General features: G+C 40.9%; 119 protein-coding genes, 1 tRNA gene and 2 pseudogenes (1 of these 122 running past the window's edge). 8 read left to right on the plus strand and 114 right to left on the minus strand.

Going from position 1 to position 115,343, the window contains the following annotated elements:
* Positions 1–128 precede the first annotated feature (128 nt).
* The 11 genes and pseudogenes from D8Q48_RS07585 to D8Q48_RS07640 all read right to left on the minus strand — a co-directional run.
* Positions 129–722: pseudogene (locus D8Q48_RS07585) on the minus strand (CD0415/CD1112 family protein); the annotation flags it as partial.
* Between the two features lie 27 nt (positions 723–749).
* Positions 750–830, minus strand: a pseudogene (locus D8Q48_RS07590) (Maff2 family protein); the annotation flags it as partial.
* A gap of 89 nt (positions 831–919) precedes the next feature.
* Positions 920–2,584 (minus strand): recombinase family protein, encoded by a 1,665-nt coding sequence (locus D8Q48_RS07595; RefSeq protein ID WP_007884068.1) that lies wholly within the window; start codon positions 2,582–2,584, stop codon positions 920–922.
* A gap of 6 nt (positions 2,585–2,590) precedes the next feature.
* On the minus strand, positions 2,591–2,788 hold the full coding sequence (locus D8Q48_RS07600; RefSeq protein ID WP_006858666.1) for a hypothetical protein: 198 nt from the start codon (positions 2,786–2,788) through the stop codon (positions 2,591–2,593).
* Between the two features lie 242 nt (positions 2,789–3,030).
* Positions 3,031–4,323, minus strand: coding sequence for a virulence-associated E family protein (locus tag D8Q48_RS07610; protein WP_007884071.1), 1,293 nt, complete (start codon positions 4,321–4,323; stop codon positions 3,031–3,033).
* A gap of 13 nt (positions 4,324–4,336) precedes the next feature.
* The gene (locus tag D8Q48_RS07615) at positions 4,337–4,978 is read right to left on the minus strand and encodes a CHC2 zinc finger domain-containing protein (protein ID WP_014081132.1); all 642 of its coding nucleotides are present in this window, start codon (positions 4,976–4,978) and stop codon (positions 4,337–4,339) included.
* 64 nt (positions 4,979–5,042) lie between these two features.
* Complete coding sequence (mobQ, locus tag D8Q48_RS07620; protein ID WP_006859284.1) at positions 5,043–6,632, minus strand: MobQ family relaxase; 1,590 nt, start codon at positions 6,630–6,632, stop codon at positions 5,043–5,045.
* A 152-nt stretch (positions 6,633–6,784) separates the two neighbouring features.
* Positions 6,785–7,144 (minus strand): SdpI family protein, encoded by a 360-nt coding sequence (locus D8Q48_RS07625; protein WP_006859274.1) that lies wholly within the window; start codon positions 7,142–7,144, stop codon positions 6,785–6,787.
* Positions 7,145–7,431: 287 nt separating this feature from the next.
* The gene (locus D8Q48_RS07630; protein ID WP_006859273.1) at positions 7,432–7,734 is read right to left on the minus strand and encodes a DUF3847 domain-containing protein; all 303 of its coding nucleotides are present in this window, start codon (positions 7,732–7,734) and stop codon (positions 7,432–7,434) included.
* Positions 7,731–8,063: a hypothetical protein gene (locus D8Q48_RS07635; RefSeq protein ID WP_006859272.1), complete on the minus strand. Its 333-nt coding sequence runs from the start codon at positions 8,061–8,063 to the stop codon at positions 7,731–7,733. Before D8Q48_RS07635 ends, D8Q48_RS07630 begins: the two co-directional genes overlap by 4 nt.
* The gene (locus tag D8Q48_RS07640) at positions 8,064–8,249 is read right to left on the minus strand and encodes a hypothetical protein (RefSeq protein WP_121056189.1); all 186 of its coding nucleotides are present in this window, start codon (positions 8,247–8,249) and stop codon (positions 8,064–8,066) included. It lies immediately after the preceding gene.
* A 535-nt stretch (positions 8,250–8,784) separates the two neighbouring features.
* Between D8Q48_RS07640 and D8Q48_RS07650 the strand changes: the two genes are divergently transcribed.
* Positions 8,785–9,606 (plus strand): helix-turn-helix transcriptional regulator, encoded by an 822-nt coding sequence (locus D8Q48_RS07650; protein WP_121056124.1) that lies wholly within the window; start codon positions 8,785–8,787, stop codon positions 9,604–9,606.
* Positions 9,607–9,650: 44 nt separating this feature from the next.
* Here D8Q48_RS07650 and D8Q48_RS07655 read toward each other — a convergent pair whose 3' ends face one another.
* From D8Q48_RS07655 to D8Q48_RS07845, 42 genes are all read right to left on the minus strand, one after another.
* Complete coding sequence (locus tag D8Q48_RS07655) at positions 9,651–10,076, minus strand: hypothetical protein (RefSeq protein ID WP_022261510.1); 426 nt, start codon at positions 10,074–10,076, stop codon at positions 9,651–9,653.
* 43 nt (positions 10,077–10,119) lie between these two features.
* Complete coding sequence (locus D8Q48_RS07660) at positions 10,120–10,647, minus strand: hypothetical protein (RefSeq protein ID WP_007884079.1); 528 nt, start codon at positions 10,645–10,647, stop codon at positions 10,120–10,122.
* Positions 10,648–10,868: 221 nt separating this feature from the next.
* Positions 10,869–11,078 (minus strand): helix-turn-helix transcriptional regulator, encoded by a 210-nt coding sequence (locus D8Q48_RS07665; protein WP_015514784.1) that lies wholly within the window; start codon positions 11,076–11,078, stop codon positions 10,869–10,871.
* Between the two features lie 253 nt (positions 11,079–11,331).
* Entirely contained in the window at positions 11,332–12,393 is a 1,062-nt protein-coding gene (locus D8Q48_RS07670) for an IS30 family transposase (protein ID WP_002591292.1), read from the minus strand.
* A gap of 89 nt (positions 12,394–12,482) precedes the next feature.
* Entirely contained in the window at positions 12,483–13,166 is a 684-nt protein-coding gene (locus D8Q48_RS07675; RefSeq protein WP_243116251.1) for a hypothetical protein, read from the minus strand.
* Positions 13,167–13,187: 21 nt separating this feature from the next.
* Positions 13,188–13,385 carry a helix-turn-helix transcriptional regulator gene (locus D8Q48_RS07680; protein WP_055148480.1) on the minus strand — a complete coding sequence of 66 codons (198 nt, stop codon included), beginning with the start codon at positions 13,383–13,385 and terminating at the stop codon, positions 13,188–13,190.
* A 463-nt stretch (positions 13,386–13,848) separates the two neighbouring features.
* Entirely contained in the window at positions 13,849–15,258 is a 1,410-nt protein-coding gene (locus tag D8Q48_RS07685; RefSeq protein ID WP_117469297.1) for a phage tail tip lysozyme, read from the minus strand.
* 78 nt (positions 15,259–15,336) lie between these two features.
* Complete coding sequence (locus tag D8Q48_RS07690; RefSeq protein WP_038269743.1) at positions 15,337–15,825, minus strand: phage holin family protein; 489 nt, start codon at positions 15,823–15,825, stop codon at positions 15,337–15,339.
* Positions 15,822–16,001, minus strand: a complete 180-nt coding sequence (locus tag D8Q48_RS07695) for a hypothetical protein (protein ID WP_002591286.1) — start codon at positions 15,999–16,001, stop codon at positions 15,822–15,824. The genes D8Q48_RS07690 and D8Q48_RS07695 overlap by 4 nt, the downstream gene beginning before the upstream one ends.
* Positions 16,002–16,025: 24 nt before the next feature.
* Complete coding sequence (locus D8Q48_RS07700; protein WP_118019571.1) at positions 16,026–17,087, minus strand: reverse transcriptase/maturase family protein; 1,062 nt, start codon at positions 17,085–17,087, stop codon at positions 16,026–16,028.
* Between the two features lie 326 nt (positions 17,088–17,413).
* Entirely contained in the window at positions 17,414–17,770 is a 357-nt protein-coding gene (gene avd, locus D8Q48_RS07705) for a diversity-generating retroelement protein Avd (protein WP_002591284.1), read from the minus strand.
* 40 nt (positions 17,771–17,810) lie between these two features.
* The gene (locus D8Q48_RS07710; protein ID WP_121056126.1) at positions 17,811–18,953 is read right to left on the minus strand and encodes a hypothetical protein; all 1,143 of its coding nucleotides are present in this window, start codon (positions 18,951–18,953) and stop codon (positions 17,811–17,813) included.
* Complete coding sequence (locus D8Q48_RS07715) at positions 18,946–19,383, minus strand: hypothetical protein (RefSeq protein ID WP_055056154.1); 438 nt, start codon at positions 19,381–19,383, stop codon at positions 18,946–18,948. The genes D8Q48_RS07710 and D8Q48_RS07715 overlap by 8 nt, the downstream gene beginning before the upstream one ends.
* Before the next feature lie 14 nt (positions 19,384–19,397).
* Positions 19,398–20,378, minus strand: coding sequence for a hypothetical protein (locus D8Q48_RS07720; RefSeq protein WP_243116252.1), 981 nt, complete (start codon positions 20,376–20,378; stop codon positions 19,398–19,400).
* Positions 20,379–20,539: 161 nt separating this feature from the next.
* Complete coding sequence (locus D8Q48_RS07725) at positions 20,540–21,667, minus strand: siphovirus ReqiPepy6 Gp37-like family protein (RefSeq protein WP_243116253.1); 1,128 nt, start codon at positions 21,665–21,667, stop codon at positions 20,540–20,542.
* 31 nt (positions 21,668–21,698) lie between these two features.
* A complete protein-coding gene (locus D8Q48_RS07730) occupies positions 21,699–22,586 on the minus strand; it encodes a phage tail family protein (protein WP_003023324.1) in 888 nt (295 codons plus the stop codon).
* Between the two features lie 3 nt (positions 22,587–22,589).
* Positions 22,590–25,673 carry a PblA gene (locus D8Q48_RS07735; protein WP_118084905.1) on the minus strand — a complete coding sequence of 1,028 codons (3,084 nt, stop codon included), beginning with the start codon at positions 25,671–25,673 and terminating at the stop codon, positions 22,590–22,592.
* Positions 25,674–25,882: 209 nt separating this feature from the next.
* Positions 25,883–26,251, minus strand: a complete 369-nt coding sequence (locus D8Q48_RS07745) for a hypothetical protein (protein WP_243010027.1) — start codon at positions 26,249–26,251, stop codon at positions 25,883–25,885.
* A gap of 69 nt (positions 26,252–26,320) precedes the next feature.
* Entirely contained in the window at positions 26,321–26,884 is a 564-nt protein-coding gene (locus tag D8Q48_RS07750) for a major tail protein (protein WP_118019563.1), read from the minus strand.
* A gap of 7 nt (positions 26,885–26,891) precedes the next feature.
* A complete protein-coding gene (locus tag D8Q48_RS07755; protein WP_118019562.1) occupies positions 26,892–27,218 on the minus strand; it encodes a hypothetical protein in 327 nt (108 codons plus the stop codon).
* The gene (locus D8Q48_RS07760; protein WP_118019561.1) at positions 27,215–27,646 is read right to left on the minus strand and encodes an HK97-gp10 family putative phage morphogenesis protein; all 432 of its coding nucleotides are present in this window, start codon (positions 27,644–27,646) and stop codon (positions 27,215–27,217) included. The genes D8Q48_RS07755 and D8Q48_RS07760 overlap by 4 nt, the downstream gene beginning before the upstream one ends.
* Before the next feature lie 2 nt (positions 27,647–27,648).
* Positions 27,649–27,972, minus strand: a complete 324-nt coding sequence (locus tag D8Q48_RS07765) for a hypothetical protein (protein WP_009297820.1) — start codon at positions 27,970–27,972, stop codon at positions 27,649–27,651.
* Between the two features lie 13 nt (positions 27,973–27,985).
* Positions 27,986–28,213, minus strand: a complete 228-nt coding sequence (locus tag D8Q48_RS07770) for a hypothetical protein (RefSeq protein ID WP_003023341.1) — start codon at positions 28,211–28,213, stop codon at positions 27,986–27,988.
* Between the two features lie 13 nt (positions 28,214–28,226).
* Positions 28,227–28,694 carry a hypothetical protein gene (locus tag D8Q48_RS17530; RefSeq protein ID WP_121056128.1) on the minus strand — a complete coding sequence of 156 codons (468 nt, stop codon included), beginning with the start codon at positions 28,692–28,694 and terminating at the stop codon, positions 28,227–28,229.
* Positions 28,691–29,209 (minus strand): PcfB family protein, encoded by a 519-nt coding sequence (locus tag D8Q48_RS07780; protein ID WP_121056130.1) that lies wholly within the window; start codon positions 29,207–29,209, stop codon positions 28,691–28,693. Before D8Q48_RS07780 ends, D8Q48_RS17530 begins: the two co-directional genes overlap by 4 nt.
* Positions 29,190–29,336 (minus strand): hypothetical protein, encoded by a 147-nt coding sequence (locus D8Q48_RS17160; RefSeq protein ID WP_002594282.1) that lies wholly within the window; start codon positions 29,334–29,336, stop codon positions 29,190–29,192. The genes D8Q48_RS07780 and D8Q48_RS17160 overlap by 20 nt, the downstream gene beginning before the upstream one ends.
* Before the next feature lie 70 nt (positions 29,337–29,406).
* A complete protein-coding gene (locus tag D8Q48_RS07785; protein WP_330514521.1) occupies positions 29,407–35,361 on the minus strand; it encodes a SpaA isopeptide-forming pilin-related protein in 5,955 nt (1,984 codons plus the stop codon).
* Between the two features lie 48 nt (positions 35,362–35,409).
* Positions 35,410–35,580: a hypothetical protein gene (locus D8Q48_RS17165; protein ID WP_158554182.1), complete on the minus strand. Its 171-nt coding sequence runs from the start codon at positions 35,578–35,580 to the stop codon at positions 35,410–35,412.
* Between the two features lie 240 nt (positions 35,581–35,820).
* A complete protein-coding gene (locus tag D8Q48_RS07790) occupies positions 35,821–36,243 on the minus strand; it encodes a sigma-70 family RNA polymerase sigma factor (protein ID WP_117440223.1) in 423 nt (140 codons plus the stop codon).
* Positions 36,233–36,883 (minus strand): sigma factor-like helix-turn-helix DNA-binding protein, encoded by a 651-nt coding sequence (locus D8Q48_RS07795; RefSeq protein WP_117440222.1) that lies wholly within the window; start codon positions 36,881–36,883, stop codon positions 36,233–36,235. The genes D8Q48_RS07790 and D8Q48_RS07795 overlap by 11 nt, the downstream gene beginning before the upstream one ends.
* Before the next feature lie 169 nt (positions 36,884–37,052).
* Positions 37,053–37,202 carry a hypothetical protein gene (locus D8Q48_RS17170; protein ID WP_015543441.1) on the minus strand — a complete coding sequence of 50 codons (150 nt, stop codon included), beginning with the start codon at positions 37,200–37,202 and terminating at the stop codon, positions 37,053–37,055.
* Between the two features lie 114 nt (positions 37,203–37,316).
* The gene (locus D8Q48_RS07800) at positions 37,317–37,673 is read right to left on the minus strand and encodes a helix-turn-helix transcriptional regulator (RefSeq protein ID WP_117440221.1); all 357 of its coding nucleotides are present in this window, start codon (positions 37,671–37,673) and stop codon (positions 37,317–37,319) included.
* A 110-nt stretch (positions 37,674–37,783) separates the two neighbouring features.
* Positions 37,784–38,113, minus strand: a complete 330-nt coding sequence (locus D8Q48_RS07805) for a DUF6050 family protein (protein ID WP_121056132.1) — start codon at positions 38,111–38,113, stop codon at positions 37,784–37,786.
* Positions 38,114–38,119: 6 nt separating this feature from the next.
* Complete coding sequence (locus tag D8Q48_RS07810) at positions 38,120–39,295, minus strand: DUF6017 domain-containing protein (protein ID WP_117440219.1); 1,176 nt, start codon at positions 39,293–39,295, stop codon at positions 38,120–38,122.
* Positions 39,276–40,181, minus strand: coding sequence for a ParB/RepB/Spo0J family partition protein (locus D8Q48_RS07815; protein WP_121056135.1), 906 nt, complete (start codon positions 40,179–40,181; stop codon positions 39,276–39,278). The genes D8Q48_RS07810 and D8Q48_RS07815 overlap by 20 nt, the downstream gene beginning before the upstream one ends.
* Positions 40,174–40,950, minus strand: a complete 777-nt coding sequence (locus tag D8Q48_RS07820) for an AAA family ATPase (RefSeq protein WP_117440218.1) — start codon at positions 40,948–40,950, stop codon at positions 40,174–40,176. The genes D8Q48_RS07815 and D8Q48_RS07820 overlap by 8 nt, the downstream gene beginning before the upstream one ends.
* 15 nt (positions 40,951–40,965) lie before the next feature.
* On the minus strand, positions 40,966–41,130 hold the full coding sequence (locus D8Q48_RS17175; protein ID WP_004612805.1) for a hypothetical protein: 165 nt from the start codon (positions 41,128–41,130) through the stop codon (positions 40,966–40,968).
* Positions 41,117–41,584 (minus strand): DUF6075 family protein, encoded by a 468-nt coding sequence (locus tag D8Q48_RS07825; RefSeq protein WP_096241087.1) that lies wholly within the window; start codon positions 41,582–41,584, stop codon positions 41,117–41,119. Before D8Q48_RS07825 ends, D8Q48_RS17175 begins: the two co-directional genes overlap by 14 nt.
* 285 nt (positions 41,585–41,869) lie before the next feature.
* Positions 41,870–43,246, minus strand: a complete 1,377-nt coding sequence (rlmD, locus tag D8Q48_RS07830; RefSeq protein WP_121056137.1) for a 23S rRNA (uracil(1939)-C(5))-methyltransferase RlmD — start codon at positions 43,244–43,246, stop codon at positions 41,870–41,872.
* Positions 43,247–43,371: 125 nt separating this feature from the next.
* Positions 43,372–43,611, minus strand: a complete 240-nt coding sequence (locus D8Q48_RS07835; protein WP_022075914.1) for a hypothetical protein — start codon at positions 43,609–43,611, stop codon at positions 43,372–43,374.
* Positions 43,612–43,723: 112 nt separating this feature from the next.
* Positions 43,724–45,970, minus strand: coding sequence for a DNA helicase PcrA (pcrA, locus tag D8Q48_RS07840; protein ID WP_117989354.1), 2,247 nt, complete (start codon positions 45,968–45,970; stop codon positions 43,724–43,726).
* Between the two features lie 83 nt (positions 45,971–46,053).
* Positions 46,054–46,878: an AraC family transcriptional regulator gene (locus D8Q48_RS07845; protein WP_117989355.1), complete on the minus strand. Its 825-nt coding sequence runs from the start codon at positions 46,876–46,878 to the stop codon at positions 46,054–46,056.
* A gap of 182 nt (positions 46,879–47,060) precedes the next feature.
* Here D8Q48_RS07845 and D8Q48_RS07850 point away from each other — a divergent pair, with 182 nt between their 5' ends.
* Positions 47,061–47,654: a DUF1836 domain-containing protein gene (locus D8Q48_RS07850; protein ID WP_117989356.1), complete on the plus strand. Its 594-nt coding sequence runs from the start codon at positions 47,061–47,063 to the stop codon at positions 47,652–47,654.
* Between the two features lie 51 nt (positions 47,655–47,705).
* Here D8Q48_RS07850 and D8Q48_RS07855 read toward each other — a convergent pair whose 3' ends face one another.
* Positions 47,706–48,005 (minus strand): YerC/YecD family TrpR-related protein, encoded by a 300-nt coding sequence (locus D8Q48_RS07855; protein WP_022075910.1) that lies wholly within the window; start codon positions 48,003–48,005, stop codon positions 47,706–47,708.
* Positions 48,006–48,267: 262 nt separating this feature from the next.
* Here D8Q48_RS07855 and D8Q48_RS07860 point away from each other — a divergent pair, with 262 nt between their 5' ends.
* The 3 genes from D8Q48_RS07860 to glgD all read left to right on the plus strand — a co-directional run bounded on the left by D8Q48_RS07860 (position 48,268) and on the right by glgD (position 51,911).
* Entirely contained in the window at positions 48,268–49,437 is a 1,170-nt protein-coding gene (locus D8Q48_RS07860; RefSeq protein WP_121056139.1) for a hypothetical protein, read from the plus strand.
* Between the two features lie 217 nt (positions 49,438–49,654).
* Positions 49,655–50,794, plus strand: coding sequence for a glucose-1-phosphate adenylyltransferase (locus tag D8Q48_RS07865; protein WP_121056141.1), 1,140 nt, complete (start codon positions 49,655–49,657; stop codon positions 50,792–50,794).
* 1 nt (position 50,795) lies between these two features.
* Positions 50,796–51,911, plus strand: a complete 1,116-nt coding sequence (gene glgD / locus D8Q48_RS07870; protein WP_117989359.1) for a glucose-1-phosphate adenylyltransferase subunit GlgD — start codon at positions 50,796–50,798, stop codon at positions 51,909–51,911.
* A 39-nt stretch (positions 51,912–51,950) separates the two neighbouring features.
* On the opposite strand, the gene D8Q48_RS07875 is transcribed toward glgD, so the two are convergent.
* The 29 genes from D8Q48_RS07875 to argS form a co-directional block, all read right to left on the minus strand.
* Positions 51,951–52,403: a winged helix DNA-binding protein gene (locus tag D8Q48_RS07875; RefSeq protein WP_022075906.1), complete on the minus strand. Its 453-nt coding sequence runs from the start codon at positions 52,401–52,403 to the stop codon at positions 51,951–51,953.
* A 130-nt stretch (positions 52,404–52,533) separates the two neighbouring features.
* Complete coding sequence (gene accD, locus D8Q48_RS07880) at positions 52,534–54,261, minus strand: acetyl-CoA carboxylase, carboxyltransferase subunit beta (RefSeq protein WP_121056143.1); 1,728 nt, start codon at positions 54,259–54,261, stop codon at positions 52,534–52,536.
* On the minus strand, positions 54,251–55,615 hold the full coding sequence (locus tag D8Q48_RS07885; protein ID WP_121056145.1) for an acetyl-CoA carboxylase biotin carboxylase subunit: 1,365 nt from the start codon (positions 55,613–55,615) through the stop codon (positions 54,251–54,253). Before D8Q48_RS07885 ends, accD begins: the two co-directional genes overlap by 11 nt.
* 11 nt (positions 55,616–55,626) lie before the next feature.
* Positions 55,627–56,055, minus strand: a complete 429-nt coding sequence (fabZ, locus tag D8Q48_RS07890; RefSeq protein WP_022075903.1) for a 3-hydroxyacyl-ACP dehydratase FabZ — start codon at positions 56,053–56,055, stop codon at positions 55,627–55,629.
* A 34-nt stretch (positions 56,056–56,089) separates the two neighbouring features.
* Positions 56,090–56,536: an acetyl-CoA carboxylase biotin carboxyl carrier protein gene (accB, locus tag D8Q48_RS07895; RefSeq protein ID WP_121056147.1), complete on the minus strand. Its 447-nt coding sequence runs from the start codon at positions 56,534–56,536 to the stop codon at positions 56,090–56,092.
* A 48-nt stretch (positions 56,537–56,584) separates the two neighbouring features.
* The gene (fabF, locus tag D8Q48_RS07900; protein ID WP_117989363.1) at positions 56,585–57,823 is read right to left on the minus strand and encodes a beta-ketoacyl-ACP synthase II; all 1,239 of its coding nucleotides are present in this window, start codon (positions 57,821–57,823) and stop codon (positions 56,585–56,587) included.
* 28 nt (positions 57,824–57,851) lie between these two features.
* The gene (gene fabG, locus D8Q48_RS07905) at positions 57,852–58,592 is read right to left on the minus strand and encodes a 3-oxoacyl-[acyl-carrier-protein] reductase (RefSeq protein WP_117989364.1); all 741 of its coding nucleotides are present in this window, start codon (positions 58,590–58,592) and stop codon (positions 57,852–57,854) included.
* Positions 58,593–58,606: 14 nt separating this feature from the next.
* Positions 58,607–59,533, minus strand: a complete 927-nt coding sequence (gene fabD, locus D8Q48_RS07910; RefSeq protein ID WP_121056149.1) for an ACP S-malonyltransferase — start codon at positions 59,531–59,533, stop codon at positions 58,607–58,609.
* Positions 59,526–60,506, minus strand: a complete 981-nt coding sequence (gene fabK / locus D8Q48_RS07915; RefSeq protein WP_117989366.1) for an enoyl-[acyl-carrier-protein] reductase FabK — start codon at positions 60,504–60,506, stop codon at positions 59,526–59,528. The genes fabD and fabK overlap by 8 nt, the downstream gene beginning before the upstream one ends.
* Before the next feature lie 12 nt (positions 60,507–60,518).
* Positions 60,519–60,746, minus strand: coding sequence for an acyl carrier protein (gene acpP, locus D8Q48_RS07920; protein ID WP_022075897.1), 228 nt, complete (start codon positions 60,744–60,746; stop codon positions 60,519–60,521).
* Between the two features lie 58 nt (positions 60,747–60,804).
* Entirely contained in the window at positions 60,805–61,770 is a 966-nt protein-coding gene (locus tag D8Q48_RS07925; protein WP_117989367.1) for a beta-ketoacyl-ACP synthase III, read from the minus strand.
* 528 nt (positions 61,771–62,298) lie between these two features.
* Positions 62,299–63,219 (minus strand): translation elongation factor Ts, encoded by a 921-nt coding sequence (gene tsf, locus D8Q48_RS07930; protein ID WP_117989368.1) that lies wholly within the window; start codon positions 63,217–63,219, stop codon positions 62,299–62,301.
* Positions 63,220–63,392: 173 nt separating this feature from the next.
* The gene (gene rpsB, locus D8Q48_RS07935; RefSeq protein WP_117989369.1) at positions 63,393–64,139 is read right to left on the minus strand and encodes a 30S ribosomal protein S2; all 747 of its coding nucleotides are present in this window, start codon (positions 64,137–64,139) and stop codon (positions 63,393–63,395) included.
* Positions 64,140–64,420: 281 nt separating this feature from the next.
* Entirely contained in the window at positions 64,421–65,572 is a 1,152-nt protein-coding gene (locus tag D8Q48_RS07940; protein ID WP_117989370.1) for a C40 family peptidase, read from the minus strand.
* A 194-nt stretch (positions 65,573–65,766) separates the two neighbouring features.
* Positions 65,767–67,020: a S41 family peptidase gene (locus D8Q48_RS07945; protein WP_117989371.1), complete on the minus strand. Its 1,254-nt coding sequence runs from the start codon at positions 67,018–67,020 to the stop codon at positions 65,767–65,769.
* Between the two features lie 15 nt (positions 67,021–67,035).
* Positions 67,036–68,208 carry a M23 family metallopeptidase gene (locus D8Q48_RS07950; protein ID WP_117989445.1) on the minus strand — a complete coding sequence of 391 codons (1,173 nt, stop codon included), beginning with the start codon at positions 68,206–68,208 and terminating at the stop codon, positions 67,036–67,038.
* 71 nt (positions 68,209–68,279) lie between these two features.
* A complete protein-coding gene (ftsX, locus tag D8Q48_RS07955) occupies positions 68,280–69,233 on the minus strand; it encodes a permease-like cell division protein FtsX (RefSeq protein ID WP_121056151.1) in 954 nt (317 codons plus the stop codon).
* Complete coding sequence (ftsE, locus tag D8Q48_RS07960; RefSeq protein ID WP_117989373.1) at positions 69,223–69,909, minus strand: cell division ATP-binding protein FtsE; 687 nt, start codon at positions 69,907–69,909, stop codon at positions 69,223–69,225. Before ftsE ends, ftsX begins: the two co-directional genes overlap by 11 nt.
* A 45-nt stretch (positions 69,910–69,954) precedes the next feature.
* On the minus strand, positions 69,955–71,046 hold the full coding sequence (locus D8Q48_RS07965; RefSeq protein WP_022075888.1) for a helix-turn-helix domain-containing protein: 1,092 nt from the start codon (positions 71,044–71,046) through the stop codon (positions 69,955–69,957).
* A gap of 202 nt (positions 71,047–71,248) precedes the next feature.
* Positions 71,249–71,920 (minus strand): WecB/TagA/CpsF family glycosyltransferase, encoded by a 672-nt coding sequence (locus D8Q48_RS07970; RefSeq protein WP_117989374.1) that lies wholly within the window; start codon positions 71,918–71,920, stop codon positions 71,249–71,251.
* Positions 71,921–72,098: 178 nt separating this feature from the next.
* Positions 72,099–72,302 carry a small, acid-soluble spore protein, alpha/beta type gene (locus tag D8Q48_RS07975; protein WP_022075886.1) on the minus strand — a complete coding sequence of 68 codons (204 nt, stop codon included), beginning with the start codon at positions 72,300–72,302 and terminating at the stop codon, positions 72,099–72,101.
* An 88-nt stretch (positions 72,303–72,390) separates the two neighbouring features.
* Complete coding sequence (locus tag D8Q48_RS07980) at positions 72,391–72,585, minus strand: PspC domain-containing protein (protein WP_117989375.1); 195 nt, start codon at positions 72,583–72,585, stop codon at positions 72,391–72,393.
* A gap of 48 nt (positions 72,586–72,633) precedes the next feature.
* Positions 72,634–73,458, minus strand: coding sequence for a DUF4097 family beta strand repeat-containing protein (locus D8Q48_RS07985; RefSeq protein ID WP_172696973.1), 825 nt, complete (start codon positions 73,456–73,458; stop codon positions 72,634–72,636).
* On the minus strand, positions 73,455–74,216 hold the full coding sequence (locus D8Q48_RS07990; protein WP_121056153.1) for a DUF1700 domain-containing protein: 762 nt from the start codon (positions 74,214–74,216) through the stop codon (positions 73,455–73,457). Before D8Q48_RS07990 ends, D8Q48_RS07985 begins: the two co-directional genes overlap by 4 nt.
* Positions 74,213–74,536, minus strand: a complete 324-nt coding sequence (locus D8Q48_RS07995) for a PadR family transcriptional regulator (protein WP_118737412.1) — start codon at positions 74,534–74,536, stop codon at positions 74,213–74,215. The genes D8Q48_RS07990 and D8Q48_RS07995 overlap by 4 nt, the downstream gene beginning before the upstream one ends.
* A 379-nt stretch (positions 74,537–74,915) precedes the next feature.
* Positions 74,916–76,958 carry a molecular chaperone HtpG gene (gene htpG / locus D8Q48_RS08000; protein WP_118688377.1) on the minus strand — a complete coding sequence of 681 codons (2,043 nt, stop codon included), beginning with the start codon at positions 76,956–76,958 and terminating at the stop codon, positions 74,916–74,918.
* Positions 76,959–77,160: 202 nt separating this feature from the next.
* Entirely contained in the window at positions 77,161–78,105 is a 945-nt protein-coding gene (locus D8Q48_RS08005) for a CPBP family intramembrane glutamic endopeptidase (RefSeq protein WP_121056155.1), read from the minus strand.
* Positions 78,098–79,288, minus strand: coding sequence for a DHHA1 domain-containing protein (locus D8Q48_RS08010; RefSeq protein ID WP_121056157.1), 1,191 nt, complete (start codon positions 79,286–79,288; stop codon positions 78,098–78,100). Before D8Q48_RS08010 ends, D8Q48_RS08005 begins: the two co-directional genes overlap by 8 nt.
* A gap of 98 nt (positions 79,289–79,386) precedes the next feature.
* Entirely contained in the window at positions 79,387–81,153 is a 1,767-nt protein-coding gene (argS, locus tag D8Q48_RS08015) for an arginine--tRNA ligase (RefSeq protein WP_121056193.1), read from the minus strand.
* Positions 81,154–81,255: 102 nt separating this feature from the next.
* Here argS and D8Q48_RS08020 point away from each other — a divergent pair, with 102 nt between their 5' ends.
* The gene (locus D8Q48_RS08020) at positions 81,256–82,155 is read left to right on the plus strand and encodes a deoxyribonuclease IV (protein ID WP_121056159.1); all 900 of its coding nucleotides are present in this window, start codon (positions 81,256–81,258) and stop codon (positions 82,153–82,155) included.
* A 47-nt stretch (positions 82,156–82,202) separates the two neighbouring features.
* Here the strand turns inward: D8Q48_RS08020 and D8Q48_RS08025 are convergent.
* From D8Q48_RS08025 to D8Q48_RS08090, 14 genes are all read right to left on the minus strand, one after another.
* Positions 82,203–82,274: transfer RNA gene (locus tag D8Q48_RS08025), tRNA-Arg, on the minus strand.
* 203 nt (positions 82,275–82,477) lie between these two features.
* Complete coding sequence (locus D8Q48_RS08030) at positions 82,478–83,410, minus strand: DUF5688 family protein (protein WP_118724429.1); 933 nt, start codon at positions 83,408–83,410, stop codon at positions 82,478–82,480.
* Positions 83,411–83,746: 336 nt separating this feature from the next.
* The gene (gene efp, locus D8Q48_RS08035) at positions 83,747–84,304 is read right to left on the minus strand and encodes an elongation factor P (protein ID WP_117989383.1); all 558 of its coding nucleotides are present in this window, start codon (positions 84,302–84,304) and stop codon (positions 83,747–83,749) included.
* Positions 84,305–84,400: 96 nt separating this feature from the next.
* Complete coding sequence (locus tag D8Q48_RS08040) at positions 84,401–84,913, minus strand: YqeG family HAD IIIA-type phosphatase (protein WP_347562294.1); 513 nt, start codon at positions 84,911–84,913, stop codon at positions 84,401–84,403.
* A 126-nt stretch (positions 84,914–85,039) separates the two neighbouring features.
* Positions 85,040–85,729 carry a peptidoglycan recognition family protein gene (locus tag D8Q48_RS08045; protein WP_243116254.1) on the minus strand — a complete coding sequence of 230 codons (690 nt, stop codon included), beginning with the start codon at positions 85,727–85,729 and terminating at the stop codon, positions 85,040–85,042.
* A 100-nt stretch (positions 85,730–85,829) separates the two neighbouring features.
* Positions 85,830–87,284: an IMP dehydrogenase gene (gene guaB, locus D8Q48_RS08050; RefSeq protein ID WP_117989385.1), complete on the minus strand. Its 1,455-nt coding sequence runs from the start codon at positions 87,282–87,284 to the stop codon at positions 85,830–85,832.
* 256 nt (positions 87,285–87,540) lie between these two features.
* Positions 87,541–89,166 carry a chaperonin GroEL gene (gene groL, locus D8Q48_RS08055; RefSeq protein WP_117989386.1) on the minus strand — a complete coding sequence of 542 codons (1,626 nt, stop codon included), beginning with the start codon at positions 89,164–89,166 and terminating at the stop codon, positions 87,541–87,543.
* A gap of 86 nt (positions 89,167–89,252) precedes the next feature.
* Positions 89,253–89,540: a co-chaperone GroES gene (locus D8Q48_RS08060; protein ID WP_022076041.1), complete on the minus strand. Its 288-nt coding sequence runs from the start codon at positions 89,538–89,540 to the stop codon at positions 89,253–89,255.
* A 132-nt stretch (positions 89,541–89,672) separates the two neighbouring features.
* The gene (locus tag D8Q48_RS08065; RefSeq protein ID WP_022076042.1) at positions 89,673–89,984 is read right to left on the minus strand and encodes a hypothetical protein; all 312 of its coding nucleotides are present in this window, start codon (positions 89,982–89,984) and stop codon (positions 89,673–89,675) included.
* 111 nt (positions 89,985–90,095) lie between these two features.
* A complete protein-coding gene (gene codY / locus D8Q48_RS08070) occupies positions 90,096–90,875 on the minus strand; it encodes a GTP-sensing pleiotropic transcriptional regulator CodY (protein ID WP_022076043.1) in 780 nt (259 codons plus the stop codon).
* 308 nt (positions 90,876–91,183) lie between these two features.
* Positions 91,184–93,262: a type I DNA topoisomerase gene (gene topA, locus D8Q48_RS08075; RefSeq protein ID WP_117989448.1), complete on the minus strand. Its 2,079-nt coding sequence runs from the start codon at positions 93,260–93,262 to the stop codon at positions 91,184–91,186.
* Between the two features lie 52 nt (positions 93,263–93,314).
* Positions 93,315–94,421, minus strand: a complete 1,107-nt coding sequence (gene dprA, locus D8Q48_RS08080; RefSeq protein ID WP_117989387.1) for a DNA-processing protein DprA — start codon at positions 94,419–94,421, stop codon at positions 93,315–93,317.
* Between the two features lie 2 nt (positions 94,422–94,423).
* Positions 94,424–95,956 (minus strand): YifB family Mg chelatase-like AAA ATPase, encoded by a 1,533-nt coding sequence (locus D8Q48_RS08085; RefSeq protein ID WP_121056164.1) that lies wholly within the window; start codon positions 95,954–95,956, stop codon positions 94,424–94,426.
* 201 nt (positions 95,957–96,157) lie between these two features.
* Entirely contained in the window at positions 96,158–97,078 is a 921-nt protein-coding gene (locus D8Q48_RS08090) for an NTP transferase domain-containing protein (RefSeq protein ID WP_117989389.1), read from the minus strand.
* A 200-nt stretch (positions 97,079–97,278) separates the two neighbouring features.
* On the opposite strand from D8Q48_RS08090, the gene sigK reads away from it, so the two are divergent.
* Positions 97,279–97,917 (plus strand): RNA polymerase sporulation sigma factor SigK, encoded by a 639-nt coding sequence (gene sigK / locus D8Q48_RS08095; RefSeq protein WP_117989390.1) that lies wholly within the window; start codon positions 97,279–97,281, stop codon positions 97,915–97,917.
* On the opposite strand, the gene pepT is transcribed toward sigK, so the two are convergent.
* From pepT to mtaB, 14 genes are all read right to left on the minus strand, one after another.
* Positions 97,895–99,112 carry a peptidase T gene (gene pepT / locus D8Q48_RS08100; protein WP_118688878.1) on the minus strand — a complete coding sequence of 406 codons (1,218 nt, stop codon included), beginning with the start codon at positions 99,110–99,112 and terminating at the stop codon, positions 97,895–97,897. The genes sigK and pepT overlap by 23 nt on opposite strands.
* A gap of 61 nt (positions 99,113–99,173) precedes the next feature.
* Entirely contained in the window at positions 99,174–100,877 is a 1,704-nt protein-coding gene (locus tag D8Q48_RS08105) for a peptide ABC transporter substrate-binding protein (RefSeq protein ID WP_117989392.1), read from the minus strand.
* Positions 100,878–100,945: 68 nt separating this feature from the next.
* Entirely contained in the window at positions 100,946–101,983 is a 1,038-nt protein-coding gene (locus D8Q48_RS08110) for an ABC transporter ATP-binding protein (RefSeq protein ID WP_121056165.1), read from the minus strand.
* Positions 101,976–103,046 carry an ABC transporter ATP-binding protein gene (locus tag D8Q48_RS08115; protein ID WP_117989394.1) on the minus strand — a complete coding sequence of 357 codons (1,071 nt, stop codon included), beginning with the start codon at positions 103,044–103,046 and terminating at the stop codon, positions 101,976–101,978. Before D8Q48_RS08115 ends, D8Q48_RS08110 begins: the two co-directional genes overlap by 8 nt.
* A gap of 20 nt (positions 103,047–103,066) precedes the next feature.
* Entirely contained in the window at positions 103,067–104,413 is a 1,347-nt protein-coding gene (locus D8Q48_RS08120; RefSeq protein ID WP_121056167.1) for an ABC transporter permease, read from the minus strand.
* A gap of 2 nt (positions 104,414–104,415) precedes the next feature.
* On the minus strand, positions 104,416–105,357 hold the full coding sequence (locus tag D8Q48_RS08125; protein WP_118688877.1) for an ABC transporter permease: 942 nt from the start codon (positions 105,355–105,357) through the stop codon (positions 104,416–104,418).
* A 293-nt stretch (positions 105,358–105,650) separates the two neighbouring features.
* Complete coding sequence (locus D8Q48_RS08130) at positions 105,651–106,874, minus strand: U32 family peptidase (protein WP_121056169.1); 1,224 nt, start codon at positions 106,872–106,874, stop codon at positions 105,651–105,653.
* A gap of 21 nt (positions 106,875–106,895) precedes the next feature.
* Entirely contained in the window at positions 106,896–107,570 is a 675-nt protein-coding gene (locus tag D8Q48_RS08135) for an O-methyltransferase (RefSeq protein WP_121056171.1), read from the minus strand.
* 3 nt (positions 107,571–107,573) lie between these two features.
* On the minus strand, positions 107,574–109,244 hold the full coding sequence (locus D8Q48_RS08140; protein ID WP_117989449.1) for a ribonuclease J: 1,671 nt from the start codon (positions 109,242–109,244) through the stop codon (positions 107,574–107,576).
* A gap of 47 nt (positions 109,245–109,291) precedes the next feature.
* The gene (locus D8Q48_RS08145) at positions 109,292–109,750 is read right to left on the minus strand and encodes a Fur family transcriptional regulator (protein WP_118688875.1); all 459 of its coding nucleotides are present in this window, start codon (positions 109,748–109,750) and stop codon (positions 109,292–109,294) included.
* A gap of 55 nt (positions 109,751–109,805) precedes the next feature.
* A complete protein-coding gene (locus D8Q48_RS08150; RefSeq protein ID WP_022076059.1) occupies positions 109,806–110,066 on the minus strand; it encodes a DUF1292 domain-containing protein in 261 nt (86 codons plus the stop codon).
* Positions 110,067–110,077: 11 nt separating this feature from the next.
* Positions 110,078–110,506 carry a Holliday junction resolvase RuvX gene (gene ruvX, locus D8Q48_RS08155; protein ID WP_117989400.1) on the minus strand — a complete coding sequence of 143 codons (429 nt, stop codon included), beginning with the start codon at positions 110,504–110,506 and terminating at the stop codon, positions 110,078–110,080.
* Positions 110,507–110,513: 7 nt separating this feature from the next.
* A complete protein-coding gene (locus D8Q48_RS08160) occupies positions 110,514–110,777 on the minus strand; it encodes an IreB family regulatory phosphoprotein (RefSeq protein ID WP_022076061.1) in 264 nt (87 codons plus the stop codon).
* A gap of 182 nt (positions 110,778–110,959) precedes the next feature.
* On the minus strand, positions 110,960–112,267 hold the full coding sequence (gene mtaB / locus D8Q48_RS08165; protein ID WP_118688873.1) for a tRNA (N(6)-L-threonylcarbamoyladenosine(37)-C(2))-methylthiotransferase MtaB: 1,308 nt from the start codon (positions 112,265–112,267) through the stop codon (positions 110,960–110,962).
* Positions 112,268–112,389: 122 nt separating this feature from the next.
* Here mtaB and D8Q48_RS08170 point away from each other — a divergent pair, with 122 nt between their 5' ends.
* On the plus strand, positions 112,390–112,623 hold the full coding sequence (locus D8Q48_RS08170; RefSeq protein WP_022076063.1) for an HPr family phosphocarrier protein: 234 nt from the start codon (positions 112,390–112,392) through the stop codon (positions 112,621–112,623).
* A gap of 100 nt (positions 112,624–112,723) precedes the next feature.
* Here the strand turns inward: D8Q48_RS08170 and thiI are convergent, their stop codons facing one another.
* The 3 genes in view from thiI to D8Q48_RS08185 are tightly spaced (at most 58 nt apart) and all read right to left on the minus strand, a layout consistent with a single transcriptional unit that may run on beyond the window.
* Positions 112,724–113,905 (minus strand): tRNA uracil 4-sulfurtransferase ThiI, encoded by a 1,182-nt coding sequence (gene thiI, locus D8Q48_RS08175; protein ID WP_022076064.1) that lies wholly within the window; start codon positions 113,903–113,905, stop codon positions 112,724–112,726.
* 13 nt (positions 113,906–113,918) lie between these two features.
* Positions 113,919–115,076: a cysteine desulfurase family protein gene (locus D8Q48_RS08180; RefSeq protein WP_118688872.1), complete on the minus strand. Its 1,158-nt coding sequence runs from the start codon at positions 115,074–115,076 to the stop codon at positions 113,919–113,921.
* 58 nt (positions 115,077–115,134) lie between these two features.
* Positions 115,135–115,343, minus strand: partial view of a 16S rRNA (uracil(1498)-N(3))-methyltransferase gene (locus D8Q48_RS08185; protein WP_121056173.1) — the end only. It continues 544 nt past the right edge of the window; 209 of the gene's 753 nt are visible here — the last part of the coding sequence; the start codon falls outside the window, past its right edge; the stop codon is at positions 115,135–115,137.

The raw sequence follows: 115,343 nt of genomic DNA on the forward strand, positions 1-115,343 counted from the left end.
TAAATCGGATGACGCTAAAGTGACGCTTTTCACGCCTTTGATACTTTTCTTTACCGGCTTGCTAAAGCCGGATTCCCAAAATGTCCGCGCACTGCCTTTGGATGAAAAGCGGCGCTTCTGGACGCGCGATAAATTTCTATCATACGACCATATAAAATAACCGTTATAAAAACGGATATAACCTTTAGGCACAAGCTCGCCAGAAGCGTTTCCAGTGCCAGTATAATCAGCTCCCCTACTTCCATTGATTCCATTGCTGTCTCCATCGAGGTGATTACCGAATCAATATTGATTGCCGTCTGCTGGTTGATAACACCTGCCGCCCGGTTCACTACATTCTGTCCAACATCAAAAATTGCCATTGTGATCGTAAAAGCATTGCTTACGAACCATACTGCAACCCACATCTTGAAGAAATATTTGAAAAACATCCATGTATCTATGTCATGCATGTTGTTCTTTTCGGTGAGCATGGAAATCAGCTCATAGCACAACACAAAGGTTATGATCATTCCGGCAATCGGTACGATCACAGAATCCGACAGATTTTGGATCAAGCTGAAAATACTGCCACTCCAGCCCTGGGGCGTTTGCCCAACCTGACTAGCGATGTCACCGGTTTTTTCATTCACATCGGTAAACATGTTCGTCAGGTTTGAGCTGACCATGCCTGTAAGGAGGTTACGCATCCATTCTTCTATGGACTCAAAAATCTTATCCATGCGTGTTCTCCTTTCCTACTGCCCCGGCTAAAACAAATTCGCCAGTAATGGTACAAGCTGTGTACCGATCAGAACGACACCTCCACCTGCCATAAGCTGTTTCATACCAAAATAGGTGTAAAACTCTGCTCGATGGCGGGCGGCGGCGTGTCAAGAAATTTATGGAATTTTTTTAGAACCGCCCCGGCGGGAACAGGTCAGGCCGTGACCTGTTCCACCTCCGGGATGGGTTTGAGATTAAAATGAATTTCAATAGAAATGTGTCGTGTCTTATCGCTGTCGATGTGTTCATGGACAACGATTTCTTTAATCAGACGGTTGAGGGTGGCAGCGTCCAGCTCCGTGATGTCGGCGTATTCCTGAATGGCGTCCACCCATTGCTTGGCGTCCACGGCAAGGCGGATTTCATCAGCCAGCTTCCTGCGCCCCTGTTCAACCCGTTCCTTTAGTTCAGCCTGTTCCTTCTGCGTCTTATCCAGCATGAGATTGAAGTTTGCTTCGCTGATACGTCCGGCAACCATGTCCTCATAGAGCCGCAGCACCATTTTTTCCAGTACCTCAATCCGTTCCTCGTGCTTCGTCAGGGAACGCTCCAACGCTTCCCGCTGGCCTTTCTGCTCGGCTTCACAGGTGTTGGTAAGCCGTCCGGCAACAGCTTCCCCGTCCATCAGGGCGGCCTTCGCACATTCCCGGATTTTGTTCAGCACAAGGCGGTAAAGGGTTTCGTACTCCACACGGTGCTGGGTACAGTGCTGTTTCCCATAGGCATTATAGGTCTTACAGGAATAAATCTGCTTCGGGTGCTTGTCGTTGGTGTAGCGGATAGTCAGTGATTTCCCACACTCGCCACATTTGAGAAGCCCCGCAAACAGGCTGATTTCCCCGGTCTGGCGGGAACGCTGCCGGGATTTCAGCTTGTCCTGCACGATGTCAAAGCTCTTGCGGTCAACAATCGGCTCATGCCGTTCCTCCACCACAATCCAGTCCTGCGGCTTTTTTTCCCCGATGGTGCCGATTTTGAAGCGGTAGTCCTTCTTCTGGGAAGCGATAGCCCCGGTATAGACGGGATTCATCAGGATGTCCTTGATTACCGAAAAATCCCACATATACCGCCCGTTTACCGGGTCTTTCTTTTCCCATTTAGTGCGGACATTGCGGAAGCCCCGTTCCCGGTTCCACCATGTAGGGCAAGGCACCTTCTGTTCTTCCAGCCTGCGCCGGATAAAGTTCGGGCCGTGTCCTTCCAGCGCCCAGCGGAAGATTTGCCGGACAATGGGGGCGGTTTCCTCGTCCACCAGCAGATGGTTTTTGTCCTCCGGGTCTTTCTGATACCCGAAAGGGGCGATACAGCCGGTAAACTGGCCTTGCTGGGCTTTCAGAAGGTAAGAGGAATGTACCTTCTTGGAAATATCCTTGCTGTACATCTCGTTGAGGATGTTCTTGAACGGCGCAATGTCGTTATTCTCCCGCATGGTGTCGATACCGTCATTCATGGCGATATAGCGGACGCCGTGGCGGGGAAAGAAGTCCTCAATGAGTGTGCCGGTCTGCAAATAATTTCTGCCCAACCTCGATAAATCTTTCGTTATGACAAGGTTTATCTGCCTGCGCTCGATGGCTTTGAGCATCCGTTTCAGGTCGGGGCGCTCCATGTTCAGCCCCGTGTAGCCATCGTCCTGATAGACTGCCACAACCTCCCATCCCTGCTTTTCGCAGTATTTTTCCAGCATATCCCGCTGGTTGGCAATACTGGCGCTCTCCCCGTCAAGGTCATCGTCTTTGGAAAGCCTGCAATAGATGGCTGCCCGGAAGCTGCCTGCCAGTATTGCGTCCATGTCTGTATATTCATATCCGTTCATCATAACCGTTTACCCGCACAATCCAGACGGAACACGGTTCTTCTGAACCTCATCCTTATTATACTCTAAATCTTGTGTTTTCGCAAGATTTTCTTTGCTGGTATTCTGCCCATATTTTTGGGCAATCAGGCTCACAAAGACGTCTGTGGCGTCCAGTTCGCCGTCAAAAACTGTGGTAACATGAATCTCTGTTTTCGTTTTTGCCATAGGCAGTTATCCTCCATAATAGAATAAGCCAGACAAGGAGAAGGTCGGCAACGAAGTCCGGCAACGGGCTTCAAAAAACCTGAAAACTATCTCTGTCTGGCAGTTTGGCTCTTATTTTTATTTTCTTTTATTTTTCTGTTGTTTTGGTTGCTGATAAGGGGAAAAGCCCGCAGTTACGGGGGGTTTCCCGGCAACCGGCTCGGCAACGGGAGTGCAACAGGGTCGGCAACCGGCTGCATTTTTCAGAAGGGAAGCTCCATCTGTTCCGTGACTTCCTCAAATCCTTCCGGGATTTTTTCAGCTCCGTTGCTGATGTCCGTTGCTTTCGTTTCACGCTCCCAGCCCTTTTGCCTGCCGTATTCCGGGAACACACGGGGGTTGGAAAAGTAATTCCAGCCCGTCACGCAATGGTTCATGATGTCGTTGACTTCCCGGATTTCCCATTGCTTCGGCTCGTCAAAGGGGTGGTTCAGGGCTTCCTTGAAAAGCTGCTTGGAACACACCATGCCGCCGGTATAGCGGTCAAGGTATGCCTGTATCATCCCGGCCTTGGTGTCCTCCGGCATGAAATCCCGCTGGTGTTCTTTGAGATAGCGCACCATTTCCGGGCTGAAAGACAGCTTAAAATCCCCGCTGCGGTAAACCGTCATGGCTTCTGCCCAGACCTGTGCAAGATAGGCTCTGGAAGCGGCTTCGTCCTCCAAAATGTGAACCTCGGCCTGTTCCGGGTACACCATGACCGGCAGGAAGCGCCGGTTGCCGGAACGGTCAAGGGGCAGGAAGTCAAGGGCATTGGAAGTGCCGCCGAACACACATTGCCGCAGCCTGTCCTCCGGGTGGGTTTCGTATGGGATTTTATAGACCTCCTTCTGTCGGCTTAAAAATGACTTGATTTCCTCAATGCTCTTGGCATTGGCGGTGGCAATCATCTCCGACATCTCGATAATCCAGTGGCCTTGCAGCTTGCGGTACACGTTATCATCATCCAGCTTCCGCAAATCATCGGAAAACCACTCGTCTTTTACTGCCAGCAGCCGGAAAAAGGTGGATTTCCCGGCTCCCTGACCGCCCACCAGACAGAGCATGACTTCAAATTTACAGCCGGGGCAAAATGCCCGGTGGATGGCTCCCAGCAGGAACAGCCGCAGGGCTTCATAGGTGTACTGGTCGGTGTCGGCTCCCAGAAAGTGGCGCAGGCAATAGCGGATACGCTCCTGCCCATCCCATGAAAGGCCGTTCAGGTAGTCCCGGACGGGGTGGTAGCCGTTTTCATTGGCAACAATCCCGATGGCGGCGGTAATCTTTTTCTCACTGGTAAGCCCATAGGTTTCTTCCAGATACAGGAGCAGATAGTTCATATCCGTGTCCGTGATGGCGGTGCCGATGCGGTGGTAGCCGATGGGCTTTACAATGTCCACTCGCTCGGTCAGCAGATTTTTTGCGATTGCCCCGGAAAGCAGCGGGTCATTCTGAAAGACGGTCAGGCAGTTGCGGATACTGTTGCGGACGCTGCCTTTCTCGGTGCTTTCCAGCATGGCCTTTACTTCCTCAATGCTCCGGGGCGGGGCTGCTTCTTGTATGGTCTGTTCTGCGGCCTGCCGTATCTTGGGCGGCAAGCTCTGCCATTCGTCTTTCAAGATTGCTCACTTCCTTTCCATAGTCAACGATAAGGACTGCCCGTTCCTCCATATCCGGGGAGAGCAGCACATCCAGCAGATATTCCACATGGGATTGCTTCTGCAAGGCTTCCACAAAAAGCGGGTGCCATGCTTCTTCCGGCATCTTAGGGGCATAGTCCCGTTTCCAGCGGCGCAGAAGATGGTAATAATCGGACAGCACCCGGAAGCAGTAACGCTCCATGCGGCAAAACCGCTGTTCCGGGGTTTCCTGCCGGGGTTTGGGTTTTCTCCTGCCGGGTGGTTCCCTGTCCTCATAGGGGATGGAGAACTCCTGCGCCAGCATGAGGGCGGCTTCCTTCGGACTGACAGCTTCCAGACGGGAAACAAAGTCAATCACATCCCCGTCTGCCTGACAGCCGAAACAGTGAAAGCGCCGGTCAACCTTCATGCTGGGGTTTTTATCAGCATGGAAGGGGCAGACACACATCCCGTTTCGTCCCACCCGGATTCCAAAATGCTCCGCAGCCTGCCGGGTGGTAACAGACTGCTTGACAGCTTTAAATACATTCAAATAAATCCTCCTGAAAATAAGAAAAGCGCCTGTCATTCTCGAAAAAGAAAATAGCAAGCGCCTATTAAAGTTCCATATCCTGTTTTTTCTCTGTGCGGGGCTGCTTCCGTTTCTCGGCCTGTTCTTCCCGGATACGCTGCGTCCGGCCTTTGACTGCCTGCTGGATGGACGGTTTCTTTCCCGGCTCGGCGGTCTGGCGGTACTGTTCAGACGGAAGAACCTGATTGAGCCAGTGACGCACATCCCGGAGAATCTTCACATCCTCCTGTAATGCGGACAACCGTTCCTTATATCCGGCAACTTCTCCGGCAAGCTGTGTCTGTTCCTCATTCAGCTTTTTAATGCTGTACTTCTTCTCCTTCAAATGCACCTTGAAATAACGGATAGCGGCATTATAGGCGTCCAGCTCGTCCCGATGGGCGGCGGCAAACTGTTCCCGTGGCTTCTTAAACCGGATGGCAGCATACTCCACATGAACCGGCTTATGGGCTTCAAAGTTGGCGATATGGGAAAGCAGGGTGTTGATTTCTTTCATACGCTGTTCTTTCGGCTTCATCTCTGCCCGGATGGAAACGGCCTGCCCGCTGACGGTATCCAGATAAGCGTCCAAACTCTGCACAGTGGACAGCTCCTTTTCCCGCAGATAGCGGATAGCTTCCATAACCTTGTTGAAATCGGCAACGCTGCCTGTAAGCTGGCCTTTGCTTGTCCAGCCTGTACGTTCCTCCCGGCGCAAATCCAGATATTTCCCCAGCAGCTCCGGCAGGGTGGGTTCCTTCGATTCCTGCAAGGCTTCCAGCAGGGCGGCTTTTTTCTCCTTCAGGTCTGCAATCCAGCCTTTCAGGTGGCGTACCATCTGCCGGATAGATTGCATAAGGGAATTGGCGGCTTTGATGTCCCGGTTCAAGTTGCCGATGTTGGTCTGTATCCCTCGTTTCTCCATCTGGCTGACTGCTGGCCCCATATGGACGGTGGGGATTTTATCAAGCCCCTGCCGTTCATAGGAACGAAGGTCAAGGCGCTCCGGGCGTCCGTTGGCTTCCAGATAGCGGTTAGCGGTAGCCGCCCAGCCCTGCCGCCAGATCTCTCCGTACTTCTGGTCGTTCCAGTCCACGGTATCCTCCTTGTGGCTTTTCCAGCTCCCGGACGGGAGCCGGATACGCTCGCCGTTCTCGTCAAGGTCATAAACCTTCCGGCTCTTGGGAAGCCATTTCCCGTTTTCGTCCATTGCCCGCATGGTCAGCAGGATGTGGGCGTGGGGATTCCCATTCCCTTTGTCGTGGATGGCAAAATCGGCAATCATGCCTTTAGAAACAAAAAACTCCCGGCAGTAGTCCCGGATAAGGTCGGCGTGCTGTTCCGGGGGGATTTCCCTCGGTATGGCAAGCACGATTCTCCGGGCAAGCTGGGAGTTCCATTGCTTCTCGATAGCTTCGGCGGCGTTCCACAAAGTATTGCGGTCTGCATACGCTGGTGGGGCGTGGGGCGGCAGCATGATTTCTGTATGGACAATCTCGCTTTTATGGGAATAGTATTTCTGCTTCTGGTCGTACTCGGAAAACAGCCGTTCCCCACTCTGGTAGGCGGCAGACGCAACGGCTGACTGGTGGTTGCTGCGCTGGATTATTTTTATATCATGGTGTGGACAGGGCATAGCGTTCCTCCTTCCTGTGGTTGATTTTGGGCAAAAGAAAAGCAGGAAACCGTTTCTGATTTCCTGCTTAGTGGTGTCGCTGGTAGGCGATTAGTATTCAGTTTTGAAGATTCGGGTCAGGTTGGCTCGATGATGGAAAGCTGTCTAATAGCTTAAAAGTTTTTGTTCGCAAATTTACTTGTAATTCCAGTTTCTGTTTTATAAAATCCAAAAATCAGAAAAATAATTCCAACAACTACTCCTGCAAATACGGTAGTCTGTGTAGAAATATTAAGAAGAAGTAAGGATATACACAAAACGATTTCTACCAAACCTAATGTTTTGCCAATACCAATAAAAATATTAGGTGCTATGCTTTGTGCATAATCCCAATGCTCTTGTGACTTCCGAGATGTAGGCGTATTGTATCCGTTACCGGATGTCATATCTTTTACCGGGTGCTTCTTTAAGATATATCCTACAAAAACCATAACAAAGGGTATGATGAAATTCAAAGCAATCAATCCATACATAAAACCATCTCCTTAGATAGTGTTCGTCATTAGCTTTATTATACTACGGGCAGTCCTGTTTTGGAATAGATAAATTGTAAACTTGCTGGACGGGAACAGCTTGCAGCGCAAGGTGTTCCCGGGCGGCAAGTCCACAAAGGGGTAGCTGGCGCAGCCAGCGCAGGGGAAGTGTAGCGTCCCCTGTGATGATTGGAAGCAGCCGCAACGGTGCTGAAAATCATCCGCTTTCCGCAGGAAGCCCCCGGCAGGGCGCAACGCACCGGCTTGACCGGTGTATAGTTGCGCCCTTACTCCGTAAGGGATTCCCCGGCTACCCGCCCTTTCACGCTTTCTGCAACTATTTCCTTCATGCCACTTTGAGAAAATGCCTGTTTCAGAATGTCCATCACATCCTCGTCTGTCAGCACTTCCGGCCTTAAAAGGAAACTTTCCAGCATAGCTCCTCTGGTACAGAGCCGGTGCGTCCGTTCCTTCCGGGTAAGCTGCTTCACCTGGTGTTCCAGTATTTTTTCTTCATGCTGCGCCCGCCGCAGTCTGGCTTCGCCTTTGGCAATCTCCTGATTCAGCTTTTCCAGCTTCTCATTTATCATGGCAGCCCTCCTTTGGGAAGCAGCGTGTAAATGCGGTTTGGTTCTCCCACACCCCGGCGCACCCGCAGGATAAGCCCGATGTCCTCCAATTCTTTCAGGGAACGCTTCACAGTGACGGGGCTGCGGGAGAGGGCTGCCGCTAATTCCATGATAGGAAAACGGACAAACAAAATGCCGTTGCTATCCTCTATCCCTGCCGTAAGGGTGGTGTTCAGCAGACGGGCATACATGACTTTTGCTGTGCTGCTGATCGGCAGCCGAAGCATTGCGGCGGGTAGCGGCATACAAGGCGGCAGAACCGTGTCTGCGCTCATAAATTCAAATTCCATTTAACTGATTTTCTCCTTTCGCTTGGCTCGTTTTGACAGGTAATGGGGGCAGTCTATCACGACAGCCCGGAAACTCTGCTTGCACTTATGCTGGCACTTCCGGCACAGGTCGTTGTAGGTCACACGCCCCCGGTCATTGAGGAAGAAGGAAAGCTCCAACTTCCGTTTCTTGCTCATTCTCGGCATAGTGCCTCCTATCATAGAAAATCCGCCCATTTCAGCCGTAACAACGGGAACAGGCGGATAAAGGTTTTTGGTGTCATGTTTCGGGGCGATTTTCAAGGAAAATACGGCCATAGAGCCGCTTTGAAATGCCCCATAGTATTACGGACGGGGCAGACTACACCCCGCCGATTTGTCGTGTTTGGGTAGCGTTTTGGTATCAGTTCTGCCGGGTTGTCCTGCTGTCGTTCCTGCCCCTGAATCTCACAGCGGCGTTTCGTTCCCGTTGGTACGCTCGCTGCGGTCAAGGTTCCTCCATTTCCTTGCCGCAGGTCGTTGCGCTACATCGCCGGGGAGCATATCCCATCAGGCCGGTCATTCGATTGGAAATAATCCATCGATGAACTGACTTAATCATAGCTCATTTTTGAACCCTTTCCCGTATGTCCATAAAATAGGAAAACCGCCCCAAAATCGAAAAATTCCACGATTTCGGAACGGTATATGGTATAATAAGGAATAACAGCGGCAGCCAGCCGCAGGAAGGAGCGATGTGTTTATGAAAACCCGCATTTCCGTACAGGAACGCCTGAAAGATTTACGGGTGGAACGGGGCTTGAATCTGGAAGAACTGGCACAGGAAACCGGCATTTCAAAATCAGCCCTCGGCAGTTATGAAAACGACAACGACGAATACAAGGAAATTAACCACGGCAGCCTGTTGAAGCTGGAAGACTTCTATCAGGTGTCGGTTGACTATCTGCTCGGCCTTACCAATAATCGGAGATATGAAAACACCCCGATAGAAGAATTACATTTGAGTGATGAAGTCGTGGAACTGCTGAAAAGTGAACGCTTCAATAACCGGCTGCTGTGTGAGATTATCTCCCATGAAAAATTTAAGGAATTGCTGGCAGACGCAGAAATCTATGTGGACGGGATAGCAACCATGCACTTCCATGACACAAACAGCTCACTGGCTGCTTTACGGGCTATGGTACTGGAAGAACACCCCGAAGCTGCGGCAGACCGGGCAATCAAAGTGTTGGAAGCCTGTCAGATAGAGGAAGAAGATTTTTTCTGCCATGTGACGCACAAAACATGGGACGTCATTCTCCATGATATACGCAAGGCGCACGAAAATGACAGCGAAAGTGCGCCGGATACCACGCCTGCCGATGAACTTATACGGGAAGTACAAAAGGCCATGCAATCTCCGGGGGACAGGGTTCAGCAATTCACGGAGATATTCTGCAAGGCGTTCCGGCTCAAATACAAGCGGCTCTCACAAGAGGAACGAAGCCTTTTGAAAAAGCTGTTCAAGAAATCCCCGCTGATAAAACAGTCTGGTATGAACTTCCGGCGCAGGCCGTGGAAATAAAAACAGCCGTTGTAGGATTTTGTTCCTACAGCGGCTGTTTTTATTTATGAATCTTCTCCAACAAAAGACAGGATATTTTCATCAGTTTGTAATGTAATTGTTGCGCTTTCTGAATCATCAGAATAAACTCTTGTTCCATATACGCCTGTAACAGGCTCCTCTAAATTTTCAAAAGTTAATCCGAGTTTCGAAGAAGAATTGTCAATCTTTTCAAGCGAATATGTACCTGTCCATTCTTGTTTATGAGTGTTATCTGTTAAGATAAAACTTTTTTCTTCAAAACTCAATGTCAAATCCAATACTGGTATGTCATCATGCACTGAACCTGAGAATAACATATTACCATCTAAATCAGTAATAAATTCTAAAGACCAGTTATATGATGATACCGACCGAGTTTGGGAAGAATCACACGAACATAAGCCTACACACATAAAAAAACATACGCATATTGCCAATAACCGTTTCATTTTACCTATTACCAACCTTAATTCACAACTGTTTTGCATTTAATTAGGGAAGTGTCACAGGGTAAGAAATAGCGAAAGCTCCACCGCCTGCCAAGGCATTATTAGCGGTAGCAACACCAGAAACAGAAACCGTTCCCTTATCTCCGCTATTACCTGTTCTTCCAGTATCCACATCAGTTTCGATTGTTTCTTCACCGTCGGCTAATTCTGCAAATGCCGTATTGGTGGATTTTTTGTTCATAAGCACATTAACTGTACCAGTCATACCAGTGAACTCCGGTTTTGGAGATTCATACCACGGTACATACAACTTCACATGAACTTGAATCCCATCATCCTCATCATAAGTTGCATAAGAGTTAATACGAACATTAGCGACTGCTCTTTTGGTGACACCATCGGAAATCATAACATCGGTTAAGTATCCGTCATATTCTCCAATGACTACCGGCTGTTGAGTATCCGTTATTTCCGTTGTTGTTTCCGCTGCAAAAGCAGGAACCGCACTCACAGAAAAAAGCATACAAAACGCTACCAACGAGGTAAACAATCTTTTACTAAATTTTTTCATAAACAATACTCCTTTCTAAAATGACCAGAACCTACATTTTTTGTATTCAGTTATTGGCAATATGCCACTAACCTGCAAGCACACTCTCAAATCATAAAATGTTTCAAATGTACTTGTTTTATTTTATGATAGCACTTATTTACATTGGGTGCAATAGAAAATATACACCATTAAAATTTAATTTTTTGTGCAAATCGAATCAAATATAAAATTATATCGCTTTAGATATTGTCCTGTTCTAATTTAATCACATTCATAATACCACAATTCAAGGCTTCACAAATGCGAACCAGCGTTTCCATGCTGATATTCTTTCCCTTGCCCATGTTGGCAATCATATTTGTGGTAAGACCGGCGGCAAGCCGCAAATCCTCTTTCCTCATGCCACGCTCTTTCAGTGTGTTCCATAGTGGCTGATAACTAATGTGCATAGGCTTCCCGCCTTTCTTTCCATCGTCAAGTGTTTTATACCCATTATAGCAGAAATCTTGCGTTTCCACAATATTTCTTGACTACACCGCCGGTTCTAAAAATGTCAACATTAAATTCGACATTTTTTCATATTTTTATCGTTTTGCCGTTTTGCACAATACGTAGCCTGTTTTATTGTATATTTTCACTTTTAGGCAGTGCAATAGTAAGGCTGCCACTGCTGCCAGCCTCTCACGCTCCCTATTTCCGTTCTTATGCAAGCTGCTTTACCTCTTCCTCGAATAGTTCCCCTGCTGAATGATAGCCATGTATTTTGCGTGGGTATCCGTTTATCCAGTTCTCTATACTCTCTACCTCTTCCTCTGTCCTGTCGTCAAAATTTGTGCCTTTCGGTATCTTCCGGCGTATCATCTTATTTGTTACCTCATTTGTGCCACGCTCCCAACTGCTGTACGGGTGGCAGTAATATACCTTTGTCCGCTTTTCTCCCTCGTTGATAATAGAACGCTGTAAGCCCTCTGCATCTGCAAACTCGCTGCCGTTGTCTACTGTGATTGTCTTAAATACCCGCTTAAACATATCAGCGCCCCATTTTCTTTCTAATCTATCCAGTGCCGCTACTACTGCCTCGTCTGTATGGTCTGGCAGTTTAAATATAATCTCGTTTCTGGTTTTCCGCTCTGTCAGTACCAGCAACGTATTTTTTGACTTTCCCCGCTTACCTAAAACGCTGTCCATTTCCCAGTTGCCGAACTCTTCCCGTGTATCTATCTCTTTCGGGCGTTTGTCTATACTCTCTCCTGCTGCCGCCCTTTTCTGTTGCCTCTGTACTTTCTTATAATTTCTCTTCTTATTCTTCTTTACTGGCAAATTCTTATTAGACAACTTAAGGAAAATACCCTTATCAATGTAGCTGTATAAGGTCGTTACGCATACTGTTACGGAAAAGTCCCCCTCTTTCCCCTGTGCTTTCAATTCTCCCAGTACCGCAGCTGGGCTGTAATCTTCATTTACTATTTTATCCTCTATATAATTTGCGTATGCAATATCGTTTCCTATTTTAAGCTGTGTACCCCTTGCCTTTAAATTTTCCTCTGCTTTCATTTGTGCCTTGTTTGGGCTATAACTTAATGTTTCTGTATAGTCGCTATTTCTGTGCATATATTCCCCTCGCTTAAGCTCATTGTATATAGTGCTGCGGTGTACGCCCAGCTGTTCTGCTATCTCTATCACGCTATGCCCTGCTTTTTTCAATGCCTCAATACTTATACGGTCTGTCCATGTCAGCTGTCGGCTGCCTTTCTTATTCGCCATTTCTGCTACCTCTCTTTCGTTCCTGTTCTTTCCCCATATACGACGAAAAGCCGCAAACTCTTTTACAAGTCTGCGGCTTATGCCTTTACCTATTTACAACACTTTTTACAAGCGGTGTATTTCTTCTTTGCTTGGCTTAGCGGTATGCTCTTTGGGTTTTTCATTCCCGAACAGTTAGGCTTACTATGGTATTTTTTGTTGCTACGGTCTACATATACTGTAGTTTCTCCCGTATGCTGGCTTACGCTGGGCGTTGTGTCCTCGATTACGTCAAGCTCTATATTGCACCCGAACGTCTGTACCCCCCCCCCAGAAATTTCCAGTATTTCTGCGGTGTAGCGGGCTTTCGGGTACTTTCTCGCTAAGTCCCCCGCCAGCTCTGCCGATAGATTGCCTATTACCTTATCGCCCCACTTTACGTATGCGGCAGGCTCTCCGTTGTATGTATACTTTTCTACTGTAATATCTTCACTGCCGGACATTCTGCTTAAAATATCCTGCCTGTTTTCTCCGTCCTCATTATTAAACGTCACGCCTACTACTTTCGTTCTGATTGTATCTAAAATTCTGCCGCCAGATACAGCGGCAGGCGCTGGCGTTCTGTTTCCGTTCTCTTTTCCTGCTCTTTTCTTTTTTAGTCCAAAATAGGCGCATACTGCCGCAACCACAATGCAGCCCACCCCGCCTGTTATATTTCCAGACGGCAGCGCCGTTAAGCCGCTTACTGCAAATAATGCAGCCGCTGCCAATAAAATTACCTTTTTCTTTGTCATAGTAAGCCCTCGCTTTCGTTTCTACTTCAATTCTAAAATTTCATCAGCAGAGGCGTTAAGCTCTCTGCAAATTTTCGCCAGTGTTATTGCATTTGGCGTAAGCTCGTTGTTTTCCCAGCGGCTTATATCTTTCTGGTATACTTGCAGGCGCTCTGCAAGTTCCTTTTGCGTCACGCCTGCCGCTTTTCTCGCTGTTTTAATGTTTTCGCCTAAATTCATGCCTTACCTCTCTTTTCTCTTGCCCTCAAAATGAAAGCAACCAGCAGCTTTACCAGTCCTACTGCTACTAAAAATACTCCTAATTTTAAAAGCATACTCTTTACTCGGCTTTGGGTTTGTGTTATATTTCTTATAGGCGGCGGGCTTATTGCCCGCCTGTTGGTTAGGGCTTTCGCCCTAACCTATGTACTTACCAATTATGATAAGTATTGTTCCTATGATTAAGTCTATCACTGCACTGATTGCCAATTCTTGCCAGTTGATAGGCTTTTTCTTTTGTTTCTTTTTCTTACCCATTGTGCCGTTTCTCCTTTCCAGTGGCTTTGCCTCTTATTTGTTCTTTTCTCCTTTCCATGATTTTATTATATACCTTTTTCGGTATATTGTCAACACTTTTGTATAGATTTCTAAGAAAATTGCAAAAAAATAGAGGGCAGACAGCAAACCGCCCACCCTCGAAAACTTAAGCTAATCTTGTGGCATAATCTAAGCTAATCCAGCCTGCGCCACTCTTCAAGCGTCCCCAGCCTGCGCTTGCGCCCTGTCCGGCTTTCACTTCCACAATGGTAAATACTCCCTTTCCTGTGGTTTCTCCTGTCTTTGCATAGTTCGTGCCTGCTCCCGTTCTGATATTAAGGTCTAAAATATCCACCTGTACGCTAAACGGAACGCCTGCGCTTGCCTGCTGCCCCGCTGCGGTATATACCGCCTTGCCGTTATCATCATATACAGTATAACCCGCCTTGCAAGCGCTCTTTGCATTTTCCAGCGACGTAAACGCCCCCAGCTGGCTTGCTGCGTCCGTCCAGCTCTTGCGCACTCTGTAATACTTTGTACCGTTTCCTGCTGCATACTTTTTATAGTATCCCTCGCCGTACTCTGCACGCTTTTTCTTTGCTGTTTCGCTCTGGTCTGCTGGCTTTTCATATCCAGTAAGAACGGCATCAGATGCAGCACGCACGCTGCCCGCCTTTTTCAGTGTGTCCATTACTGCTGTGTATCCCTGCAATTCTTCCCATAAAAAGCCCAGCTGCATATTAAGGTCTGCAATGGATACGCCCGCCTGTTTTGCATGATTAAGCAACGCCTGCTTTCTGCTCCAATACGTCCACTGCGCCAGCCCATAGCCTGCACTGTCCTTTACAAAATTGCCATAGCTGCCATTATCCACCGCTGCTGTATATTCTGCGTCCGTCTTACCCAGCTTATTGTTATAGGCGTTCTGTAAGTTGTTCGGCATAAGCCCGCTTTCAGCATACAGATTACCCATAATACCAGCCACGGCATAAGCATTTAAGCCCTTTCCTGTAAGAAAATTCCAGATTGTTTTTTCATTGCCGCCCTGCGGTGTTTCTGCCTGTCCGCTGATTTTACGCTTAAACTCGTCCCATGTGTGGGCGCTGGTGTTATATACATACGGGTTAGGGCAAATCTTGCCCGTTACGTCGTAATGTCTGATTACATGAGATGCAGGCACACCGTATTTATTCATAAGGTAACGGGTAAGCTCTGCCGCTGCCTCTACTGTTGCGTCCTCAAAATACCAGTCTTTATCTGTTGCGCCCATGCTCTTTGTGTTTTTCTTCCTTACGCACATTTCAATACCGATACTATTAGCGTTTCGGCACTCTGCGTGCTTATAGCTCGACGCTCCGCAATGCCACGCTATATTAGCGTCCTCTACGCACTGCCATACCTCGCCGTTAAATCCTACAAAGTAATGCGCCGACGCATTTCTATTGCCGCCGCCATAATATCGGCAGTTGTCCTCTGCGCCGCCCAGTGCGCCTACATAATGGATAACAATATACTTAATTCTGGAAACGCTGCCCTTATTGAAATTGTACTTACTTATCTTTCTGTTAATGTTCATATTTCCTGCCTTTCCGCATACAAAATAAGCGCCTGCGGTGTCCCGCAAGCGCTCTTTGCTGCTATGTCCTTATTATTCTTATCTTTCCTGTGTCCTGTGTTCCTCTACGTTGCCTGTGGTGCTGTCCCCGTCCAGTTCGTCTGTGTCCGGCAGTTCGTCCGTATACTTCGCCAGAAACTCCCGCACCTTTTCCCATACCTTTTTTACGGGCAGCCCGCATAATGCCATATTCTTAAAAATACTCACTACCTCATAAGCAATGTAAAGCAATGCGAAAAATTCAGCCACGCCCACGGTATCAAGCCCTAAATATGTACGTGCCTGCTCCGGTATAAATCCGATTAAGTTAATCTTAATCAGTACGTCGATTGCCAGCATGAATACCAGAGAAATAAGCATACCTACTTTTCTGATAGCCCCGTCAATGCCTGCGCAGCTGTTAAATTTCTTCTCTTTGATTGCACGCAGCACGCCAAAAACCGTGTCGCACACAATCGCCAATACTACCAGCTGGATAATTTTGTTATGTGCCGCCGCCTCAATAAATTCTGTAATAGTCATGTTCATAAATCCTGCCTTTCTCTTAATTGCAAATTTTCTGCCCGCTCTTTCAGCTCTGCGCCGTCGTAGCCTGCTGTCTGCTCCCAGCTTTCCAGAGTGGCTATTAAATCAGCAATAAGCCTGCTTTGCTTTTCTATGGTTTCCTGTTGTTCTTGTACTACCCTTAGTAAATTGCTACTCATGTACTCGCTCCTGCATTCTGCCGCTTAAGCAGCCTTTTCTAAGGCTGCCTCTGCCAGCGTTTCTATTTTCTTTCGTAGGTTATAGCTGTCGGCGTGTCCTGCGTGTCCCGTCCAGCTCTGTATACTCTTTTGTAACTGTTCTTTTGTGATTTTACCGCTCTCGCACTTCTTGATAGTACGCTTTATGCGCTTTATGCTGTCCTTTCGTACTTTCCTGTGCGTTGCCCTGTGTTTGTAGCCTACAAAGTCTATACCGTTCTTTGCTGCCAGTATGGTAGTTTTCGGGTTAAACTCTAACTTAAGCTCTTCCCGTAAAAATTGCTCTATCCGTGCAAGCCAGCTACGCAGCTGTTCCTTGTCTGGGCTTAATATTACAAAGTCGTCCATATAGCGTATGTACGCCTCTACGCCCAGCTCGTGCTTGATAAACTGGTCTAATGCGTCCAGATATATATTTGCAAATAGCTGACTGGTAAGGTTTCCTACTGGTATCCCTACGCCGTCCGGCATATTGCCGTTGTGGTCTATTATCCTGTCCAGCAATGCCAGTACCCCAGCGTCTTTTATAACCTTACGTATTTCAGCCTTTAATATCGCATGGTCTATGCTCTGGAAATAATGGTGTATGTCTGCCTTGATAGCATAAAGCGGCTGGTCTGGGTGGTATTTGTTCCACTCATACAGCCACTCTTTTAATGTATCAGATGCAGCGTGCATACCTTTACCTTTCCGGCAGGCGTAAGACTGTGATATAAACCGCTTATCAAATATAGGCTCTAACACGTTGTTTATGGCGTGCTGTACCACCCTGTCATAGAACGGCAGCGCCATTATCTGCCGCTCTTTCGGTTCGTACACCTTAAAGTAATGGTATTCGCTCGGCTCATAGGCAAGGTTTAGAATATCTTCCCGCACCTTGTCTAAGTTTTCCTCTTTGTCTTTCGTAAAAATCAGTACGTCTTTTCTGTGGCGCTTACACTTTCTGGCTTTGTTATAGGCTTTCTGTACGTTTCCATAGTCGCCCATAGCCTCTAAAAGCGTAATGTGCCGCCCGTCCTTATCGGTAATGTATCCTACTCTCTTCAAGTATTAAGCTCCTGCCTTTCGCCGTAGCTACTAACCAGCAGCCGTATTTTTTCTCTTTGCCTCACGGCGGGACAGCCGCTCTGACTATAGGATATTAAACACTCGGTCTTATCCTTTTCTAAGTCCTTGCCAGTATTCCGTAGAACTCTGTGCCTGTAATGTTCTCACTAAGTCACACGCCCCACGAGCGCCAATGTTCGTATTGACATTCCACGGGTAGTTGTTGCAATTCACGGCACGAGCGCCGCAATTCGCCCCATTGTTCCAGTTGCCGCCCGCTATCAGCGCCGCCAGAGGCTGTAAGTAAGCAGCTGCCCCATATCCTGCTATTTTCTGGTCTTTACCTCTTCTATCAGTTCTCCCAGCATAACGCCTATTTCTTTCAGCTTGCGGCAGCTCTCGCCGTAGTGCCGTGCGTTCATGGCGCTATATTTCAAATCATGCGCCAGCCGCAGCAATTCTTTACTTTCCTGCAATGCCGTATCTACCGTGTATAAGTGGCTTTTCGTTGCCGTCTTATCCCACTTTATAACCTCTTGCAGCATTTCAAGAATTGCGTTTCTGGTCGCCGTCTGTAAGCTGAATTTCTCATACTTTGGGTACTTCGTAAGCAGAGGATAGATATATAGCAGAAAATCGTATATTTTCTGGTGTATAATATCTGTTTTTGTCTGTATGTCCATGTCTTACCCCCGTTTATCCGGCTGGGCTTTCGCCCGCCGTCTACAGAGAGTCACACGCCCCACGAGCGCCAATGCCCGCAGTGACATACCACGGGTAGCTGCTGCAATGCACGGCACGAGCGCCGCAAATCGCCCCACCGTCCCAGCGGCCGCCCGCTACCAGCGCCGCCAGAGAATATGCGTAATACTGGTAAATGTTACCAACGTTGTAAGACTTCTCGCCTGTGTTCAATGGGCTTTTCTTGTCCCAGCCCCACGCTACGCTTGCGTGGTAGTCTGCATTTGTGGCGTGTTCCGCTCTTGTAATAAGCTCGTCCAGCCACTCCCATACACGCCCCACGGCATCTACAACACCCACGGAAGAAACGGCATTTACTACGCTGCCCGTTACGCCTCTGCCTGTATTGCTGGTGGCGCTCCATGCGTTTGTATTTGCGTTATCCAGTCCGGCAGGGCTGCCAAAAGCATAAGCGCAAAACTCTGCATAGTTCGGCAGACGCTTACCGCTCTTTGCCAGACGTTCTACAAAGTTGTACCAGTTCATGCTTTCTGTACCCGTCATAGGTGCGCAGCCGTACTCTGATTTCAAGCCCTTCGCTCCGTCGTCAGAATTAAGGTAAATGTCTACCCATGTGCCGCCGCCTAAATATACCATACCCTCTGGGCTGCATTTCGGGCGGTGTCCCAGTGTCCATACAGAACGTGGTACAATGCCGTTGCTTACTGCACTTTCCCAGCCTGTGCCAAAAATAACGCTGCTGCCATTAAGCGGCTGTAAATTGCTGTCCACCTTGCGGCAGCGTCCATAATGAAAGCCGCCAATTTTACGGCTGTTTGTAGCGTTCCAGCCTGTCGGGTATGTAGAGTTAAGGGAAATTACGTATTTCTCGTCTGCGCTGTCAATTCTGCTGTCGCAGATATATACGTAATAGTCCTTACCTACCGCAAAAGCGCTGCCTGCGTCCAGATTAGCAGCCGTAAGAATGGTATTCGCTGTCTTGAAAATTCCAGCGCCGCCCACGGCAATTACGCAGCCCTCTACTACTGTCAGCTCATTTGCTCCGCTGGCGTAAATGTACTCATTGCTCGGTGCTACAATATCGCTGATTGTAGCCATTTTATTTACGTTCAAAAGCGCCCTTGCGTCGGTCTTTGTAACGTCGTCCACTAATAATCTACTCATACTGCTTTAATACTCCTTTCAGTGCTGCAATGTCGTCTGTTGTCATTCCTGCCACGGTGTCTGTGCGTTCCAGCGCAATTACCTTGCAGCCCGCTTTTACCGCTTTGGAAAGTGTAAGGGCTGTTCTGTCGTTTCCTGCCTCTCCTGCTGCCGCTGCCTCGTCGGTCTGGATATGTGTTACTCCCTGCACCGTGCCGGATACGTCGCCCGCTACGAATTTCATACCTACCGCTGCCTCGTCGCAGTAATATACCGTAACCGCCTTTTTCTCTTCCTCTACAGCTGCTACGCCGCACTCAATATAACGCTGGTTCTCTGCGCTCTCGATTTTCGCCAGCAAATCTGCTGCCGCCAGTTCTCCGCTTGCTACCATAGCAAGGCAGTTGTAATAATCCTCTTTTGTCTTTAATACTTTAGGAAATCCTTTCATGGTCTGCCGCCTTTCTAAAATGTATTTGCAAGATAGGAATTACCCACGTAGGTAGCCCCTAACACTGCCGTTTCTACTGTTCTTTCGTAATGCTGGCTCATGTATGCTGCACCCATGTAACACAATCCCAATACAGCATCATGCTTATAGTCAATGCCCCAGCCGCTTTCTACTCTCTTAAGTCGCTCGTCCAGCGCTGCTATTGCCTCTTTGGTTTCTTTCGTGCCTGCCTCTGCCTGCTTTTTCACTTCCTGCATGGCTGCTGCCAGCTCTTCAATTTGCAGTTGCAGGCTGCCTGCTATGTCCTCGCCCAGCTTGTCCTTGATACTCTCAAACCATGTGTTAAATTCGTTTTCAGCGTCCGACTGGAATAGCTTAATTTTTGCCATAAATTCTGTATAGGCGCTTAAAAGTTCCTTGTCCCAGTTGTCAAGCGTGCTTTCAAAACTGCTGTATCTTTCGTTAAACTGGCTCTCATACTGCGCAAATAAGCCCTCTGTCTTGCTTACGTAGCTGTCATATACGCCCGCAATCTCTGTAAGGTACTTTTCCATGTTCTGCTTATATGTGCTGAACTCGTCCAGCACGGCTGCGCTGTAGGTGTTGAAAAAGTCTGTAAACTGCTTTGTAAGCACGCTTGCGTCTATCTCTTCCACCGTTCCCGTCACAATGCCGCAGACTGCGCTATTAAACCGCTGGTCTGTGATATTCTGCGTCTGTATCCTTGTTACGCCCTTGCCTACGTAAATATCTGCAAGCGCAAGCTCCCATATTTCCGTAGTGCGTGTTACTGCCGTTGCTGTCGGCTTTGCAGACGGTGTGCCTTTCAGCACCGCAATATACATATCTCTTTGCGGCAAATCCCAGCGAACTACTACCCTGTCCACCCTGTTAAGCGCTCCCTCTGCCGTATCCAGTGTTACGCTAAGCGTTGCAGGATTTCTAAAGGCGTAGCCGTTTATAAAGGCATAGCCTGCATTTACTTTTATTTCCATGCCGCTGTAAGCTACCACCTGTAGCCCGTCGCTTGGCTTTGGAAAAATGCCGTTTGCAATGAAAGTAGCAAAGTACCACGCCCAATCCTCGGCTTTATATACCCTGTCGTACTCTCCGTCTACTGCCACGGCATTAAACGGTAAGCTGTTTGCCATTTCTGCTACCTCACTTTCCTAATCTGGTCTACCAGTGTCGGCAGGCTGTCGCCAAAAGTCGCCTCTATGGTTTCCTCGCCTTTCTGGTATGTTTCTGTTACTTCTGTAATGCGTGCATCTATCTGTATGCCCCACTTGGTTTCTTTGCAAGTAATACGGTCGCCTAAATCAAAATCAGCCTTAAATTTTAAGTTTGAATTTGTATTTATGGTACTTACAAAATTTATGTTCTTGCCGTAGTTTTCCAGCTCTGCGCTGCCTCTCGTTTTCAGCATTGCAATATAGGTATTCAGCGGTATTGTTACCTCTGTTTCCCCCTGCTGGTACTTTCTGGCAATGTCCGTAGCGTCGCAGAATACCTCTATCAAATCCAGCCCCGCTGCGCCCTCGCCGTCCACTGTTGTTACTGGCTGGCTGCCGTCGTCGTCAGCTGCTCCCTGCACATAAATAAAGTTGCCGCAGTTCTCTATACTGGCGGTATATTCCTGCTCGTTGACATTATCAAAATCTCTTGAAAATATGCAGGGCGTGTTACCCTCGGTATTTGTGGCTGTAAGGTCATTGCCCTTATACAGATAAAAGCCAAACAGTCCCTCTCTTTCGTTAAGCAGAATGTCATAGCCCAGCTTTCCAGCCTGCGCCCTTGCTTTTACTTCCTGCCCCAGCTGTGCGTATACCTCGTTTGCATATTCAACCGCCACACCGTCTATGGTTTCCTGCGCCAGAAATGTAAACAACGGAAAGCGCCGCTTTGTGCCTGCTGCGCTGCCGCAGTTGTTCTTTACCATAAGGTTTATAAGATACTGGTTTGTACCTGTTGCCACAATCTGCGGATAAATGCAGCGCTTATTAAGCCACCAGCTAAGCATATAGCCCTGTGCCTCTAACTGCTCTAAGCCGTTCTCGTCTTTGGTAATGTGTACGTAGGTTATCTGCGCTGCCCTGCGCCATACGCCGCCGTCAGCGGTCTTTACTTCCTTTTTCCCGTCGTGCTTGGTTATTAAATTGCCCTCTACCAGCAAACGGCTGTTATTGTCCGTAATCGGCGCAAGCAGGCTAAAAGTTCCTACGTCAAAATACTTTGTATGCCATAGCAGGCTTGCCAGCTCGTCTATAGCTCCCAGCGGCTGCACCGTCTTATCGAATACTCTAAGCTCCATACCGTCACACTCCTAAAAATTCCTTGCTGTAGAATATGGATACTTCCAGAGAATTTACGCCGCTGGCTGCATCATATCTAAACATATTGTCGCCTATGGCAAGCTGCATAAATGTACTGTCTACATCAATGTAGCGGAAATAGTCGGTTTCTACGCCGTCCCTTATCAGCTTAGCGCCCTTGCTGCCGTACTTCGTGTTAATCTCTATCACGTCGCCCGTTTTCATGGTGGCGTTAATCTGTATAAATTCCTCTGTATCCACATTAAGCAGTATCGGGTTTGAAACTGTCCCCAGTGCTGTAAACCTTATCCTCATTCCTGTGGATACGTCGCCCTCGTTGTAGCAGTCCACTATTACGCTTTCCGCTCGGTATCCGTATATCATGCTCTTTGTGCTGTCCTTTTCGATAACGCAAGGGAAATGCCACGCAGCCACCCAGCTTGCTATATCTTCCTTTGTTTCTTCCTCCTCCCGCCAGAACGGGTTAAGGCACTCTATCTGTAAATCAAACTCATAAAGTACCTCTTTCTTTAGTATCTTAGGCTCTCCATACGCCCTGCAATCAATCACACGCTTAAAGCCGCCGTACTCATACACCAGCGTAGCGCTAAGCTCTGGGTTAAATATCTTAAGCATACGGCGGCGCAGTTCCAATGCCTGCGCCTTATCCCGTGTGTTGATATGCCCCACTACGTCTATGTCCCTTGCCTCGATACGCTGCCCTACGTAGGTGTCGCCGTGCTGTCCCATACTGTTTGTGCTGTAAATGACGCTCGTAACGCCGGAAATGCCCTCTACGTCTTTACTTATGTTGCAATGGTATACGCTGTCTACTCCCAGCTCTAACCGCTCGCCCCTTGAATTTATGTAAGTCAGTTTTTCATTTTCCATGCGTTACACCGTCCTTGCTATCATTCTGAACTGTCGGGCTGCCTCTTTCTGCTGCTTTGCGTAGTCCGTAGTATTCGCATAAATATACTGATTGACAACTACGCCGCCTGCTGCACTGCCGCCACCTCTCGGCTTTGGCTTTTTGTCGTCGTAATCGTCTGTAAGCTCTTTGCCTACGTTTACCTTTGCGCCTACGTCGAACTCCTGCGGTACGCTGTCCTCAATCATTTTCTTAACGCCGCCGATTTCATCAGAAAAGCCAACGCCGATACCCTGCGCCAGATATACGCCGATTTCGTCACGCATCAGCTTAGACGGGCTGTTAATTCCAAATAATCCCTTAAGGAAGTCGGTAACATTACCTACCCAGCCGCTTATTTTGTCCTTTATCCACTGCGTAGCTCCATGTATGCCGTTCCAGATGCCCTCTACCATGTTCTTACCGAACCCAGCAAACGTACTGCCAATATCCTTAAATACGTCGGTTATGCCAGTAATTACATTTTTCATGCCCTCTACGGCTTTGTTCTTTACTTCTGTACCCCATGTAGCCACTTTGGAAATTGCGCCGGAAATGCTGTTGTATATCTTCTCTGGTATTTCCTTTACGATAGTAACAATGCCTGTTACCATTGTATTCATTACCTCTTTGGCTTTCGTAAGCATATTTGTACCCCACGTAGCCACTCTGGTAACTGCTCCTACTATGCTGTTCCAGATTTTCTGCGGTACTTCTTTCACGATAGTAACAATGCCTGTTACCATTGTGTTCATTACCTCTTTGGCTTTCGTAAGCATATTTGCGCCCCATGTAGCCACTCTGGTAACTGCTCCTACTATGCTGTTCCAGATTTTAGCAGGCGTTTCTTTCACAATCGTTACAATGTTCGTAAGCATTGTGTTCATTACTTCTTTGGCTTTGGTCTGCATATTTGCGCCCCATGTAGCCACTCTGTTAACTGCGCTTACTATGCTGTTCCAGATTTTAGCAGGCGTTTCTTTCACAATCGTTACAATGTTCGTAAGCATTGTGTTCATTACTTCTTTGGCTTTGGTCTGCATATTTGCGCCCCATGTAGCCACTCTGGTAACTGCGCTTACTATACTGTTCCAGATTTTCTGCGGCAGCTCCTTAACAATATCTATAACTTTCGTTACAAAATCTGTTATAACCGTGTCGCCTTTTTCCTGCATATTTGCGCCCCACTCTGCTATTTTCTCAACGCCCGCAGCGATTGCCTGCGGTATCAGAGTAGGCAGCTCTTTTATCTTGTTTATGATTGTTGTTACCAGCTTGCCTGCTGCCGTCAAAATCTTAGGCAGCCCCGTAATCAGTCCTGTTACAATGGCTGCAACAATCTGCGGCATAGCTGCGATTAAAAGCGGTATTGCATCTATGATGCCGTCAATCAGCGCAACTATAATATCGCCCGCACTTTCGATAATAAGCGGTATACCCTCAATCAACGCATTTATGATAGCCGTTATGATTTCCGGCAGCGCCTCAATCAGTACGGGCAACGCTGCTACCAGTCCCTGCGCCAGCCCTGTAATAAGCTGTAAGGCTGCTGTAATCAGCAGCGGTATATTTTCTATCAGCATGGTTACAATGTTCGTAACCACCGTTACGATTGTCGGCAGCAATGTAGGCAGCGCCTGTGCGATACCTTGCGCAAGGCTTATGAGTATCTGCATACCCGCCTCTAAAATCTGCGGCAGTAACTGTATCAGCATAGTTGCAATGCTGGTTACTACGTTTGTTATGGTCGGCAATAACGTAGGCAGCGCCGTTATAATTCCCTGCGCCAATGCCTGCATAATAGAGGGTGCGCTTTCCAGCACTGCCCCTGCTATATTCGTTATCACTTCCAATATCTGCGGTATCATTTGTGAAATATTGCTGATTATTCCAGTAACGCCCTGCTTTATCTTCTCGCCTGCGTCGTCCTGCCCCGCCATAAGGTCGCTTAGCCCGTCCATAATCATTGTGATAGACGGCAGCATTTCGCCAGTGATACTGTTCTTTACGCCGCTAAATGTCCATTGCAGGCGGCTTAAACTGTCCTCAAACGCTGCGCTTGCTGCTACTGCCTCGTCTGACATTATCATGCCGTATTCTTCTGTTTCGTCCATAAGCTGCTTAATTCCGTCTGCGCCAGAATTAAGCAACGGTAAAAGCTCGGCTGCGCTCTTTCCAAAAATATCCTGTGCGGCTGCATTTCGCTGTGTTTCATCTTCCATGCCCGCCAGTGCGTCTATGCTCTCTAAAAGCACCTGCTCCGTGCTTTTTATACTTCCGTCTGTATTTTTCAGCGATACGCCGATAGCCTCAAAACTTGCCCCTGCGCCTTTCGCTCCCTCTGCTGTTTTCCCCAGCTCTGTAGTAATGTTCTTAACGCCTTTTGTTAAGTCGCTTACGCTGCTGCCGCTTCTCTCGCAGGCATAGCTTAACTGCTGGTATAGGCTTGCGCTTATCTGCATTTTCTGGCTTTCCTTGTCTATCTGGTCGCCCGCAGATGCCGTATCACTCGCCATATCATAAAGTGCCTTGCCTGCTGCTACGGCTGCCGTGCCGATTGCCGCCACCGCTGCTGCCGTTGCTGTTGCAACCTTTTTTACAACCTCTGTAAAGCCACTGAATTTGCTTGTTGCCTCTTTCGCCTGTTTGCCGCTGTCCTCTACCTCGTTTCCCATTCCGTCTGCGGCTTTTTCTGCCTTGTCCAGCTCTGTAGTGGTCTTTCCTAACTCTGTTTCTGTATTCGCAAGGGCTGTTTTCTGGTAATTAAGCTGCGTTTCCAGCTTTTTACTTGCCTCGCTGTTCTCTCCTGTAGCCTCTTTGCACTTTGCAAGGGCTTTTTCTGTTTCCTCTACCTTTTTCTTTTGTTCGTCGTAAGTTTTGCGTAATACTTCCTGCTTGGCTTTCAGCGCCTCTGCACTGCTCGCATTGCTCTTATACTCTGCCGTTACAAGTTTCATTTCAGAGTTAAGCAGCTTAAGGGTGCTGTTAATCTCTTTGCAGGCTGCTTTATACTGTGCCTCGCCGTCAAAACTAAGTTTGGTTTTAATATTGTCTGTTTTATCAGCCATGATTTACAAGCCCCCTAACGCTATGTCTATGTCGTCCATGCCCTCTGCTGCCTGTGCTGGTGCGCTGCTGCTTTCCTGCCCGAAAATGTGCGGGTTATACTCCTTGTGATAGCCGAATAGCTTAATAATCTGGTAAGGTGTCTTTTTCCACGCCTCGCTTTCCGTGTAATGCAGCATAGCCATTGCTATATAAAGCAGCCGTGCGGTGTCTATTCGTCCTGCACGGCTACTCTGTTTCCCTCTTCTGTTGTGTCTGCCTCTCCGTCTGCTGCCTCTTTCTCTTCCCCGCCGTTTGTGGAATATACAAAAGCAGAGAAAATAGCGTCTTTAATCTGCGGCAGATTGCCGATATGAATTAACTTACCTACCTGCTGCTCTGTAAGCGGTGTTTCTCCCTCTTCCATGCCCTCGTTGATAATGAGGGTAAGCAACCAGCGTAAATCTTTAATCATGGTCGGGTTACTCTGGTCAAAAGCCTTGTCCAGCTTGTCATATCCCCCAAATCTGTCCTGCATCTCGTCCAGTGCATTAAGGGAAAACAGTAAATAATAGGTCTTGCCGTTCAGTTCTACGGGCATACGTCCGTCTTTAATTGCGCTCATGCTATAAATTAAGGCGCAGCCTGCGCTGCGCCTCTCTCCTTTCTCTTATACTTCCTGCATTGCCGCTGCCGGTTCGGGTACGGCTGTAAACCATGTCTTAGCCGCCTTACTGTCCTCTGTTCCCACAAAGTCTGCTTTCCAGCGGTTATCTTTCTTTCTGGCTGTAAAATCTGCCTCAATGTCCGGCGTATTAAACTTGATGCTCTCGCCCTTAGTTTCATACTTTTCAGACGGTACTTTGAATTTTGCTTTAAGCAGCCATACATAGCGGTATTTGCCGCCCGTTTTCTTTGCTCTGAACCCTACCGCAACATACGGCGGCTCGTCCTCTTTTCCAGCCCATACTACGCTGTTCTCGTCCACTTCCTGCCCCAGCAGCTCTGCCAGCACTTCCGGCGTAAGGTCTTTAATTCCCAGCTTAAGCGTGCCGCTTGCAAACTCCGTGACGCTCTCGCTTAACGTATCGTCTGCATATAAACTGCCGTCTGCGGTCTTTACGGATAAATCGGCTGTCATTGCCTCTGCCATTTTCTTAGGCGCTCCGTAGCTTTCTACGCCGTCTGCCTCTGTGCATACGGCATAATATAAATCTTTCAGTCCCAGTGTCATTGTTTAATCACTCCTCTTTCAAAATCTCGACTGTGATAGGCACTAACCAGTACCCCGTTTCTGTTTCGTAGCTTTCTGCATCTATGCTGTTGATATAAACGCCTGCTGCTATCAATACCTCTTTTGTCTTATCAAGCTGCGCCTCAAAATCGCCCTTATGGAAAAGCGTAACTCTATACATTTCCTTGCGCTCTTTCTCTTCGTCGTCTGCATTTACCGCAGACGTACCCAGCAGCCGCAGAAACGTATAGTATGCGTCCGGCTTATCCCGTCCAGTGTATACGCCCCTCTGGGCTGGCAGCCCTGCGCTTTCTAAAATCTCCTGTATGCTCATTTGCCCGTTTCACTCTCCCATATACTGTGCTGCGCCTCTACTACCTTTTCGTGCGCCTTGGCGTTTGCCGTTGTCATATACGGGCGTGCCTGCTGGCTGCTTGTCCCGTATTCTGCCACAAAGCCGATTGTTGCATAGCGCACTTTGCTTTTATCGCCTTTCCTGTCGTTTCCATGCCCTGCCCGTCCCTGCGGGTATATCTCTACGTATTTCTCCGTATCGTCGCCCTTTACGTCCGTAGCTTTTATGGAATTGATAAAACCGCCCGTTTCGTTCAGTCCCATTGCCTGTGCCTCTGCTTTCTGTGCCTCTATCAGCACATCTGCGCCAGCCTTAAGCATTTTCGGTACTGCCTCAACCGTGGCGGTTTCTCTCCTGCCGAAAGCGTCTATAATATCTTCCAGCCCGACTGTATTAAATTCTCCCATGCTTACACCTCGTTTCTGTGGCGTAAATCTGTAAGCGTAAGCTCTATGGTGTCTGTCCCTGTATCGTAGGTCTTAAGTACAAAATAGCGCCGCCCGTTTACTTCTACTACGTCCTCGCCGCCATAATCTGCCTTGTGTACCTCGTACTTTGCCTCTACCAGCTTTCCTGTCTGCTGGCTCTTAAAATATTCACTGTACCCTACTGATTTTTTATTACAGAATACAGTGCGGGCGCTTTCTTCCGGCTTTACTGCAAAGCCGTTTTTATTTACCCTGTTTTCTCCGCTTACCTCGCTTATTAGCGTTATCTCGTCTATCCAGTCCATTTTTACCACTCCTTTAGGTGTCCGTTTCGGACACATAGCCCAAATAGACGCTACCGCAATAACAGTTACCCAGATATGCAGCGTCGGTTTTATGCTCTAAAGCATCTATGCGCCCGTCCAGCGTTTCCATATTGTCGTAGACTTCTGAAAACGTATCATTTACAGCCTGCATATTGCTGTTTTCTCTGGCTGTTATCTCTGATACCAGCGCCTTTAAGCTGGCAAGGCTAAACCACCTCATACCAGCACCTCACTTACGCAAACATGGCTTTTACTTCCTGCTGCGTAATCTCTGTAAAGTCTGCCTCTGTAAGTGCAGTAAGTCCTTTGGTTACTGTAAATTTTCCTGTCTTGTTGTCATACGCAAGCCCTGTTACTACATTGCCTGCCCCCGTAGACGCTACGCTTAAGTCGTCCAGTTGGATAAGTCCCGCTACCACTGCCCACACACTGACTGCAGCAATAGTTCCCGCAGCCAGACTTTTCGGTTGTATACTCGGCAACAACTTTTTAAACGCTAACGGATAGTTCATAAGAAGAACCATCAGCCTGTCCACCACTGTACTGCCTCTGCAATATTGATACAGCCAGGTACATTTATTTACCACATAAAATACAACCACATACGGAATATGCAGAAGAACCTTTTTTATCACTTCTGCGTTCGGGGGACGCACCTGAAATCCTTTCAGTTTTTTCTTTATATTTTTTATCCCACTCATAAGGTCGGCTCCTTCTGTTTTTCTTTCGATTTTTCCCGTTCTCTCTGTTTATCCTGGCTGCGGGCTGCGATTGCCTGCTGTAATTTCTTACGGACAGACGGTTTCTTTGTTTTATTCAATGTCTTTCCGGTAAATTCCCGAAATGCCACTGTCATCACATCCACATCCCTTGCCTTGAAGAAAACAAAATATCTCGGTGGAACTACGGACTTATCACGTTTCAGGCTAAAATCAATGCCATACTTTTTTGCCACTTTTTCAAAAGCCTTAATATTGTTATCCGTAATCTCAATGTTGGAAAGCTGAACATTCTGCTGTGCCAGCTTCTTTAAACTCTGCTTCCCATGATAATCTTTATCTGGCGGTCCTTTTACCTGCTGTTTTCTTGCTTTCTCTGCTTTTTCTTTCTCTATTGCTGCCAGAAAACGCATCATTGCCTGTTTCAATAAGCGAACTGTCACTTTTCCGCCAGTGATACACAGGGACACTGTTTTTTCATTCACTTCTTCCTGCATCAATCTGTTCCTTTCTATGGTTTTCCAACAGACGGTCTTCCTTTGCTCCTACCCGGATACAGCAGTACAGAACAAAGTTGACTGCTAATACCAGAAGAATCCCTGCAATAATCAATAACGTTCTCATTTTATACCCCTTTCATCATTCAAAAGGGCATCTACGACTTTGCTGCCCATAAATGCCCCTCCATTAACTTTTATTTTCTTTTTTTTGCAATCCAGACTGCTGATACACTGCCTGCCATGCCTGCAATCGCAAGCAAAATCCAAATCAGCATGTGTGTATTATCTCCGGTTTTCGGTGTATCTGTTACCTGTGTAGACGGTGTTTCCGGTGTTGGTGTTTCTTCCGGTTTTACCTCATCTTTCATCACTACTTTCTGGATCTCTCCGGTATTCTCCACTGTAAATTTCACATCTTCCGCTACCAGATATCCATCAGGGGCAGACTCTTCACGAAGTGTATACTCCCCAATCGGAAGCATTTCTATGTAGTGTGGTTTTTCCTCAGAAGTCCAACTCTCTACTGTCTTACCGTCTTTGTCAAGAATGGTCAGTTTTGCTCCTGGCAGTTCCTTACCGGAAATATCTGTTTTGGAAATTTCTACCTTGGTCACATCATCTTTCATTTCGATTTTCTGTGGCTTTGCAGTGTCTTCAACGGTAAACGTGATGCTTTCTGCTGTCACATAACCATCTGCCGGTTTTGTTTCTGTCAGAGTATATTTCTGTCCGACTACCAGTTCTTTGATGATATGAGCTTCTTTACCGGAAGTCCAGGAATCTACAACTTTACCGCTTTCATCAGTTACCTGTAACTTAGCTCCTTCCAGTTCTTTTCCGTCTGTCAGGGAAGTCTTAGTGATCTCGATTACAGTCGGCTCGTCCTCAAAAGTAAAGGCATAAGATACTTTTTCCTTTTCTGCACCCTCGTACTCAAACGTGAACTCCTGTATTTCATCCGTCGTTGCAAATCCAGATGCCGGTGACGTTTCTTTGATATAATACGCAAAGCCAATCGGTAAATCTGCCGTAAAAGTCAGCTTGCCTTCTTTGTCCGTTGCCAGTTCCTCAATCACAGTATCTGCTTTCAGAATTACTTTTCCGTCTGCTCCTGTAATATCCTCTTTGGCACAGAGGGCAAATACCGCACCTTCCAGTACATGATCAGAATCTTTCTCTTTTTTCACAACTTCCACTTCTGCTTTCTGGCGGTTATTCTGCCAGTCAGCAGAGTAAGTGACTTCTGCAGTATCCTGATCCCGGTATGTCAGATCAATCTCTCTCGCTTCATCATCCAGTACAAAACCGTCCACTGTAGCTTTTTCTTTTACATAGTATTTACCCAGCGGAAGTCCCGATACCTTTGCAATACCAGTATCGTCCGTTGTAATGGTTGCCACCAGCTCGTCTTTTTTATAATGATCTTCACCTTCTCCGTCAGCAGATTTCACGTCCTCTAAAGCAAATACTTCAAAAGTAACATCTTTCAGGCTGCCTGTTACATACTGGAATAAATGGCTGATCCATCCTCCAACGGAATCCAGTGCAGTTACTTTATCCAGAAATTCTCCCTGTTTATTGATGATAATCGTTCCTGTCGGCACATCATCTTTCATTTCAACTTTCTGGATTTCCCCGGTATCTTCAATCGTAAAGGTAATCTCTTCTGCCTTGAGGTATCCATAAGGAGCCATCTCTTCCCTGAGAATATAGGTTTCCCCTACAGTAAGTCGTTCAATCAGATGCTGCTCGCCTTTTACAGATTTCCATGTATCAACTACATTTCCATCTTTGTCCAGAACAGTAAGTGTCGCACCTGACAATTCCACGCCAGTAGTTAAATCAGACTTGGAAACTACAACCTTTGTAGGCTGGTTCTTAAATACAGAAGATAACTGTACTACCTTAACATCCTGTCCCTGATATTCTGCTTTTACTTCCAGAACTTCATCAGAAGATACATAACCATCTGGTGCTGCAAGTTCTTTGATATAATATTCACCAAATGGAAGATTCTGTGTAAGTACAGCCTTTCCATCTTCTCCGGAAACAGCTTTTCCAAGCAGTGTGTCTGCTTTTACAATTACAGCTCCATGAGCTTTCATATCATTCTTTGCATAAAGTCCAAACTCTGCTCCTGCAACGGCTGCTTCTGTATCAGCATCCTGTTTTACCACAGAAATTTCTACTTTCTGACGGTCATTTTCAACGATAGCTGTCTGTTCAATGACTGGTGTTTCCTGATCTTTGTAAGAAAAAGTAATGATCTGTGCTTCACTGTTTAAAGCAAAGCCATCCGGTGCTGTCTTTTCAACAATCTTATAACTTCCAAGCGGCAGATTTTTCAAGACCGCTTTCCCATCTTTATCCGTTGTAACCGTTTTTACCAGTATTCCAGCAGCATATTCCAGAATACGGTTTCCATTATCATCTTTCTGGAAATCTGCAGTATAGATGTCCTCGGCAGCGTAAATCTCAAACTCTGCCCCTTCCAGATTTTCTGTCTGATATGTAAAATCATCCTTGAATCCGTCCAGAACTTCGCCCTTTTTCACGATAGTCAGTTCACCCTTAACAGGATGGTTCTCATAAACTGCTTCAATGATCACATCCCCGGAAGTTCCGTCCATCTGGTATGCAGTATTGGAATCTACTGTTACCTCATAGTAATTTTCATTCAAAGTATATCCATAAGGTGCATTTACTTCCTCAATGCGATAATGTCCGATTTTAAGATTCTGCGGAAGAATCAAATATCCCTGCTCATCTGTAAAATAGGATTTATGTTTTACCGTAGTCGGATAAGTTGTTACCTGCTCCACATATTTCTCAGTGTCCATGTTGAAAATCTTGAACTCTGTATTCTTCTGAAGCACTGCCTTTTTCGTCTCATCATCCTGTTTGATGATTTTCAGTTTCGCTTCAAACTCGTCATCCAGAAGCACTCTCCATGTCTGTGGCTGGTTCGGGTTGTTCTCAGTGATACGCACTGTAAAATCATCTACCGGAGTGTAATTATGAGGTGTCGTGGTTTCACTCACAATATAAGTTCCATAAGGAATCGCAATACTGCAGGCATAACCTTTTTCATCTGTAAAGATTTCTGTTGCTCCGTTTTCCCCGATCACTACCGGTTTTGCAGAATCAAAATCATAGCTTCCATCCTCTTTTACTTTCAGGGAAGATACCAGATAAGCGGTAAATCCTGCCCCTTTCAGTAAGTCGGCATCGGTCTTTCCGTTATTTGCCGCCTTGATAATCTGGAATGGCTGTTTCATTACCTGCTCCAGAGACAGACAGTCACGTTTTACTTCTGCTACAAGATCTCCTTCGTAATTGCAGACCAGATCATGTTCTTCTTCATCTGCCAGATAACCAGTTGGAGGAGTAATCTCTTTCACATAGTAATTACCAAGATATAATCCATCCACAGAAGCCTGTCCATTCTCATCTGTCGTAAGAGTGGCAACCTGTTCTCCTGCTTTATAGATCACGCCAGTAACACCATCCGGATGCACAATATCCTCACGAGCATACAGTCCATATACTGCTTTTTCCAGAGTGGCATCGCCCTGTGGAACTGCCTTTTTGGTTTCTTTATCCTGCTTCTGCAGAGAAATCTTAGCTGTCACACGTTCATTTTTGAATGTATGCTTGAATGTCTGTTTTGCTTCTTTATCATTCGTATAAGAGAAAGCAAACGTATAAACATCATCGGTGTTTCTCACATACCCTTCCGGTGCCTGCACTTCTTTCACATCATAAGAAAATCCAAGCGGCAGGTCTACTGTAAACTTCGCTGTTCCGTCTGCTCCTGTTGTCGCTTTCTGGATCAGTGTCCCTTTCTTTACAATGACGGTTCCATCCATGTTGGTAATGTCACTTGCAGCATAAAGTCCAAAGATTCCTCCAGCTAGAGGATTTTCTGTATCTTCATCCTGTTTTGTTACCATTACTTCTACTTTCTGTCTGTCATTAGTAAAGGTTGTCTCAATGAAAACAACATCCACATTCTGTCCTGCATAGGATAATGTTACTGTCTTTTCCTCTCCGGCATTATAGAATCCTGTCGGAGCCTGTTTCTCTTTTACGATATATGTACCAAGACACAGATTTTTAAGAACGGTAGCTCCGTTTGTATCTGTTGTCAGATTCTCTTTTACCAGATCACCCTTACTGTAAACTTTTGTACCATAAGCAGTTTTAATATCTGCTCCAGCATACACATCATAAACAGCACCACTCTGTCTGCGTTTCTCATACTTAAATGTTGTTCCATTTTCTGTTACATCTGCACCAACCAGAACCTCACCTTCTTTATAAACGGTAAGCTGTCCCATCTGTTCTTCATCTGGAACGGTAACGGTTGTGGTCTTGCTGACTTCCAGTTTCACATTGTAAGCTGTTGCATTGATACGGTATCCGCTTGGAGCTGTAATCTCTTTCAGATATACAGTATCCTGTGTCTTAGTGATCTGTACGGACGCTTCACCGTTTTCATCCGTCGCAGGTAACTGTGTGATCAGTTTTTTGCATTCTACATCACTGTATAATCCAAACACAGCACCAGACAACTTTGCGTCTGACTTGGCATCTTTCTTGATCACCTTAACACTTGCCTGCTGTACCCAGGATACTTTAAAATCTACATATTTCTCATCATCAACGCCTTCACCAAATACCAGAGCCAGATCCTGGTTTCCGGAACCTGTTGAAATCTTATAAGCTGAATAATCTTTGGTAATGCTTCCTTTCATGGTTGCAGACCAGCTTCCTGCCACATCACTCACCTGTGTTAATGGTGCAGACAGATAAAACTTTGTACCACCACAAATTTCTACGCTTTCTCCAGCTTTACTTGTTTTATCTGTTGTCAGGTTATGAAGCTGTACACCTGCCGGAAGTTTCATGGTAATGGTCTGTAACGCATCCGCATTAAATGTAATATCCTTTGTTCTCTGACTGTTACCATCCACATAGGCTTTTACATCTGCATCCGAAAAGGACATTGCCACATCTGGAATTTCCGGCTGTGAAATACAGTAATTATAGAGTTTCATTGCCAGATTCTGTGCTGTACTGTTTGCACCTGAAAAAGCATCCCCACTTCCATTTGCATAAGATGCTGCCAGGTGTACCAGAATAAATCTGGCTCCTGCACTTAAATTGCCGTATCCGTTTTCCTCTGTAAAAAATCCATCATCACCGGAAGCCTTTGTACCGTAATAGCACACTTTCGCAAGTGCTTTCCCATCACCAACTTTATTGATCGTATAGGTTCCACTTCCAGGCCCTGGTTTAGATGGCTGCACACAATATGCTGTGGCAGATACATTTCCAAATTTTACAGTATACTGGTAAGTCAGATATGTTCCATATCCGTAATCTGCATATCGGTATTCTGCTCCTCTGGTCACAGAAACCTGCTGTGAACTTCTGGCATTGCCTGCCGCAGCCATAAAGGTTACTGTTTCTCCGGCTTCCATTGCATACAGATTAATGCCATTACTCTCTGCCTGTTCCAGTACTTCTGAAACGGTTAATTCAGATTCCAAATCTGCTGTGCTTTCAGAATTTTGTGTTTCCCGGTGCGACTCCGAATCCTCCTCGCTCTGCTCCGTATCCCCAGTATCATCCTCAACATTCACTGTACTGTCCGAAGAACGCTCTGACTGCACTTCTGTTTCCGGTTCTTTCACTGTAATATTTCTGCTGATTCTATAAGCAGGATGACCGCTGACTGGTTCTACTGCATAGACAGCCTTGTAAGTATCCGGTGTATGTGTGTCAAAATCTGTACCAGTTTCATTCTTTGCTTCATGAAATAAAATCTTGATTTTGCTTTCATCTACACCTTCGATTCCAGACAGATCAACTTCTACATCAAATTCCTGCCCGTAAGAAAGTTCAATATCATTTGCCTTTACGATTTCATCCGGATCAAGGGAATCTTGAACGTCTTTTAATTCTGCATACTGTTGTTCAAATGGTATTTCTTCCGGTTCTAATTCAGAAGCCGAAACTGCTACTGGCTGAATAATGACAGAAGCCAGTGTTGCGACTGCCATAAATCCGGACAAGAATCTTTTGAATCTCATTTTCATTTTGACTGAATCCTCTCTTTCTTCTATTATCTGCTCTGTTTTCATACAGGCTCACACCTGCATTATTCAATCATTGGAACCACCTCCCACATCTTATTGCTGATACAGAAATAACTCTGATAACAGCACATTCATATGGCAGTGCCTTTTTTGAAACACCGCCACATGGTATCTGCTGTCATCCTGTAAAACAGGAATGACACTCAGGTAAAGTTCAGGATCAAGCATTAAGCCGCAAGAGGTAATTCGTAATAGTTCCTGCAAAGGGTGCCTCCCATCTGTATCCCTTCACGTTTTCACCGGATTCCCGCCGCAAAAATGCGTAGCTGAAAAATTCCGGGTATCCTCTCGCTGCTGGTATGAAATTGTCAAGGTGCAATTTTTAAGGGGTTTTATCTTCTTGAATTGCAAATAGACATTTGCCCCTTCACTAACTGCATGTGTGAAAGGGCAAAAATTAACCTGTTTGAAAAATTTTTTAGATATTTTTATTTCAACATTGTTTTATGTGTTTTCCAGTTGTTCTTTTAATTTCTCCAATACTTTCTTCCTCCGGTTTCTAATCGTCTTTGGGCAGCACCCAAAATACTGTGCTGTTTCTTTTACTGTAAATTCTTCAAAAAACAATAGCGTTATCAGTTCCGCATCCTCTTTAGTCAAATATCCCAGAGCTTTTTCCAGTTCCTGTATTTCTGACAATCTGATAACGATTTCTTCCGGTGATACTACCGAAAAAGAGCAGTCATAGCCTTTTTCCTGTAATTCCTCCATGCTGCATACCCCATGCCTCTGCATTTTTTCAACCTGATATCGCTCTTTTCTTCCAGCCTGATACCAGGCCAGATATACTGCCCTGGTAACTTCCACAAATGTATCATTTATACGCAACATATAGCGTTGTCTTTCTTTTGGCTTTTTACCAGGCATACTTCCAGTCTCCTTTTTTCAATGTTCTGGCAGAGTCATCCGAATTATTCCGCATTTTCTGCATTGCCTGTGAAATACACTTTGATACTGCCGGAACTGTAATACCCAGTTCATGCGAGACTTCTTTTTGTGTTTTCTGCTGAAAATAAATACGATGGATCATCTGTCTCTGTCTCTCTGTCAGCAGATTCATCAACTCCCTGACTGTTTCCTCTGCAATGATTCTTTCAAGCAGACATTGTCCTTTATCTGCCAATTCACACCATTCTTCGGAAATACAGCTATACGAAATGCAATTATTATGTTCTCGTGTTTCCCTGTTTCTCCACAGCCGGTCTTCGCCTTCTAATATCAGCCTTACATACCAGGGTTGATCATCAAAAAAATTCTCCTCAACAACTGCTATTTTTCTTTCTGCTTCATACACATAATCTCGACAGGTAAATAGCGGAAAAACCGTTGCATAGTCCCCCACACAATAGAGAACATATCCGGTCTGATATGCGATAATTTCCGCACAATCCATCAACCTCTGCTTCGCAACTGCTACATCGTTTTCTCTTAAATATTTAGCGGACGGAACCTTTCTTCTTTCTTCCCTGTTACTTACAACCTGTTTCAATTCCTGCAACGTCAGCATAATTACCACCTTTCTGCCTGCTGGCAACAGGTGCCCATCGGCAGAAAGGATAGGATTCTTACTGATCAACTGACAAAAAGGGCAGTAAAAAACAGCTTCCGGTACACCCGTTTTTTTTAACGAGAGCCTGAAACTTTCTTACTGCCCTTTCTAATAGTTACAATATTCTCTACTTTATTTTCCGTCTGATGCCAGGATCAGACTTCTTGGCATTTCTTTCTGCTTTTATGTTCTTTTCATTTTCCATCAAAACAGAATAGTCTCCCATTGCATCATAAGGACACTGCCTCCGATAAAGCAAATTTTCTTCCCTTGTCATCCATCCTATCTCCCTTCTTTATCTCTCTGTTTTCCATTTTAACAACACAGGATTCTATTATCCTTAGCATATATGGGGAGTTTTTTTATTTTGCACCCCATATATGGTGAAATTTCACCTGTACTCATTAAAACTGTCTATCAGAGAATCTATGGTCTGCATGATAATTTTCTGCTCTTTCCATTCCATCTTCTGAATACGGCAAAGCACTTCCTGAACTGATTCCTGCTTCTCTGTACCGCCTCCCTCTTTTCCCAGCAGGAGATTGGCATCCGTTTCCAATATCTCAATTATCTTCCTGAAAATCTCAACAGACATTGCCGTTTGCCCACCTTCAATCCTGCTGACCGTATTGACACTGATACCTGCTTTTTCCGCAAAAGATTCCTGTGACAACTTCATTTCCTGTCTGCGTTTTCTGATCCGTTCTCCCAATTCAATAAGTTCTGTGGAAATTGCACGATTGCTCAATACGGTGTCTCCTTTCCTGCAATTTGTCCCAACTTTACGCCATTGTGTCGCAAAGTTTCCCGAAAAAAAGCAGCTAATTTTTGTCTTAGCTGCTTTTCAAAAAATCTATTTCATTTTATTCTCGGTATTTTATGTATCCCTGTAATCAGAAAAACGCAGAGATAAATGATCGCCTGTCCAATCATTGCCAGAAGAACGATGCTTCCGATCAATCCTCCAATCAGAAAATTCATCATCCATACTGCCAGCGTTCCTCCGAGGTCAAAACCTCTTGGAACCATCCAGACACACATTTTTCCTATTCCAAACGGTATCCCCATCAGGAGTAACAGCAAGAAATAATTGCACTTCCCATCCTGGATACAAAACGGTCTTAATACTGCAAACAATACCGTAATCACCAGCACTGGTGCTATCACTTTTTTAATCATCTTCTTCATGTTCCCTTATCCTCCATACATATCGTGATTAACTTCTGCCTGATAATAACTGTTTATCGTTGCCGGGGCATTATACAGGGCGGTCAGAAGATACGCTTTAATATTCCCAACCTTGGTCGTATTCCGGTTCAGACAGAACAGCACATATTCGATATGCGAATAATTCAGTTTCATAAACCTGCTTTTTACCAAAGCAACTGGTTTTTCTACTCCTGCAATGCGAATCATACTGTCCTCCGGCATCATCATAACTTCAACTATCAGTTCTACCAGTTCATCTACATCTTCCTTTGCATGATATTGATAATCAATGTTTTCATGGATCACTTCACGATATGCTCTCATCTCCTCCATCACATCTTTTTTCTTTTGGAAATTATCTGATGTGATTGGATAAGATTGATTTATCTCAGTTTCATTAATATCAGTCTTGTTAATATCAGTATTATTAGATTGTGATTTCGGGCATTCTGGATTTGTGATTTCCACTATTCCGGAATGATGATTTTCACTATTTTGGAATTGTGATTCTGGAAATTCTGGATTTGTGGTTTCCACCATTCTTGAATTGTGATTTTCACTATTCTGGAATTGTGATTCCCCATAATCCTGAATTGTGGTTTTCACTACTCCTGAATGATGATTTTCACAATTCAGAGAAATGCCTGTTTTCCCCTTGTTTTCTGCTTCTTGTTGCAAATCTGCACATTCCTCATGTCTTTTCTGTTTCGATTGCAAATCTGCAATTTTTTTATGATCTTCCTGCTCAGATTGCAGATCTGCACAATTACCTGTCGGCTTTTGATCTGGAACCTCTCTGATCATAAAATTTTTCACATAAATAACATTCGGTTTTCCCAGTCCCAGACGTTTCTTCTCTATCAATCCAATCCCATTACTGCTGTCCAGCTCTTTTACCAGTTTCACTGCCTTTTGAGTTCCGCAGTTCATCAACTCTGCAATTTCTTCCACAGTGAAAATAATGTATACTCTGTCCTCTGAATCCAGCCATCTGTTCTTAATGCTCAGGCTCATACGGTCTAGCATCAGACCGTATAATACCTTTGCTTCACAAGAAAGAGTTTTAAAGCATGGTTCGGTAAACAGCACTTTAGGGACACGATAAAAGCTGTATTGTTCCGCTTCCATCCCCGTAAAATAATCAAACTGTATCTTCTGCATCTGCTACTCCTTCTTTGTTTTCTTTCCATTTATCCAAAAGCATAAAAATGACTTCTTCTATCTGTTCTTTAGAATATGTCTCCGGAAAATAATTTCCAATTTTCTTTGCCGGAATCGTCACATTGATCTTACTGCTTTCCTTTTTTAATAAAACAGCATAGATATAACTCTGGTTTAATTTTCCATTTGCACTGCATTCTTTTAACTGTTCTGCCTGTTGTTTTGTCGGAAAAATGCTGCTGTTGGTAATCACTTCCAGAAGCCACCCCTGTTCCTCTGGCTTCAGATAAGACAGCTTTTCTCCCACAATCATAGGAATTTTATTATTGTCCACATATTCCAGCAAAGCATCTGATAATTCCGCCAGACGGATATACCTCTGTACGGTTCTCCCACTGTCCCCGGCAGCTTCCCCAACCATATCTGCTGTATATTTCTCACCTTTACTTCCCTGATGCTTCATTGCATCATATTTCATCTTATAGGCATGAGCTTTCTCACTTGGCAGTAGATTTTCACGCTGAATGTTGGAATCGACCATAATAATGACCGCTTCATCATCCGTATAATTTCGGACAAGAGCTGGCAATGTAGTCTTTCCACACAGTTCACAGCCTCTTTTTCTTCTATGCCCGGAAATCATCTCATATCCGCCATCTGGTCGAGGTCTTACCAGCGCAGGAGTCAAAACACCGTATGTTTTAATGCTCTCTACGGTTTCTGCCATTTTTTCATCATCATTTACATGGAACGGATGATTTTTAAAGGGATAAAGCTTTGCCAGATCTATTTCCACAACCTGGTTCATACTCTTTTCCGGTGTTTCCTCTAATCCCAGTAATTCATCATAAGAGGTAAGCTGAATATCTTTTTTCGGTCTACGCATGTTTCAACACCTCCTGAACCAGTTCCAGATAGCTGTCTGCCCCCTTGCTTTTTCCATCATAGGCAAAGATACTTACACCCTCCGATGCTGTTTCTGCAAGGCTTTCTGTTCTCGGAATCGTCTGCTCAAAAATCTTAATGTCACTTCCGTATGTAGTTTTGATTGCCTGTTTGTTTCTCTTGGCATTATTGTAACGGCAATTATCCATTGTGAATAAAATGCCTTCTATCTGTAAATCTGGATTAAATCTCTGATGGATTCCTTTTACCACTTTCAGTAATTCCATAAGTCCATCCGCCGCATAATATTGTGGCTGTACCGGTATCAGAACACTGTCCGCTGCACTTAATGCATTGATTGTCAGCATCCCCAATGATGGCATACAGTCAATCAGAATATAATCATATTCATCCTTCAGCAGTTCCAGATACTCTTTCAGTACTTTTTCCCTATCCTCAACAGTAAATAAGGACATATCCATTCCGGCAAGCAATTTATTGGACGGAATCAGATCCATCCCTTCTTCATGGTGCAAGACTGCTTCCTTTGGATCAAACTCCAGTCCCATGATGATATTTTCCATCATACTCTTTAAAGTCACTTTGAGATTTTTGGGAAATCCCAGTCCCATTGTCAGATGTCCCTGCGGATCTGCATCTACCAGCACTACTTTTTTCCCATTCTTTGTCAGTCCGGCTCCCAGATTGATGGTTGTCGTTGTTTTGGCTACTCCGCCCTTCTGATTTGCAATAGCAATTACTTTACACATATACTTTCCTCCGATTTACTGTTTTTCTTCTACTTCTACATAAACACGAAAATATTTACTTGTTCCTTTATTTGCATAAGCATCAGATACTTCCAGGACATCCAATTCTTTATGCTTTTCCAAAATACGACGAAACCATTGAATATCCTTTAAAGTACCCTGTAATCTAATTTTCAGCATACATATCCTCCCAGTCTTTGTAAAAACAATACTCTGGATAACGGATTTTAATGGCTTCCCAAAAATACCGGGCATATCCGCAGCAAAACAGATCTTCTACGGTATAATACTGACACTCTTTTAACTGATCTTCCTCTGCCTCATAATCTCCGACACTTGGTGTTCCATTACAGTAAAGGTTAAATGCCATACGGACAATCCGTAAACTTCCACTAGTCTGCCATCCTTCCAGCAGGCATTCCGTTTTTACACATCCAGTTTTAAAATTATAGATTTTATTCACATTATTTCTTGTGTCTCTGTCGATACCCAGGCAATAAACCAAAGCCCGATGGTAGACATCCTGATATCTGCATTTTTTCAGATATTCCTCATAAAATTTTTCGTGTTCCCTGCTCTTGAAAGTAATTGTGCGAGAATTGCTATTCTCTGCTCTTAACGCTGTGTTTGTCATTTTCATTTTCCTCCTGAATTTTTAATATTTTGGTATAAAAAGACACTCCATTTCTGGAATGCCCCATAAAAAATAGGGACACCCGCTTTTAACAAGTATCCCTATAATCTATCAAATATCTGATAGTCCACTATTCACTTTCATATTCAGGATTTTTTGTGTTCCCCGTACCGAGGTCTAAGGCAACCACAACGGTGACTCTCTGCACAAGCAACTTTTCCTTGTGATTTTCACCGATTTTGTTGAAACTGAAAAACTCTACAAAGTGCGTAAATTCAAGGATTTCTAGATATCTTTCCTTTGTAGTCCCACCACAGTCTCCACATGCACCGTTTCGCAAAATTGATCTACAGCAACCGCTTTCACTACTTCATATCCCCTTGCCTGGAACATCGCAAGATCTCTTGCCAAACTTGTCACCTTACAAGAAATGTACACAATTGTATCTACTCCATAATCCAAAATCTTCGGAAGTGCCTTTGGGTGGATACCATCTCTTGGTGGATCTAATACAATTACATCTGGTTTTTCTTCTATATCATCAAGTACCTTGAATACATCACCTGCAATAAAGCGGCAATTTTCCAACCCATTCCGTGCTGCATTCTCTTTTGCAGCCTCCACTGCTTCTTCGATAATCTCCACTCCGATAACTTCTTTTGCAACTGGTGCAAGTACCTGAGAAATTGTACCTGTTCCACTAAACAAGTCAAACACAGTCATATCGTGGATATCTCCGATATAATCTCTCACGATGCTATATAATACTTCTGCGCCTCGAGAGTTAGGCTGGAAGAATGAAAATGGTGTGATTTTAAATTCCAGTCCAAGCAGGTTTTCATAGAAAAAGTCTTGTCCATAGAGAACTTTCGTCTCATCACTTTGTACTACATCTGACAGCGAATCATTTAATATATGGAGAATTCCTACGATTTTACCTTCTAACTGTAATGCCAGCAATTGTTCTACTAATGGTGTAAGATCATAATCCTCCTGTGTTGTAGTTACGAGATTGATTAATATTTCTCCTGTTGTATCACCACGACGAAGCAATAAATGACGCAAATATCCAATATGCTGCATTTTCTTATAATAGCTTGCACCTAAGTTCTGGAAATATTCTAACACGCACATTAAAATCTTATTCATGTCCTGATGTACCAATTTACAGTCTGATGCTGTTAATACATCATAAGTACTTCCTTTTTTATGAAGTCCGAGTGACAATGGTCCGTCCTTATATTCATCTCCAAATGAGAATTCCATCTTATTACGATAACCAAATTCTTTTGGGCTTGCCTTTACGCCTTCAAATGTAAATGTTTTTCCAGGTGCCATAGCCGATTCCAAAATTTCTCTGACCTGTTCCCCTTTCATCTGCATCTGATTTTCATAAGACATTGTCTGATACATACATCCACCACATGCAGGAAAAATGCTACAGACCGGAGTTCTTGTTTCTTTTTCTGATTTTTCTAAAACCTCCAACAGCCTTCCTTCCGCATTACCGCTTTTAAATTTATTAACAATAAATTTCACTTTCTGTCCCGGAATTCCATTTTTTACAATTACATATCTGTCTTCTTCCGGCACGTATACTTTTCCTTTATTTGGAAATTCAACTTTTTCTATAATTCCTTCAAATATCTGTCCTTTTTTCATAACACTCTCTTTCTAGCAAAAAGAAACAGGGTGCGGTACCTTACCACCACATCCTGTCCTTATGTTTAGCCGTTACTGTTTACCTTTGATTTGATGTCTGATAACTTCAAATTTTTTCAAACTGATTAGATCTGATCCTCATCACTGAAATAATCATCAAAATCATCATCAAAATCTTCGTCAAAGTCTTCGAGATAATCCGGTGTAAAGAATCTGTATACCGCATAGGCAATACCTGCTACTGCTGCAACCGCACCGATAATTGCCAATGTCCAAAGGATTGCCTTACATGGTTTTTCTTCTTCCTTTTTGTTTAAAAGTTCTTTCAGTTTTGTCTCTGCAATTAACTCTTCTACTCTGTTCATATCTTACACGCCCTTTCCCTTTTCTTGGTAGAGTTCTTTTTTGATATTATAACACTATCATTTTCAGATTACTACTAAATTCATTGAAAAATTCATAGAAAAATGAATAACTTTATTCTTCCTTTTTTAACTTTGCAAATGTAGCAAACATCTTCTTTACTCCGGCAGTATCAAATTCTACTGTCACTTCATAATCTCGTCCGCCTTCTACAATATCTTTTACAGTTCCTACACCAAATTTAATGTGTCTCACTCTGTCTCCGATTGTATAATCAAGGCCTTTTTCTTTTGTCACTGCAAATTGCTTTGCCCCCGTCATAAGAGGTGAAGCATATGTAGTAAATGGTTTTTGTGTAAATGCTTGTTTTGCCTGCTTAAATGCTGTTTGAACAGCAGAATCTTTTTCTTCTTTGACAGAAAACAGCTTCTCTTCTTTTTCGAGCAAATCTTCTGGTATTTCTTTCACGAATCTGGATACTCGATTATAATGTGTCTCTCCTCGTACCATACGCATTCTTGCACAGCTCAGCACAAGCTCTTGTTCTGCACGTGTGATTCCTACATAACACAAACGTCTTTCTTCTTCCAGATCTTCCGGATTATCGATACACATATAACTTGGAAATAATCCGTCTTCCATACCTGCCAGGTATACATTCGGAAATTCCAATCCTTTCGCACTGTGCAATGTCATCAAAACAACATAATCCTGTTCTTCATCTAAATTATCAATATCTGCCACTAATGCTACTTCTTCTAAGAAGCCGCTTAATGAAACTTCTTTTTGCTCTGCTGCACAGACTTCCTCATAAGTTGCCACTTTATTAAGCAATTCATCAATATTTTCAATTCTGGCCTGTGCATCTTCCTTATCCTCTGCCTCAAGACTTTCTACATATGCTGTCATCTCAATAATCTCTTTTAACAGATCCGTTAAACTGATTTTTCCAAGTCTGCCTTTGAAATATTCAATCAACGCAACAAATGAATCTAGTTTTGCAGCACTTCTTCCAATCCCCGGAATCAGATCCAGACCTTGCAGTGCTTCATAAAATCCAATTCCTCTCATCTGGGCAGAATCCTGCACACGATTCACTGTTGTAAGACCAATCCCACGTTTCGGGACATTAATAATTCTTCGAACAGCCAGATCATCTCTCGCATTATCTATTGTCTTTAAATATGAAAGTAAATCCTTAATCTCGCGTCTTGCATAGAAATTCACCCCACCGATAATTTTATATGGAATATTGTTTGCCACAAATTTTTCCTCAAAAATACGAGACTGTGCATTTGTTCTATACAAGATTGCGTAATCATTATAATGATTTCCTTTTGTGCATCCACTTTTAATCTGATTTACAATAAATTCAGCTTCATCATATGCTGTATCAAACTCATGCAATTGGATTTTTCCCCCATCTCCTTTTTCCGTCCAAAGAGATTTATCTTTTCGTCCGTGATTATTGCGGATCACTGCATTCGCAGCATTTAGAATATTGCCTGTTGAACGATAATTCTGTTCCAACTTTATTACTTTTGCATCCTTGAATTTCTCTTCGAAACTTAATATATTCTGTATATTAGCTCCTCTAAATTTATAAATGGACTGGTCATCATCTCCTACTACACATAAGTTCTGATACTTCGCTGCTAAAAGGCTGACAAATTTAAACTGCACTGTATTCGTATCCTGATATTCATCCACCATAATATATCTGAATCGATTCTGATAATACTCCAAAACCTCTGCATCCTTCTGGAAAAGCTGTACTGTCTTCATCAGCAGGTCATCAAAATCTAATGCGTTATTCGCCTGCAGTTGTTTTTCATATTCCCAGTATACTTTTGCAATCATCTGTTTTGAAAAATCTCCGACTGCATTCACCTCGTATTCTGCCGGCGTTACCATCTCATCCTTTGCTGACGAAATTGCTCCAAGAAATGTTCTCTCTTTAAATTTCTTTGTATCTATATTCAATTGCTTACATATATCACGCATCAATGTCTTCTGGTCATCACTGTCATATATTGTAAAATTCGTATCATAGCCGATGCGATCAATATATCTTCTTAAAATCCTTACACAAGTGGAATGAAATGTACTAACCCATATACTTTCCGAACCAAATCCAACAAGATTGTCTACTCGTTCACGCATCTCTCCTGCCGCTTTGTTTGTAAATGTAATTGCCAGTATGTTCCAGGGATTTACACCCTTTTCTTCTATTAAATATGCAATTCTGTGAGTCAGCACTCTGGTCTTACCAGAACCGGCTCCTGCCAGAATTAAAAGTGGTCCTTCGGTATGATAAACAGCCTCTCTTTGCTGCTCATTCAATGTATCATATATGCTCATAAAACTCTCCCATCTTATCTTCATTTAACCCAAACTCTTGCTTTTATTATCGAACACACGTTCTTTATTGTCAACTAGAATTTCTACTTCTTTCGCACATCTCTCGGGGAACATCCGTATATCTCATGAAACATTCGGTTAAATAATTTGTAATTCGTAAATCCATTCTCTTCTGCAATCTCCAAAATTCCTTTTTGTGTATTGCAGATATCCTGGTAAATATGCATCAATCGCACCTGATTGACATATCTCAAAAAATTTACCCCCATATTTTGTTTAAAAAAACGACTAAAGTATTCTCTGCTCAAATAAAAATGTGACGCAATCTCTTCCAATGAAATCTGCTCTTTATAATGTAATTCTATATACTCTGTAATTTCTCCCAGCCGTTCCAATATTGTATTGCGCTCTGAAGTTTGTACATGTTCTTCTCTTATTGCAAAATGATTCAAAAGCTCAAAGAATACTTCCATCGCAATAGCCTGACTTTTTAACCGATATCCGACAGGATGCATCACGTACATCGGCGGCAAGCCTTTTAACATCTCACATATTTTTAGATATGCCTCCAACTGTTCTTTTTTTAATTTTTCCCGAGTACAGAAGAAACGATATTTTTCTATATCTGAAACATAATTTTTCATACTGTTTCTCGAAAAATGAATTACCACCATCATTGACGCATTTGCTGTCTTTACTTCATGCATCTGGTTAGAATCCAGCACTACAAAATCTCCTGCAACAACCAGATAGTCTTTTCCATCTATCATAATCGACCCATTTCCATTTAATACGTATATAAGCTCTATTGCAGAATGCCAATGTACCGGATTATATTTTCCTTTTCCTGTATAATAATGAATCTGTACTCCCGTTCGTTCCAACTTGAATAATGGTTCATATATCATCCTTTAGTGCTCCCTTTAAATCCTAGTTCTCTGTATATCTTTTGATAAACAATATTATTATATTAACATATGACACATACATTTTCACGCTTAAAGTTCTTAAAATTCATCCGAAATTCATTTTCAAAAATACTTGCCATCTAGTTTTTAATACTATATAATAGCTATATTGAGGTGATAAAATGACAATAGATTCTAATGATATCTTAAACAGTATTTTAAATAGTATTTCACGCATTGACTATATCCACTCTACTGAGATTCCGAATATGAATCTGTACATGGATCAGGTTACTACTTTAATGGAAGAAGGTCTTTCTTCTACCAAGCGTTATGATGACGACAAGATTTTAACGAAGACAATGATCAACAACTACACAAAGAATAATCTTCTGCCTCCACCGGATAAGAAGAAATATTCCAAAGAGCATGTCTTAGTATTAATTTTTATCTACTATTTTAAAAATATTCTTTCTATTAAAGATATTGAAACTTTATTAAAACCTATTACAGAAAAGTATTTTCATACTGACGAGAATTTATCTATGACAGACATTTATGAAGAAATCTGTTCTGTCCAGAAGTCACGAATCGATTCTCTTCAGGAAGAGTTAAAAACAGCTTTTGCTCGTTCTGAAAATTCTTTTTCTAAAGTTTATGATGGAGATAAAGAGCAACTACAGTTATTTTCTCTGCTGTGCGATCTCAGTTTTGATGTATATGTCAAAAAGCAAATCATTGAAAAATTGCTGGATGAAGTTCATCCACAAGAATAAAAAAACGAGAACTGCTATACACCAAACAGTTCTCGTTTCTTTTTTGTGTCTTTAGTTTTCTTTTTTACTCTCAAGTCGTCTGAACACCATATCATATCCGTCATTTCCATAATTCAATGACCGGTTCACTCGACTGATTGTAGCTGTAGAAGCACCTGTCTTTTCCGCAATCTCAAGATATGTCTTTTTCTCTCTCAGCATCTTCGCAACCTCGAATCTTTGTGAAAGAGACAACAACTCATTAATTGTGCAAATATCTTCAAAAAATGTGTAGCATTCCTCTTTATCCTGCAAACTCAAAATTGCATCAAACAAATAGTCTACTGCCTCTGTTCTTATTTTTTTACTCATATGCCGTACTCCTTTGTTACTCAAAGACTATCTAGTATTTTAACACATTAAATTCATAAAATCCACTGTTTTATCATAATAATGTTCTTAAGATGCAAATATTTTAAATATTTTCTTTAAAATACAATTCCACATTTCGACAATTAACAATACTTTTTCACAATTTTTTCAAAATAACACCTATTTTAACGTTGTTCTTGCTTTCATAAAATGTTATAATGTTCATGTTGTAGAAAATTTATAAAAAATAAGGAGTATACATATGAAGTGTCCATTATGTGGAAAAGATGTTATATTACAGCAGAAACAAGTTGGAACCACTGAGAATGGTGAGCCAATTATGAATCAGTATGCGATTTGCAAAGACTGCAAAAAGCAGTGGAATTTAGATAAACAACGTGCAAAGAAAATGGCAGCTAAGAAAGCAGTTGAAGATGTAAAACAAGCTGAGTCTACTCGCTCAGACGAAGAGAAAAAAGCGGTTAAAAAGGCTCGCCCTGTTAACGGAGAGGACGCACCTAAGAAGCGCCGCCCTGTCAACGAAGACGGAACTCCTAAGAAGCGTCGCCCGGCTGACGGAGAAGCCACTCCTAAAAAGCGTCGCCCTGTCAATGAAGACGGAACTCCTAAGAAACGCCGCCCGACTGACGGAGAAGCCACTCCTAAGAAGCGCCGTCCTGTCAATGAAGACGGAACTCCTAAGAAGCGCCGCCCGGCTGACGGAGAAGCCACTCCTAAAAAGCACCGTCCTATTGAAGAAGAGGCAACTCTCTCTTCTGCTTCCGAAACTACAGAAGAGCAAAAATATGGTAATATCCCACCTCAGCACGTTCGTGCACAGCGAGAACGTGCAATGCGCAAAGGTTACGAAGATATGCTTTCAACAGATCCATCCTACAGATCAAACAAGATTTCTAACACGGATGATCTTTCGGATTTGAAGCAGCGTACAATGAATGCATATGATGATATTAATGATGATGATGACTGGGATGATGAATATGAACCAAAAGCCAGATTCCGCGTCTTACGTGTTCTTTTAGGAATTCTCTCTATCGGAGGTTTTGGTTTCTGTGTTTATTCTGCACTAATGGCAGGTCTGGATGGTATTCTATCCGGCGATACAGCTTCTGCTGGTATGACTTATGCCATTCTTGCAGCATGTATGTTTGTATCTGCACTGTTATTATTAATTATGCAGAAGTCAAATTCTGTTTTTGCTTTCATTCTACCAATGCTGTTATATCTTGGTGGCGGTGTATATGCATTTATGAAACGTCAAGGAGAAGCCAATCTTTTGTATTGTGCAATTGCAGGGCTTGTTCTTGCAGTAATTTTCTTGATTCTTACAATTGCATCCAGAGGAGATTCTGATGATTATGATTCGTCAGATGACTATGATGACCCATTTGAAGATGATTTTGATAATTAATTTCTAACCTGAAAATCCCATTAGCTATGTAGTTTTACAATTCTCATGGTTAATTGGGATTTTTGTGTCTTTTATATATCTTTTCCCGATTTTTTCGAAAATTTTTGGTATTTTTTCTCAATTTATATGGTATTTTTTCTCAATTTATATGGTATTTTCTGTCATTTCATAGTATAATATATTTATCTTATGAAAAAGCAATATGGGAGGATACTCAATGAAACAAAATAATATGCTTGCTATGATTTTAGCTGGTGGACGCGGCAGTCGTCTTCATGATCTGACAAACAAAGTCGCTAAGCCGGCCGTATCTTATGGGGGAAAATACCGAATCATTGACTTTCCACTTAGTAACTGTGCGAACAGTGGAATCGATACTGTAGGAGTGCTTACCCAATATGAATCAATTCTTTTGAATAGTTATGTTGCTGCAGGAAGACGTTGGGGTCTGGATGCAAAAAACAGTGGTGTTTATGTACTTCCACCACGTGAGAAAGCAGACACTGATCTGGATGTTTATCGTGGAACTGCAGATGCCATTTCACAGAACATTGATTTTATTAACAATTATAATCCGGAATATGTTCTTATTCTTTCCGGAGACCATATCTATAAGATGAATTATGCAAAGATGTTGGATTATCATATCAAATCCAATGCTGATGCTACAATTGCTGTTATTGAAGTCCCAATGAAAGAAGCCAGCCGTTTTGGTATTATGAACGCTGACGAAGACGGACGTATTGTCGAATTCGAAGAGAAGCCTGAACATCCAAAGAGCAACCTTGCTTCTATGGGAATTTATATTTTCAACTGGAAGCTACTTCGTAAGATGTTACAAGCTGATATGAAGGATGCTAATTCGAGCCATGACTTCGGTAAAGATATCATTCCGCAGATGCTTGCAGATGAAAAACGTCTCTTTGCATATAAATTTAAAGGCTACTGGAAAGATGTAGGTACAATTGATTCTTTATGGGAAGCTAACATGGACTTACTCGATCCTAAGAATGAATTAGATCTCAATGATCCTTCATGGAAAATTTATACAGAGGATTCTACTACTCTTCCTCATATTTTAGGACCAAATGCTAACATTAACAAAGCATTTATTACTCAGGGATGTGATGTCGATGGTGAGATTACAAACTCTGTATTATTTACGAGTGCAAAAGTAGCAACCGGTGCAAAAGTTATTGACAGTGTACTGATGCCTGGTGTTGTTGTTGAAGAAGGTGCCGTTGTAACCCGTGCCCTTGTCGCAGATGGTGTCCACATTGGTAAAGATGCCGTTGTTGGAAGCGCAGACAGCGAAAATATTGAACTTGTAGCAAAACGCGTAAAGGGGGCAGAATAATATGTGTGACGCATTAGGAATCATTAACTTCTCCAGAAGTCAGATTCACGTGGAAGGACTTCAGGATTACCGTTCAATCGGAGCATTTTCTTTCTTAGGAAGATATAGAATGATTGATTTTCCACTTTCAAATATGACAAACAGTGGAATGGATCAAATCAAAGTATTTCTTAACAAACAACCACGTTCTTTAGTAGAACACCTTGGTACAGGTCGTCATTATAATATCAATTCAAAACGTGGAAATCTTCATATACTATTTTCTGAAGGTGAACGAAAGAATTCATTGTATGACACTGATATTGCAACATATTTAGATAACTTATCTTACATAGAAGAAAGTCCTTTTGACTACGTGATCATTGCTCCTAGCCACATGATATTTAAACAGGATTTTGATGATCTTATGAATAAACATGTTGAATCCGGAGCAGATATCACATTGCTTTATCATACAGTAGATAATGCAAATGAGAGCTTTTTCAATTGTGATATTTTAAATTTGAATAAACAAAAAGGTGTCCTTTCTATTGAAAAGAATCGTGCAACTGCAAAGAACCGCAATATTTTCATGGATACTTATGTTATGAGAAAAGATTTGTTCATCGATTTACTTAAGAAAGGGGCATCACATTCTGCATTGTATACACTTCCGCAGGTAGTTAATCATGCTTGCCAGGAATTTGATGTACGTGGAATTTCACATCGTGGATACTTTGCTGCTGTTACTGACTTAAAGAGTTATTTCGATGCAAACCTCTCTTTACTGGATGCAAAAACAAGAAATCTTCTTTTCGAAGAGGATTGGCCAATTTATACAAGAACCAGTGATTCTTGCCCAACAAAATATTTAGAAACAGCCAGTGCCCGCTCTTCTATCATCTCAAACGGATGTACTATTGAAGGAGATATTGAGAACAGCATTATCGGACGTGGATGTAATATTAAGAAAGGGGCTGTATTAAAGAACTGTGTTGTACTTCCAAATGTAACAATCGGTGAAGATGTGCATGCAGAAAATCTGATCATTGATAAGTACGCTAAACTGATTCATGCAAAAGAAGTAATTTGCAAACCGGAACAGCCTGGATATATTAAGAGAAACGATTGTATCTAACCATTATATTACATTTTTCTAAGGCAAAAAGAGAAGCGATTAATTCCGCTTCTCTTTTTGTTCGTATTGATAGAAAAATTCACTGAGTCCATTTAATGTTTTAACAAGAACTCCTATCTCTTCTTCATTTAATTGTCTCATCACTGCATCTGTCATCTGCTCATGATATTCTGCATGATGATGATATGCTTTTCTTCCCTTTTCAGTCAGATAAATATTTACGACACGACGATCTTTCTCTCCTCGTTTTCGTTCAGTATATCCTTTATTTACAAGCCCGTTCATAGAAGTCGTCAAGGAACCAACTGTTACTTTTAACTTTGCCGCAATAGAGGACATATTTCCTCCATCAAGTCCAACCGCCTCAATGATGTGCATATCATTATTGGTGATATCTTTATATTCTTCTGTAATAATTGCCTCTTCTTCCAGCTGCAATATCTCATTAAATAAATGTACAAGAACATCGTTTATTATCTTTCGGTTATCCACAGCGTTCTCTCCTGTCTTTTCTATTGTTTAAGACATATTCTTTTCAAACACATCACTTTTGTTTTAATATGTCTTATCTTCTCCAATCCAATATAGTATAACACGTTGACAAGATGGAAACCACTATTTTTTAGATATTGCGGAATCGTTTATATCGGTGTTGAACCAATTCTTGTTTTGACAATGCTTTATATTTTTTCAGAAAACAATTTATTTTCTCATTCATGTTATCTTTAAGCTGCATCATATTTTCTCTGGTGAGCGGTTCTTCTTCTCGGATAATCTGTTCAATAATTCCGAGATCTTTTAAATCCTGTGCTGTCATCTTCATCACATCCGCCGCTTCTTTTGCTCGTTTACTGTCCTTCCACAAAATAGAAGCGAAGCCTTCCGGTGACAAAATGGAATAAATTGCATGTTCCATCATCCAAACTTCATCTGCGACTGCAAATGCAAGAGCTCCACCGCTTCCGCCTTCACCAATCACAACAGATAATACCGGAACTTTCAATCCTGACAATTCATATAAGTTTCTGGCAATTGCTTCTCCTTGTCCATTTTCTTCTGCTTCAAGTCCACAGAACGCACCTGGTGTATCAACAAAACAAATTACCGGACGGTTAAATTTTTCAGCCTGTTTCATTAAACGAAGAGATTTTCTATATCCTTCCGGAGATACCATTCCAAAACGATGTGCAATATTTTCTTTTGTGCCATGCCCTTTTTCCTGAACTAATATCGTTACCGGCTCTCCATAGAATTTTGCAACTCCTCCTATTACAGCCGGATCGTCTCGATACAATCTGTCTCCATGCATTTCCATAAAATCTGAAAATAGTAATTGAATATAATCTTTTCCTGTCGGTCTGTTTTTATCTCTTGCAAGCTGCACATGATCCCATGCACTCATTTTATCCTGACATTCTAAGTCATTTTCCACTGCCGTCTGCATCTGCTCTTTATTTTCTACAAATTCAGTATTATCCTCTGTTTTTGTTATATGCATGTCTAAAATTTTTGATAAAGTAGAGCGCATTTCTTTTCTCTCTACGATTGCATCAATAAATCCATGCTCTAATAAAAACTCTGAACGTTGAAATCCTTCCGGCAGCTTTTGCCCAATTGTCTGCTCAATCACACGCGGCCCGGCAAAACCAATCAAAGCACCTGGTTCTGCTAAAATAATATCTCCAAGCATTGCAAAGCTTGCTGTCACTCCACCCGTCGTAGGATCTGTCAGGACACTGATGTATAAAAGACCTTCATCGCTATGACGTTTTAATGCAGCTGAGGTCTTTGCCATCTGCATCAAAGATACAATCCCCTCTTGCATTCTGGCGCCTCCTGAACATGCAAAAATAATAATCGGAAGTTTTTCTTCTGTCGCTTTCTCAACCGCGCGTGTGATCTTTTCTCCCACAACTTCTCCCATACTCGCCATCATAAAACGACCGTCACATACAGCAACTACTGTAGGTATTCCGTTAATATTTAATTTACCTGTAACAACAGCCTCATCCAGGCCTGTTTTTTCTTTTAATTTATCCAGCTTTTCTTCATAGCCTTTAAACTGTAACGGATTTCTTGTCTGCAATCCTTTATCCCATTCCTCAAAACTATCCGGATCTGCAATCATTTGAATTCTACGATATGCATGCATACGGAAATAGTTCTGGCAATGTGGACAAATATAATTATTTTGCTTAACCTCTTCTACAAATACTGCGGTTTTACAAGCATTACATTTTTTCATCAAACCATCCGGTACTTCTGGTTTTCGTGCTGAAAATCTGGTTTTCTTCTCATTTACTGCATCATTTTTCACAGCAGTTCTTTTAAACATATGCTTAAATTTCATTGATATTTACTCCTGCAATTACATGCGTATTTAAAAATTCAATGTCAAAATTACCTGCCTGATAATCTGGATTTTGTAGTATCTCAAACTGATAATCGACATTTGTATCAATTCCCTCTATAATAACTTCGCCAAGAGCACTCTGCATTTTCGCAATGGCATCTTCTCTCGTTTTACCGCAGACAATTAACTTTGCCAGCATGGAATCATAATATGGTGAAATATGATAGCCACTGTAAATATCCGTATCTACACGGATTCCCTGACCTCCCGGTAAATGTAGCTCTGTAATCTGTCCCGGAGAAGGCCGAAAATGTTTCATTGGATTTTCTGCATTGATTCTGCATTCAATTGCATGTCCCTGGATTTTAACATCTTTCTGTGTGATTGAAAGTGGTTCTCCTGACGCGATTTTTATCTGTTCTTTGATGAGATCCAAGCCTGTCACACACTCTGTTACCGGATGTTCCACTTGTATACGAGTATTCATTTCCATAAAATAAAATTTTTCATTTTTCTCTAATAAGAATTCAATCGTTCCGGCATTTTCATAATGAGCCGCTTTCGCTGCCTTCACTGCTGCTTCTCCCATTTTCTGTCTTAATTCTTCAGAAACCGCTGCCGAAGGAGATTCTTCTATCATCTTCTGATGATTTCTTTGGATAGAACAATCACGCTCTCCAAGATGAATTACATTTCCTTTTGAATCAGCCAGAATCTGAAATTCAATGTGTCGCGGATGTTCTACAAAATGCTCTATATACATGGTTTCATCTGCAAATGCCATCTTTGCTTCCTTTTGTGCTGTCTGAAATGCTTTTGTAAATTCATTTCCTGAATATGCAACACGCATTCCTTTTCCGCCGCCTCCAAGAGCTGCTTTGATAATAACCGGATAACCGATTCTTTCTGCCTCTTTTAATCCTGTTTCCACATCCAGCACAGACTCATCTGTTCCCGGAATGACAGGCACACCTGCACTTGTCATTGTGTTTCTGGCTTCCTGCTTATTTCCGAGACATTGGATTACGGAAGAATTTGGCCCTACAAAGGTGATTCCACATTGTTCACACAACTGAGCAAATTTTGCATTTTCAGACAAAAATCCAAATCCAGGATGAATTGCATCTGCACCTGTCACCATCGCCGCACTGATAATACTTTCCATATTTAAATAACTCTCTGATGAAGCACTCGGTCCTATACAGACTGCTTCATCTGCCAGCTGTGTATGGAGGCTTTCCTGATCTGCCTCTGAATAAACAGCTACAGACTCTATCCCCATTTCTCTGCATGCACGAATAATACGCACCGCGATTTCTCCTCTGTTGGCAATCAATAATTTCTGAATCATACTTCAACACCTTATCCAATCATAAATGTCAATTCTGCTTTTACTGCAACTTTTCCATCAACAGTCGCAATTGCTTCTCCAATACCTACCGGTCCTTTTTGTTTAATAATTTTTGTTTCCAGACGAAGCTTGTCTCCTGGAACGACCTTTCTTTTAAAACGGCATTTATCAATTCCTCCAAAGAACGCAATCTTCCCTTTATTTTCTTCCTGCGAAAGAATTGCAACTGCTCCGGTCTGCGCCAGCGCTTCTACGATCAAGACACCTGGCATTACCGGCTGCTGTGGAAAATGTCCTTTAAAAAAATCTTCACGAAATGTTACGCATTTATATCCGACAGCATATTCCCCCGGTACATAATCTTCAATATAATCCACTAATAAAAATGGATGTCGATGAGGAATGATTTCCTCAATCTGTTTTACATCTAAATGATTCATCTACATTTCCTCCATCTGCCATTTATCAAGACCTCTACTCAACGCAAAATAACGGCTGTCCATATTCTACCGCATCTCCATTTTCTACATAAATTTCGACTATTTTTCCATCAAAATCGCTTTCAATATCATTCATCAGCTTCATTGCCTCAACAATCGCAACGACCTGTCCTTTTTTTACCGTATCCCCAACACTTACAAATGCAGGTGCATCTTCGGCAGGGGCTGCATAGAATGTTCCAACCAACGGAGATTTAATGATTTTTCCTTCTGGTACTACTTTCTTTTCCTGCTGCATAGTTGTTACTGTGTCATCTTTTAAAATAATCTGTTCTACATTTTTTTCTGTTGTATTTGTCCCCAATACAACTTTTTTCCCTGCCTTCATTGAAATCTTTGTGTCTCCATTTTCATAATGAAAAGAAGACAATTCCGAAGCAGAGACATGATCTATTAATTCTATAATCTGTTCAAAATCCATATTTATCCCCTTACATATCACTCTGTATACACCATATGAAATGAATTTTTATGCTTCATATTTTTTAATCAATATACTTCCATTATGCCCGCCAAATCCAAGTGAATTACTCATCGCATATGTAATTTCCTGTTCTGCCGGTGCTCCAACCATATAATTCAAATCAAGCTCCTCATCCACTTCTTGCGTTCCGACTGTCTGGTGGATAAATCCATCTAAAATAGATTTTACACAGACAATAAATTCTACTGCTCCTGCTGCTCCAAGCAGATGGCCAATCATAGACTTTGTAGAATTGATTTTTAAATTTGATGCTGCATCGCCAAAAGCTGCCTTCACTGCACGTGTTTCAAACAAATCATTATGATGTGTGCTTGTACCATGTGCATTGATGTATTCAATCTGTTCCGGTTTTACATCTGCTTCTTTCATTGCATCCACCATAGCCCTTGCTGCACCGCTTCCATCTTCTGCCGGTGATGTAATATGGAAAGCATCTGCTGTGGCACCGTATCCTACAACTTCTGCTAAAATTTGTGCCCCTCTTGAAACTGCATGCTCTAATTCCTCCAGAACTACAATTCCTGCACCTTCACCCATAACAAATCCGTCCCTGTCTTTATCAAATGGAATCGATGCTCTCAGTGGATCATTACTTTCTGACAATGCTGTCAGGCTGGTAAATCCAGCTACTCCTATTGGACAAATGGAACTTTCTGTTCCTCCTGCCAACATCACATCCGCATCGCCATACTGGATTGCACGAAATGCATCCCCAATGCAGTGTGTACCTGTCGCACATGCTGTTGCCACATTTGTACATTTTCCACGTGCACCTACAGCGATAGATACATTTCCTGCTGCCATATTTGTAATCATTTTAGGAACGATTAACGGATCCACTCTCGATGGTCCTTTTGTCAGGATTTTCTCCACTCCGGCTTCCGCTGCCTGCAGGCTTCCCACTCCAGAGCCAACGATCACGCCGACACGAAACGGATCTTCTTTTTCTATATCAAGACCTGCATCTTTTACAGCTTCCATTGCTGCTGCAACTGCATATTGCGAGAACAATTCCATTCTCTTTGCTGTTCTAAATCCAAGGATATCTTTTCCCGAAAAATCTTTTACTTCCGCAGCTATTTTTACTTTGTAATCTGTTGTATCAAATCGTGTGATTTCACTGATTCCAACATGTCCTGCTTTGATGCCACTCCAAAAAGATTCTACATCATTTCCAATTGGTGTAATCGCACCAAGCCCTGTTACTACTACTCTTCTTTTCATAATGCCTCCATCTATTGTTCGTACTCTTCTACATTGCCATTCCGCCATCTACACACAGCACTTGCCCTGTAATATATCCGGCTTCCTCAGATGCCAGAAATGCTACTGCCTTTGCTACGTCTTCCGGTCGTCCAAATGTTCCCATTGGAATCTGTGTCTTCGTTAATTCTTTTACTTTTTCAGAAAGTACCGCTGTCATATCTGTCTGAATAAATCCCGGTGCAATTGCATTAACTGTAATATGTCTGGATGCAAGCTCTTTTGCCGCAGATTTTGTCATGCCGATAATTCCTGCTTTTGATGCCGCATAATTTACCTGGCCTGCATTTCCGTGTAAAGCAACTACCGATGCAAGATTGATGATCCTTCCTGATTTCTGCTTTAACATTGGACGTGCCACATGATGAATGCAGTGGAACGTTCCTTTCAGATTGATATCGACTACCTCAGAAAAATCAGCTTCGCTCATACGCATCAGCAGACCGTCTTTTGTAATTCCTGCATTATTTACAAGAATATCAATCCTTCCATAAGTTGATACAATATCCTCTATAAATGCCTTGCATGCCTCGAAATCAGCCACATTACACTGATAAATCACTCCATCTCCACCCTCATTTTGGATTGTTCTCAACGCTTCCTCTGCTTTTTCTTTTGAACCATTGTAATTTATAACAACAAAAATACCCTGTCTTGCGAGTTCTAGGGCAATTGCTTTTCCTATTCCTCTAGATGCTCCTGTTACAATTGCAATTTTCTTTTCTGACATAGTCTGTAACCTCTCTATTTTCTACTACATTCTTGTACGACTTTCTCGATATCCTCTATTGTCTGTACATTGTATACTTTTACATTACGATTAATTTTTCTCATAAACCCTGCAAGTGTTTTTCCTGGTCCGATTTCTATAAAAGTATCCACACCTTCTGCTATCATCGCTTCTACACTTTGCTGCCATTTTACAGGTGATGAAATCTGTTTTGCCAGAAGACTTCTGATTTTCTGATGATCCTTTACAAATTCTGCTGTTACATTTGTAACGTATGGGATTTGCAATTCAGAAATTGTCACTTTTTCTAATACATCCGCAAGTTTCTCACCCGCTTCTTCAAGCATTGCTGAATGAAATGGTCCGCTTACATTTAACTGAACTACTCTTTTTGCTCCTGCTTCCTGCAATTTTTCGCCGGCTTCTTCTACGGATTCTTTTTTTCCTGTGATTACAATTTGTCCCGGACAGTTATAATTCGCTACACTAACATCCGAAATTGCGTCGACTACTTCATCAATTTCTTCCGCTGTCATACCAAGAACCGCTGCCATTGCTCCTTGCCCCGCCGGAACTGCCTGTTCCATAAGGATTCCTCGTTTTCTTACAGTCGTAATCGCATCTTTCACGCTGATTGCCCCAGCTGTTGCAATAGCACAATACTCTCCAAGACTTAACCCTGCCGAAATATCCTGTTCAATTCCTTTATTTCGTAATACATCTGCCATTGCCAGACAAGTGGTTACTAATGCAGGCTGCGAATACTCTGTCAGATCCAGCTTATCATTTTCCTCAAAGCAAAGTGTTTTTATATCCAGGTCAAGCCATTCGCATGCACTGTCAAATATTTCTTTTACGTTATCAAATGTTTCATAGAAATCTTTACCCATGCCCACTTTTTGTGCTCCCTGGCCTGGGAAAATAAATGCAAGTTTATTCATGGATTTTAGTTCCTTTCAATAAATATTCTGCCTCATTGTTTAACTTTTGGATAAGCTGTGCACAAGTCATTTTTTCTTTTACCATACCGGCGCTCTGACCTGCCATTACGCTTCCTGTCGTAACATCTCCTTCAACAACAGCTTTTCTAAGACCACCCAGTGTCATTAATTCCAGCTCTTCAAAAGATGCTCCTGCTGCTTCTTTCTTTAAGTATTCTCTTGTCATCTGATTGCGAAGTGCACGCACCGGATGACCTGTTGTTCTTCCTGTAACCTTAGTATCGATGTCTTTCGCTTTCAGAATACGCTCTTTATAATTTTCATGAACCTGTGACTCTTCTGTAACAACAAAATGAGTTCCTACCTGAACAGCTTTCGCACCGAGCATAAATGCTGCCGCTACACCACGACCGTCTGCTATTCCACCTGCGGCAATAACCGGAATTGAAACTGCATCTGCTACTTGTGGGACAAGCACCATCGTTGTAGATTCTCCGATATGCCCTCCTGCTTCACAGCCTTCACAAACAACAGCATCTGCTCCACATCGTTCCATACGGACTGCCTGCGCTACGGAAGCAACCACCGGAATTACCTTCACACCAGCTGCTTTCCACATCTCCATATATTTTTCCGGATTTCCTGCACCTGTTGTAACAACCTGTACGCCTTCTTCAACGATTACTTTTGCAACTTCATCGGCATTTGGATTAAGCAACATAATATTTACTCCAAATGGTTTATCTGTCAGTTTCTTTGCCTCTCTTACCTGCTCGCGTACCCAGTCTGCCGGTGCACTAGATGCACCGATAATGCCAAGTCCTCCTGCCTCAGATACTGCTGCGGCAAGGTGATATTCTGCCACCCATGCCATTCCGCCTTGAATGATTGGATATTCAATTCCAAGTAATTCGGTAACTTCCGTTTTCATATAATTAATTGCCTCCCGTATGTCTGCGCTCTTACTTTGCATCAATCAAATTTTCTATGCCTGCAATTTTTCTACTTCTTTTTCGATATCTCCAAGTGTCTTAATATTTTCTAATTCTTCTGTCTCGATTTTTACGTCGAACTCTTCTTCGATTGCCATTACCATTTCAAACAGATCAAGTGAATCTGCTTCCAAATCCTCTTTAAATCTTGTCTCTGCTGTCAATGAATCTACATCTACTCCTAATGAATCTGCTACGATTTCTTTAATTCTTTCCATCATGATTTTAATCTCCTTTTTATTTCCATTTTGTTTTAAATTTGATAGTCTTATTTATCTACTACCACTGGATCAGGCTTGCTCCATATGACAGCCCTGCTCCAAATCCTGCAAGAACAAGATAGGTTCCTCTTTTTAGTCTTCCGCTTCGATTCAACTCATCTAATAGAATCGGGATACTGGCCGATGACGTGTTTCCATATTCTTCCATATTTGTTGGGAAATATTTTATGTCCACTTTCATTCGTTTTGAAACAGATTGCACAATCCGCCTATTGGCCTGATGTAAGATAAATTGGGAAATATCCTCTACATTTTTTTCTTCTTGTTTTAACAGTTCTCCAATTGCCTCCGGTACTTTCGATACCGCAAATTTGAATACTTCACGTCCATCCATCTGGATAAATGTTTCTTTTGCACAAGACTGACTTTCATATTGTTTTTGATTGCGACATTCAACCGTTAAAACTTCTCCATCACATCCTATAGACTGTGAATACTGTGCGTATCTTCCTTCTTCTGATGCCTCTAACACAACTGCACCAGCTCCATCGCCAAACAAGATACATGTGCCCCTGTCTTTCCAATTCACCAGATTTGATAAGCTCTCTGTACCAATTACCAAGACTTTAGAATAAATTCCCTGTTTGATGTAAGCTTGCGCGGTATTCAGTGCAAATAAGAATCCTGTACATGCTGCATTCAGATCAAAACACGTAGCGCGTTTTGCCCCTATCATTGCCTGTACTTCACATGATGTACTCGGCATAATCCTTCCTGGCGAAATTGTTGCAACCAAGATCAAGTCAATCTCTTGCGCTGAGACATTGGCATCTTCCAGTGCCTTCTTTGCTGCTTCTGCTGCCATATATGCAGTTGTTTCATTTTTTCCTGCTATGTGGCGTCTTGCCACACCAGTACGTTCCTGTATCCACTCATCACTGGTATCAACCAATTGAGTTAACACTTGGTTATCCCACACTTCTTTTGGAATATAGGAACCTGTTCCACTTATTCTTCCTACCATAGTCCTCTTCCTGTTGCCGGTCATAATCATCTGATTAGCTCATTTATGAACAGCAACTTCTTTCTGTCATTTATTTTTGTTTTAAAATATTTTGACTATCAAATTATATCATTATAAAAGTATTTGTCAATATGTTTTTGTGATATTTATTAATTTTGGTAGTCGCTATCCGTGCGTCGCACGATAAATATAAAAAGTGCCTCACGACATCCGCACAAGCACTCTTAGCTCGATTCCGCTTCACTTCATCTCGCTATCCGTGCGTCGCACGATATATTAAAAAGCACCTCAAGACAGCCGCACAAGCACTCTTAGCTCGATTCCGTTTCACTTCATCTCGCTATCCGTGCGTCGCACGATATATTAAAAAGCATCTCAAGACAGCCGCACAAGCACTCTTAGCTCGATTCCGTTTCACTTCATCTCGCTATCCGTGCGTCGCACGATAAATATAAAAAAGAACCCTCGCTCACAAGTAAACTTGTGTCGAGGGTTCTTTTTTATATTTACCTTGCTTGTGCTAGACGCTTACATTCCAGCCTGAGCTGCAACTTCTGCTGCGAAGTCGTCAACTTTTTTCTCAAGACCTTCACCTGTCTCGAAACGAACGAATTTCTTAACTGTTACGTTAGCATTGTTCTCTTTAGCTACTTTTTCTACATATTTAGCAACTGTCAGATCACTATCCTGAACGTATACCTGGTCAAGCAGGCAGATTTCTTTCATTTCTTTGTTAAGACGTCCAATGATCATCTTCTCAATGATGTTAGCTGGTTTCTCTGGATTCTCTTTCTGAGCCTGAGCAAGAAGGATTTCTTTCTCGTGGTTCATGAAGTCTTCAGATACTTCTGCACGTGATACATATTTTGGAGACATAGCTGCAACCTGCATTGCTACGTTTCTTAAGCAAGCTTTGATGTCATCATTAATAACATCTGTATCAGCTTCAACTAAAACACCAATACGTCCGCCACCGTGGATATAAGATACTACACATCCGTCTGTTACAACTTTCTCAAATCTTCTGATGTTCAGATTTTCTCCGATTACAGCGATTTTCTCAACAAGAGCTTCTTTTACTGTCTTTGTTGTATCAGCTTCCCAAGCCTCAGCCATAAATGCATCCATATCTGCTGCATCTGTATCTGCTGCCTGATTAGCTACTGCTTCAACAAATGCCTGGAAATCAGCATTCTTAGCAACGAAGTCTGTCTCAGAGTTAACTTCTACGATAGAAGCTACTTTATCATCTTTTACTACAGTTTTAACAATACCTTCTGCTGCAATTCTTCCTGCTTTTTTCTCAGCTTTAGCCTGTCCGTTCTTTCTCAGGTATTCTACTGCTGCATCCATATCACCATTTGTCTCACCAAGAGCTTTTTTGCAGTCCATCATTCCTGCACCTGTCATCTCTCTTAATTCTTTTACCATGCTTGCTGTAATTGCCATGATCTTATCCTCCATTTTTATACTTTTTAAGGAATACTAATTCTTTAGTTTCCATTATTACATATGTTTGTCCATATAGTAAACCCACTTTTGCAAATTTTTTCTATATGAAACAATTTGGGAATGAAAAAATGCTTCAGCCTGATTAATCAGGCTGAAGCATTCGAGTCATCTTACTCTTCTACAGCCTCTTCAGCTACTGCTTCCTCAGCATCTTCATAATATGCTTCTTCTGCTGCTCCCTGGTTTGCTTCGATAACTGCATCAGCCATCTTAGAAACGATCAGTTTTACAGCTCTGATTGCATCATCATTACCTGGAATAACGTAATCCAGTTCTTCTGGATCACAGTTTGTATCAGCGATACCGATCAACGGAATTCCCAATGTGTGTGCTTCCTGTACGCAGATTCTTTCTTTCTTAGGATCTACGATAAAGATAGCGTCTGGGATTCTCTTCATCTCTTTGATTCCGCCAAGGTTTTTCTCAAGTTTAGCCCACTCTTTTTTCAACTCAATAACTTCTTTCTTTGGCAGTACATCGAATGTTCCGTCTTCTGCCATTGTCTCGATGTCTTTGAGTCTCTTAATACGGCTCTGGATTGTCTTGAAGTTTGTAAGCATACCTCCAAGCCATCTCTCATTTACATAGTACATTCCACAACGCTCTGCTTCTGTTTTAATAGCATCCTGAGCCTGTTTCTTTGTTCCTACGAAAAGTACTGTACCACCATTAGCTGCGATATCAGCAATTGCCTGATATGCATCGTCAACCATTCCTACTGATTTCTGCAGGTCGATGATATAGATACCATTTCTCTCTGTGTAGATGTATGGAGCCATCTTAGGGTTCCATCTTCTTGTCTGATGTCCAAAATGAACACCTGCTTCTAAAAGCTGTTTCATTGAAATAACGCTCATGTTACTTTCCTCCATTTGGTTTTAATCTTCCGCATGTTTATCTTTATTCCCCAAGACCATCTCACATTTCGTGAAATTAGGCACCAGAAAGGGCAATCCGCATGCGTGTTTTTTCGCAACGATAATAGTTTAGCATAAACACTTATGAATTGCAAGGCTTTTTTCACTTATTACTATTAGCTGATTTTTCAAGAAAAAATCCCTTAAAACACTCTGCGTTTCAAGGGATTTCTTCTTATTTTTAATCTTTTATCATTCGTATTTTATATAATTGGTTATCTTTAGTAACGAACGTAAATCATACCACCCTGAACAGGTCCCACAATAACACCAACGCCTTCTGTTGCTGCATGGATCATCTGTCCTCCACCGATATAAATACCACAATGGTTTGCGTTAACGCAAACATCTCCTGGCTGTGGATCACTTACCTGTGTCCATCCAAGGAATGTATATGTAGTTCCGAGTCTTGTATAGCTGCCTGTCAAACAATAGCTTACGAATCCGGAACAGTCAAATGCTCCCGGCGAGCAAGCTCCCCATACATATGCGGCTCCAAGCTGGCTGTATGCACGGCTTACAACTGAACCTCCATCAACGGATGGTGCTGCCGGTGCTGGTGCTGGTGTTGGTACTGGTGTCGGTGTTGGAGCTGGTGCTGGTGTCGGTGTGACAGTTGTTGTTCCACCTGTATTTGTTGTTCCGCTATTGTTTGTAGTATTACTTGCAACGGTTGTGTTTGATGCTGCATTATTCTGTGCTGCTTTTTCTGCGGCTTTCTGCTCAGCTGCTGCCTTCTCTGCTGCTGCCTTCTCCAATGCAACTCTTGCTGCTTCCTGAATCATGCTGTCAAGGTTACTAATCTCTGCACTCTTGCTTTCAATTGTTGTATTCAGTTCTTCAGACTGTGCCTGATATTCACCTTCCAGATTCTGAAGCTTTGCCTGATCTTCTTCCAGACCACTCTTCAAGTCCGTTACCTGCTGTACTGTATTCTGATATTCTTGTAACTGTGCTCTGTCATATGAATGCACTTTCTGTACATATTCAGCCTGAGTCAAAACTTCCGCAATACTTCCTGATGAGAGGATGCGTTCCATTGCTGAACCATCGCCTTCTTCATACATGTATTTAATACGGAGCTTCAGATCTTCATACTGCTGCTGCTCTTTCTGCTGAGCTGCTTCCAGCTCCACCTCTGCCTGAGAAATCTGCTGACCTTTCTCAATCAACTGTGTCTCAAGATCATTCATCTTTGTCATCAATGAATTTAATTGCTCCTGCAAAGAACTTACTTCACTCTGTTTTTCAGCTTTCTCTGCTTCCAATGCAGACTGTTCTTCACTCTTTGGTGCTGCAAATACCGGAGTAGCTACCATTGAACAAGATAAAACAACTGCCAGTATTAAGCCCTGTACCTTCTTAAACTTCATCTTACCACCTATTCCTTATTTTATATTTTTATTACCCTTCAGAAATTATAATCCACTGTTCTCCGAGCTGTTTTCGGTAAACGTTTCAATTTCGGGAAATTTTTTCAATTTCTTTATCATACGTTAATAAGTATAATACATCAGTGGCGATTATGCAATAGTTTTTAACATTTTCGTAACATTTGTTTTGTTACTTATTTATCACTCTGCATTTTTTGCCCAACTACTTCCATTGCTTTGTCCAACTGATTATCAGCCGTTGGATCATTTTCGTCCGCCTTATATTCAACTTCTACATCCGGAGTTACGCCTTTCTTATTAATACTGCGTCCCTTCGGTGTAAAATACTCTGCAATTGTAATTTTCATAGCTGTTCCATCGCCAAGATCAAGAATCTGTTGAACAACTCCTTTTCCGTATGTTGTAACTCCGACAATATCCCCAATTTCATAATCCTGTATTGCTCCTGAAAATATCTCAGATGCACTTGCACTATATTGATTTACAAGCACAGCCAATGGTTTTGTAAATTCGTGGCTTCCGTCAGATTTATACTCTTCTACATTTCCCGCTCTGTCTTTCACAGATACGATTGTGCCTTTCGGAAGAAGCAATTTTAACATATCTGTTACCGTATCCAGATTTCCTCCCGGATTACTTCTCAGATCAATGATCAAGCCTTCCATCCCCTGGCTTTCCAAATCGTTCAAGGCAGTCTCAAACTGTGAAAGTGTTACTTCGTCAAATTCACTGACCGCAATATAACCGACCTGATTCTCTTTCATTTCATATACAACTGTCGGGGTTTCAAGTTGTTTTCTTGTTGCCTTAAGCTCCAGTTGTTGTCCGTCACGTACAACATGAAGTGTTACATCTGTACCCTCTTTTCCTCGGATCCAGCTCACCACCTCATCAAGGGACTGGTCGGATATCGCATGATCATCTACTTGGTAAATTACATCCCCTTCTTTTAATCCGGCCTCTTCTGCTGGTGAATCTTTATATACTTTAGAAATCACAACTTCATTACTGGTTGTATTCTGCAACAAAGCTGCTCCAATCCCCGTATACGTTCCACTTACGCTTTCCTGTAGAGCATCCGTTTCTTCTTCATTGTAATACACTGTATATTTATCACCCAATGCATTTACATATCCAGCATAAATTCCCTGTTCCAACGCATCTTGATCAACTTCATCTTCATACAAATAATATTTATCAATAATTGCCTGTATTATCTGAAGTTTATTTTCTACCTGTTTTTTTTCTGATGAGGAAAATATATGTATGCCTGATACAATTGCCGTACAAAAAATTCCAACTCCCACAGCTAAACATAACGTAACTGCTGCTCCGCAAAGAACCCCTTTCCAGAATTTTTTCTTTTCTCGCTTTTGTTCTTGTTCAATCTTCTCTTCTAGTTCTGTTTTTTCCTCTAATGGATTCATTATTCATATACCTCTTTACAGATAATTCTGTGGATTTACTGCTGAACCATTTAATTCCACCTGGAAATGTAAATGAGCTCCAAACGAATTACCTGTGTTTCCTACATATCCAATCTGTTGTCCTGCTGACACTGTCTGTCCTGCTGATACGCATAATGCAGAGTGATGCATATATTTTGTAACAAGACCGTTACCATGATTAATAACAACCCAGTTTCCTGCACTATTACTCCATCCTGCAATCACTACGGTTCCCGATGCTGCTGCATATGTCGGTGTTCCCTCACTTGCCGCAAGGTCAAGTCCCTTGTGAAAAGCTCCATCAAAATCACGATAACCAAAAGTACTTGACACATATGCACCTGGACACGGATTTACAAATTGCCCATTTCCCACTACTGTATTACTTGAACTTGGCGGAACATAAGTACTTCCACCACTATTTGAATTACTATTTGTACTCTGAGCCGGTTTTTGTGCAGCTGCTGCGGCTGCTGCTGCGGCTGCCGCAGCTTCTTCCTGTTTTCTCTTTTCTTCTTCTGCCTGAGCAATTAATGCTTTCAACGTAGAAGCATTCTCTCCAATCTGCTGTTCCAGGTCCGCAAGCTCCACATTTGTATTATCAAGCATTATCTGGACTTCTTCTTGCTTACTGATCAACTCATTCTGCAATACTTCCAATTCTGAATATTCTGTCTGTAATGCTGCTTCTTTTTCTTCAACATCTTTTACGATTGCCTGAAACTGGTTTAGCATATCCCTGTCATAATTTGAAATTTGTGAAATGTATTCCGCTTTATTTAAAAAATCGCCGATACTCTCACTTTCAATCAAAATTTCAATTAACTGCGTATTACCATTCTCATACATGAATTTAATACGTTTTTTCATGCTATCATACTGATTATTTTCGTCAACCTTGGCATTTACCAATTCTGCCTCCGCTGTCTCAATTTCTGACTGTTTAGCCGTCAGTTTTTCCTGTGCTTTTTCCATATCCTCTACAATTCCAGACAGTTGTTCCGTAAGAGAATTTTTTTCTGCCTCTGTAGAGTTTTTTTGTGACTGTAGCTGATCTGCTTTCTTCTGTGCTTCTTCAATGGTTGTCGCTTGAACATTCACAGTCATCCCCATACTCATAGTCAACGCCACAGCTCCACTTATTATGCGCTTTGTTTTTCTTTTCATATTTTCACCCATATTATTAGTGTACGATACCTATGGCATCGTACACCTTCATAAACTCTATGTAACTTTTATCAAACTTTCAAATGCTTACGCACTGTGAAATAACTTCCGATAAATCCAATTCCTACTCCTAAAAGTAATCCGATTGGTAATAAGTAACGATATACTGTTGTTACCGGAAGGAATTCAATAATATTATTTAAAATTGCAAATTTTGCTAGAATATATGAAACTGCTTTTCCATACAGTACGTATAATATTCCTAATGGAATAACAGCTCCGATAATTCCCATGATAAGACCTTCAATTACAAATGGAGAACGAACTACGAAGTCCTTTGCTCCGATATATTTCATAATTGCAATCTCTTCTTTACGAACTGTAATACCCATTGAAACTGTATTGCTGATCAGGAAAATAGAAACTCCAAATAAAATCAGGATAATCGCAATAGATATATATGCTACCAACACATTCACACTGGAAAGTGTATTCGCAACAACATCTGACTTATTTACCTTACGAACTCCATCCAGACCTTTTGCAAAGTCAACCAACTCTTTCTGTGTTGCCGCAAGTGATTTACTTTTTGCAATTAAATCTTGTCCTTTCTCATCTACTGTTTTCATATATACTTCATAGTTATCTGAACCTGCAAGCGGGTTATCACTTTTAAATCCATCTGCCAGTTCCTTGTTATCTGCGAAGTATTCATCTTTAAACTTGTCCCATGCATCGTCTGCCGATACATATTTCACTTCGAGAACATCATCCCTGCTCTCAAGCTGTTTACCAATATTACTAATCTGGTCCTCTGTTGCATCTTCGTTAAAGAAAACCGTGATTGCTACACCTTCTTCAGCTGTCTTAATAATATACTGAAAGTTCAGCAAAATTGATGCAAATAATCCGAAAAGGAAGATACATGCCGACATTGTTGCAATAGCGGCAATTGAAAACATCTTGTTTCTTCCGATATTCTTCACACCTTGTTTTCCAACATATCCTAATGTACTAATCCTCATCTATATACCCACCTTTTTGTTCATCACTTACGATCACACCTTGTTTCATTGTGATAACTCGTTCGTTCATCTCGTTTACGATTTCCTGGTTATGTGTAACAACAAGTACTGTTGTTCCACGCTCGTTAGCCTCTTTCAGCAAACTCATAATCTCCCATGAGTTTGTCGGATCCAGGTTACCAGTCGGCTCGTCTGCTAACAAAATTGCAGGTTCATTTACAAGCGCTCTTGCAATCGCAACTCTCTGCTGTTCTCCACCTGACAGTTCTTTTGGATAGGACTTATATTTCTGTGCGAGGCCTACCAGTGATAATGCAGCCGGTACTTTTCTCTTGATCACTCGTGTCGGTGTCTCAGTAACTCGCAATGCAAAGGCAATATTCTCGTAGATATTACGATCCTTTAACAAACGGAAATCCTGAAAGACAACTCCAAGTCCTCTTCTGTATTTTGCAATGTTACGATGTTTCATACGATTCAGATTCTGTCCGTTAACAATAATTGTACCGTTGGTTGGATCAAGTTCTTTCATGATCAGACGAATCAGTGTTGATTTTCCTGAACCGCTGTCTCCTACAATGAAAACGAACTCGCCACGTTCAATCTTAACAGATACACCGTTAAGAGCTGCATTTCCCTTCGTGTACTCTTTCGTTACATTCTTTAATTCAATCATATGCTCCTCCTAATTATTTCTACTCCTTTGTATTCCCCAATACATTTAATACTCTAATGTTTCCATATATTTCATATACTTCACTACCATCAGCGCAATCTTAAATGTGATTGCATCTTCAAAGACACGCAAATCCAGACCGGTACTTTTCTGAAGCTTGTCTAGGCGATATACCAATGTATTTCTATGGATATACAATTGTCGAGATGTCTCTGACACATTCAGGCTGTTCTCAAAAAACTTATTGATCGTAGCCAATGTTTCTTCGTCAAATTCATCCGGTGATTTCCCCTCAAAAATTTCTTTGATAAACATCTTGCAAAGCGGAAGTGGTAACTGATAGATCAAACGACCGATTCCAAGTGTACTATATGCAACAATATCCTTCTCATCAAAGAATATTTTACCGACATCCAATGCCATCTTAGCCTCTTTGTAAGACTTAGATACTTCTTTGATGTCATTGACAACAGTACCATATGCAATATGGATATGTTCATCTCCCGTATCCTCTTTCAGAATACTCAACATATCTTTTGCCATCTTATCCATCTCTTTACTTCCATCTTTTTCAGACAGTTCTTTCACAACAATAATATTCTTTTCATCTACAGCTGTGATGAAGTCTCTTGATTTTCCTCCTAAAAGACTTCTGACATTATCCAATGCTGCACTGTCTTTTTCTCTCGATGTTTCAATAATAAAGATAACACGTTTTGCATCTGTGTCAATATGTAATTTTTTGGCGCGGTTATAAATATCCACCAATAACAGGTTATCCAGGAGCAGATTTTTTATAAAATTATCCTTGTCAAAACGCTCTTTGTAAGCAATTAATAAATTCTGAATTTGGAAGGCGGCAATCTTTCCAACCATGTATACATCTTCATTCTCCCCATCTGCAAGAAGAATGTATTCTAACTGCTGCTCGTCAAATATCTTGAAAAATTGGCATCCTTGAATTTCCTGGCTGTCTGCCGGTGATTCCCCGAACGACAGCACCACATCTTCATAGTTATGTCCGTTGTCTGATGTAGTAGCTAAAACTTTGCCCTCCACATCAAACACACAAAAATCAATTCTGGAAATTCCTTTTAATCCTTCAATTGTATTCAGAAGTATTTGATTTGTTATCATCCTTTTTTCCTCCACTGGCTCATTCAAATTCATGTGCAGTTTTCACAAACTTTTTTCTAATCATTCACACCCTGTAAGTCTATATATTTTATATACTAATGCAAAACTGCAAAAAAATAAAGACAAAATCCTTATTTTTTATGCATTTCCTCGTATTTATTTACAATTTTTTACTTTTTTCAACCTATACAGAGTTCACAAATCAGCCTTTCTGTGTTTTTCCTACTTGATAGCGAAATAATCTTTTCAGAATAAAATATTTGAATTTCCCACTTGCCTTTTCCTCTTTTTTTTGTTGGTTCAACAAGAAAGAGCATCCAAACCATACTCTTGCATTTAAAAGTGCTTTACTCTCTGCAATAAATTTTTCCTGCCATGGATAAGATAATCCGGATAATATGCAGTCCGGCTCCACACCATTGATCATATTAATCACTGCTTCTTTACTTCCGCTTTGAGCCGAGATCACTGCTTCTCCAACAAATTGTATCCCTTTTCGGTAAGTCTCGATTCGTTCTTTTAATAATCTGCCTGCTTTCTCATCTTCTGTAAGTAAAAAAACTTTCTTTTTATTTTTCACTAAATATCTAAAAAACAATCTGACGAATGTGTTGTTCTCCAAATCCTGTATTGCATTCTGATCCGTCACCTCTGCGCTTTCTAAAATTTCACGCTCTGACGGAAGTAATAAATCGACAGACTGTAATGATTGTTTCCATTCAGCATCATCTTGTCCTTTTAACAATACTTCCATTGGAATAAGTTCAATTGTACTGACACTTTCCCCTCCCATATACCGCATTACTTGCCTCATTGCCTTTTTTGCAGTCAGCAGGTTCAGTTCAATGTCAAAAACATTTATTTTTTCTTCCATTTTTCCACCTATTTTTTCAAGTCAAACGCATGTGATTCCTCACAAAACGATTATCTCAGTCGTACAATTGTACCAAAAACACTTCCCGATTTCAACTATTTTTATCAATTTTATCTCTTCAACGCAATATATTCATAGTTTTTTCATTTGATTTTCTTCAACTTTTCACATTTTCTTTTTACTTTTTATTTTCGTTCTTTTGCTTTTCTTCCCTTCTTCGTTTCGTGATCAAGCCACCAATTCTGCCTGTTTCTTTAGATGACAATGATTTCCATCCTGATTCCATTACTTTGTCTAGAAGACCTAATTCCTCAGCAATTTCATATTTCAGTTTTTCATCTTCTTCTAAGCATTTTAGATCTATCGTTTCTTTTTTCATCATGGATACCCCTTTCTTTTTTTCAGAGTATACCCATAAATGCAAAAAGACATTCTATATGAATGCCTTTTCTCATGATTCTATATTCTTTCTAGAAAGCAGACGGCTCATCTGGAATGATCACAGCTGCAATAAAATACGCTAATATGCCTGTTCCGAAACTGCATGCAGCCAGAAGCACCATTCCTAATCGAACCAATGTTGGGTCAATATTAAAGTATTCTCCTACGCCTCCGCATACACCACATAACATTCTGCTTTCTTTTGATCGATATAATTTTTTCATGATATTTTCTCCTCTTCATATTCATATTATATTCTTATAAATAACTTGCTACTTTTGAAATTCCACCTGAACCTGACCGATTCCACATTTTATATATAATTCTTTTTTTGCTCCATCACGAGAAATCTCTGCACCTGAACCAATCCCATCATATGACCTGTCTCCTACAGTAACTTCCCCCAGAGAACTTTCCACTTGGTACTTATATTCGTCCTCTCTTCCTTTTGCCTGATAAATGATACTTCCGACTCCACATTCAACTTCTGTAAATTCTGCCTCTCCTGCAATCTGCATTTCTCCTGCTCCACACTGAAATTCTGCACAATTTGAAACAAATTGTTCTATCTTTGCCTGACCGGCTCCTACTTCTACCTTTAATTCTTCAACTTGTATCTGACTGATATATAAGCTTCCGGCTCCCACCGAAATATCTGCTTCTTGTAATGAACGAGATGGAACTTTGATTTTTATCGTTGCCTTTGTATTATCTGACAATAATTTCTTAATTTTTTTCGAATCTTCCAATTCTATCTCTAACGAAGACTCGTCTGCTGTATAAGAGATTTCATTCAAAACATTGTCCGGAATATCAACTGTTTCTACTGTCAAATATCTTCCATCATACTCATCAATCTGTACATTTACCTGCGATACATCTACGTCCAACTCTTTTATTCCATAAAATGTCTGTTGTTCTTCCCCTTGCACTTCTAAATCATTTTCCGCTTCAAAGGTTATATAATCCAAATCCCTATCTTTTACAATACTTCTAAAAAATGAACCACCTAATATCACACCGATAATACAGCAAATCACTCCAATTGCAGCAAGGCTGCCACAAATTGCCCAGAATATCTTCCACTGCTTTTTCATACACTGCCCACCGCCTTTCCTCGATAAAATGGCCATCTGCAAATATTAACAAAAATCCGAAATATTGCAGGATACATAACTATACACAGTCTTACAGTTGCAGCTGTCGCCACCAACCCAATAGCCAACAAAATCAATCCGACTCCAATCATTATAATCGCCGATGGGAATCCAACTGCTGCCACAATTCCAAGTACAGCCACTGTGATTCCGGCTATTCCAATCCCCACTGATGCAACCACCAGGCCTGCAAAGACTGCATATGCTGCTATCACAAGTCCCAACACAGCAGCTACAATTCCTATTCCAACCGGAATCACAACCGGCGCACCAACCAGGATAATTGCAATGATCAAGATGATTTTTAACGTCTTGCTCGTCCATGGTTTCTGCCCTTGTCCCATGTTATCATAAGAACTATGATAATCCTGCTCTCCAAAAGCTTCATTATATGAATAGGTATCCCCTTCTTTTGTCCGCGAACTTCTCGCGGCAGGTGTTGCTTTTTCCTCAAATCGTTCATCCTGAAATCCAGATTCTGTAAATTCACCATTCTTTTCGCTTCCTGGTTCCAGATTCAGACATATAGTTGAGGCAACCTTCTGCGGAGTACCTAATTCCTCTATTACCTGCTGCTCATTCTCAGCTCCTGCATCATCAAAATAATCTTCATAATATTGCAGTGCTTCTACTCTTTCTTCTTCTGATATTCCTATGAGCAACTGCCTTAATTCTTCCATAAATTGTTTGCGGTTCATACTCCCACACCCCCTTCAAATATATCCTGTATCTTGCTAGAATAGTTCTTCCATTCAATTTTATATAAATTAAGCTGTGCCATCCCTTTTTCCGTTACTTTATAATAACGTCGGTTTCTTCCGTCATAACTCTTATCGTATACTTCCAGACATTCATCTTTCTGCAGTCTCCTGAGCACCGGATATAAAGTAGATTCCGATACATCAATTGCTTTACGTACATCCTGTGTAATCTTATAACCATAAGTACCCTCAGTTTCTCTTGACACAACAGCAAGAACAATCGCGTCCAATAAGGCAGCACCTGTGTTAAATACCATTCCATCACCTCATTTATGTATCATATTATTCTATTTGTAATATTATTTCTTTTCCAATATTATATGTCATATAATATTGTTTGTCAACTAGGTTTGTTAATAAGAAAACTCTTCCTATTCAAGAATGCCTCTGCATTCTTGCTGCGAGATGCGCGTCATGCAATGCATGACATACTTCTTCTGCGCATCTCTGCAATCCTGCCGGAGGCTATATCAGATGAGGGATTGACTCCCACCACTGATACTGATTTGTTACTCGCCACCTACAGAGGTGGGAGTCATCTCACATCTGATATATAAAAAGAGAGCAACCTCCACCAAGAATATTCTTAACAGAAATTGCTCTCTTCTATATACAGGATGTCCCTGTCACTTCATTTTATTTTGTCAAAAGCATCATAATCTCATTGCTTCTCTGTACAAATGCTGTCATCTCTTCCGGATTTAATGGCTTATGAGCCAGCATTGCCAGGTCATAGAGCTGTTTACAAATAATTGATACATTTTTGCTTCTCTTATGCTCTACAACAAATTTAACCAATGGATGATTTGCATTTAAAATCAGTGTTGCCTGTGTTCCAAACATACTTGGATCCATGCCACTCATTCCATACATCTTCATCATCTCTGCCATACGTCTGGATTCTTCTGACAGTACAGCCATCGATGCCACATTATCATCTTTGAGTTTTTCTACCTTAACATCCAGCTTATCATTTCCAAGCTCTTTACGGAAAATCTCTACGATACTATCCGATGTCTTCTGGAACTCTTCTTTCTCGTCTTCAGATACTTCATCTTTCAAAGACTCATGTACATCGGCATCAATTCTCATAAATTTCACATCTTCATGTTTCTGCTCCAGATAAGTAATGAATGCAGAATCAATATTATGTGTCAGCAGAATCGCATCCTGTCCCTGTTCTTTAAACATGTTGATATACTGGCTCTGCTGTTGTTCGTCTGTTACATAATAAACAGTAGTTTTTTCTTTTTCAGTCTGTTCAGAATTCTCTGCTGCGTCAGTTCCTTCTGTTGTCTCATTCTTTGTCTCTTCAGTTTCAGCATCTTCTTTTTTATTTGCCTTAATGCAATCTTCCAAAGTCAGATATTTGTGTTCCAAGTCTTTGTAAAGAATGGAATCTTTTACTTTACTACCGAATTTTTCATCTTTTAAGCATCCAAACTTGATGAATGGGCTGATATCATCCCAGTATTTCTCATAATTTTCTCTGTCAGTCTTGAACATTCCGTTCAGCTTATCTGCAACCTTCTTAGAAATGTAATCTGCGACTTTATTTACAAATCCGTCATTCTGCAGTGCACTACGAGATACGTTCAATGGTAAATCAGGACAATCAATCACACCCTTCAATACCATTAAGAATTCAGGAATCACTTCTTTAATATTGTCTGCGATAAAGACCTGATTGTTATACAATTTGATCTTTCCTTCAATTGAGTCATACTCTGTATTAATCTTAGGGAAATACAAAATTCCTTTTAAGTTAAATGGATAATCCATATTCAAATGAATCCAGAATAATGGTTCTTTGTAATCCATAAATACTTTTCTATAAAAATCAATGTAATCTTCTTTTGTACATTCGCTTGGATTCTTTGTCCACAATGGGTGAATATCACTGATTGAAACAGGACGTTTTACAATTTTTGCTTTCTGTTTTGCTTCGCCCTCTTCCCCTTCTTTCGGCTCTTCTGTGATATGCTCAACTACTTCATCTGTGTCCAGAACATCCGCCTCATCGATTGTCTCGTACTCCGGTTCTGCATTCGCTTTGCTTAAGAAAATTTCTACCGGCATAAATGAACAGTATTTCTCCAACACTTCTCTTACACGATATTCATTTGCAAATTCAAGACAATCTTCATTCAAAAACAGTGTGATCTCTGTTCCGACTTCCTGCTTATTTCCATCCTGCATCTCGTACTCTGTACCGCCTTCGCTTACCCAGTGTACAGCAGTTGCATCATTCTGATAAGAAAGTGTATCGATATGTACCTCATCTGCAACCATGAATGCTGAATAGAATCCCAGACCAAAATGTCCGATCATCTCATCTTCTGTTGTTTTATCCTTATATTTCTCAAGGAATTGTGTAGCACCGGAAAATGCAATCTGTGTAATATATTTTTCAACTTCCTCAGCTGTCATACCAAGACCATTGTCAATAAATTTTAATGTTTTCTCTTCTGGATTTACAATCACTTGAATTTTTGCTTTATAATTATCTGGAAGTTCATATTCTCCCATCATATCAAGCTTTTTTAATTTTGTGATTGCATCGCATCCGTTCGACACAAGCTCACGCACAAAGATATCGTGATCTGAATATACCCATTTCTTTATAATCGGGAAAATATTTTCGCTGTCAATTGATAAACTACCTTTCTTCATTGTCATAGTAAACACTCCTCTTTTATAAATCATTTTACTGTTAATCTGAAGTTAATTGGATGATACCATCTGCAATTCTTCTGTAAGCAGTATCATTTTTACCATCTAAAGAGTATTCTAATACGAGAATGACCAAAAGTCAACAACTTTTTAGCACTCGATTCAAACGAGTGCTAACATTTTCTATATTCAATTAATTCACACTATATTAACGGAACATATCCAGATTCGGTTTCTGGGAATCGTCTGATTTATCAGACGGTTGTTCCGGTTTAAGACCTGTATCCATTCTCTGGATCATTGTGAACATCACTGCTGCCACAAATGTACATATAACAACGGTAACGCCAAGTATCTCCGGGCTTTTTGCAAAACCATTAAAGATTCCCGTGTTCGTTCCTATTACTGCCGTCAAATTGGCAATCATATGTGTAAACACCGGTGCTTTAAATGAACCATATTTATCATAAACATACGCTAAAACCAATCCCAACACAAGTGCATTTACCATCTGTATTGCATTGCTGTGCATAAACGAGAACAAAATGGCGGAAAACATTGCCGCCCTCAAAAATGGAGTTTTTGTCCGCATTCTTTTATAAATAATCCCACGGAATAACAATTCCTCCATAATTGGCACCAGAATACTCAATCCGACAATCTGAAGCCAAAATTTCGAATTATAAAATATTGCCGACGTATTTTGAAAACTACTATTTCCTGACACTAATTGCACCATATAAGATAAACAACTCACGCCAATATTATATGCAACTGCAAACACTAACAAAAATATATATTTAGACCAGGTTGCTTTCTCTGGCATCTGTGCATTTTCTTCTTTTTCTCGTTTACGATCTTTAAAATAGAAAACAGAGCAGGCAAAAATGGAACAGATTGCTTTTACACACTGTATCTCAAGTGCATATTTTAATTCTAACTTCATGGCAAGTAATGAACACTGTTGCATTGCCATTGTCATAGCATCTGCACTCCCTGTATCAATTCCACTTATCACCTTCGCAAATTCATCTACATTTTCTATTACCAGTACACACGCTGTCCCGATACTAACACAGATTCCTACAATCCAGTAAACAAGCAGTGGGCCAAATACGTACCAAAACGGATTTTTTATCGGCTTATTATTCATTTCTCAAAGCCTCTCCTTTCTCTTGTATCCACCCTCTCAAGCTCTCTTCATCTCCAAATAGTGAACCTTGCACCATCTCTGGTTTTCCGCCGCCTCTTCCTCGAAACTGCGAATTCAGTTCTTTTACCAATAATCTCATATCCAATGTTTTGCTTCCAATCACATAGCGATATGACAACATTCCTTCTTCTGATGTTTCCGGCTGTCTGTTAAACACAGCACAAATATCATGTTGTTTTTCTAATACCTGATTCATTAAAAATCGTGGTCCTTCCCCATCCAGACCTTCTTCGAATAAACAGACTATCTTCTGAGTCGGATCTACTTCTTTCACTTTATACTCCAACAACATTTTTTTCTGTCTGTCCAACTCTTGTTTTAATGCGTTATTTTCTTCTTTTAAACGTTCCACTGCCTCGGCCGTTTCATTCTCTTTTGCACAGAGACTTGCAGATATCTGCCTTGTTGCTGATAATTTTTTCCTATAATCGCAAAGTGCCCGAAAACCACAGAGCATCGTAATTCTCACGCCGCCTTTATAACGCTGTGCATTTGTCAGTTTAATCTGTCCGATCTCTCCTGTTGTTTTTACATGTGGTGCACAACATGCACATACATCATATCCTGGTATCGTCACAATCCTAATCTGCCCTTCAATTTCAATTTTACTTCGATAAGCAATATTTTCTAATTCTTCTTTTGATGGATATGTAACCTGTACTTCCAGATTTTTTACAACTGCTTCATTCGCTTTCCACTCAATTTCCGCCAGTTCCTCTTTTGAAATTTCCCCATCAAAATCCATCGTACAGGAATCATCTCCCAAATGAAATCCTACATTGTTATATCCAAATCTTGCATGCACAAGCCCGGATATAATATGTTCTCCTGTATGTTGCTGCATCTTTTCAAAACGTTCCTGCCAGTCAATTTTTCCTTCCACAACATCTCCCGCTTCAAACGGATGCGAAGTATAATGCCACACATCGCCTTGCTCTTCCTGAACATCATGCACTTCATATTCATTCAAAGTTCCATGGTCAGCATATTGTCCTCCGCCTTCCGGGAAAAATGCCGTGCGATCCAAACGGATTTTATAATTTTCTCCATCCTTGCAACACTCTTGTACAATTGCCTGAAACATCTGCATATGACTGTCTTTGTAAAATAATTTTTCCGTCATTCTTTTCTCCATTTCACAACAGCCCTTCCCATATATAGGAAAGGGCTGTTATTTGTTGTTTATAGAATTCGTTTATACAAACATTTTCTTCTTATTGTTTACATTCTTTCCGGTGCTTCAAAGCCTAATAAATCAATACATGTCTCCAGCACATCTTTTGTAAGCTTTAACAATGCGATATAGCCGGCTTTCTTCTGAGCATCTTCTTCTGCCAAAATCTTTGTCTCATGATAAAATTTATTAAATGCGTTTGCCACATCATAAATATATGCACAAATTTTATGTGGTGCGATTTCTGCATAAACATTGTTAATCATTTCATTGAATTTTGCAATCTCAAGCATCAAAGCTTTTTCAGACTCATTTGTTGCTTCCTGAAGTTTCAAATCCTCAATGATACCGCCATCCTGCTGATATTTACCAAGAATTGATTTAATACGTACAATCGTATACAAAATGTACGGACCAGTATTTCCCTCAAATGAAGTAAATCTATCCACATCAAACACATAGTCTTTAGAGGCCTGATTTGAGAGATCGCCATACTTGATTGCAGCAAGTCCTACTGTTTTTGCTGTATTTCTTGCCTCTTCTTCCTCAACAGTACGATTATCCATAATCTTCTTATACATCTCTTCATCAATCTCACGGATCAGATTCTCCAGACGCATAACTCCGCCTTCTCTTGTCTTAAATGGTTTTCCGTCTTTTCCATTCATTGTACCGAATCCAAGGAATTTCAGCCCCGTTTCCGGACGCACAATACCACATTTTTTAGCACAACGGAATACCTGGACAAAATGTAATTCCTGACGCTTATCTACGACATAAATCACTTCATCCGGTTTGTATAATTCTTCACGCTCTACCAATGTTGCGAGATCTGTTGTATCATAAAGAGCTGCTCCGTCTGATTTTAAGATCATGCATGGTGGAATTTCTTTTTTATCTCCTTCTTCCTGAACATCAACGACCAATGCACCTTCATCTACATGTGCAAACCCTTTTTCTTTGAGCATCTCTACCATACCCGGAATATATTTCTGTGCGTCTGCCTCACCTTTCCAAAGGTCAAATTCAACATTCAGATTCTTATAATTCTTTTTCAAATCTGTAACTGATACGTTCATGATATGCTTCCAGATCGCACGATATCCTTTGTGTCCGTTCTGAAGCAGATAAGTAGCCTGTAATGCCTTCTCACGATACTCTTCGTGTTCTTTTGCATAACCGCTTGCAGTTGGATAAATTTCCTCCAGCTCTCCGATGGTAAATGGTGCCTCTTTTGGATATTCTCCCTCAAAGTTTTCATCGAAATATGGAAGATCCGGCTGACGTTTCTCCAACTCTGTAATGATCAGACCCATCTGGTATCCCCAATCTCCAAGATGAATATCGCCTGTTACATCATTTCCTTTAAAACGCATAATACGTTTTACACTCTCTCCGATGATTGCTGAACGCAAATGTCCTACGTGCAATGGTTTTGCTACGTTTGGTCCGCCGTAATCAATTAAGATTGTCTTCGGATTAGCTTCTTTTTCCACACCAAGTGTGTCATCTCCTGCCATCTCATTTAAAAATGCTGTCACGAAAGATGATTTTAATTTCAGGTTGATGAATCCAGGATTCACTGCATCTACCTGAGCAAAACATTCACTGTCCTGTAAATTTGCAACGATATCATTCGCAATCATAATTGGTGCTTTCTTATATGTCTTAGCAGCTGCCATTGCTCCGTTGCACTGATACTCACACAGATCCGGACGATTTGATACTGTTACTTTTGCAAACTTCGCATCATATCCCGCTGCTGTAAATGCCTGTTCCATTTCTTTTGTAATTAATTCAGATAAGGTATTCACTATATTTTCACTCCGTTCCATTTTATACTACTTCCATTTAGCTATTCTATCATTTATAATGAGTTCTATCAAGAAATTTATCAAATCATTTTGGAGGAAATTATGCTAAAAATCGGATCACACGTAGGAATGAAAGGAAAAGAAATGTTGCTTGGCTCAGCAAAAGAAGCTGTTTCCTACGGCGCCAATACATTTATGTTCTATACAGGAGCCCCACAAAACACTCGCAGAAAAGATATAAGTGAGTTAAATATTGACGCAGCATGGGAGTACATGGCGTCCCACAATATAGAAGAAATCATTGTTCATGCACCTTATATTATCAATCTGGGGAATGCCGTCAAGCCAGAAACTTTTGAACTTGCAACAGAATTTCTTGCGAAAGAAATTGAACGCACCATTGCCTGCCGAAGTCACACCTTGATTCTGCATCCCGGTTCTCATGTTGGTGAAGGTGTTGATATCGGAACTGCCCAGATTATAAAAGGCTTAAATGAAGTACTCACACACGACACTGACTGCTATATTGCACTGGAAACAATGGCCGGAAAAGGCTCTGAGATAGGACGTTCTTTCGAAGAACTCGCCCGTATCTATGACGGTGTTATATGTAACGAAAAACTTCGCGTTTGTTTTGATACCTGCCATATTAGCGATGCCGGTTATGATATTATCCATCACTTTGATGATGTCATCGATAAATTTGATCAAATATTGGGGAAGGAACAGATTGCTGTTTTTCACATTAACGACAGCAAAAATATACCTGGAGCTGCAAAGGATCGTCACGCTAATATTGGTTTTGGAGAGATTGGTTTTGATGCGCTGAATTATATTGTCCATCATAAAGATTTTGAAAATATCCCTAAAATCTTAGAAACTCCATATGTTCCAGATTTAGGAAATGCGAAAAAGTCCTATCCGCCATACAAATACGAAATTGAAATGTTAAGAAACAATACTTTTAATCCGAATCTGCTTGATTTGATTCGAGAAATTTAAAGCAAAAAAAGAAAAGATGCCGTAAAATTATACGGCATCTTTTTACTCGCGTCTGGGCGGATTCGAACCGCCGCTCCTGCCTCCGGAGGGCAGCGCTCTATCCCCTGAGCTACAAACGCAAATTCTTATTCTTAGATTATTCCAAGAACACAAGCATTACTTTAACATACTTTTTTCTAAAAGTAAAGAGGATTTGGATACTGCCTGTCCGGAAGACAGGCAGTATCGTTGCTGTTCACAGGTACTGTGAACGGTAACGCAGTATCCTCCTTGGCTTTAATCCATTTAACTCACTTTCTGTAAACAATTTTAATGAAAATATTTATATTTCACTCAAACACTTTCCCATCATCAATGTATGTGTGTTCTTTTCATAATAGTATGCATGATCACTCAAAACTTCCTCTTCTTGAACCTGAGTTTCATTGACTTCATTAATCATTTCATTTAAATCTTTTAAATCAGGGCTTTTCGATTTTGGAATCAAAATCACTTCATGGATACTGCTTGGCAGCAGATAGAAATCTTCACCGATAATTCGCGATGCCATTTCCAGAATATTTGGATAAGCAAGTACTGCAGCTCCAAATTGGTGAATTGAATTTGTCAGAATATACATAAACTCTTTATTCTCAGGTGGAAATTTTGCTTTCAACAAATCTTTTTCTTCCCCCTTTGATATGTCGCAAAGCTTTTCTATCACATGTTGCATACACATCAGTCTTGCAGGGATCAAACATTTTACATTAAGCTTTGCATCCTTATATAATTGTTCCACATTTACATTCCAGTTTTCGATATGTTCATTTCGAATCTGAATGGTTGCACTCCCCTTCTCATCTACATCAACTAAAATGTAAAAAACAATACTAAGATCCAGCAATGGAATATGTGGAACCTCTTTTAACATCTGCTGATTCTTTTCTGTATTCACCAGCTTAAATGCAATTTTCTTCTTTACATTCTCATACAACGATAATTGTGATACATCGTAGTCTTCTTCTACTTTTACTTTTTCATAAAATTCCAGAATCTCATTTACAATTCTATCAATTGACATTCCTTTTTGATATTGTTCAAAAAATTCTTCCAAATAGATTGCCGGTGCGATATTATATTCGTCACTTTCCAGTATCATCCCTGTTTTTTCCATTCCATTATTTTTTACAACAGAATACTTCGACGCCTTCATTCCTCCTTCCAATTTTAAATTCAGTTTTTCTTCCACCATACATACAAACTTTTTGTATTCCATATATGCTCCTTTCTTTTTCGGTGGTTCATCTTTAAATTCAACTGAGAAATCCGCACGATTCGTGCATGAAATATTAGCGATTTGCTAATTGATTTGAAATATATTATGTAGGAAGATTATATCGAATCGCTCACTAAAAAGCAACTGTTTTTTTCAAAAAGAAACAAATTTCTCGCAATCATTTTCGTAAAAACTTCAAAGCTGTTCATATAACACAAAAGATCCCTTAGTTTTTTGCCGTACGTACATCACAGAAAAGAAGCGCTGTAGAATCTCTATCTACACCGCTTCTCATAAAAGCAGACCCTCTGTCTGCCCACTTTATTCTTTTACCGATTATACTCGTGACAAGTATTCTCCTGTACGTGTGTCAATCTTCAAAACATCTCCCTGCTCTACGAACAATGGAACCATAACAGTAGCTCCTGTTTCAACGATTGCTGGTTTTGTAGCACCCTGTGCTGTATCACCCTTAAATCCTGGCTCTGTCTCTGTAATTGCAAGCTCTACAAACAATGGTGGCTCTACTGAGAATACATTACCATTGTGTGAACATACTTTTACAGTCTCGTTCTCTTTTACAAACTTCAATGCATCCCCTACAACATCTGAGTTCAATGCAATCTGATCGTATGTCTCAACATCCATAAAGTTGTAAAGATCTCCATCCTGATATAAGTACTGCATATCTTTTCTGTCGATATGAGCTTTTGGGAATTTTTCAGTTGGTCTGAAAGTTTTTTCAACTACTCCACCACTGATGATATTTTTTAATTTTGTTCTAACAAATGCTGCACCCTTTCCAGGTTTTACATGCTGGAACTCCAAAATCTGATAAATGTTTCCATCGATTTCGACTGTTACACCATTCTTAAAATCTCCTGCTGAAATCATTTGTAATCCTCCTTAAAATTGCGCACAAATACGCCTAACTTCTAAACTAAATATAATTCTATAATAATTTTATATTTTTTTCAACCTTTTTTTATATTAAGAGCTCTTCTTTTGCTCTTTCTTGTAAAAAAACAACACAATTCTCTCTAAATATCGCTTCAAAACAATCTGGATTTCCTCTTTTGGATGGATTGGTTTTACAAGAATATTACGGATACCGGCACGTTTCGCACCCCACACATCTGTAAAAAGCTGATCTCCGACAAAAAGCGTATTTTCTTTGTCCGTCCCCATCTTCTCCATTGCTTTTACATAATTTTTTGTTGATGGTTTATGTGCATTATAAATATAATTTGTCTGAATATCCTGATTAAACATCTTCACTCTCGGTTCTTGATTATTTGACAACAGACAAGACTGAAAGCCTATCTTTTCAAGCCTTGCAAATAATTTTTTTGCTCTTTCATCAGCCGGTGCCCCATGTGGGACTAATGTATTGTCAATATCAAAAATCACTCCTCGGTATCCTTCTTCAAATAATTTTTCAAATGAAATCACATATGTTGAAGCCATATATTCGTCTGGGAAAAATTTATTAAACATCTTTATCAATCTCCACTTATTTTGTACGCTATGCTCCGTGTATTATAGCAAGTTTCTAACCACCTTGCAACACAAACAACTTGTTTTTAGTCGTTATTTTGTTACTGTTCACAGTACGTGTGACCAGCGACGTTATTTTTGCTTGTCTTTTTGTAATGCTGCTTCCACATCTTCTTTAAATGTCTGCCACGCATCTTCATGTTCTACAAAATATTTTGGACATATTTTCCCTGTAACATCATAATGTCGGATCACATTTTCCTGTGTAAGTCCATATTTTTCACATAAAAAGGCGGTCAACTGTACTACTGATTTATATGTCTCGTCATTAAATTTCCCGGTTTCATCCGGATGACAGCATTCTATTGATACCGTATCATGATTTCTCTCATTTGAGGCATATGCAATTTCCCAAGTCGGCACACATTGTATGATTTCTCCCTCAAGCCCTACTACAAAATGACTGCTGACAGATGTTTCATGACTGTCTTTTAATCCATTGAAATAGTTTCGATTTTGCTGTGCCGTGCTCCCAGGATTCGCTGTATAATGAATTACAATTCCTGTGATTGAATCTGATTCAATTCCCGGTCTGGAATATTCATTGATATCTAAAAGCTGTACGTCAATATCTGGTTGAGATGCATCCACATCCAAATGTCCCTGTCGTTCCCTCCCATATCTTCTTTGCATTATTCCTATTCCAAGAATTACTATAAGTAAAATCACCCCGATGATCATCAGTTTTTTCGTTCTGTTTCTTCTAGATTTTCTATGATATTTTTTTATTGACTGATTTGATTTTCTTTTTTTCTTCTGCATGTACTTATCATAACACATTTTATGAATTTTTCCTACAAATGAAAAAGGTCAGTATGAATTTAAAAACATTCCATACTGACCAATATTTAAACTTTTTATACTACTGTTCTACACTATAGTTTGGCGCTTCTTTTGTAATATGAATATCATGTGGATGACTTTCTTTTAATGAAGCAGCTGAAATCTTCACAAACTGTCCGTTTTCTTTCAGTTCTTCAATTGTAGCAGTTCCGCAATATCCCATACCAGAACGAAGTCCACCCATGAGCTGGAATACAGTATCTTCTACTAATCCTTTATATGCTACACGACCTTCTACACCTTCCGGAACTAATTTCTTTGCATTCTCCTGGAAGTAACGGTCTTTGCTTCCATTCTCCATAGCGGAAATAGAACCCATACCACGATATACTTTATATTTTCTTCCCTGGTATAATTCAAATGTTCCTGGGCTTTCATCACATCCGGCAAAGATGCTTCCCATCATACATACATTTGCTCCGGCTGCAATTGCTTTTGTCATATCTCCTGAGAACTTGATACCTCCATCAGCAATGATCGGAACTCCGTATTCTTTTGCCACTTCATAACAATCCATAACAGCAGTGATCTGTGGAACACCAATTCCCGCAACAACACGTGTTGTACAAATAGATCCAGGTCCGATACCAACTTTAACAGCATCTACACCAGCTTCAATTAACGCTCTTGTTGCTGCTCCTGTTGCAACATTACCTGCGATAACCTGAAGGTCCGGATATTTTTCTTTAACCATACGAACTGTCTTGATTACGTTTGCAGAATGTCCGTGTGCTGAATCCATAACAATCACGTCTACTTTAGCTTTCACAAGGGCTTCTACTCGCTCCAGACAATTTGCCGTGATACCGATTGCAGCACCGCAAAGAAGTCTTCCCTGAGAATCTTTTGCTGATAATGGGTATTTAATCTGTTTTTCAATATCTTTGATTGTAACAAGTCCTTTCAGATTACCTTCTGCATCTACAATTGGAAGTTTCTCTTTTCTTGCTTTTGCAAGGATTTTCTTTGCTTCCTCCAATGTAATTCCTTCCGGTGCTGTAACAAGACCTTCTGATGTCATAGACTCTTTAATCTTTTTAGAGAAGTCTTCTTCGAATTTTAAATCACGATTCGTAATAATACCTACAAGCTTTCTTCCTTCTGTAATCGGAACACCTGAAATACGGTATTTTGCCATCAGATCATTCGCATCTGCCAGTGTATGTTCCGGTGAAAGATAAAATGGATCTGTAATAACTCCGTTCTCTGATCTCTTTACCTTATCAACCTCTTCTGCCTGCTGTTCAATACTCATGTTCTTATGAATGATACCGATTCCTCCCTGACGAGCCATTGCAATTGCCATACGATGTTCTGTAACAGTATCCATGCCTGCACTCATCATTGGAATATTCAGTTTAATTTTTTTTGTTAAATGTGTCGATAAATCTACTTGATTTGGAATCACTTCTGAGTATGCCGGAACCAGCAACACATCATCAAATGTAATTCCTTCTCCAATAATTTTACCCATGATTATTATTCCTCTCTTTCTCCAAACGTAAATATTGTCGTAAATATTTATCTGATATACTACAAAAATTAAGTATACTTGTCAAGAGTAATCTCGCACCAAAATTTGAATTATTTGTTCTTTATTTTATACCCATTATTTTTGCTAATATTCTTTTATAACCCTATCTATTTAACCTGTCAAAATTGCATTCTGATATGTCGAAAAAGAGCCCGGTAAACTACCGAGCTCTTTTCTATTTTTGATAGGATGCTTATTACATCATACCCATTCCGCCTGCTCCACCAGCTGGCATTGCAGGAGTATCTTCTTTAATTGTTGAAACAACAGACTCTGTTGTTAATAATGTAGAAGCTACACTTGTTGCATTCTGTAATGCGCTTCTTGTAACTTTAGCCGGATCAAGAATTCCTTCTTTTACCATATCTACATACTCTTCCTTATATGCATCAAATCCAACTCCCGGCTCTGATTCTCTGACTTTATTAATTATAACAGATCCTTCCAGTCCTGCGTTATGAGCAATGTGGAACAATGGTGCTTCCAGTGCTTTTAGAATAATTTGAGCACCTGTTTTCTCATCGCCTTCCAATTCATCAGCAAGTTTTGCAACTTCTTTTGAAGCGTGGATGTATGCAGAACCACCTCCTGCGATAATTCCCTCTTCAACAGCTGCTCTTGTTGCATTCAAAGCATCCTCCATACGAAGTTTTGCTTCTTTCATCTCTGTCTCTGTTGCAGCACCAACACGGATTACAGCTACTCCACCTGCCAATTTTGCAAGTCTTTCCTGTAATTTTTCGCGATCGAAATCTGATGTTGTTTCATCGATTGCTTTCTTTATCTGCTCAACTCTTCCGTTGATAGCTTCTTTATTTCCACAGCCATCTACGATAACTGTATTCTCTTTCTGAACTTTTACAGATTTTGCACGTCCAAGCTGATCCATTGTAGCCTCTTTAAGATCCATACCGAGCTCTTCTGAAATCACCTGACCACCTGTCAAAATAGCGATATCCTGAAGCATCTCTTTTCTTCTGTCACCATATCCTGGTGCTTTTACAGCTACTACATTAAATGTTCCACGCAATTTATTTACGATCAATGTTGTAAGAGCTTCTCCTTCGATATCTTCAGCAATAATCAAAAGTCTTGCTCCAGACTGAACGATCTGCTCCAAAACAGGAAGGATATCCTGAATGTTAGAAATCTTCTTGTCTGTAATCAAAATATATGGATCATCCAGAACTGCTTCCATCTTCTCCATATCTGTTGCCATGTAAGCTGAAATATAGCCACGGTCAAACTGCATACCTTCTACAAGGTCAAGCTCTGTCTGCATTGTTTTAGATTCTTCGATTGTAATAACTCCATCGTTAGAAACTTTTTCCATTGCATCTGCTACCATCTGTCCAACAGACTCATCTCCTGAAGATACAGCTGCAACTCTTGCAATCTGCTCTTTACTTGTTACTTTGCTGCTCATATCTGCAATTGCTTCTACAGCTTTATCTGTTGCTCTTTTCATACCTTTACGAAGTACGATTGGGTTAGCACCTGCTGCCAGGTTCTTCATTCCTGCATTAACCATTGCCTGTGCAAGAACTGTTGCTGTTGTTGTACCATCTCCGGCCACATCATTTGTTTTAGCAGCAACTTCTCTGATAAGCTGTGCTCCCATGTTCTCAAATCCATCTTCAAGTTCAATTTCTTTTGCAATTGTAACACCATCATTTGTGATCAATGGTGCTCCAAAAGATTTATCCAATACTACGTTTCTTCCTTTTGGTCCGATTGTTACTCTTACTGTATCAGCAAGTTTGTTCACACCTGCTTCTAATGCCGCTCTGGCTTCTGCACCATATTTAATTTCTTTTGCCATGATATAACTCCTCCAATTCTATCTTGCAAATCCTGCTTCTCATTTTAAAAAGCGGATAATGTTCTCCGCCTTCTTATTCTTCTATATTATGCCTCAACGATTGCTAAGATATCGCTCTGTTTTACAACGATATATTTCTCGCCTTCCAGCTCTACATCTGTTCCTGCATATTTAGAATAAATAACTTTATCTCCAACTTTCACCTGCATTGTTACTTCTTTTCCATCTATATTACCACCAGGTCCGACTGCGATTACTTCTGCCTCCTGTGGTTTTTCTTTTGCCTGTCCAGGTAATACAATACCAGACTTTGTTGTTTCCTCTGCTTCTAACTGCTTCAATACAATTTTATCACCTAATGGTACTAATTTCATTGTAATTCCTCCTTAAAAAGCTATTTATTAGCACTCATTTCTCTTGAGTGCTAACCCATGAATATAAAATAACACTCTGCTAACTATTTGTCAACAGAGTTTATAAATTTTTCTTTTTTTCTTTATCTATATTTATTTGTTCTTTCTGTCCAAAACATAAAACCCGTTTTCAATCCGAAATACCAGTATATTACCATTTTCTGACTGATAACGTTCTTTCACCACTCCGCTGCAAGATAGTAATTCTGTTCTTGTTGAAATATAACACTGGTATTTTGCATCAAGTGAAATCGCTTTAAGATCGTTCTCTCTCAATTTTAAATAAATATAATCTTCTTCCATATCATAGCGGAACACCTGACAGCGATGTGTTGCATCATCAAATACTCCGTCCGCTGAAATTGTTTTTATCATTTGCAGTGCAACTGCATTTCCTTCGTACATTTTCGGTCCTCCTTTATATTATTCTGCATCTTTGAAAATTATGAATCCTTCTTTTTTCTGAAAACGAAAGGGCATCAGAATACTGATACCCTTTCTGGTTGAACTTTCAAATTACATTCTTTCTTTTTTAATCTTCTCTAATTCTGTGAATACATAATCATTCAACACTTTGATATAAGTACCTTTCATTCCTGAAGAACGCGATTCAATAACTCCTGCACTTTCAAATTTACGCAATGCATTTACGATCACTGATCTTGTGATTCCGACGCGATCCGCAATCTTACTTGCCACAAGGATTCCTTCTGTTCCATTCAATTCATCAAAAATGTGAACAATTGCCTCAAGTTCTGAGAAAGATAATGTACTGATCGCAGACTGAACGATATGCTCTTTTCTTGTCTCCTCTGCGCTTTCTTCATTAACAGAACGAAGCATCTCAAGTCCGACTACTGCTGTTCCGTACTCACTCAAAATAATATCATCAATCTCATATCCTTCATTTTGCTTGTAGATAAACAAAGTTCCAAGACGCTCTCCTGCAATATCGATTGGTGTGATAATTGCCTGATAGCCTTTCACAACATCCCCTGAAAAACCAAGAGTCTCAAGATTGACATTCTCTTTTGTAGATAAAATGCTAAGCAAACGCTCATTCAACATCTTATCGATATGAGCACCCACACGTTCTTCCAATAATTCTTTGATTTCTTTTACATTGACTGACTTACTTGTCCCCAAAACTTTGCCTTTTTTACTTACAACCAGTACATTCGAATCAAGAATTTCTGTCATAACAGCGCAAATATCATTGAATACAACCTTGCTCGAATTATTATTATGCAATAATTTATTGATTTTTCTTGTTTTATCTAATAACTGTACACTCATCATTTTCCTCCATGTCCGAATTGTATGTACAACTCATATTAAATCACCATATAAGGGTATATTATCATACAATTCCTAACTTTTCAATCAAAGTGCTCATATTTCTTTCGAATATTTCATTCAAGTCGAACGTCCGTGAGACTTGGCGCGTGATTCTGGTCAGCGAAGCTGACATATTCCTATCAGAATCACTGCGCATCCTCGCAGAGCGTTTATCTCAGTCGGAGATTGGACTCCCACTGAGACAAGTTTGCTATTATTCACCACCTAAAGAGGTGGGAGTCTTCTCGACTTAGATAAACTTTTTATTATGCGTTCTCTTTTTCAATTGTCTCTACATATCCACATTTTTCATCGGCGCAAACCAGCTTATTTCCCTTTTCAACCATGTAGCCTCCGCATTTCGGACACTTCTTTTTCGATGGTTTCTGCCAAGACATAAATTCACATTCCGGATTATTCTCACATCCGTAGTAACGTCTTCCTTTTTTCGTTTTTCTGATTACAACTTCTTTGCCACAAACAGGACACAAAACTCCAATCTTCTCAAGATATGGTTTTGTATTTCTACATTCCGGGAATCCGGGACATGCAAGGAACTTTCCATGTGGTCCGTATTTTACAACCATATTACGGCCACACTCTTCACATATCACATCAGTAACTTCATCTTCAATCTTAACACTCTCCAGTTCCTTTTCTGCAATTTGAACTGCTTCATCCAAATCCGGATAGAAATTACGGATTACTTCTTTCCATGCAACCTTTCCTTCTTCTACCATATCCAGAAGGCCTTCCATATTTGCTGTGAAACTCACATCCACAATACTTGGGAAGGACTGCTTCATGATATTATTTACAACTTCTCCGATTTCTGTCATATACAGGTTTCGGCCCTCTTTTGTAACATATCGTCTTGCAATAATCGTTGAAATTGTCGGTGCATACGTACTTGGTCGTCCAATTCCCTGCTCTTCCAATACCTTTACAAGAGATGCTTCTGTATAATGTGCCGGTGGCTGTGTGAAATGTTGTTTTGTTTCATCCTCTTTCTTTGTAAGAACAGATTCTGTACTTAATCCGTTCACAAGAACATTACTTACTTCCTTTTCTTCATCAGCCTCTGTATAAACTGTGCGGAATCCTTCAAACACACATCTTGATGTAGATACTGTAAATACATAGTTTGCCGCACCGATTTTTACAGAAGTTGTTTCAAACACTGCCGGTTTCATTCTACTAGCAGTAAAGCGTTTCCATATCAACTGATATAATCTAAACTGATCTCTTGTCAAGGAGTCTTTCAATGAGGCTGGTGTTCTTGTAATATCAGAAGGTCGGATTGCTTCATGCGCATCTTGAATCTTTTTACCTGTCTTTTTCTCTGTACTGCCTTCCGTTACAAACTCACTGCCATAAGTCTCTGAAATATAACTTCTTGCTGCTGCATCTGCTTCCTCTGAGATTCGTGTTGAATCTGTACGCAGATAGGTAATGACACCGACTGTTCCATTCCCTTTAACATCAATTCCTTCATACAACTGCTGTGCAATACGCATTGTCTTCTGTGTTGCAAAATTTAACACCTTTGATGCTTCCTGCTGCAATGTACTTGTTGTAAATGGCAGAGGTGCTTTTCTTGAACGCTCCCCAGTTTTTATATCTGTCACTTTATATTCTGCATTCTCCAGCTCTTTTAAAATCTGATTCATCTCTTCCTCTGAATGAATCGTCATTTTTTTATCAGCTGTTCCATAAAATTTCGCAGTCAATGGACGTTTTTCACCTTTTACTTTTAAAATTGTATCCAGTGTCCAATATTCTTCCGGAATAAACGCATTAATCTCATCTTCACGATCTGCAATAATACGCAATGCAACAGACTGCACTCGACCTGCACTCAAACCTCTCTTCACCTTTGCCCAAAGCAGCGGACTGATCTTGTATCCAACCATACGGTCCAATGCACGACGTGCCTGCTGAGCATCCACAAGATCCATATCAATCTCTCTTGGTGCTTTTAATGATGCTTTAACTGCATTTTTTGTAATTTCATTAAATGTGATACGACGCATCTTCTTGTCGTCTAATTTTAACGCCGCTGCAAGATGCCAGGAAATGGCTTCTCCCTCGCGGTCCGGGTCAGTTGCAAGAAACACTTTGTCAGCTTTTTTTGCTTCCTTTCTCAGATTTGCAAGAATATCTCCTTTTCCTCTGATAGTAATATATTTTGGTTCATAATCATTCTCCACATCGATACCGAGCTGACTCTTTGGGAGATCCCTTACATGTCCATTTGAAGCTGCCACTGTATAATTGCTTCCTAAAAATTTCTTGATTGTTTTTACTTTTGCAGGTGACTCCACGATAACAAGATAATGTGCCATAAAAACATTTTCCTCCATTATAGGCAGAATTTCTGCCATTCATCTAGCTTTCTCATACTTTTATATAATAATTTTTTGATATTTCCCTAATTAAGCCTTGTATCTGTAATGCACTCAAAATTTGAAAAACTATAGAAACCTGTAGTCCTGTTTCCTCCATAATTTGATTCGCACTTTTAGGATAAAGACCAAGTGAACTATACACCAAATTTTCCTTTGTTTCAAGCACTTTTTTCTTTTCTTGTTCTTTTTCTTTAAATTCGACACTTTCCGCTACATTTACAATCCCAAGTTCTTCCAGTAATTGTTCCGGTGATAACAATATACCTGCACCTTGCCATATAAGCCTATTGCAGCCCGAACTCAAAGCACTATTAATTGGTCCAGGCAATGCATAGACATCTCGCCCTTGTTCCAATGCCATGTCAGCAGTAATCAATGAACCGCTTTTTTCTCTTGCTTCTATAACCAATAACACCTTGGAAAGGCCACTGATAATTCTGTTCCTTTTTGGAAATTGGAATCCCAAAGGTGGCGCTCCAAGTGGAAATTCTGATAAAATCCCACCACCTTGTTCGATAATATCATGATATAGACCTATATTTTCTCTTGGATAACAAATGTCCACACCATTACCAAGGACTGCAAATGTTTGTCCTCCTCCCATCAATGCTCCTCTTTGACTAATACCATCAATTCCTTTAGCAAGACCGCTGATGATCTGCACCTGATGTTGTGCAAGCTGTTGTGCAAATTCAAAAGCATATTTTTCTCCATATGGTGTACACTGTCTTGCTCCTACAATTCCCACACTATATTTTTCTGCTCTTGGCAAACTTCCTTTATAAAATATTGCATATGGTCTATCTGGTATCGACTGCAATTGTCGTGGATAATCTTCTTCATATCGTAAAACAACAGAAACTCCTTTTTTCTCTAACTCCTCTTGCACATAATCCGGATTCAACTCCTTTTGCGCCTGTTTTATCACGTTTTTTTCCTTTTCCGACAAAAAATTTAGTGTGTTTAATTCTGTTTCTTCTATATAATAAGCACGCTTGGCAAAATTCATATGCTCTCTTAATTTATTTTTTTTATTATCTGACAAATTCTGAATAGAAGCCAGCCAATATTCATATTTTTTCTCATCTTGTATCATTTCTATTTCCCCCAATATTTTTTATCCATAGCCCGATATCCTATGGCCTCCTGTAAATGTCTCAGCTCAATATTTTCCGACTCATCTAAATCTGCAATTGTACGTCCTACCTTCAATATTTTATAATATGTTCGTGCAGTTAAACCGAGCCTTGAAAATGCCTGCCGCATCATTTGTTCCTCTTTTTTTCCAAGTCTGCAATATTTCTCTAGCTGTTTTCCTTCCAATTCTGCATTAGTCAAAATTCCTGTTGTCTGATATCTCTTTTGTTGTATTTTTCTTGCTTTTGAAACACGTTTCCGTATCTCTTCAGACTTTTCTTCTCTTCTTTTTTCTTTCAAAACCTGATATTTCACTCTCGGCGCCTCCACACATATATCCATCCGGTCAAGAAATGGCTGACTTAATTTTCCGATATATTGCTGTATTTCTCTTTCTGTACACCGACATTTGTTCAAATCGGGATAGCATCCGCAAGGGCAAGGATTTAACGCTCCAACCAGCATAAAATTAGCTGGAAACTGATATGTCCCCTGTGCTCTTGTAATCCGAATCTGATGCTCTTCTAACGGTTGTCTCAGCACTTCCAGTACCTCTCTTGAAAACTCCGGTAATTCATCTAAAAATAAAACACCGCTATGTGCCAGACTGATTTCACCCGGTCTTGGAATTCTTCCGCCTCCAACCAAAGATGTTTTTGTTGCTGTATGATGTACACTTCGAAATGGTCTTGTACAAATAAGAGGATCTGTTTCTTCCAACATTCCCAACACACTATATATTTTTGTAATTTCTATGCTCTCTTCTCTTGTCATTTCCGGAAATATTGTTGGAATTCTCTTTGCAATCATAGATTTTGCACTGCCCGGAGGTCCGATCAACAATAAATTATGATTTCCTGCCACGGCAATTTCCGTTGCTCTTTTCACAGCAGCCTGTCCATAAACATCACTATAATCTAACGGTGGTTCAAGATTTTCACCACTATCTTTTGACGAATATAGTGTCGCATTAATTTTTGCTTCCCCGCTTAAAAACAACACCGTTTCTTCCAGATTTTCCACTCCGATTACTTTCATTCCTTCAACTAATGCACCTTCTAAGGCATTTGCTTTTGGTAAAACACAAGTTTTGATCCCTCTTTTTTTCGCTTCTAGTACAATCGGAAGAACACCTGTGACAGATTTCACATTTCCATCCAGACTTAATTCTCCCAGCATCATTACATTTTCCACCGATTCTTGCTCAAGCTGTCCCAATGCTGTTAAAATTGCTACCGCAATCGGCAGGTCAAACGCTGCGCCCCTCTTTTTAATCGTTGCCGGAGCAAGGTTTATAATTGTTTTTTTTGCCGGAAATTCCATCCCTGAATTGTGAATTGCCGTTCGTACTCTGTCTGTCGCTTCTTTTACTTCTGACGACAAATAGCCCACCATATGAAACATTGGAAGACCATTACTTACATCTGCTTCTACATTTACAAGCTCTACTTTAAGCCCGAATACAGCTGCAGACAGTACTGTACTAAATCCCATGTACGCACTTCCCTTCTTTATTTACTTTACTAAATTGGATTCTTTGACCGAAAATGGTCTTTTTGATGTTCGCTGACAAAGAATTCTTCAGCGGATATTTGTAACATGCATGTTTTAAAAAAAGAAAGAATAAACGCTATGCCATATTACACGCTTTATTCTTTCCTTGTATCTTAACTTGAATCAGATAAATTGTCAATTCTAATTTTGAAAAATCTCCTGATATTTTTTTGTTGTATAGCTCTCTACTGCCTGCTCTAATTGTTCGTATTTCTCCAGCATCTCTTTTCCTGCTTTCGATACACTTGCAGCTCCACCGAATTTTCCTCCGGGTTGTCTCTCTACAAGTGTTTGTCCGGACTCTCTTTCTGCGTCTCGGATCATCGACCATGCTTTGCTGTATGAGATTCCGGTTTTTTCTGATGCTTCTCTTACTGAACCCAGACTTTCGATTTCTCTAAGAAGTGTTACCATCCCTGGTCCAAAGAATGGTTTGCGATTTGTAAGTCTTACCTTTACCGTTGCCCTCATACGAGTCTCCCCATATTGTCTGACAATCTCATCACTGTCTTTCACACTGTCTGCACGTACTAAAATCCCTTCATCTTTAACAACTTCATAAGCAGGTTTCACCGAAAGACTCTGGATTGCTCCACGCAATCCTTTTTCTCCTTGGTATCCAAGAATTGACGCAACCAATGAAGCAGATATAAGTATTGGATGACCGGCATGATAATTCACCGAAGGAATTACCAGTTTGGCCGGATTCTTCATCAATTGTTCCACAGTATCCTTTGTAAATAATGCAATTTCTACCGGGCATACAAATATTCTTTCACATCTTGTCTCCAGATATGAAAGCCCCTTTTTCACACTGGAAAACATTTCTCCTTCATTGTCCTCCGTATCATATAAAAAGCTGACGCCGAACCCTCTCAATTCTTTTTTCAGATTTTCTTTTTCTTCTTTACAGACAACCACTATATCTTTGATTCCTGCACGCTGAAATGTCACCACAATCTGTGCCGCAATATTCAAATCATCTATCTCTTCCATTGGATTTTGTTTTTTTCCATGACCGCCATATCCAGATGCAACAATCACTGCACCAACACTATTCATCGTCTTTCCTCCTAATTACCGCTTCTTTTATTGTTACTTTATAATTACCTGTAAAATGTAATTCTATTTGTCTTGCTTTTATTATACACAAGAGTCGATATTTGGAAAAGCACCAATTTCTTCATTTCATCATAAACTATATTAAATTGTTTCTGTCTGAAATATATACAGAAACAGAATATTTTCTGTGAGGTATGCTTTTGAAATCTTTCCCTGCCCCGCTCACTTCTTCGGAAGAAAAGTATTATTTTCAAAAATATATTGAGGGAGACCTGCAGGCAAAACATATTTTAATTGAGCACAACCTTCGGCTAGTTGCACATGTTATAAAAAAATATCAATCTCTGGATGACGATTTAGAAGATTTAATTTCTATCGGTACAATTGGATTGATCAAATCAGTTATGACATTCAATAGTGAAAAAGGTAATCGACTGGCAGCCTATGCTTCTAAATGTATTGATAATGAAATTTTAATGTATCTGCGTTCAAAAAAGAAAACAAGCAAAGAAGTCTCACTTTATGAACCACTTGGAATTGACAAAGAAGGAAATGAAATTCAATTATATGATATCATTGAAACGAATGATGCCGATGCATCTGAATGTATCATGCTAAAACAAGATATACAAAAATTATATGAGGAGTTAGAATCTCTTCTAACTCCTCGTGAACGTCTTGTATTAAAAATGCGCTATGGACTTTACAACGGAGAGGAATATACTCAACGTGAAGTCGCACGACAACTTGGTATCTCAAGATCTTATGTTTCAAGAATTGAAAAAAGTGCCATACAAAAATTACGTTCATCCTTCTTTACTCAGCAAACTGTAAAATAATATTTTTAATAATTACAGTTGCTTTATCCATACCTTCTGCTGTGATATGTTCAAAAGCACCATGGAAACCATATCCGCCTGTTCCAAGATTTGGACACGGAAGACCTACAAAGCTGAGACGTGCACCATCTGTGCCTCCTCGGATTGGTGCAATATCAGCTTTTACTTCAGCCATCTCACATGCTTTTTTAGCATACTCAATCAATTCCATACATGGTTCTATTTTTTCACGCATATTACGATAAGAATCATTAAGCTTAAGTTCTACTGTTCCTTCTCCATATTTTTTATTCACAATTTCTGTAATATTTCGAAGTAATTCCTTACGATTTTCATAACTCTCTGAATTAAAATCGCGGATAAGATAACTCATTTTAGTTTCTTCTACAGTACCAGTCATTTCCATCAGATGGAAAAAGCCTTCATAGCCTTCGGTGTATTCAGGTGCTTCATCAACTGGCAGCATTCCCTGAATTTCCATTGCAATCTTTTGTGAATTCTTCATGATTCCTTTTGCTTCTCCAGGATGCACATTTACCCCATGCACGTAGAAATCCGCTGATGCTGCATTGAAATTTTCAAATTGAATCTCTCCTTCCGGACCGCCATCTACTGTATAAGCATATGGTGCCCCAAACACTTCCAGATTCATGTGTTTTGCACCGCTTCCAACTTCTTCATCTGTTGTAAAGCTGATGGATACTTTTCCATGCGGGATATTTTCTTTTATCAGTTCTTCTGCAACAGTCATGATTTCAGCAATACCTGCTTTATCATCTGCCCCTAAAAGGGTCGTTCCATCTGTCGTGATCAATGTTCTTCCAGTTAAAGTTTTTAAGGATGGAAATTCAGCAACAGATAATACCTTCCCAGATGTTCCTAAAGATACGTCATTTCCATCATAATTTTCAATAATCTGTGGATTTACATTTTCGCCACTATAATCCGGAGCTGTGTCCATATGAGCAATAAATCCAATTGCAGTACGCTCCTCATATCCAGGAGTTGCCGGAATATGTCCATATACATATCCAAACTCATCCATATAGGCATCTTCGATCCCTATTTCTTTCATTTCTTCTACTAATTGCTTAGCCAAATCAAACTGACGTGATGTTGTCGGTGATGTTGTACTTTCCTCATCACTTGTTGTCCAGATTCTGGCATACTCTAATAATCTTTCATATGCTTTCATATCTTCTCTCCTATTCTAAAAAAAGGAATCCTGCAAGCAGAATTCCTTTTTATTATAACATTTAGTTTGCCTGATGAGTATATCCGAAGAAGAAATATCCAAGTGGGCAATAGTATGTGCCTTCAATTCCATCAGCAAGCATGTATTTCTGTGTATAGAAGTAAAGTGGATTTACTACATAATCCTGTCCAACGAGAATATCCTCTGCCTGATGTAACAGTTTCATACGCTCTGCAGCATCTGAAGTAGCTTTAGCCTCTTTGATGATATTATCATACTCTGGATTAGCGTACTGAGCATCATTGTTTCCACCACCTGTCATCCACATATCAAGGAATGAAATTGGATCGTTGTAGTCAGAAATCCATCCGTTACGTGCAATAGAGTAATCTCCATTTTTACGTGTCTGAAGGAATGCAGCCCACTCCTGGTTGTTCAGAGTAACAGTTACGCCAAGTTCCTGCTCCCACATATTCTGAAGTGCTTCAGCAACGGCTTTGTGAGCATCACTTGTATTGTACAGATATTCTACAACTGGGAAGCCTTCTCCGTTAGGATATCCTGCTTCTGCAAGAAGCTGTCTTGCTTTCTCACAGTTAGCTTCATAATCCGCATCTGTTGGTGCATAGTAATCTCCACCTTCCTCACGGAAGTCTCCGCCATCAGCATCAGAAATACCAGATGGTACATAACCGCCGGCTTCAACCTGTCCAGACTGAGTTACTTTATTAACAATGTAAGTACGGTCAACAGCAAGTGTGAATGCCTCACGAACCTTCGGATTGTCAAATGGAGCTTTCTGTGTCTGGAAGCATACATAATATGTTCCAAGGTAGTTTAAGATTTTCATGTCGCCAGAAGCAATCAAGCTTGGAAGCTCTGCCTGTGGAGCATCCTGGATGAAATCAAGTTCTCCTGATTTGAAACCAGAAAGCATAGCGTTTGAATCATCCATCAATTTGAATGTAATTGTATCTGGTCCAAGATTTTCGTAATCATAGTAGTTCTCATTCTTAGCCATAACAATCTGTGAGTTATGTGTCCACTCTGTCAGTTTGTAAGAACCATTTGAGATATATGTTGATGGATCAAATGTCCACTGATCACCTTTTTCTTCAATGATATCCTGACGTACTGGCATTGTGGCTGGGAATGCACAGATTTCTTCAAAATATGGAACATCTGTAGTAATAGTAACTTCAAATGTCTTATCATCAACTGCTTTTACAGCAAGTTCAGAAGCATCTTTCTCTCCTGCAATGATTTCATTTGCATTTACAACGCTGTCAAGCATGTAGCTGTAGTCAGCTGCTGTAGCCGGATCTACAAGACGTTTCCAAGAGTATTCGAAATCTCCTGCTGTAACATCTTTTCCATCAGACCATTTGATACCGTCACGAAGGTGGAATGTATAAGTAACTGTTCCGTCTTCATTTTCAACTTTGTCATAGCTTTCTGCCTGACCATAAGTAAGCTCTGCGCTATCTACTGTTCCGTCAGATCCATCAGCTTCTTCTCCAGTATCCTGCCATTTCATCAAACCTTCGAATAAGTGGTTTGCCATAACACCACCATCAACAGTAGAGTTCAGAGCCGGATCCATAGTCATTGGTTCAGATGCAAAGTTTACTGTTACATTGAATCCATCGCTACTAGTTGTAGCTGCTTTGTCATCTTTTGCTGTTTCTTTGCTTGAACCACAACCTACAGCCATAGTGCAAGTAAGTGCAGCAGCTAAAATAACGGATAAGATTTTCTTTTTCATAGTTTCTCTCCTTCTTTCTTTTTATTGATAAACAGGTTCCCCTGTGTTATCCATGTCCAAGAGAAGTTTTACTTCTCAAGCAGGTGGCATGCCACCCAATGACCTTTTTCATATTCCTTGAATTCCGGTACACATTCCTTACATTTATCCATTGCATATGGACATCTTGTATGGAAACGACATCCGCTTGGCGGATTCATCGTAGATGGAATATCACCTTCCAGAACGATACGGTTTCTGCGTCTGCTTACTTCCGGATCCGGAACAGGCACTGCGGAGAGCAATGTCTGAGAATACGGATGCAGTGGATGACGATTCAGTTCAAAACTTTCTGCCAGCTCTACCATAGTTCCAAGATACATAACACCGATACGATGTGAAATATGACGAACAACTGATAAATCATGTGCGATAAACAGATAAGTAAGACCCATCTCCTGCTGCATATCTTCCAACATATTAACAACCTGTGACTGGATTGACACATCCAATGCCGAAATCGGCTCGTCACATACGATAAATTCTGGATTCACTGCCAATGCACGTGCAATACCGACACGCTGCTGCTGTCCACCTGAGAACTCATGTGGATAACGGTTTGCATGCTCTGTATTTAATCCTACACGTCCGAGTAATTCTTTAATACGATCTGTACGATCTTTTTTAGATGCACAGAGTTTGTGGATATCCAAAGCCTCTCCTACAATCTCTCCTACTGTCATACGTGGGTCAAGGCTGGCTGAAGGATCCTGGAAAATAATCTGCATCTTACGTCTGTAAGGAAGCATTTTGGCATGTTTTGCTCTCGGTACTTTGACCGGATGCATAATTCCATTTTCATCTCTCTCCCATGGGCTCTGACCCTCAAAAATTGTTTCACCATCATAAACAATCTTTCCTGACGTAGGTTCGTGAAGCTGGAGAATTGTACGTCCCAATGTTGTTTTACCACATCCGGACTCTCCTACTAATCCGAGTGTCTCTCCGCGGTTAATAAAGATTGAAATATCTTCTACTGCCTGGACTCCAGGTCCTTTTAATCCCTTGACCGGGAAATATTTTTTCAGGTGTTCAACCTGAACGAGCACATCATTTTTCTCACTCATGGCTGTCTACCTCCGTTTTTTCATTATTCTCATCATTAATCCATGCATGGTCTTTCTTTGCCTCATTCAGGCAATCCTGTACACGAAGCCAGCATGCTGCACGATGTTCTTCTCCCATCTGTACATATGGAGGCATCTTCTGCAGACAAATTTTCTTTGCATGTTCGCATCGTGGTGCAAATGGACACCCTTCCGGTGGATTCAACATATCAACCGGTGTTCCCTCGATAGGGATCAGACGCTCATATTTTTCTGCATCTACACGAGGCATAGAACGAAGCAGACCCATTGTGTATGGATGTCCCGGATTATAGAAAATATCATCTACCGGACCCTGCTCTACCATCTTACCTGCATACATAACGGATACTTTATCACAGATTTCTGCCACAACACCTAAGTTATGTGTGATAAAAATGATACCCATCTGATTTTTCTCCTGAAGCTTCTTCATCAGCTCCAGAATCTGTGCCTGGATTGTTACATCCAAAGCTGTTGTAGGCTCATCAGCAATCAGAAGTTTTGGATGACAAATAAGTCCCATCGCGATCATTACTCTCTGTCGCATACCTCCTGACAACTCGTGCGGATACTGTTTCATACGTTTTTCAACGTTATTGATACCAACCTGCTCCAGCATTTCCATTGCACGCTTTTCAGCATCTGCTTTGCTTACATCTTTATCATGTGCTTTCAATGCCTCTACAAGCTGATTTCCGATTGTATATACTGGATTGAGACAAGTCATAGGATTCTGGAAAATCATAGCTACTTCTTTTCCTCTGAAATCAACCATCTCTTTTGGTGTTTTAGAAAGCATATCCTGTCCTTCGAAAGTAATAGATCCTCCCACTACTTTTCCCGGATTCTGAAGTAATCCGATAACTGAATACGCTTCCACACTCTTACCAGAACCCGACTCACCAACGATACCCATAACTTCATTATAATTTACATCATAGGAAATACCGTTTACTGCTTTTACTTCTCCTGCCGGAGTAAAGAAAGAGACTTGGAGATCTCTGACTTCTAACAGTTTATGTTCTTTATTTTCCTGCTTCATTTTTCTCCTCCCTTTCTTTCTTATTTCTTCAATTTTGGATCCAATGCATCGCGAAGACCATCACCAAACAAGTTCAATGCCAGAATCATTACACTTAAGATAACCGCCGGAATAAACAGTCTGTACGGATATGTGCTAAGTCCGCTCAACGCCTCTGAACACATAGAACCAAGACTTGTCAGTGGTGCAGATACACCAACACCGACGAACGAAAGGAATGACTCCAAGAAGATTGCAGATGGAATCTGCAAGAATGTTGTTGTAATGATCTGTCCAATACAGTTTGGAAGCAGATGTTTTGTAATAATACGTGTACCTCTTTCTCCAAGTGCTCGAGCTGCTGTTACATACTCTTGCTGTTTTAACTGGAGAATCTGTCCACGGATAATACGGCTCATTGTTACCCAGTATAATAGACCAAATGCGATAAACATAGAAATCAAGTTAGGTCCTAAAATTGTAACTAAGTTCTGAAGTGGTCCGTTTCCTGAGTTCTGGAAACTCTCTAATGCAGGTTTCAACGTTGCTGAAAGCAACAAAATGATCAGCATCTCCGGAATAGAATATATAATCTCTACGATACGCTGCATTACAGTATCCACAACGCCTCCACAATATCCTGAGATAGAACCATATAATGCACCAATGATCAATACAATCAAAGCTGCACAAACACCAACGATAATAGAAACTCTTGTTCCCACCATAACTCGGACCATAATATCACGTCCTTGATCGTCTGTACCAAATACATGTGGGAATACATCCTCGCCGTCTGCTTTTTTCTGTAATTCTTTTGTTGAATATCCAAATGCTTTGTGTTTGATTCCAAGTGCTTTTGCAGCATCGTCTTCTGTGATTTTCTCATCACTTGCACTCTGCTGTTTTACGCTTGCTTTTGCACGAATCTTTGCTTCATCTACACGGCTTAAAGTTTTTCCCTCTTTTTCTGCCTTTGCTCTGGCCGCCTCAATAGCTTCATCCGGAGTCATATTTGCCTCTTCGTTATGCTCCTCCATATATGCATCGATTTTTTCCTGATCTTCTAATGTATAATGGCATGGATGTAATGACTCTGCCCCACGAGTCTGCTGCTTGTATGTGTAAGGAACCAGATTTGGTCCTACAAATGCAAAAATAACTAATATGATAATAATTGCAAATGCTACCATTGCAACTTTATTCTTACGTAATCTACGCCACGCATCCGCCCAATAAGAAACACTCTTACGGACTTTAATAAAATCCTCTTTCTCCTGAGCACTCGCATCTTCGAATGCATCTTCCGGCAATTCACTCCACTCTAAAATATCTTCAATATTCGGTTGAAGAGAGCCTGGTCTTTGATATCTTCTCTTTCCAGACATATTTAGTTTCCTCCCTTCGCCAAATTGATTCGTGGGTCTACCAATTTATAACACAGGTCAACCACAAGGTTCATAATAATAATAAATGTTGCCAAGAAAATTGTTGTTCCCATGATCAATGGATAATCTCGGTTCTGAATAGCCTGGATAAAATAACGTCCCAGACCTGGAATTGAGAATACCTGTTCTACAACCATACCACCACATAATGTGAACGCAATCTGAGGTCCCAAGTAAGTGATAACCGGGATCAATGCATTTCTTAATGCGTGTTTGAAAATAATCTTGCTGTTTTTCAGTCCCTTGGCACGAGCTGTTTTAATATATTCCTGATTAATAGAATCCAGCATTGCAGTTCTTGTCTGACGTGACAAATAACACATTGGATAAAAGCCAAGTGCCAGACATGGTAAGACATAACTCTTTGGAGTACCGTCAAACAAAGCTGGGAAGTACTTCATTCCTGGAATTCCTCCACAAAATACGTGAAGTAACATTGTTGCTACTACGAATCCTGGCATAGAAATACCAATCGTACATACAACACGTAAGAAACTATCCACCCAGGTACCTCGCTTATATGCCGCAAGACATCCCAAAGGAAGTCCTACTGCTATTGCCCACAATAAAGCGAAACTACCAATTTTTGCTGAAAGTGGAAACATTTCTTTAATAATGTCTAAAACCGCACGGTTTTTCTGCATCTTAATTGATGTTCCGAAATCTCCCTGAACAAGATTTCCTAAATATTTGCCCAACTGAACAATCAGGGGCTGGTCAAGTCCATATTTTGCATTTAACGCCTCAATTGTTGCCGGCGAAGGTGTTTTTTCAGATAACCACGGATTTCCCGGGATTGCGTTCATCAAAAAAAACGTAACACTTGCAACTACTAATAACGTCACAATTGCCATAAAGACTCTTCGTACTGTGTACTTTGCCATTTTTTACACCTTTCCTCTCCATTTCATACGTAAAGATGTCGACTAATTCTATATCGCTTTAGCACATTAAACTGTCGACAATTGTTTTAATTATACATTTTTTGGGCAGGTTAGTCAATAAGAACTATGTTTTTCACTCAATTCCAGCTCTATTTCTCACTTTTTTCTCTGTTTCTCTCAAAAATCACACCTAAAAAAAGCCCATTGGATCTTTTTTTCGTATAAATCACAACAAAAATAGCAGTTTAAAATCATAGATAAATTTCAAGCTGCTATTCTCTGTCTTACTTTATTTACTCTTTTCGTCTAATGATATCGTATTTATCGGCCTGCCCTGCAAGATCAATATACAAAACTTGTTTTGGGTGCGGAGCACTCTCTTGCTCCTCTCCGTCTTCATTTACAATCTTTCCAACTGCCACCTCAATATTTCTTCCATCCGGCTTCATAATTTCTATTGTCTCGCCTACTGAAAATTTATTACGTTGTTCAATGCGATACAGACCATCTTTTTCTTCTCCGATAATACCAAGATATGTGTATTCTTTCACATAAGTATTACTATCATAAATCTGTGAGTTTTCATCCGTTTTTCCAAAGAAGAAGCCTGTAGTAAACTGGCGGTATGTGCAATTTGATATCTGATCCAGATACCACGGCATATTCTTACGATAAATCTCTGGATCCTTCTGATAATCATCCAACGCCTTTCTATAAGTACGTGCCACTGTTGCAACATATAAAGCTGTCTTCATTCTTCCTTCAATCTTTAAACTATCAATTCCTGCATCAATGAGTTCTGGAATGTATTCAATCATACAAAGATCTTTTGAATTAAAAATATATGTTCCACGCTCGTTTTCATATACCGGCATATACTCTCCCGGTCTTGTTTCTTCGACAACCGCATATTTCCAGCGACATGGATGTGTACATGCACCTTGATTTGCATCTCTTCCAGTAAAATAGTTGCTAAGCAGGCATCTTCCTGAATAAGAAATACACATTGCTCCATGCACAAATGTTTCAATCTCCAAATCTTCCGGAATATTTGCGCGCAATTCTTTCAGTTCTTTCATCGATAATTCTCTTGCTGACACAACACGGCTTGCCCCTTGTTTATACCAGAAATTATAAGTTGCGTAGTTTGTATTATTGGCCTGTGTACTCACATGACGCTCAATCTCAGGACATACTTCCTTTGCAATTTCAAACACACCTGGATCTGCAATGATCAATGCGTCCGGTTTAATTTCTTTTAACTCTTCAAAATATTCTCTGACTCCTTCCAAATCATCATTGTGCGCCAGAATATTTGCTGTAACATAAACTTTCACATCATGTGCATGTGCAAATTCAATTCCTTCTTTCATATCTTCCATTGAAAAGTTCTTTGCTTTTGCACGTAAACCAAATGCTTCTCCACCAATATATACTGCATCTGCTCCAAATATTACCGCTGTTTTTAATACCTCCAGACTACTTGCCGGAATTAATAATTCAGGATGTCTTGACATATTCTTTTCCTTTCAATTCTACTATTTTCGTTCTCCAACTTTTGTATCTTTTTTGTTTAATTTCACACTGACAGCCACTCCATCCCCTAACGGGATAATTGATGTCAGCAGCTCTTCGTGATGCTTTAACTCATAGAGATATTCTCTCATTCTTGAATGGATTGTTCTGTCACGTCGCTCTACTGCAAACCTTGACTCTATAATATTTCCATCCTGCATCACATTATCTGAAACCAGTGTTCCTCCTGTTTTTAGTAAACGCATCACTTCCGGCATATAATGAATATACTGTCCTTTTGCTGCATCCATAAATATAAAATCATATGGTTCATCCAACATCGGAAGCACCTCCATTGCGTCTCCCTCTAACAGAGTAATCTGGGATTCTTTTCCTGCTCTTTTAAAGTTATTCCTTGCAATTGGAATTCTTTTTTCATAATTTTCAATCGTTGTAATTTCACACCCTGCTGGTGCATACTCACTCATCAATAACGCAGAGAAACCTACGGCAGTTCCGACTTCCAGAATGCGCATAGGTTTTTGAATCGTCAGAAGTACTTTTAGAAAACTCTGCATCTCTTTTCGAATAATCGGTACATAAGTACTCAATGCCTCGCTTTCAATCGCTTCTAATATTTCACTATTCTCTGTCTCCATGGAATTGATGAATGTAACGATACGTTCATCTACTATCATATCTTACACATCCACATCCATAATAATTGGGATAATCATTGGTCTTCTCTTTGTTTTTTTCCAAATAAAGTCATTCATTGTATCCCTGATTGTTAATTTGATCTTATTCCAGTCTGCATAGCGATTGCTCAGGCACTTATCCAAACTGTCGCTTACCGCTCTTCTTGCTTCTTCCATCAAGCCTTCTGATTCTCGTACATATACAAATCCACGAGAGACAATATCCGGTCCTGCCAGAAGACGGTTGCTTCCCTTCTCTAAAGTTAAAACAACAATAATAATTCCATCCTCAGCCAGATGCTGTCTGTCTCGAAGCACAATATTACCAACGTCTCCAACACCAAGACCATCTACCAGAATTGCTCCTGTGTGAACCTTATCTACCACTTTTGCGCTTTCATCGCAAAGCTCCAGAACATCTCCTGATTGAATAATAAATACATTCTCCTTTGGAATCCCAAGAGACATTGCAATTTCAGAGTTTGCTTTCAAATGACGATACTCTCCATGAACCGGAATCGCATATTTCGGTTTTACAAGAGAATAGATTAATTTCAATTCTTCCTGACAAGCATGCCCGGATACATGAGCATCCTGAAATATTACGTTTGCTCCCTTTGAAGATAATTCGTTGATCACACGTGAAACTGATTTTTCATTTCCCGGGATTGGATTCGAGCTAAATATAATTGTATCATTCGGCTGAATTGTAACCTTGCGATGCACATCTGCTGCCATACGAGACAAAGCAGCCATCGATTCTCCCTGACTTCCTGTTGTAATCAGCACCATCTTCTCCGGTGGATAATTCTTCATCTCATCAATCTCAATCAATGTATGCTCCGGTACATTCAGATAGCCAAGTTCTGAAGCTGTCGAAATAATATTCACCATACTTCGACCTTCTACAACTACTTTTCTTCCATATTTATATGCAGAGTTGATAATCTGCTGCACACGATCCACATTCGATGCAAATGTTGCAATAATAATTCGTGTATTCTGATGCTCTGCAAAAATGTGATCAAATGTAATACCTACTGTTTTTTCAGATTGAGTAAATCCTTTGCGCTCTGCATTGGTACTATCTGACATTAATGCAAGTACGCCTTTTTTACCAATTTCTCCAAATCTCTGTAAATCGATCGCATCTCCAAATACCGGTGTGTAATCTACTTTAAAGTCTCCTGTGTGTACCACAATTCCTGCCGGTGAATAAATTGCCAAAGCGGATGCATCCTGTATACTATGGTTTGTTTTAATAAATTCAATTCTGAATTTTCCTAAATTGATAGACTGACCATGACGCACAACTTTTCTTCTTGTAGAACGAAGCAAATTGTGTTCTTTCAATTTATTTTCAATAATTCCCATTGTTAATTTAGTTGTATAAATCGGAATATTAATTTCTTTGAGCACATAAGGCAAGGCACCAATATGATCTTCATGTCCATGAGTGATCACAAATCCCTTCACCTTGCTAATGTTATCCTTTAAATATGTGATATCCGGAATAACCAGATCAATACCAAGCATGTCATCTTCCGGGAATGCGAGACCACAATCCACAACAATAATACTGTCTTCATATTCAAAGGCTGTTATATTCATTCCAATCTGTTCCAGACCACCTAAAGGAATGATACGCAATTTTCCTGTATTTTGCTTTTTCAAAAATTTCACACCTCCATCTATTTTTTGTACTGACAAAAACCGGAGTTTTATTCTTGTTCCATGCATTGTTTACACACACCATAAAATTTCAACTCATGATCCACAATATGAAATCCTGTTTTTTCCTGAATATGCGTTTCCAATCCATCTAACAAATCACCATCAAACGGAAATACTTTCCCGCATTTCCTACATATTAAATGATGATGACTGTGTTTCATCTCACCTTCGAACAAATGCCCGATCTCATAACGCACACAACCATCATCCAGATTAATGCGGTCTATCAACTGCATCTCATATAAAAGTTGTAATGTACGATATACAGTAGCCAATCCAATCTCCGGATACTGCTGTTGTATCTGTGCATACAGCTCTTCTGCTGCCATGTGATTACCGCTGCTTTTTGCAAGCGTGGACAATACAAGCAGACGCTGCTGTGTAATCTTCAAGCCCCGTTCTTTTAACTTTGCCCGAAGTAGTTTCTCCACCTTTTCCTGTTCCATCGTCTACTCCAATTCCTGTGTAGTAAATCTATCGCAACTATCCTTTGTCGGATATTTACAATGTAATGTCAACATCTTCCAACAGTTCTTCAAACACCTTCGAAACTGCTGTCAATTCATTATCGTCTTCTACGATATCATACAGATTGTCCTGTTCATTTCCTGACTCTGTCTCTTTCAAAATCAGACATTCTGCATCATCGCTTTCATTATCAGCTACGAGTAAGTATGTAGCACCATTTAACTTTGTTTGCTCCAAAACGAAAAAGTCAACTGTTTCGTTTGTATCTTCAAATGTAAATGTAATCTTCTCCATAGGTCTCCCCTTTATTTTGAAATCTGCAGCGAATCCAGATATCCCTGTAATATAAATACTGCTGCAATCTTATCAATATACTTTTTCCGATCCTCTCGTCTTACTTTACTTTCAATCAATGTACGCTCCGCAGCAACCGTCGTCAGGCGTTCATCCCACATGATCACTTCAAGTCCGGTTCTTCGTTCTAACATTGCTTTAAATTCCAGTGACTTCTCTGCTCTCTCTCCCACATCATTGTTCATATGTTTTGGAAAGCCGAGCACGATCTTTTCTACTTCATATTCACGAATCAGTTCTTCGATGCGTGCACATGTGCGACGCAGCTTGTTTTCTTCTTTTCGTTCTATTGTCTCTATACCCTGAGCCGTCAGACCAAGTGCGTCACTAATTGCAACCCCAACTGTCTTCGTGCCATAATCCAATCCCATAATTCTCATAATTTAATTATTCCCATGAATTATTCTGAATATACGACTTCAATAACTCTTCTACCAGTTCATCTCTCTCCACTTTCATCACAAGACTTCTTGCTCCATTGTAACTTGTAATATAAGTTGGATCTCCAGACATAATATATCCAACAATCTGGTTTACCGGATTATATCCTTTTTCTTTCAACGCTTTGAAAACGATCTCTAAGATATCTTTTGCAGAAATCTGCGGACCTGGTTCAACCTGAAAGAATTGTGTATTACTCAAATCACTCATGTTTTTTTCCACCTTTCTCTTTTTATGTCTAACATTGTATTGTTTTCATTACCGGTCATTATTTTTATAACCCATAATAAATTTACATCTCGCATCTGTCCCAGACAGCCACAAAACATCCTCCGGCAAAACAAAGTTGCCAGATTCCCTACTTATCATTCTAATATAATCCCGTTTAAAATTCAATGGATAATTTGAGAATGGTCATCTATTCGCACCTTGACAATCTGATTCTGTAAATTTTCATCTGATTCCAATGCAACTTTTATATATTCTTTTGTGTGCCCGACTTGTACTTCTTTTCCGTTGATCTGTGCTGGTTCTTCCACAAGGATTTCCACATTTTTTCCAACCATTTCTTTCTCATATGCTTCCTGTTTTTTTGCTCCCAGCTCAATCAATTGTGCACTTCTTTCTGCCTTTATCTGTTCCGGCACCTGATTTTCCATCACAGCTGCCCTTGTTCCTTCTCGTTTAGAATATTTAAAAATATGTGTTTCATAGAAGTTTACTTTGTCGACAAATGCTTTTGATTCTTCAAACTCTTCTTCTGTCTCTCCCGGGAATCCTACAATTACATCCGTTGTCAACGCCGGGTGGTCAAAATATTTTCGCAAAAGCTCACACTTTTCATAATACTCACCCGTTGTATAGCGGCGATTCATACGTTTCAAAGTTGCATCACACCCGCTCTGTAAAGATAAATGGAAATGTGGACACATCTTCGGAAGTCCTGCTATTGTTTTAGCAAATTCTTCTGTGATGATCCTTGGTTCCAGAGATCCCAGACGAATACGTTCAATACCCGGAATTTCATGAACTGCCAGAATCAATGTCAGTAAATCTGTTTTCTTTCTCGCTTCCTGTTCTTCAAAATCAACTCCATAAGAACTCAGATGAATTCCTGTAAGAACAACTTCCTTATAACCATTTCCAGATAATGTTGTTACTTCCTGTACTACATCTTCCAGAGAACGACTGCGCACACGGCCTCTTGCAAACGGAATAATACAATATGAACAGAACTGATTGCATCCATCCTGTACTTTGATGTAAGCTCTTGTATGTTCTCCGGTGCGAGACAGATTTAGGTTTTCATATTCATTTGTATGATTAATGTCAATTACTTCCTCTGTTTTACATTTTGATTCATATTCATCTAAAATCTGAATCAAATCTTGTTTTTTATTATTTCCAATTACAATGTCAATACAGGAATCTAATTCATGATGTTCATTTTCCTGTGCCTGCACATAACATCCGGCCGCAACTACAATTGCATTCGGATTCATTTTTCTCGCACGATGCAACATCTGTCTGGATTTTCTGTCTGCAATATTCGTCACTGTACATGTATTAATAATATAAATGTCTGCGCCTTCTTTAAACGGAACAATTTCATACCCCTCTTTTTCCAGCATTTCCTGCATGGCTTCTGTCTCATACGCATTCACCTTGCATCCCAAATTATGCAACGCTACTTTTTTCATTAATTTTTCTCCTTCTATCGTTCTTTTTTCTATCAGTTTCTTGACTTTTATATTCCTATCTCGTAGAATAAGCTAAGAGGGAAAACCTCGTACTTTTTCGTATATCAAGGAGGGATTATAACATGAAAACTGTACAGATTTCTTTAAACTCAATTGACAAAGTAAAGTCTTTCGTAAATGAAATCACAAAATACGATAATGACTTTGATCTTGTATCTGGAAGATATGTAATTGATGCTAAATCTATTATGGGTATCTTCAGCCTGGATCTTTCAAAACCAATCGACCTGAACATTCATGCCGATGGCGAATTGGATGATATCCTTGCTGCTCTTGAGCCATACATCATCAAATAAGTAATCGACTTACATTTGTCAAGTAGTAAGGCTGTCTTTTACGACAGCCTTTTTGTTTTGATTATTTGTTACTGTTCACAGTACCTGTGACCAGCAACGATTATTTTACTTTAATCACTTCTACTGTATCAATTGCTTTCTGTACTAATTCATCAATACCTTCTGCCAGATTCAATTCTGATTTTTCAATCTTCTCCAAAATTGGTTTTGTAACCGGATGTTTTGCCACGAAAATTGTACAGCAATCTTCGAATGGCAGTATTGAAGTCTCATATGTGTTGATTTTTTCTGAAATTTCTACGATATCACGTTTATCAAAGCCAATCAGCGGACGATAAACCGGCAATGTGCAAACCGCATTTGTCACATTCAGACTCTGCATTGTCTGACTTGCAACCTGTCCAATACTCTCTCCTGTGATCATGCCAAGACAACCGTCCTGTTTTGCAAAATGTTCTGCAATCTTCATCATATAACGACGCATAATGATCGTGAGTTCTTCGTGTGGACACTTCTCATAAATATACAACTGAATATCTGTGAAGTTTACAACATTCAATTTGATCGGTCCTGAATATTTTGATACAAGACGTGCAAGATCTACAACCTTTTCTTTTGCACGTTCGCTTGTATACGGTGGTGCATGAAAATATGTTGCTTCCAAAGAAACTCCTCGTTTTGCGATCATATATCCCGCAACCGGGCTGTCGATTCCGCCTGACAGAAGTAACATCGCACTTCCGTTTGTTCCAACCGGCATTCCACCCGGTCCCGGAATAATCTCTGAATAAAGATAAATCTCTTCACGGACTTCTACATTCAACATAATATCCGGATGATGTACATCTACCTTCATCTCAGGAAATGCATCTAAAATCACTTCACCTAACTGACAGTTAATCTGCATAGACTGAAGAGGATAGCTCTTTTTACTTCTTCTCGCCTCTACCTTAAAAGTCTTATTCTTATCCGGATACATCTCATCCATATAAGCAACCACTTCTTTTTTCAGTTCTTCAAAGCCTTTATCCTCCAGACGGACAACCGGACAAATTCCAACAATTCCAAATACTCTTGCAAGACTTTCTACAGTCTCTTCATAATCATACTCTCCATCACAATCCACATATACTCTTCCATAAGATTTGTGAACATAAAATTCTCCATCTACATCTTTCAATGCAAATCGAATCTGACGAACCAATGCGTCCTCAAATATATAACGGTTTTTCCCTTTAATTCCAATCTCACCGTATTTGATCAAAAATGAATGAAATTTCATATCTTTCTCCTTTTTAGTGTCTTGTATATCTCCTTAACATCGGTACACAATTATATAGTGTTTCCAACGTATAGTCAATTTCTTCTTTTGTTGTAAATTCTGACATACTGAAACGCAATGTCGAATCCAGGTACTCCTGTGAAGTTCCAATTCCTCTTAACACTCCACTGATCGCAGGATGATTTGATGCACACGCAGAACCTGAAGACACGTATATACCTTTATCTTCCAAAGTATGCAGCAACACTTCACTTCTAACCCCTGCAATGCCAACGCTTATAATATGAGGTGCACTATTTTCATCAGTCAGACCATGCACCGTTGCGTGTTCTATTTTCGATATTCCTTCTATAAAATGAGCTTTCAGTTCCCTCATCAGTGAAACTTTCATGTTCAGATCTTGATATATCATCTTTGCCGCAAGTCCAAGTCCTGCAATTCCCGGAACATTTTCTGTACCGGAGCGAATATTTTTCTGCTGCTCTCCTCCGAAAATAATAGGCTTAATCTTTACTTTCTCATTTATATACAAAAATCCTATTCCTTTTGGTCCATGGATTTTATGTCCACTTGCTGAAAGCATATCAATCCCAACTCGTTTCGGATAAATATGGTACTTTCCAAATCCCTGCACTGCATCAGAATGGAAGAGAATTCTTGGATTGAAGTTTTTTACAATTTTTACAGCTTCTTCGATCGGTTGTACAGAACCAACCTCATTATTAACATACATGATGGATACCAAAATCGTATCTTGGCACAGTGCCTCTTTTAATGCTTCTAAACGAACACGCCCATTCTCATCTACCGGTAAATAGGTCACCCGAAATCCTTCCTCTTCTTCCAGATAACGCATTGTATTTAAAATAGCAGGATGTTCGATCGAAGATGTGATCAAATGATTCCCCCTGCGCCGATTTGCCCGTGCTGTTCCGATCAAAGCCAGATTATCGCTTTCTGTCCCTCCTGATGTAAAAAAGATTTCCTTTGCATTTACTTTTAATAGCTTTGCCAAAATTTCTTTTGCATCTTTCACATAATGCTCCGCCTCTACGCCTTTACGATGCATCGAAGACGGATTACCATAATCCTGACACATTGCTTTATATACAATATCTCCAACTTCCGGATATGCTCTTGTTGTCGCCGAATTATCTAAATAAACTTCCATGTTACCTTTCCTTCTCTGTCTTGTTCAGATTTTTCACTGTTGCTCTGAACGTTTCTTACTATAAATTATGAATCTCACATTCTAAGTGATACATCAGAATTGATAAAATTGTCAACCCTGCCGTCTCTGTCCTCAATATTCTTTTTCCTAATGAAACCGGTATAATCTCCTGTTCCATTGCCTGTTCAATCTCCGCCTCTTCAAATCCGCCTTCTGGTCCAATAAAAACTCCAATACTTTCTCCCGGCCGAATCTGATCTACAGCTG

Origin of the sequence: Ruminococcus sp. B05, assembly GCF_003628495.1 — a bacterium.
Lineage (GTDB): Bacteria > Bacillota > Clostridia > Lachnospirales > Lachnospiraceae > Schaedlerella > Schaedlerella hominis.

Coding starts and splice junctions, on each gene's coding strand:
- D8Q48_RS07595 (WP_007884068.1), bottom strand. CDS start 2,584: ATGATGAACGGATATGAATATACAGACATGGACGCAATACTGGCAGGC.
- D8Q48_RS07600 (WP_006858666.1), bottom strand. CDS start 2,788: ATGGCAAAAACGAAAACAGAGATTCATGTTACCACAGTTTTTGACGGC.
- D8Q48_RS07610 (WP_007884071.1), bottom strand. CDS start 4,323: ATGCTGGAAAGCACCGAGAAAGGCAGCGTCCGCAACAGTATCCGCAAC.
- mobQ (WP_006859284.1), bottom strand. CDS start 6,632: ATGCCCTGTCCACACCATGATATAAAAATAATCCAGCGCAGCAACCAC.
- D8Q48_RS07625 (WP_006859274.1), bottom strand. CDS start 7,144: ATGTATGGATTGATTGCTTTGAATTTCATCATACCCTTTGTTATGGTT.
- D8Q48_RS07630 (WP_006859273.1), bottom strand. CDS start 7,734: ATGATAAATGAGAAGCTGGAAAAGCTGAATCAGGAGATTGCCAAAGGC.
- D8Q48_RS07635 (WP_006859272.1), bottom strand. CDS start 8,063: ATGGAATTTGAATTTATGAGCGCAGACACGGTTCTGCCGCCTTGTATG.
- D8Q48_RS07640 (WP_121056189.1), bottom strand. CDS start 8,249: ATGCCGAGAATGAGCAAGAAACGGAAGTTGGAGCTTTCCTTCTTCCTC.
- D8Q48_RS07650 (WP_121056124.1), top strand. CDS start 8,785: ATGAAAACCCGCATTTCCGTACAGGAACGCCTGAAAGATTTACGGGTG.
- D8Q48_RS07655 (WP_022261510.1), bottom strand. CDS start 10,076: ATGAAACGGTTATTGGCAATATGCGTATGTTTTTTTATGTGTGTAGGC.
- D8Q48_RS07660 (WP_007884079.1), bottom strand. CDS start 10,647: ATGAAAAAATTTAGTAAAAGATTGTTTACCTCGTTGGTAGCGTTTTGT.
- D8Q48_RS07665 (WP_015514784.1), bottom strand. CDS start 11,078: ATGCACATTAGTTATCAGCCACTATGGAACACACTGAAAGAGCGTGGC.
- D8Q48_RS07670 (WP_002591292.1), bottom strand. CDS start 12,393: ATGGCGAATAAGAAAGGCAGCCGACAGCTGACATGGACAGACCGTATA.
- D8Q48_RS07675 (WP_243116251.1), bottom strand. CDS start 13,166: ATGACAAAGAAAAAGGTAATTTTATTGGCAGCGGCTGCATTATTTGCA.
- D8Q48_RS07680 (WP_055148480.1), bottom strand. CDS start 13,385: ATGAATTTAGGCGAAAACATTAAAACAGCGAGAAAAGCGGCAGGCGTG.
- D8Q48_RS07685 (WP_117469297.1), bottom strand. CDS start 15,258: ATGAACATTAACAGAAAGATAAGTAAGTACAATTTCAATAAGGGCAGC.
- D8Q48_RS07690 (WP_038269743.1), bottom strand. CDS start 15,825: ATGAACATGACTATTACAGAATTTATTGAGGCGGCGGCACATAACAAA.
- D8Q48_RS07695 (WP_002591286.1), bottom strand. CDS start 16,001: ATGAGTAGCAATTTACTAAGGGTAGTACAAGAACAACAGGAAACCATA.
- avd (WP_002591284.1), bottom strand. CDS start 17,770: ATGGACATACAGACAAAAACAGATATTATACACCAGAAAATATACGAT.
- D8Q48_RS07710 (WP_121056126.1), bottom strand. CDS start 18,953: ATGAGTAGATTATTAGTGGACGACGTTACAAAGACCGACGCAAGGGCG.
- D8Q48_RS07715 (WP_055056154.1), bottom strand. CDS start 19,383: ATGAAAGGATTTCCTAAAGTATTAAAGACAAAAGAGGATTATTACAAC.
- D8Q48_RS07720 (WP_243116252.1), bottom strand. CDS start 20,378: ATGGAAATAAAAGTAAATGCAGGCTATGCCTTTATAAACGGCTACGCC.
- D8Q48_RS07730 (WP_003023324.1), bottom strand. CDS start 22,586: ATGGAAAATGAAAAACTGACTTACATAAATTCAAGGGGCGAGCGGTTA.
- D8Q48_RS07735 (WP_118084905.1), bottom strand. CDS start 25,673: ATGGCTGATAAAACAGACAATATTAAAACCAAACTTAGTTTTGACGGC.
- D8Q48_RS07745 (WP_243010027.1), bottom strand. CDS start 26,251: ATGCCCGTAGAACTGAACGGCAAGACCTATTATTTACTGTTTTCCCTT.
- D8Q48_RS07750 (WP_118019563.1), bottom strand. CDS start 26,884: ATGACACTGGGACTGAAAGATTTATATTATGCCGTATGCACAGAGGCA.
- D8Q48_RS07755 (WP_118019562.1), bottom strand. CDS start 27,218: ATGAGCATACAGGAGATTTTAGAAAGCGCAGGGCTGCCAGCCCAGAGG.
- D8Q48_RS07760 (WP_118019561.1), bottom strand. CDS start 27,646: ATGGGAGAATTTAATACAGTCGGGCTGGAAGATATTATAGACGCTTTC.
- D8Q48_RS07765 (WP_009297820.1), bottom strand. CDS start 27,972: ATGGACTGGATAGACGAGATAACGCTAATAAGCGAGGTAAGCGGAGAA.
- D8Q48_RS07770 (WP_003023341.1), bottom strand. CDS start 28,213: ATGAGGTGGTTTAGCCTTGCCAGCTTAAAGGCGCTGGTATCAGAGATA.
- D8Q48_RS17530 (WP_121056128.1), bottom strand. CDS start 28,694: ATGAGTGGGATAAAAAATATAAAGAAAAAACTGAAAGGATTTCAGGTG.
- D8Q48_RS07780 (WP_121056130.1), bottom strand. CDS start 29,209: ATGCAGGAAGAAGTGAATGAAAAAACAGTGTCCCTGTGTATCACTGGC.
- D8Q48_RS17160 (WP_002594282.1), bottom strand. CDS start 29,336: ATGAGAACGTTATTGATTATTGCAGGGATTCTTCTGGTATTAGCAGTC.
- D8Q48_RS07785 (WP_330514521.1), bottom strand. CDS start 35,361: ATGAAAACAGAGCAGATAATAGAAGAAAGAGAGGATTCAGTCAAAATG.
- D8Q48_RS07790 (WP_117440223.1), bottom strand. CDS start 36,243: ATGCCTGGTAAAAAGCCAAAAGAAAGACAACGCTATATGTTGCGTATA.
- D8Q48_RS07795 (WP_117440222.1), bottom strand. CDS start 36,883: ATGCTGACGTTGCAGGAATTGAAACAGGTTGTAAGTAACAGGGAAGAA.
- D8Q48_RS17170 (WP_015543441.1), bottom strand. CDS start 37,202: ATGACAAGGGAAGAAAATTTGCTTTATCGGAGGCAGTGTCCTTATGAT.
- D8Q48_RS07805 (WP_121056132.1), bottom strand. CDS start 38,113: ATGAAGAAGATGATTAAAAAAGTGATAGCACCAGTGCTGGTGATTACG.
- D8Q48_RS07810 (WP_117440219.1), bottom strand. CDS start 39,295: ATGCAGAAGATACAGTTTGATTATTTTACGGGGATGGAAGCGGAACAA.
- D8Q48_RS07815 (WP_121056135.1), bottom strand. CDS start 40,181: ATGCGTAGACCGAAAAAAGATATTCAGCTTACCTCTTATGATGAATTA.
- D8Q48_RS07820 (WP_117440218.1), bottom strand. CDS start 40,950: ATGTGTAAAGTAATTGCTATTGCAAATCAGAAGGGCGGAGTAGCCAAA.
- D8Q48_RS17175 (WP_004612805.1), bottom strand. CDS start 41,130: ATGCTGAAAATTAGATTACAGGGTACTTTAAAGGATATTCAATGGTTT.
- D8Q48_RS07825 (WP_096241087.1), bottom strand. CDS start 41,584: ATGACAAACACAGCGTTAAGAGCAGAGAATAGCAATTCTCGCACAATT.
- rlmD (WP_121056137.1), bottom strand. CDS start 43,246: ATGAAAAAAGGACAGATATTTGAAGGAATTATAGAAAAAGTTGAATTT.
- D8Q48_RS07835 (WP_022075914.1), bottom strand. CDS start 43,611: ATGAACAGAGTAGAAGAGTTAATTGCAGAGACAAAACTGAAAGAACTT.
- pcrA (WP_117989354.1), bottom strand. CDS start 45,970: ATGAGCATATATGATACATTGAATGAGCAGCAAAGAGAGGCTGTTTAT.
- D8Q48_RS07845 (WP_117989355.1), bottom strand. CDS start 46,878: ATGATATATGAACCATTATTCAAGTTGGAACGAACGGGAGTACAGATT.
- D8Q48_RS07850 (WP_117989356.1), top strand. CDS start 47,061: ATGACAATAGATTCTAATGATATCTTAAACAGTATTTTAAATAGTATT.
- D8Q48_RS07855 (WP_022075910.1), bottom strand. CDS start 48,005: ATGAGTAAAAAAATAAGAACAGAGGCAGTAGACTATTTGTTTGATGCA.
- D8Q48_RS07860 (WP_121056139.1), top strand. CDS start 48,268: ATGAAGTGTCCATTATGTGGAAAAGATGTTATATTACAGCAGAAACAA.
- D8Q48_RS07865 (WP_121056141.1), top strand. CDS start 49,655: ATGAAACAAAATAATATGCTTGCTATGATTTTAGCTGGTGGACGCGGC.
- glgD (WP_117989359.1), top strand. CDS start 50,796: ATGTGTGACGCATTAGGAATCATTAACTTCTCCAGAAGTCAGATTCAC.
- accD (WP_121056143.1), bottom strand. CDS start 54,261: ATGAAATTTAAGCATATGTTTAAAAGAACTGCTGTGAAAAATGATGCA.
- D8Q48_RS07885 (WP_121056145.1), bottom strand. CDS start 55,615: ATGATTCAGAAATTATTGATTGCCAACAGAGGAGAAATCGCGGTGCGT.
- fabZ (WP_022075903.1), bottom strand. CDS start 56,055: ATGAATCATTTAGATGTAAAACAGATTGAGGAAATCATTCCTCATCGA.
- accB (WP_121056147.1), bottom strand. CDS start 56,536: ATGGATTTTGAACAGATTATAGAATTAATAGATCATGTCTCTGCTTCG.
- fabF (WP_117989363.1), bottom strand. CDS start 57,823: ATGAAAAGAAGAGTAGTAGTAACAGGGCTTGGTGCGATTACACCAATT.
- fabG (WP_117989364.1), bottom strand. CDS start 58,592: ATGTCAGAAAAGAAAATTGCAATTGTAACAGGAGCATCTAGAGGAATA.
- fabD (WP_121056149.1), bottom strand. CDS start 59,533: ATGAATAAACTTGCATTTATTTTCCCAGGCCAGGGAGCACAAAAAGTG.
- fabK (WP_117989366.1), bottom strand. CDS start 60,506: ATGCAAAGTAAGAGCGCAGACATACGGGAGGCAATTAATTATATGAAA.
- acpP (WP_022075897.1), bottom strand. CDS start 60,746: ATGATGGAAAGAATTAAAGAAATCGTAGCAGATTCATTAGGAGTAGAT.
- D8Q48_RS07925 (WP_117989367.1), bottom strand. CDS start 61,770: ATGGTAGGAAGAATAAGTGGAACAGGTTCCTATATTCCAAAAGAAGTG.
- tsf (WP_117989368.1), bottom strand. CDS start 63,219: ATGGCAATTACAGCAAGCATGGTAAAAGAATTAAGAGAGATGACAGGT.
- rpsB (WP_117989369.1), bottom strand. CDS start 64,139: ATGAGCGTTATTTCAATGAAACAGCTTTTAGAAGCAGGTGTTCATTTT.
- D8Q48_RS07940 (WP_117989370.1), bottom strand. CDS start 65,572: ATGAAGTTTAAGAAGGTACAGGGCTTAATACTGGCAGTTGTTTTATCT.
- D8Q48_RS07945 (WP_117989371.1), bottom strand. CDS start 67,020: ATGAATCCATTAGAGGAAAAAACAGAACTAGAAGAGAAGATTGAACAA.
- D8Q48_RS07950 (WP_117989445.1), bottom strand. CDS start 68,208: ATGAAAAGAAAAACAAAGCGCATAATAAGTGGAGCTGTGGCGTTGACT.
- ftsX (WP_121056151.1), bottom strand. CDS start 69,233: ATGAGGATTAGTACATTAGGATATGTTGGAAAACAAGGTGTGAAGAAT.
- ftsE (WP_117989373.1), bottom strand. CDS start 69,909: ATGATTGAATTAAAGAATGTAACGAAAGAGTACACGAAGGGAAATGCA.
- D8Q48_RS07965 (WP_022075888.1), bottom strand. CDS start 71,046: ATGATAACAAATCAAATACTTCTGAATACAATTGAAGGATTAAAAGGA.
- D8Q48_RS07970 (WP_117989374.1), bottom strand. CDS start 71,920: ATGGAAGAAAAAATAAATGTTTTTGACATTGAACTGAACCTGCTGACT.
- D8Q48_RS07975 (WP_022075886.1), bottom strand. CDS start 72,302: ATGATGAAAAAAGAAACGATAGATCTAAAATGCTTAGAAGAAGATGAA.
- D8Q48_RS07980 (WP_117989375.1), bottom strand. CDS start 72,585: ATGAAAAAATTATATCGATCAAAAGAAAGCAGAATGTTATGTGGTGTA.
- D8Q48_RS07985 (WP_172696973.1), bottom strand. CDS start 73,458: ATGAAAAAGCAGTGGAAGATATTCTGGGCAATTTGTGGCAGCCTTGCT.
- D8Q48_RS07990 (WP_121056153.1), bottom strand. CDS start 74,216: ATGAACCGCAAACAATTTATGGAAGAATTAAGGCAGTTGCTCATAGGA.
- D8Q48_RS07995 (WP_118737412.1), bottom strand. CDS start 74,536: ATGGTATTTAACACAGGTGCTGCCTTATTGGACGCGATTGTTCTTGCT.
- htpG (WP_118688377.1), bottom strand. CDS start 76,958: ATGACAATGAAGAAAGGTAGTTTATCAATTGACAGCGAAAATATTTTC.
- D8Q48_RS08005 (WP_121056155.1), bottom strand. CDS start 78,105: ATGAATAATAAGCCGATAAAAAATCCGTTTTGGTACGTATTTGGCCCA.
- D8Q48_RS08010 (WP_121056157.1), bottom strand. CDS start 79,288: ATGACGGAAAAATTATTTTACAAAGACAGTCATATGCAGATGTTTCAG.
- D8Q48_RS08020 (WP_121056159.1), top strand. CDS start 81,256: ATGCTAAAAATCGGATCACACGTAGGAATGAAAGGAAAAGAAATGTTG.
- D8Q48_RS08030 (WP_118724429.1), bottom strand. CDS start 83,410: ATGGAATACAAAAAGTTTGTATGTATGGTGGAAGAAAAACTGAATTTA.
- efp (WP_117989383.1), bottom strand. CDS start 84,304: ATGATTTCAGCAGGAGATTTTAAGAATGGTGTAACAGTCGAAATCGAT.
- D8Q48_RS08045 (WP_243116254.1), bottom strand. CDS start 85,729: ATGCAGAAGAAAAAAAGAAAATCAAATCAGTCAATAAAAAAATATCAT.
- guaB (WP_117989385.1), bottom strand. CDS start 87,284: ATGGGTAAAATTATTGGAGAAGGAATTACATTTGATGATGTGTTGCTG.
- groL (WP_117989386.1), bottom strand. CDS start 89,166: ATGGCAAAAGAAATTAAATATGGTGCAGAAGCCAGAGCGGCATTAGAA.
- D8Q48_RS08060 (WP_022076041.1), bottom strand. CDS start 89,540: ATGAAATTAGTACCATTAGGTGATAAAATTGTATTGAAGCAGTTAGAA.
- D8Q48_RS08065 (WP_022076042.1), bottom strand. CDS start 89,984: ATGTACGAAGGAAATGCAGTTGCACTGCAAATGATAAAAACAATTTCA.
- codY (WP_022076043.1), bottom strand. CDS start 90,875: ATGAGTGTACAGTTATTAGATAAAACAAGAAAAATCAATAAATTATTG.
- topA (WP_117989448.1), bottom strand. CDS start 93,262: ATGGCACATTATCTTGTTATCGTGGAGTCACCTGCAAAAGTAAAAACA.
- dprA (WP_117989387.1), bottom strand. CDS start 94,421: ATGATACAAGATGAGAAAAAATATGAATATTGGCTGGCTTCTATTCAG.
- D8Q48_RS08085 (WP_121056164.1), bottom strand. CDS start 95,956: ATGGGATTTAGTACAGTACTGTCTGCAGCTGTATTCGGGCTTAAAGTA.
- D8Q48_RS08090 (WP_117989389.1), bottom strand. CDS start 97,078: ATGAATAGTGTTGGTGCAGTGATTGTTGCATCTGGATATGGCGGTCAT.
- pepT (WP_118688878.1), bottom strand. CDS start 99,112: ATGAAAGCATATGAAAGATTATTAGAGTATGCCAGAATCTGGACAACA.
- D8Q48_RS08105 (WP_117989392.1), bottom strand. CDS start 100,877: ATGAAAAAGAAAATCTTATCCGTTATTTTAGCTGCTGCACTTACTTGC.
- D8Q48_RS08110 (WP_121056165.1), bottom strand. CDS start 101,983: ATGAGTGAGAAAAATGATGTGCTCGTTCAGGTTGAACACCTGAAAAAA.
- D8Q48_RS08115 (WP_117989394.1), bottom strand. CDS start 103,046: ATGAAGCAGGAAAATAAAGAACATAAACTGTTAGAAGTCAGAGATCTC.
- D8Q48_RS08120 (WP_121056167.1), bottom strand. CDS start 104,413: ATGTCTGGAAAGAGAAGATATCAAAGACCAGGCTCTCTTCAACCGAAT.
- D8Q48_RS08125 (WP_118688877.1), bottom strand. CDS start 105,357: ATGGCAAAGTACACAGTACGAAGAGTCTTTATGGCAATTGTGACGTTA.
- D8Q48_RS08130 (WP_121056169.1), bottom strand. CDS start 106,874: ATGTCAAGACATCCTGAATTATTAATTCCGGCAAGTAGTCTGGAGGTA.
- D8Q48_RS08135 (WP_121056171.1), bottom strand. CDS start 107,570: ATGATAGTAGATGAACGTATCGTTACATTCATCAATTCCATGGAGACA.
- D8Q48_RS08145 (WP_118688875.1), bottom strand. CDS start 109,750: ATGGAACAGGAAAAGGTGGAGAAACTACTTCGGGCAAAGTTAAAAGAA.
- D8Q48_RS08150 (WP_022076059.1), bottom strand. CDS start 110,066: ATGGAGAAGATTACATTTACATTTGAAGATACAAACGAAACAGTTGAC.
- ruvX (WP_117989400.1), bottom strand. CDS start 110,506: ATGAGAATTATGGGATTGGATTATGGCACGAAGACAGTTGGGGTTGCA.
- D8Q48_RS08160 (WP_022076061.1), bottom strand. CDS start 110,777: ATGAGTGATTTGAGTAATACACAATTCTTTCAGGTTGAACCAGGTCCG.
- mtaB (WP_118688873.1), bottom strand. CDS start 112,267: ATGAAAAAAGTAGCGTTGCATAATTTGGGATGCAAGGTGAATGCGTAT.
- D8Q48_RS08170 (WP_022076063.1), top strand. CDS start 112,390: ATGAAAACTGTACAGATTTCTTTAAACTCAATTGACAAAGTAAAGTCT.
- thiI (WP_022076064.1), bottom strand. CDS start 113,905: ATGAAATTTCATTCATTTTTGATCAAATACGGTGAGATTGGAATTAAA.
- D8Q48_RS08180 (WP_118688872.1), bottom strand. CDS start 115,076: ATGGAAGTTTATTTAGATAATTCGGCGACAACAAGAGCATATCCGGAA.